We start from the raw sequence: 107948 nt of genomic DNA, 5'->3' as shown, positions 1-107948 counted from the left end.
GGCCGGCCGCCACCCAGGTCGGCTGGAGCGCCTCGATGCCGTCCACCAGGTCGATCCAGGCGGCGCGCTGGGCGGAAGTGGGGGTGTCGGCCGTCCACACGTGCAGGCCCTCGAAGAGCAGCACCCCGCCGAGCACCGCGCGGTGGTGGTGCTGCCACAGGTAGTGCCGGTCGGGCAGGTGGAAGTCGGAACCGCGCAGCTCGAACCGGTGCCCCTCGAAGACGAGCTCGTCCCCGGGCAGCACCTCGGGCCGGACCAGCCGGGTGGGCAGCTCGGGGCCGAGGTGGGACCAGGCGCGCAGCTTGGCGTCGAAGGTCTCCTGGATGTGCTCCACGGTCGAGGAGCTGGCCAGGAAACGGGCCTGCGGGAAGGCGTCCTGGACCTCCTGGGCGCCGAAGTAGAAGTCCGGGTCGCCGTGGCTGATGAAGACGGTGGTCAGCCGCTTGCCGCTGGCGCGCACCCGCTCGACCAGGCGGCGCCCGTCGGAGCGGGTGAACCCGGCATCCACCAGCAGGGCGTTGTTCGGGCCGGTGACCAGGACGGAGGTCTTGTTGAGCGAGCTGTCGGGGCTGTCGATGATCTCGAAGTCGAGGGCACTCATGCGTCGCGCTGTCCTTCCTCGGGCCGGGCACGCCTCGCCGCCAGCATCCGTGCTGGCGGCGGCGTCCGCATCCGGAAGGTCAGTGCCGGGTCCAGAGCGTGAGGTCGCTGCTGGTGGCCACCGCGAGGGTCCGGCCGGTGGGGGAGAACCCGGCGGCGCGGAACTCGGACCAGTAGGCGTGGAAGACGTGCCACCAGGCCGTGCCGTGCCCGCCGCTCCAGGGGCCGGCCGTCAGCAGGACGCGGTGGCTCGGCCACTCCGGGGAGATCACCTCGACGCCCCAGCCGCCCGCCGCACTGTTGTGCAGGCCGCCGCCCCACATCCCGGCCACCGGGATCCGGACGTCCGCGACCGGGCCGATGCCGGGGCAGGAGAGATCCGCGCCGTCCGGGTCCTCCTCCGGGTCGTACTCGCGCTCCAGCTTCTCGCCCGTCACCGCGTCGAACAGGCCGTGCCCGCTGCTGGAGACCGTCAGCACCAGGTCGTGCCCGGTCTCGGGGTGGACGGCGAACCCGATGCCCTGCAGCGCCCCGACCGGGATCAGGCCCGGGCCGACGGGCCGCCAGGGCCTCGGCGGGGCCGTCACCTCGGTGGCGGCGGTGATCCGGTTGTGGAGCTGCTGCTGGAAGGGGGTCAGGGCCATGGTGATGATCATCCCAGCCGGCCCGGGCTACTCGGATTCGGTCGGCGCGAGCCGCAGCACTGCCAGCGCCCCGACCGCCGTGGTCGCCGCCAGGCAGACCCACAGCAACCCGGGCCCGGCGGCCAGCAGCGCCGTCAGCGCCGCCGGCGCCGCCGCCCGGCCGACCCCACTGGACAGCTCCCAGCGCGCCAGCGCCCGCCCGAGCAGGTGCGGTGGCGCGGACGCCGTCACCAGGGCCGTACCCGAGCCGGTGTAGAGGATCTCGCCCAGCGTGTACAGCACCGCCACCGCCGCGATGCCCACCGCGCCCGAGGTGCCGCCCAGCGACCCGGCCGCCCAGAAGCCCAGGTACGACACGCTCAGCGCCGCCCCCGCGGCAGCCAGCACGGCCCGCCGCGAACGCTTCGCCAACCGCAGCACGATGGCCAGCTGCAACGCGATCACCAGCACCGTGTTGCCCACGAACACGCCCGAGGACCACGCCGCAGAGGTGTGCAGATGCAGCACCAGCAGCGCGGGCAGTGCCACCTCCAACACGTCGAAGCAGAACGCGTACGGGAGGTTGGCGAGGCTCAGCAGGTTGATCCGGCGCAGCGGTTCGTGCCGTTCCCGCGGACTCACCCGGTGGGCCTTGTGCGGCGCGCGTACCCGCAGCGACCCCACCAGCGCGGCGGCGACCAGGCAGGCCACGCCCGTCACCCCGGCCAGCAGGCGGATCGCGCCAGCCCCGTCGGCCACCGCGACGGTGGCCAGCAGCGCGCCCGCGCCCAGGCCCGCGTTGCGCACCGACTTGCCGGCGGCGAGCGCGGCGTCCCGCAGCCGTCCCTCGGTCAGGGTGCTCACCACGGCGGCGTGGGTGGTCGGCCAGGACTGGCTGCCCACCCCGAACAGCACCGCCGCAGCGGTGAACAGCGGCAGCCCGTCGGCCGCGAGCAGGGTGAGCGCGCCCGCCGACCGCAGCACCAGCGTGACGGCGGCGGGCAGGGTCCGGGCGCCGCTGTCGATCCAGCGGCCGGTCAGCGGCACCACCAGCAGGCCGACCACCATCCCGGCCGACAGCGCCAACCCGACCGCGCCGGCGTGCAGGTGCAGCACCCCGACGCCGTACAGCAGCAGGAACGGGCGCAGCATGCCGCCGCCCACCGCGTCCACGGCGAGCGCCGCCGCGTACCGGGGGCCGCCGGCGGCGGTCAGCAGGCTCAGCAGCGCGGACGGGTTCCGACGGCCGGCGCCGATCGGTGCGGCGGGCGGCTCGCCGTTGCGGACGGCGGCGTGGTCATGGACGGACTTCTCCTGGATCAGGCTCATGGCCGGTACCGTCCGCCCGGTTCGGGCCCGGTGGCACGTGGATTGACGGTTCGCGTCAATCGGCGGCGGCCGGGGTTCGAGGGGGTGGCAGGATCCTGCACGTGAACGAGCGAAGCGAGCGAACCGTCAAGAGGCGCGTTGTGGCGAGTGCCTCCGCCGCGTGGTGGGGGTACCCCCGGCCGGAGGCTGGGGGAGAGGTGGGCGCATGAGCGTGACGATCGACATCACCGGTCTGCCCGAGGAGCGCCTGCTCTTCGCCCCCTCCCCGCTCGCCGAGCTGAACGCCATGCTGCACGCGCTCGCCGAGCCCGCGCACCATCCGGCGCTGCACGGCTGGGTCGCGAGCACCACCACCGCGATCCCGCCCGAGCTCGCCGAACGGCTGCTGGAGGCCGACTTCCTCTGGCGCTCCTCGCGGGCCGACTTCCTCGTTCCCGCCCTGCCCGGCGCCACCCTCACCGAGGAGCTCGACGCCGTCGACCGGATCGACGACGAGCTGTACGTCGCCTCCGCCCTCATCACCACCTGCGGCTCCTCCCGGCTCAACCGCAAGACGGCCTCCCCGCTCACCGACCCCGTGGCCAACGAGCGCGCCCGGGAGCTCTCCCTCGCCCGCGGCCCCCGGCAGGCCGCGTTCGCCGACCGGCTGCTCGCCGACCCGCCCGCCGTCCGGGCGCTGGTGCGCAGGATGCTGGAGGACTGTCAGTCCGCGTTCTTCGCCGATGCCTGGCAGCGCGTCCTGCCCGGCCTCGCGGCCGACGCCCGGCACAAGGCCGACCTGCTCGTCCGCCGGGGCCTCGCCGAGGCCGTCGGCGCGATCTCACCGTCCGTCACCCTCGACGAGGGCGGCGGGCGGCGGCGGATCGTCATCGACAAGTTGCAGGACAGCACCACCAGCGGCACCGCCAGCGGGGGCGTCACCTTCATCCCCAGTGCCTTCGGCCGCCCCCACCTGCTGGCCGTGCACGCGCCGGGCTGGCGGCCCGTCCTCCAGTACCCCGTCGCCGAGGCCGGCCTGCCCGAGCCCGTCTCGCTCACCCTCGTCCAGCAGCGCCTGGAGGCGCTCGCCCACCCGATCCGGCTGCGCCTCGCCCGCACCATCGCGCGCGGCCCGCACACCACCGGCGAGCTCGCCGCCTCCTGGCAGCTCAGCGCCCCCGAGGTGTCCCGGCACCTGGCCGTGCTGCGCAAGGCCGGGCTGCTGATCACCGAGCGGCGCGGGCGGTACATGCTCTACCAGCTGGACCTGTCGTCCAGTGCCCGGCTCGGCTCGGACTTCCTGGAGGCGATGCTGCGGTGACCGGGAACAGTAGCCGGCCGGAACACGTTCGTCCGGTCATGACCGACGACGCTGCCCCTGTTGCCCCGCCCGAGATCCTCCGTTACGCCGCCTTCTCCACCCGCCCCGAGGGCGGAAACCCGGCCGGCGTGGTGCTCGACGCCACCGGGCTGACCGGCGAGCGGATGCTCGCCATCGCCGCCGAGGTCGGGTACTCCGAGACCGCCTTCCTGACCGCTGGTCCGCTCCAAGGTTCTTACGCCGTACGGTACTTCAGCCCGCTCGCCGAGGTGCCGTTCTGCGGGCACGCGACCGTCGCCTCCGCCGTGGCCCTGGCCGAGCGCACCGGGCCCGGGCGGTACGTGTTCGGCACGGCGGCCGGTGACGTCCCGGTCGAGGTCGAGCGTTGCGCCGACGGCGTGCTGCGGGCGACCCTCACCAGCGTCGAGCCGAGGACCGAGGAGGTGCCGGAGGCCGATGTCGCCGAGGCGCTCGCCCTGCTCGGCTGGTCCGCCGCCGACCTGGACCAGGCCCTGCCCCCGCGCATCGCCTACGCGGGCGCCCGCCACCTGGTCCTCGCCGCCGCCACCCGCTCGCGCCTCGCCCGCCTCGACTACGACTTCGACGGGCTGGCCGCCTACATGCGCGCCCGCGACCTGACCACCCTCCAGCTCGTCTGGCGCGAGGCCGCCGAGGTCTTCCACGTCCGCGACCCCTTCCCGGTCGGCGGCGTCGTCGAGGACCCGGCCACCGGCGCCGCCGCCGCTGCCTTCGGCGCCTACCTGCGCGAGCAGGGCGCGGTGACGGCCCCGGTGGTGCTGACGCTGCACCAGGGCGAGGACCTCGGCCGCCCCGGCGTGCTGCGCGTCGAACTGCGCGCCGAGGACACCCGGGTGCGGGTCTCCGGCGCGGCGGTGGCGATCCCGTAGGGCGCGGCTCCGCGGGAGCCTCCGGCCGGTGACCACGCTGGTGGACTCGATGCTGTCCTTCGCGACCACCGGCCGGATCGGCCCGGCGGTTGATTGATCACCTGTACCTACTAGTATGTACGGTCGTGGCCGAGTGAATCGGTCCCGGTCGGCCGACGGAGAGGAAACCCGAGATGCCCTTTGTCCGGATCGATGCCCTACGCGCCGACGCCGCACGGCTGGACGCGCTCGGGCGCGCGGTGCACGAGGCCCTGGTGGAGACGACCGGCATTTCGCCGGAGGACAACTTCCAGGTCCTGGTCAGCCACGACGGCGCCAACAGCGCGCTGCGCTACGGCGACTACCTCGGCGTGCACCGCGACGACGGCATCGTCTACATCGCGATCACCCTGCGCGCCGGCCGGACCCCCGACCAGAAGCGGGCGCTGTACCGGAGGATCGCCGAACTCGCCGAGCAGTACGCGGGCACCGAGTCGCGGAACGTGTTCGTCACCCTCACCGAGAACGCGTCGATCGACTGGTCCCTCGGCAACGGCCTGGCGCAGTACGCCCCGTCCGCCGACCCCGGGCTCCAGAAGTAGAGCGCCATGCCCCCATGTGCCCGCAGGTGTCCGTCGCCCCGGAAAACCGTTCGCGCTCGGATGCCCCGGTGGGCGAAGCTGCCCGGATGCAGCGAGCGAACAGCCGGACCGTGACCGTCGATCTCACCTACGGGAACGAGTACTTCGGGCGGCTGGGCCCCTTCGGGGTGGAACTCGGCTGGTGGTCCTCCGTCGACGGGGTGGTGGCCCGGGCGGCCGAGTCGGCCGGGGTGCCGGTGCTCGTGGCCCGGCTGGTCGACGGGCACAGCGAGGATCCCGGCCACGGCGGTCGGGTCCGGTACCACGCCGAGGCACTGCGGCGGCCGACGGCGCTCAACTCCCGCCCCCTGGACGGCGAAACGGCCGCACTGCTCGCCCCCGCCCCGCTGCGGGCCGCCTGGGCGACTCCGGAGGGCCTGCGGGAGGCCCTGGGCTGGGCGGAACTGGAGCTCCTGGCGATCGATCGCCCAAGTTCCGCCCCCGCACGGCAGATTCGTACCTGGAACCTTTCCGGCCTCCTCCGCCTCCCGACGGCCACCGGCACCGACGCCTGGCTCAAGACCACCACCCCCGCCTTCAACGCCCGTGAGGGCGAGGTCATCGCGCTGCTCGGCGGCGTCGACCCGACCCTCGTCCCGACCGTCCTCGCCGCCGACCCGGCGGGCGGGCGGCTGCTGCTCGACCACGTCCCCGGCGAGGACTGCTGGAGCCCCTCCGCCGAGACCGTCGCCGACGTCGTCCCGCGCCTGGTGGCCGCCCAGGCGGCGCTCGCCGAGCGCCGGACCGCCCTCGCAGGCCTGCGGGACCGGACGCCCGGCGCGCTGCTCGCCCAGCTGACGGCTCTACTGGACCGGCTCCCCAGCGAGACCGACCTGACCCCCGAGGAGCTGCACCGCCTCCGCGCCTTCGCCGCCGACCTCCCCGAGCTGCTGGACCGGCTGGCCGCGTGCGGCCTCCCCGAGACCCTGGTGCACGGCGACTTCCACCCCGGCAACTGGCGCTCCGACGGCGCGAGTTCGGTGGTCGTCGACTATGCCGACGCCTGCCTCGGCCACCCCGCCCTGGACGGCCTGCGCCCCCGCGCCTACCTCACCCCGGTGGCCTGGCGGCACCATGCCCGGGTCTGGACGGACGCCTGGCGGCAGCACGCCCCGGGCTCGGACCCCCGCCGGGCACTGGACCTCGCCGAGCCGCTCTACCACCTGTCCTACGCGCTGCGGTACCAGGAGTTCCTGGACCACATCGAGCCCAGCGAACGCCCGTACCACGAGGGCGATCCGGCCGCGGAGCTGCGCGCCGTCCTGGCGTGGGCGCGGCGCGGCTAGGTTCTTCCGGCTCAACGGGCGGACCGGATGAAGACGCCCACGATGTGGAGTCCGGCTCGGAAGACGGTGGTGGTCTTCTCGTAGCGGCCGGCCAGGCCGCGCGGGACTTTCAGGCGGTGTCGAACGCGGGTGCGTCGCCAAGCCCGCCGGCCGGGGCCCCTTTTGCCGGGCCCCGGCCGCGTTCTGGTGCGAGCGCACGATCGTGGAGTCGACTGCGACCTCCCGGTCCAGGTCGCCCTCGGCATCCGGTCCGGCGACGACGGCTCTGTCCGTTCCCACTGCGCGTCAGTCAACGGCACGACCAGATCAATGTTCTGAGACCAATCGTCTACCAGGGTTCGTGCTCGTCGTCGCGACAGTGCTTGTTGCGTTTGATGGTGGTGGGGTCGTTGGCGGTGTGGGTGGCGCTGTCGCCGCCTCCTGTGACGGTGGCTTTGTTGGTGACCTCCTGGGCAACGTCGCGGTCGCAGGAGACCTTGACCTTGAGGGTGATGGGCGGGTAGCTGCCGCCTGCTGCCAGGACATCGCTGCGCGTGCACGTGAGGGTGGCCTGGGTGCAGTTCCATCCGGTGCCGTCGATGCGGTGGGCGATGAGTCCCGGCGGGAGGGTGTCGGTCACGGTGACCGTGCTGCCATCGGTGGCGCCAGGCCCGGTGTTGCCGACCTCGATGGTGTAGGTCCCCCGCTTGCCCTGGACGAATTTCCCGGTGTGGGTCTTGGCGATGGTCAAGGAAGGGGTGACCACCGTGTAGGAGACGATCACCTGACCGTTTTTGTTCGCCGTCCCGATGCTCGAGTCCGCATAGGCCGTCCCGGTGCCCGTCGGAGTGGCGAAGCTGCTGCCTCCGCCACCACCGCCACCACCCGCGCGGCCGAAACCGCTGTTGCCGGGGGCGGAGGCGCCGCCTCCGCCGCCGCCGAAGTAGCCTCCGCCTCCGCCTCCCCCGGCCCCGGCGGCTACGCAGTTGCCGCCGGTGTTGTGGCCGCCGGTGCCGCCCGCGCCGCCGCCGTTGTATCCGGCGGTGCCGGTTCCGTTGCAGCCGGCGGTGCCGGTGCTGCCGACGTTGATGGTGAAGGTCGTCGGGGCACTGGTTGGCGGCAGTGTGGTGACGACGCGTCCCCCCGTCCCCCCGGTCCCGGTAAATCCGCAAACGGTGCCGGTGTTGTCGGCGCCGCCGGCGCCGTCCGCGGTGATGGTGACGATCGCGTTCGCGGGGACGGTGAGGGGCTGCGGGGTCCCGGTGAAGCCGAAGGTGACCGATGGATCAGTTCCTCGTACCCCGGTGGCCGGCTTGGCCCCCGCTGGTGCGGAGGTCGCGGGTGTCAGTGCGGTGCCGGACAACGCCACGCACAGTCCCGCCACGACTCCTGCCCGCCGCCACTGTTCACGAGTGCCGACGCCTGTGCGGGCTCGGCTTCGTCCTGCCCCCACCCCGGTGGGAGGGTGTTGTGGGGCGTGATGTCTGACCACTGATGTCTCCTGACGTCCTGGCTTGAGGTGAGGCCGCTCTCCACCGTGCGGCAGCGCGGCAGATCACACTCCAGTCGATCACTTCTTGTAATCGGATACATGCGATAAGTGACGGGAGTGAGAGGGGCTCGGACCTGGTGACGTGTCATCCGGGACCGGGGTCCGGGCTGGGTCCGGGCTCCGTCGAATGGCTGACGTCCGGTCAGGGTGTTCAGCCCGGTGCGACTGTGGTGTTCGAGTCGGCGGGGCCTCAGGAGGCCGGGCCCGCCGCCACCCCGCCGGTGGTCGCGGCGTCGTACAGGGCTCGGGTGGCGGGACCGAAGTGGGCGCTGTAGGAGATCTGTGGGGTGTTGCCGCCGGTGTGGTAGCCGCCGATGACCCCGATCACCGCCCAGCCGCGCGGCCACGGCACCAGCATGGGCCCGCCCGAGGTCCCGCCCACGAAGCCGTCGCACGCGATGCGTTCGAAGGTGCCCGGATCCGCAGGATCGTCACTGACCCACCTGGTGGTCCAGCTCAAGCACTCCAGCGGCTTCTGTGCGCTGCCCGGGTACCCGATCATCCGTACCGGAGCGTGGGAGTAACCGGTGCCGGTGAGCAGCTGGACCGCGCCCACCACGTCCTCCAGCCGGTGGCCGTCCTGGTTGCGCTCGGTCACCGCGAACCCGAAGTCGTACGCGGCCCCGGCGTGCTCACCCCTGGCGTAGTACTCCTGCGCGACGTAGACGCCGTCGTCCTTGACGGGGAAGATGCCGAACGGCTTGAGTCCGTCGTGGTACTGCGGAACGAACCCCAGGTTCCGCTTGGGGGAGGTGCCGGAGTACCCCTTGAGACAGTGCCCCGCGCTCAGCACCAGGTTGTGGTCGGGACTGTGCACCACGGAGGCGCTGCACGTGCGGCCCGTGCCGTCGGCATCGGTCCAGAAGAACGCGCCCGCCTGCGGGATGCCGTCGAAGCTCTTGCTCGGAGGGATGAACTCGCCGGGCCGGGGCCCGTCCGCCGCGGCGGGTGCGGTGGGTTCGGTGTCGCCGGGCAGTGCGGCCGCCATGCGGGCCGCGGTCCAGTACGTGCCGAGCCGCTCCGCGGCCGGATTGCCTGCGTTCGGCGTTGCGGCGGAGGCGGCCGGGGCGAGCCCGGCGCCCAGCAGCAGCGCGGCTGTGGCCGCTGCGGCATTCCTGAGGGCTGTGGCCCTATATACCATCATCTGCCCCTTTGTTCATGGTTGATGAACATATTGCCGTTGCGGCCGGACCTCGCTGCGGAGCCGCGCGCCGTCCTGGCGTGGGCACGGCGCGGTCAGGGCCTACCCGGCAGGCCGCGCAGCTCCCCGATGCGCAGAAGTCGTGCGAAGAGGAGGAACAGCAGCGCCATCGCGGTGGCGCCGGCGCCGGTGGCGGCAGCGGTCAACTTGGCGTAGGTGCGGCAGATCCGCCGGTGCGGCGCCGGAGCCGCAGGGCCGTGAGCAGCAGGTCGATGGCGTAGGACAGGGCGTAGGCGGCGGCCATCCCGGTGACCGCCCACCGGGTGGACAGCAGCAGGTGGCAGGCCACGGCCAGGGCGATGTTGATGCCGCTGATCCACAGCGCCATGCGGAAGGGCGTGCGGGTGTCCTCGAAGGCGTAGAAGCCGCGCAGCAGGAGGTACTGGGCGGAGAACGGGATCAGCCCCAGGCCGAAGGCCTGCAGCATGTGGCCCAGCGGGACGGTCGTCGCGGCGTTGGCGGCTCCGTGGGCGAACAGCAGCTGCGCGATCTGCGGGCCGAAGGCGGCGAAGAAGAACGCCGCCGGGACGATGACGACGCCGCTGACCCGGAGCGCGCGGGAGAGGTCGGCGCGCAGGTCGTCCAGGCGGTGCTCGGTCGCCGCCCGGCTCATCCGCGGGAGGAGCACGGTGATGAGGGAGACCGTGACGATCGACTGGGGGAGCATCCAGATCTGTTGGGCGTAGCTGTAGGCGGTGTAGCCGACCCCGTCGTCGGGCAGGGCGGCGTCCGCCGCGGACGCCAGGCGGGTGACCACGGTGCTCGCCACGAGGTTGGCCAGGACGAACAGCAGGGTCCAGCGCGCCGCGCTCACGCTCTTGCGCAGGCCGGTGCCCCGCCAGTCGAAACGCGGTCGCAGCCGGAAGCCGGCCGCGCGGGCGTACGGGATCAGGGCGAGTGCCTGGAGGGCCAGGGCGAGGGTGGCATCTTCGGGCAGACCCTCAACGCCCGGAACCGGTTCGGGGCGATGATGTGGACCCCGGTCCTGAACAACATCGTGCTGATCACGATGGCCGGTGGTGCCGTCGGAGACGCCGAGGCTGTGGGACATGGGGGTGAGCGGGCCGACCGGCATCGTTTCCGAGGACACCACGGTGAAGGTGGCCAGGGCGACGGCGAGGACCGGTGGCCAGCGGTGGGTGGTGGGTGAGTCGGTCGGAGGTGCGAGGGTTTCCGCATTCGTCATGCGGTCGGCCCACCAGCCGGAGGAAGGGCTGAACAAGATCGAATAGCTCATCGATGCATTAGCTCAGCTCATTGATCTCAGGCCCGGAAAGCCCCGGTGCCGCCCGCCGCCTGCTGCCGCAGTCGCAGCAGGCGGCACCGGGCGGCACCGGGCGGCACCGGGTGGCGCCGGTTGGTCCGTCAGTCCGCCGGGGCGATCCGGTACCCGCCGCGCGCCGAGTGGAGGGCGAGCGCCTCGACCGGGCAGAACTCGACCGCCTCGGCCAGCCCGTCCGTCAACTCCGCGCCACCGTCGGCGTATTCGGCCACCGGCTGGGCCCGTCCCTCGGCGTCCAGGGCCAGCGAGCCGGGGGCGCTCAGCGCGCACATCCCGGAGCCGATGCAGCGGTCCCGGTCGACCCGGACCACCACGTCCTCGGTCTCGGCGGAGCCCGTCACCAGGAGACCTGCAGCGCGTTGGGGCTGCGGGTGAGCAGCCCGTGCCGCCAGTCGATGCCGTCGACCGGGCCGGCCATCCGCAGCGCGGGCAGGCGGCGGGCCAGCCGGTGCAGGGCGAGTTCGAGCTCCATCCGGGCCAGCCAGGCGCCCAGGCAGTGGTGCGGACCGGCGCCGAAGGTGAGCATCGGCGCGGCCAGCGGGGAGAACAGCTCGGTGCCGAGGTCCCCGGTGTAGACCGACGGGTCCTGGTTGGCGGCGTTGGCGTCGGCGGCCACCACGCTGCCGGCCGGGATCACCACCCCGCCGATCTCCACGTCCTCCACCGTGCGGCGCAGCAGTCCGGGCATGTACTCCTGGGCGTCGCCGAGCGGGACGGCGCGCAGGATCTGCTCGGTCGCGGCGGCGGCGCTGGCCTCGTCGGAGGCGAGCCGCTGCCAGGCCTCCCGGCCGTCCTCCAGCAGGTAGACCAGGGCGTTGCCGAGGCTGGTCATGGTGGTCTCGTGCCCGGCCATCACCAGGCCGATGACCAGCGCGATCAGCTGCCCCTCGGTGATCGAGCCGTCGTCGGCGGCGGCCGCGAGCAGACCGCTGACCAGGTCCTCGCCAGGGGCCGCGCGGCGTTCGGCGATCACCTCGGCGCCGAAGGCGGCGAACTCGGTCATCGCGGCGCTGATCGCCTCGGCGGTGTAGGCGGTGGTGGACAGCGCGTGGTCGCTCCAGTGCGCCAGCCGCTTGCCGTCGAGGTTGTCCAGGCCCATCAGACGGCTGATCACCGCGACCGGCAGCGGACGGGTGTAGGCGGCGACGATGTCGGCGGGGGAGCCGTGGTCGATCAGCTCGTCGATCAGTGACTCGACCACCGAGGCCACCCAAGGCTTCCAGCGGGCGATCGCGCGCGGGGTGAACGCCCGCTGCACGGTACGGCGCAGCCGCTGGTGCTCGGTGCCGTCGATGTTCAGCATGCCCTGCGGGTCGTCCAGGATGTTCGGCGTGACCGTGACCGGCGGCGCGTCCGGCGCGTAGAGCGGGGCGCGGCCCAGGCGGGGGTCGGTGAGCACCTGTCGCACGTCGGCGTGCCGACTGACCAGCCAGACCGGGGTGCCGGTGGGCAGCGCGGCGAGCCGCGGCGGGCCGGGTTCCAGGTGGCGCAGGCAGTGCAGCGGGGGGAGCGGGGCGATGCCGGTGCCGGCACCGGTCGCACTGTTCTCGGTGGACATCCGTACTCCAGACTCCAGGTCAGCGGGCCGCGCGGGGCGGTCCGACGGGGGGTGATCCGGGATCGTGCGGGGACGGGCGGTTCGGCCGGGCGGCTCGACTCAGGGCCGGGGTGCGGGTGGGCCATGGTGCGGGTGGGCCGGGAAACGCAGCTCGCGCAGGGGCGCGGGCCCGTGCGCGGGATGGTGCGAAACGTGCGGGGGCGTACGGTCGGTACGTGCCCGGCACGGGCGGCGCGCGGTGGCGTGCCGTCAGGTGGGGCGGGTGTGCTGAGCGTGGTCACGTGGACCGCTTCCGCTACGACCGTACGTGGACGGCGGGGCAGCCGTCTGCGGCACTTCCAGCCAACGGCGGTGCTTTCCGGGCAGTTCGTAGCACGCTGACAGGCGCTCAGCGCCACCCTCGCGCCCCCGGTGCCGAGCCGCGCCGGGGCGGGCGCCGCGTGAGACGCGGTCAGGCGGCGGATATGCGCCCGGCACGTGCGGTGAGCGGGATCACCCGACCCGCTCCGACGACGGCCGACCGGCCGGGCGCTACGCTTCGTGGGCAGAGCTACCGGAGTCCCTCTACAGTTCCTCTGCAGTCGTTCGTCGCAGGTCACGCCCGGTGCAGAGCCGCACCGGCCGACGGAGGTGGATTCGGATGCCCCAGCAGGTCAAGGCAGTCATCGCGCGCGCCAAGGGCGCGCCCGTGGAGGTGACCACGATCGTGGTGCCGGACCCGGGGCCGGGCGAGGCGGTGGTCCGGATCCAGGCTTGCGGCGTCTGCCACACCGACCTCCACTACCGCGAGGGCGGCATCAACGACGAGTTCCCGTTCCTGCTCGGTCACGAGGCCGCGGGCATCGTGGAGTCGGTCGGCGAGGGCGTCACCGAGGTTGAGCCCGGCGACTTCGTCGTCCTCAACTGGCGCGCGGTGTGCGGCCAGTGCCGCGCCTGCAAGCGCGGCCGCCCGCAGTACTGCTTCAACACCCACAATGCCGAGCAGAAGATGACGCTGCTGGACGGCACCGAGCTGTCCCCGGCCCTGGGCATCGGCGCCTTCGCCGAGAAGACCCTGGTCGCGGCCGGCCAGTGCACCAAGGTCGACCCGACCGCCGAGCCGGCCGTCGCCGGCCTGCTGGGCTGCGGCGTGATGGCGGGCCTGGGCGCCGCGATCAACACCGGCAACGTCGGCCGGGGCGACTCGGTCGCCGTGATCGGCTGCGGCGGCGTCGGCGGCGCGGCCGTGATGGGCTCCCGGCTGGCGGGCGCGGCGAAGATCATCGCCGTCGACATCGACGACCGCAAGCTGGAGACGGCCCGTACGCTCGGGGCCACCCACACCGTCAACTCCCGTACCACCGACCCGGTCGAGGCGATCCGCGAACTCACCGGAGGCAACGGCGCGGACGTCGTGGTGGAGGCCGTCGGCCGCCCCGAGACGTACCGGCAGGCCTTCTACGCCCGCGACCTCGCCGGCACCGTCGTCCTGGTCGGCGTCCCGACCCCGGAGATGACCCTGGAACTGCCGCTGCTGGACGTCTTCGGCCGCGGTGGCGCCCTCAAGTCCTCCTGGTACGGCGACTGCCTGCCGTCCCGCGACTTCCCGATGCTGATCGACCTCTACCTCCAGGGCCGCCTGGACCTCGGCGCCTTCGTCACCGAGACCATCGAACTCGACGCGGTGGAGCAGGCCTTCGAGCGCATGCACCAGGGCGACGTCCTCCGCTCGGTGGTGGTGCTGTGACCTCCGCCCGTATCGACCGGCTGGTCACCGCCGGGACCTTCGAGCTGGACGGCGGCAGCTGGGAGGTGGAGAACAACGTCTGGATCGTCGGCGACGACCAGGAGGCGGTGGTGATCGACGCCGCACACGACGCGACGGCGATCGAGGCGGCGCTCGGTGGGCGGCGGCTGGTGGCGATCGTGTCCACCCACGCGCACAACGACCACATCGACGCCGCCCCGGCCCTCGCCGAGCGCACCGGGGCGCCGATCCTGCTGCACCCGGACGACCTGCCGCTGTGGAAGCTCACCCACCCCGAGCGGCTCCCGGACGGCGAACTCGCCGACGGGCAGCGGATCGAGGTGGCCGGCACCGGGCTGACCGTGCTGCACACCCCGGGGCACGCGCCGGGCGCGGTCTGCCTGTACGCGCCGGAGCTGGGCACCGTGTTCACCGGGGACACCCTGTTCCAGGGTGGCCCGGGTGCGACGGGGCGCTCGTTCTCGCACTTCCCGACCATCATCGAGTCGATCCGCGAGCGGCTGCTCTCGCTCCCGGCCGAGACGGTGGTGCGCACCGGCCACGGCGACCCGACCACGATCGGCGCCGAGGCCCCGGCCCTGCCGGAGTGGGTCGCGCGCGGGCACTGAGCCGTAGGTCCTGGCGCCGGTCCGGATGCCGCCGGTTCCGATGCCGCTACGGCCCCCGGGACGTTGATCGTCTCCCGGGGGCCGTACCATCCCGATCATGGCCCACGACCCGCGCGACCTCGACGAAGCCTTCCTCGCCTTCTGGCGCGAGCGGCACATCTCCACCCTGACCACCATCCGGCCGGACGGCTCGCCGCACGTGGTGCCGGTCGGCGTGACCTTCGAGCCGAAGACGGGCACCGCCCGGGTGATCACCAGCCGTACCAGCCGCAAGGCGCGCAACGTCGCGGCGGCCGGGGCGGAGGGCCTGCGGGTCGCGGTCTGCCAGGTGGACCGGGCCCGCTGGTCCACCCTGGAGGGCGTCGCGGTGGTGCGCGACGAGCCCGAGCAGGTCGCCGACGCGGAGCGGCGCTACGCCGAGCGCTACCGCACGCCCCGGGAGAACCCGGACCGGGTGGTCATCGAGATCGCCGTGGAGCGCGTCCTCGGCCGCGCCTGAGGGCCCGCGCGACGGTCACTCCGCGAGCGTGGGGGGCGATCCGGCGCAGCACCGACGGCCAGCCCTGGGCCATGCCCTGGTGGGCCGGCCGGCCCATCGGGGTGGCTATGTTCTTCCGAACGCGCGCCGGCGGGTCACACGGCCTGCAGGGGTTCCTCGAACAGCTCGGCCGGCAGATCGCGAACCGGCTCTGATCGTCGGCAGGCTGCGAACCAGCACCCGTCCGACGGAGACCCGGTCGCCGGGTGACGTCATTTCTGGTGGACATCCGCAGCGCTCGAGATCGACGACCACCCGAGAGGACCCAACACCTGATGTCCATATGGCCCTCGATCGTTGCAGTGCTCGGTACCCTCGCCGGTGCCCTGACCGCCGGACTCCTCCAGCACCGTTCGGCACGGACCGCACGCGCCGAGGAGCGCGCCGACAGCCACCGCCAGGACCGGCTCGGCGCCGTCACCGAATTCGCGGCCGCCCTGGACGCGCACCGCTCGGCGATGTTCCATCGGGAGCGCCTGGCCCTGACCGAGGCCGAGCCCGAGCACCAGCTGGAGGCCCAGACGAGGTCCCACGACACCCGGGCGGCAATCACCGCGCCCCACATCCGCCTTCAGGTCCTGGCCCCCGAGCTGGCCGGCCCCGCCCAGCAGGCCGCCGATGCCACGTACGCGCTGCGCAAGGCCGTCGACCGGGCCGAGCTGGACGCCCGGCGGCACGCGGCCAAGGAAGCATCCGTCGCCTTCATCGCCGCGGCCGCCGTGCTGCTGGCTCCCACAGCCGCTGACTGAGGGCGACCACCGCCGGCGTCCCGGCCGTCCGCTCTCCGACCTACCCGACCTCGACGGCACCGGGCGGTTGAGCTCAAGTTGGCCGGAGTTGACTGGCCGAGCCGTCGACCGGGCTTTGCGGCCAGGGTTGTGGATGGACCGTCACCGTCCCGCAACGGCAGGCGATCACCGTACGGCCGCTCGTACGTCGATCAGATCTTCGCCTGCATGGGCTAGCCTGCCCCCGGGATCGCAACACGCGGTGCAAGAGGGGGAATTGGTGTCCAGAATTCGTTCGGGGACGACGCGCCGGGCCGCTGCGGCACTTTCGGTCGTGGCGCTCTCGGCAGCGGCGCTGCTGGCACCGGTGACCGGGGCCGCCGCTGCCACCACGCCGGTCGACGCCGCCACCGCCGGCCTGCAGATCATCCAGCACTGACGGCCCTGCCCACGCGCCGTCACCACAACGCAAGTTCCACGAGGGGAAACCGATGTCCCGCACGACCACCCGCCGCACCACCGCGACGCTCACCGCGGCGGCCACCGCCGCGACCCTGCTCGCCCTGACCGGCACCGCCGCCGCAGCCGACGCCCCGCAGTCCGGCACCGAGGCGACCGTCACCGTCGGTGCCCGCAACGCCGCACCGGTGGTCAGCCCCGACGGCGGCACGGCCTACGTCGCGGTGACCGAGGCCGACAACACCTCCACGGTGAAGGTGGTGGACACCCAGACCGGTGCCGTCACCGGGCGGCTGGCCCTCGGCACCCTCCAGTGGAGCGCCCACCCGGCGCTCAGTGCGGACGGCTCACGCCTGTACGTGCTCGACGGCCAGCGCCTCAGCGTGGTGGACACCGCCACCCTGACCCTGCGTGCCACCCTCGCCCTGCCCGACCAGCCCCGCCCGGCCGGCTGGACCCCGGGTTCGACCGCCGGACTGGCCTTCAGCCCGGACGGATCCACTCTGTACGTCTCCCAGAACGGAGCGACCGCCTACCGGCAGAACGGCCAGAGCCGGGTGCTGGCCTTCGCCACCGCGCAGCAGGCGTTCACCACCGCGGTCCAGGTCCCGGCGCCCTTCGTCGGCGCCCCCGCGGCCCGACCGGGCACCGGCGACGTGTACGTCGGCACCAGCCAGGGCGTGGTGCACGTGACCACGGCCGGTACCACGCCCGCTGTGGCCGGCACCGTCCAGGGCACCGCCGCGAACCTGGACTACAACCTGGCGTTCACCCCCGATGGCAAGCGCCTGTTCGCCCTCGCCGAACTCGGCACCGGCGCGAGCACCCTCATCGACCCGGCCACCGACACCGTCACCAGCACCTTCCAGCCCGCCGGCAGCGGCGACGCGCTGGAGCACCCGCAGGTCAGCGCCGACGGCAGCCGGCTCTACCTCACCGACAGCAACTACGGCACGAGCAGCGCCTCGGTGCTCGCCCTCGACACCGCCACCGGCGCCCCCGTACCCGCGGAGACCGCCGGCGACCTCGACGAGACCGACCTCACCGGCCTGGCCCTCGGCCCCGACGGCCACACCTTCTACGTGGGCGGCACCGCCGGACAGAGCGCCAACCTCCAGATCGTCGCCCACTGACCGCCCGCACGACGGCCCCTGCCCGCCGTGCGGGCGGGGGCCCTTTTTCTCCCTGCCGCACACGGCTCCTGACCGCGCCGCAGGTCCGGACAGCGGCACGGGAGCTGACCGGCCGTCCGCGAGGCGAACCGGCTGCTGGAGGCGCGGCAGGAGTTCGCGCTCCTGGACGGGAGGCGGCCGGAAGCCGCGGGTCGCGGAAGCCGGCTCCGCACGGCTCGCGTCCTGCGTGCCGGGATCCCCGATGGAGCGGCCCGTCCGCCCGTGGGGCCCTCGCGTGTCGAGGCGCGGTTCCGTCGGGGTGTGGGAGCGGAACCGTCAGGGCCGCGGACCGCGTCCTGTGACTGTCGGGGTTCACCAAAAGGCCCTGCCCCCTTGCCAATTCGTTCGACGTGCCCTCACATATCTTCCATGCACACCGCCGGCCACCGCCGGCGTGCCGGCCGGCGTCGGACGCCGGCCGGCGGAGTACTGGTGACCCGCAACGAATCCATCGGAGGACACCTGATGCGGCTTCGCGGAACCACGGCGATACTCGCCCTCACCACCCTGGTGGCGGCGGCCCTCGCGACGGGCGGACCCGCCCGGCCGGCCGCCACGCGGATCACCGCGGCCACCGGCCCGCTGTCCTTATCCTCGCCCAGCCTCGCGGCCGACACCGCTTCCGCCTCGGACCCGTCCTGCAAGGCGAGCAAGTACCCCCCGAAGAAGGACCCCTCCGGGCCGACCATCAAGGCGATCCAGGCCCGCGGGACGATCAACATCGGTGTGGACCTGAACGACTACGACTGGGGATTCCTGGGCCCGGACGGCGCCACACCCCAGGGATTCGACATCGACCTCGCGAAGGCGATCGTCGCCTCGCTCGGAAACCCGAAGGTCAACTGGGTCGCGCTCGACGACGCCCAACGCCAACCGCGCCTCAAGGCCACCGACGACCAGCACGTCGATCTGGTCGTGCACACCATGACGATCACCTGCAAACGGAGCCAGGACGTGGCCATGTCCACTGTCTACTTCGAGGCCGGACAGCGGGTCCTGATGCCGGCCGCGAAGGCCGAACAGGGTGAAAGCGGGCCCGACGCGATGAAGGGCAGGCGGGTGTGCGTCGCTGCCGGCTCCACCGCCGAGACCCTGCTGGAGCCGGACACCACGCTGCCGGTGCCCCAGCAGAAGTACAAGGTGGCCGAACTCGACAAGCGGGACCAGGAGTTGGACTGCCTGGTCCAGCTCGAACTCGGCAACGAGGACGCGATCGTCACCGACGACGCCATCGCCTACGGCCTGGCTGCCCAGGACCCGCAGACCACCGTGGTCGGCGACCAACTCTCCGACGAGCCCTACGGCGTCGCCATCTCACCCAGCGAACCGGACCTCGCCTCGTGGGTCAACCAGGTCCTGGAGGACTACCGCGCGAGCGGCGCCTGGCGGCAGAGCTACGACCACTGGATCAAGCCCAACGTCCCCGGCCACCCCGAATTGCAGCCACCCGCGGCGCAGTACTCCAACTCGTGACCACAGCTCGCTCAGCCCGGCAACAGGCCTGGTTGCGACTGCAGGGCGGGGGTGTTCCTGATGAAGCTGTCGAACCCCAGTGGGGGGCGCCCGAGCAGTTCGGCGACGTCGTTCGTGGCCCGGTCGTACCAGTTCTCGCGGTGCAGCCGCGCCATCGTGGCGATGTGCTCGAAGACGTGGGGCGGTAGGTCCAGCCCCTTGAGGTCGCGTTCCAGCCACTCCTCGTACGGCACGTCGACATAGGTCACGGTACGGCCCAGGGCGGCGGAGAACTCGGCCGCGATGGCTGTCATGTCACGGGAGCGCGCTCCGGTCAGTTCGTGGACGCGGCCGGACCGCGGAGCCGGGTCGAGCAGGAGGCGTGCGATGACCTCCGCCACATCGGCCGCGGCGACCGGCGAAGTCCGGGCGGAGCCGAACGGGAGGCGGATCGTGCGGTCTCGCAGGATCGAGGCGACGGCGACCTGGGCGAAGAGGGGATTCTCCATGAACACCGTGGGCCGGACATGGACGACCGGCACCCCCGACCAGTCGAGGACGTGCTCGGCCAGCCAGTGCAGTCGCTGCTGCCGGGATTCGGTGTCGCTGGTGAGGTCCATCTGGGAGACCGTCATCTGCGAGATGCTCACCAGCACTTCGAGACCGCCGCCTTCCCGGGCGGCCGCGGCGACCGTCGTCGTGGCCTCCAGGTACGCGGGCGACACGCTCATCCCGAAGTAGGCCCGGCGGCAGCCCGCCAGCGCCTTCACCACGTCGGCGCCACGGGTGAGATCGCCGACCACCACGTCCACTCCGGCCATGGCCCGCAGAGCCGAGGACCGTTCGTCGTCGTGGTGCACAAGGGCCCGGACGGGCACGCCCTCGGCGTGCAACCGGTCGAGGACCGTTCGTCCGACTCCGCCGACGCCGCCACCGACGCCGGTGACAAGGACGGGCTGGGAACGCATCGTCGATCGCCTCCTGTCTTCCGGACCAGGCGTCCGGTCCGCTCGGGGCGGCTCTGCGGGCTGTCGAGCGTGCCGTGGAGGACGTCCCTCGTCATGCACCACTGGCACCGTCGTCGACCTCGGCGGCGACACGGGCCGGGCCGTCACCTCCTTCACGGTACCCGCGGCGGCAGTACGCCGCAGGCGCGTCGGTGATGGTGGCGGTCGGTTCACGGGCGCCCGGTCACCGGTAACGGTCCCCGCATCGATCCCGGTCCTACGCGGTTGCCGGCTGCGGGGGCATCTCGCCGCCGAGTAGGCTGATCAACTGAGCGAGCAGAGCGTCGAGTTCACGACCGACAGCGGAGATCCGCTCGTCGTGGTAGCTGGCGAACAGCAGGCTCGGCTGGTCGACCGCCAGTTTCGTGTCGCCGTCGGGGTCGGCGTAGAGGAGAGTGCGCAGCGGCGCGTGGAGCATGACCGACGGGTCGTGGCGGAACATGCGTTCGGCGATGGTGTGGTTGCCCATCAGGTACTGCGTGGCCTTCCAGTGGGAGGGCGATCCGGCCATCAGGGCGGTGAGGTCGCCGCGGTAGTAGCGCATGAACCCGTAGGGGGCGTTGATCTCGGCGAGTTCGAGCGTGGCGTCCCAGGAGGCCAGCTGGAAGAAGCGGGCCTGATCGACCTCCGGGACCAGGGTCTCGTACTGCTCGCGGGCGGCGTCGTACGGCTGCGGGAGTGCCACGACGAGGCGCCTGGCGGGGTGGTCGACGGTCGTGGTGTGCATGGTCATGGCTGTGCTTCCTCCGGGCCGGAGCGGACCAGTTCCACGTGGTGGATGTCGAGGGTGATGGACGGCAGGTTGAGGTTCACGCTGTTGTCGGGGTTGCGGCGGAAGACTCGCCGGCGGGTGGCCACCAGCAGGCCGTCGAAGGACCGGTGGCGGCTGGTGTAGTGGCCGACCAGTGCACTGCCGTTGACCTCGGCGATGTAGTCCATGCGTCGTTGCAGGCCGAGGGCGTCGAAGTAGAACACCTGCTCGGGACTGTGGGTGGCGATCTCGGCCGGGAAGCGCACGTGCAGGCGTCGCCAGGTCTGTCCGGCCTCGTGCCAGGGCTCGATCTCGCGGGTTCGGACACCCGGATGGGTGAAGAGGAACGGTGTGGTGAAGTAGTTCCAGCACGCGTAGCCCAGGAAGTAGCCCAGATGCGGGGCGTCCCAGGCGCTGTTGCGCAGCATGCCCTTGAAGGCGGGGCGGGCCGGATCGAGGGTCTCGACCGGCTCACCGTCGAGGGTCTGCACGGTGACCCGGTCGGCTGCGGCGTCGAAGACCATCCGCCGGTCCGGGCGGGTGAAGGGGCTGAACACGATGTGCTCCCGGGCCGCATCCAGCGTGATGACCTGGTCGAACGTCCGGCCCGTCGGCCAGCCCTTCGATGCCCAGATCGGGCCCCCGATCGAGAGGTCGACCTTCAATCCGCGCACGGTGTTCCACAGTTCGCGGCCGCCGGCCGTGGCGATGGCCAGGTCCAGCAGTTCGCCGGTCATGGACCACGCTCCTCCGGTGGCGTGTACCTCCACCAAGGTTGACCGAAGTGTCCGCCGACGGCTCGCTCAGGCAGTGGGGAGATCGCGCGACCTTGATCGACTTCTGCTAGCCGTCGGTCCGCTTGATCCACTCGCTGCCTCCCGGCGGGTAGTCGTAGCCGGGGCGGTTGACGTCGGCGCTGGTGCGGAAGGGGGTGCCCCTGTTGTCGATCTGGATGGTGCCGCGGCGGTCGCCGCTGGACCAGTCCAGTGTGAGGTCCCATCGGACGTCGTGCGCCTTGGTGTGCGCGGTGACGTAGAAGACCTCGGGGTCGGACTTGCTGACCTTGTACGGGAAGTCGCGCTGGCCGCCCTTGACGGTGATCACGGGACTGCCCCTGTCGAGGTCGATGTCGAAGGACTTGGTGTCGACCTCGCCGCCGCAGCCGACACCCATCGAGTAGTCGTTCCAGGCGAGCGGCGCGCCCTTGGCCGTGATCCGCACGTGCAACGCCTCCAGGACGACCGGGTCCGCTCCGGTGCCCTGGACGGTGAGGGCGACCTGCTGCTCGCCGGAGGAGACCGCGCCGTAGGCGGCGGCCCAGCGCGGGGCGTCGCCCTCGGTGGCGGGCGGCCCGACCTGGGCGGGCGCGCTGTTGACGAGGAAGTGCTGGCTGCACGGGTCGGCGTAGACGTACGGGCGGGTGCCGACAGTGAGCGGCGCGGGCGCGTCGGTGGGCTGGGCGGGGGTGGACGGGCTCGGGGTGGTCGTCGCGGTTGCCAGGGCGGTGTCCGTCGGCGTCACGGTCCCGGTGGTGGAGGCGGCGGGGGTGGAGAGAGAGGGTGCCGGCAAGGCCGGCACGCCCGTAGCCGTAGCCGTAGCCGTAGCCGTAGTCGTAGCCGCAGCCCTGGCACCGGCCGCCTGCGGGCCTCCCGCATCGCTCCCGCCGCCCCAGATCGTGGGACGCGCGACGATCATCACTGCGGTCAGCAGAGCGACGGCCGCGGCGGAGGCGATCAGCGCGCTGTGGCGGCGCCGCGGCCGCACGGGCTCCGCCACCGCCACGACGACCGGCGCCCCGATGACCGGCGCCCCGCCCGCCCCGCCCGCGGTGGGTTCAACCGGGGCGGCCGGGGCGGCCTCGGGCTCCGTGACCGGAGCCGGGGCCGGCTCCGCGGTCCGGTCCGTGCGGCGCACTCGGGCCGCGTCCGCCAGGATCCAGCTCCGGTGCAGTTCCACGAGCTCTTCCGGGGTCGCCCGGCACACCCGTGCGAAGCGCTCCGCCGGCATGTACTCATGGGGCAGCGCCGTGCCGTTGCAGTAGCGGTGCAGCGTCGACGTGCTCATGTGCAGCCGCTTGGCCAGCGTTCCGTAGCTCAGGCCCGAGCGGTCCTTGAGCTCGCGTAACAGTCGCGCGAACTCCTCCGTCTCGACGGCCCCTGCGCCCTCCGACACCCGTCCCCTCCGTTCCCCCGGCGTCCCGTTCCAGCGTTCCAGGCTCGTCCCACTCCCGCTGGTCAGAGCCTCATTCACCGTTCCACCCTACCCATCGTGCCGCCGGGTGTGGCGGCCGGGACGGATCGCTCCGCAGGCTTCGGTCATCCGATCGACGCACCACCTGAGCGCATGCCGAAAGGGGCACGACCACATGTCCGTCCGCACCTCCCGCACCCGCCTGATCACCGCTGCCGCGAGCGTGGCGCTCGCCGCCTTCTCGATCACCGCGTGCAGCGACGACCACGGGGACGTCGGGACGGCAACCGGCCCGTCGCTCAGGGCCACCGTGCCCGCAGCGGCGCCCGCCTCGCCGACGGCCCCCTCGACGTCCGCCTCCCCGTCCGCCGGCACCGGTGGCACCACCGACAAGGCCCCGGCCCCCGCACCCGCGCCCGCCGCGCCCGCGCCCGCCGCTTCCAAGCCCGCCGCTTCCAAGCCGGCCGCGAACACCCCGGCACCGAAGGCCCCCGCAGCGCCCCCGGCCGCCAAGCCGACCGCCTGCGAGGGCTCCACCACCAAGACCATCGCCGCCCCGCTGAACCGCCCCGTGAACCACATGCTGCTCACGGTCACCAACACCGGCTCCGGCACCTGCTACCTCTACGGCTACCCGGCCGTCCAGTTCGGCGAGGCCCAGTCCGTGCCCCCGGTCATCACCGACTCGAAGCCGCAGGCCGTCGTCACGCTCAAGCCCGGCGAGTCCGGCTACGCCTCCGTGAACCTGTCCTCCACCGACGGCGGCAACGGCTCGAACGGCCGCACCGCGACGTCCCTGGCCGTCTACTTCCAGGGCCCCTCCGGTGACGAGAGCGTCGGCGCGGGGGCCCACCCGGCGCTGCCCGCCAAGGGCGTCTACGTGGACGACTCCCTCAAGGTCACCTACTGGCAGCAGTCGCTGGACGACGCCGTCTCCTGGTGACCCCGGCAACACCCGAACAGCCGACAGCGCCCAGCCCGAAAGCAGGCACGCCACCATGCGCAGCACACCCCGCAGAATCGCCCGGCTCCTGGCCGTCTACATCGGCGCGGCCTGCCAGGTCCTCCTCCTCGGCGATCCGGACGGCCCGGGCCCCGGGCGGGGTGGGCCCGAGGCTCACGGGCCTGAGGTTCGCGGGCCCGAGACCGCCACCGACATCTGACCAGTACCTGACCACGACATCGAAACCGGACCGCCCGGTCGCCGGCTCAGGCGAGCCGACGACCGGGCGGTCCGGGGGGCGTGCGGAGGTTCGGATCGCGGGGTCAGACGGTGACCCGTTCGGTCCGCTCCGCCTGGAGGTCGGCGGGCTGCTCGACGGTGGCGGAGGCGTTCTCCCGGGGCGCGGGGAGTACAGCCATGATCACGGCGGAGATCACGATGGTCGCGGCCCAGGCGAGCCCGTACTTGCCGACGGGAGTGTCGGAGAGCGGGCCGGCGAACCAGTCGCACTTGGTGAAGGCGAGCCCCATCAGCAGTGCGAGGACCCAGGACACCATGGCCTGCCAGCAGAAGCCGCCCACGTACCAGTAGCGGCTGTTCCTGCTGGTGTCCATCAGCGCGGTGGCGTCGTAGCGCACCGCGCGCGAGCGGCGGCGGAACATGTCCACCGCGTAGACGCCGATCCAGGCCGAGAAGGAGACGGCGAGCAGGATGAGGAAGGTGATGAAGGAGCCCAGGAAGCTCTTGGCGACCAGCATCAGCAGCAGGCCGCCGACCAGCGAGATCACGGCGTTGATGCTGACGGCCATGGCGCGCGGCAGCTTGACGCCCATGGTCTGGGCGGTGAAGCCGGCCGAGTACATCGAGAGGCTGTTGATCAGCAGCATGCCCACGATCGCGGTCAGCAGGTAGGGCACGGCCAGCCAGGTCGGCAGCAGGTCACCGAGGAAGGAGACCGGGTCCGCGGCCTGCGCCAGGCCGGGCGAGGCCACCGCCATCACGGCGCCCATCAGCACCATCGGCACCATCACCAGGCCGGCGCCGGAGACCGTCACGCCGACGATCTTCCTGCCGGAGGCGGCGTGCGGCAGGTAGCGGGCGAAGTCCGGGCCGGTGGGGACCCAGCTGATGCCGCCGGCGGCGATGGTCCCGATGCCGGCGATCATCATCGCGGTGGTACCGGCGGGCTTGGCGAAGACCTCGCTCCAGTGCATGGTCGCGACCAGGTAGCCCAGCACCAGCACGCTGAAGAGGCCGAAGAGGTACGTCGACCAGGTGTTGCAGACGTTCAGCGCCTTGCGGCCCATGCCGGAGACCACGAAGGTGCAGGCGACGAAGGCGAAGAGCGTGATCACGATCAGCGCGGTGTTGCTCTTGATGCCGAAGAGCAGGTCGAGGACGGTCAGCACGGCGTAGGCACCGGTGACGGCGTTGATCGTCTCCCAGCCGAACCGGGCGATCCAGAGGATCGCGCCGGGGAAGAGGTTCCCGCGCACCCCGAAGGTGGCCCGCGAGAGGGTCGCGCCCGGCGCCCCGCCCCACTTCCCGGAGACCGACAGCACGCCGACCATGCCGAACGAGGCGAGCGCGGCGCACGCCGCGACGATCAGGACCTGCCAGAAGTTCAACTGGTTGAACACCACCAGGGCGGCGCCCATGGTGAGCAGCAGGACGCTGATGTTCGCCGCGACCCAGGTCGGGAAGAGCTCGCGGACTCTGCCCCGGCGCTCGTGGTCGGGGACGGGTTCGATACCGCGCGTCTCTATCGCGCCGTCGGCGTTGTCGACGGTGGACAGGTTGTCCATGAGGGTGGCTCCGTGCGTGTGAAGCGGGGGAGAAAATTCGGGCAAATGACACATCTATGGAACTCTTCGCGCGTAGCGCGGGAGTTGAGTCATCCTACTGTGTTCGAGATGTGACCCGATTGATGTGGTCGTTCGCAGACGGTCGGGGGGTCGGGCTGGGCTGGGCGGGATCGCAGGGGGTGGGTCAGAAGGTGAAGGTCTCCAGGTGGTCGAGCCGGATGAAGCGGGCCTCGGGGCTGGACCGGTGGACGGCGGCCTGGAGGGCGGGGAGGCCGCCCCAGTCGTGGGCGGGTTCGGTGAGCGGGTGGTCGAAGTCGTCCCAGTGGGTGGGGACGACGTACGGGGGGTGGTCGAGGACGTCGAGGAGGCGGGGGACGTAGTCCGGGACGGAGGCTCCGCCGGGCTGGACGAGGAGGACGTCCGGGGCGAGGCCGGCGAGGTGGCGGGCGTCGTAGTTGGCGCCGCCGCTGTCGAGGATGCTCAGCTTGTCGCCGATGGTGATCAGGTAGGCGAGCGTGCCGCCTTCGACGAGGTCCGAGATGACCTTCGGCCGGGGCGGCGGCGAGCCGGGGCGGGTGCCGGGGAAGGGGACCTTGGAGCGGGGGCCGGTCATCGAGTGCAGCGAGTTGATCACCTGGATGGTGTAACCGTCGAACTGCAGGTACTCGCCGCCGTGCACCACCGACAGCTGGTCGCCGGGCGCGCCGAGTGCGGTCAGCAGGTTGGCGTGGGTCTCGGTGCCCAGGACGGTCGCGCCGGTGCGGGCGGCGATGTACGGGATGTCGGGCAGGTGGTCGTAGTGGCCGTGGGTCGCCAGGATCTGGTCGGCGCGCAGCCGGAGGCTGTCGATGAGGGCGGTGTCGACGCTGAGCGGGGTGGCGGGGTCGGCGCCCTTCGGGGTGTACGTCCCGGTGGGGAAGCGGGTGATCCAGGGGTCGATCAGGATCGTCGTGGGCCGGTCGGGATCGCCGAAGGTGATCTCCCAGCCGTTGTTGCCCAGCCAGCGCAGCCGCACGCCGGCCGAGCCGGGCGGGCCGGGCCGGCGCCGTCGGCGGCCCGACGGACGGGCCTCGGTCGCGGCGGAGGCCTCGGCCGGGTACGGGGCCGCGCCGGTCAGGGCGGCCGCGCCGGCTAGGGTCGCGGCGCCGGTCGCGGAGGCGGTGAGCAGGTGGCGGCGGGACAGGCGGTCGGCGGCGGGGGCGGGCCGGCGAAGCGGGTGGGTCATGGCGGGTGGGGCTCCTCTGGTCGCTCGTGGGCGGTGGTCAGCCGAGGGCGGTGACGACGGCCTTGGTCGCCTCGGCGATCAGGGCGTCGTCGGAGGTGGCATCGGGCTTGCCGCGGTCGGACAGGACGACGATGACGACCGGGCTGCGGCCGCCGGCGGGCCAGGCGACGGCGACGTCGTTGCGCGTGCCGTAGCCCGCGTTGCCGGTCTTGTCGCCGATCTTCCAGTCGGCGGGCACGCCCGCGCGGATGTACGGGGCGCCGGTCGTGTTGCCGATCAGCCAGTCGGTGAGCAGCCGGCGCCGGTCCTCCGTCAGCACGTCGCCGAGGACGTAGCGGCGCAGGTCTGCGGCGAAGACGCGGGGTGTGCTGGTGTCGCGGGGGTCGCCCGGCGTCGCCTCGTTCAGGGTGGGTTCGGTGCGGTTGACGTTGGTGGTCGGGTCGCCGAGGTCGCGCAGGGTCCGCTGGACGGCCTCCGGGCCGCCGAGCTCGGCCATGACCAGGTTGGCCGCCGTGTTGTCGCTGTACTCGATGGCGGCGGCGGCCAGATCACGCACCTTCATGCCCGTGGCCACGTGCTGGGAGGTGATCGGCGCCCACTTCAGGACGTCCTCCTGGCGGTAGGTGACCACCTTGTCCAGTTCCTCGTCGGTCGCCTTGCGCAGCAGGGCCCCGGCGGAGAGCGACTTGATCGTGGACGCGAACGCGAAGCGCTCGTCGGTGCGGTAGGCGACCTCCCGGCCGTTGCCGGTGTCCACTGCGTACACGCCGAGTCGGGCGCCGAAATGTTGCTCAAGTTCCTTGAAGGCGCCATCGGTTGGGTGGGCCGAGGTCGTGACGGCGGCGGCCGTGACGGCGGCGGTCGCGGTCGCCGCCGGAGCACTGGTGCCGCCGGGGATGCCGTGGCCGCACCCGGCCGTCAGGGCCACCGCGAGCAGGGCGACGGCGGGCAGCGTGGAACGGGGGTGCCGGAACACGGACGTCATCGGTGATCTCCAGGGTCGGGCGCACGGGAAGGGCGGTCACCGGCGTTGCGGGGCGGCCCGGCGGCGCCGGTCGTGCCGTGGCCCTCAGCTAAACAGGCCGTCAGGACTCCAGTCCAAGACCATGATGCTGAAGGGATCGATATCGAAATACCTATGATTGCTGCTCATGGACCTGTTGGGGCATCTCCGTCACTTCCGCGTGGTCGCCGAGGAGCGGCACTTCGGCCGCGCCGCCGAGCGGCTGCGGATCGCCCAGCCCTCGCTCTCCCAGCGGATCCAGCGGCTGGAACGCGAACTCGGCGTCACCCTGTTCGACCGCGGTCCCCGCGGGGTCGCGCTCACCCCGGCGGGCCGGCTGCTGCTCGCCGAGGCGGAGGAGGTGCTGGAAAGCTCCGCCCGCCTGCTGGCCGTCGCGGCCGACCTGCGCACCGGCCGGGCGGGCACCCTTCGTGCGGCCGTACCACCCGACCTCGGACCGGCCGCCCTGGCCGCGCTGCTCACCGGGTTCGAGAGCGCCTCCCCGGGCACCCGGCTCGACCTGCGGGAACTGCCGGTCGCGGCCGCGGTGCGCGAACTCGCCCAGCACACGGTGGACGTCGCCGTCGTCCGCCACCCCTGCCCGGCCGCCGGACTGGCCTTCGGACCCGTCCTGCACCAGCCACTGGGCGTGCTGCTCGCCGCCGACAGCCCGGACGCCGACCGCCCGGACCTGGCCGCGGCGGAGCTGACCGGGCGGCGTCTGGTGCTCTTCCCCCGTGCCACGGCCCCGGCGCTGTACGACGAGATGCTCACCACCCTGGCCCGGTACGGCTGCACCCCGGAGGCAGTCGTCGACCCGCCCGGCCCGGACGTCGCGGGCGCGCTCGTGCTCACCGGGAGCGCCGTCGCCCTGGTGCCGCGCACCGTGGCGCCACCGGGTACAGTCTGGCGTCCGCTCACCGGCACCCCGCTGACCTGGCGCACCTCCACCGCCTGGGCGGCCGGGCGCGACGGGCCCGCCGTCCGCCTGTTCGCCGAGGCCGCTCACCGGGCGCTGACCGAACCCGGCGGCCTGCTGCCCCAGCTGCCCAATCGCCCGTTCTTCCCCCGGCCCGCAATGGAGTTCCCGCTGTGACCAGCGACCGTCCGAGCGCCGACCGCACGGGCGCCGACCGCACTCGCGGCGACCGCACTCGCGGCGACCGTCCGAGCGGCGACAGCGCCGTCGGCGGCCGTGCCGCAGCCGCCGACGACCGTCCCGCAGCCGACCGTACGAGCGGCCGCCGGGACCCCGCCGGCACCCGTGCCGCGCGCGCCCGCATCGCGGCAGCCTTCGCCGAAGCCGGTGTCAGCGGCCTGCTGCACGCCCGCGACCTCGACACCGGCGCCGAGCTCGCCCTCGGGGCCGACACCCCGGTCAGTACCGCCAGCGTCCACAAGCTCTGCCTCCTGGTCACGCTGTACCGCGAGGCCGCCGCCGGACGGATCGACCTGACCCGGCCGGTGGACCTCCCCGCCGCCGGCCGCACCCCAGGACGTACAGGCCTGTCGGCCATGCTCGACGCCACCCGGCTCTCCCTGCGGGACCTCGCCTACCTGACCGTCGCGGTCAGCGACAACGCCGCCGCGGACGTGCTCTGGGACGAAATCGGCCTGGACACCGTCAACCGCGCGATGGCCGAGCTGGGCCTGACCCGTACGGTCGCCGTCCACACGGTCCGCGACCTGTTCGCCGCCCTCGCCGAGGACACCGGCCAGGACTCCCCGGTCGACCCCGCTGTCGTCGCCCGGCTCAGGGTCCTCGACCCGGCCTTCACCAACCGCAGCACCGCCCGCGAGATGACCGCCCTGCTCGCCGCCCTCTGGCACGGCGACGCCTGCCCCGGCGAACCCGGCGCCGCACTGCGCCGCCTGCTCGGCCTCCAGGTCTGGCCGCACCGGCTGGCCGCCGGCTTCCCGTTCGACGACGTCCGCGTCCACGGCAAGACCGGCACCCTGCCCACCCTGCGCCACGAGGTCGGCGTCGTCGAGTACCCCGACGGCGGCCGCTACGCCCTGGCCGTCTTCACCCGTGCCGCCGCCACCAGCATCACCCTCCCCACCGCCGACGCCGCCATCGGGACCGCCGCCCGCCTTGCCGTCGACGCCCTGCGCCTCATGGCGGGCGGGAGGGACGGCGAGCGCGGTTGACCGTGGCACCCGGTGAGGTGAGCGGGTCGCCCGCGGGGGGAGCCGGACGGCGGGATCGAGCGCCGAACGGTCCCGGAAGGGCCTGCGGCGGCGCCTGCCGCCGTGATCGGCCGGCTCACGGCGGCCGTCGCGCGGGCCCGTCGGCGGGTTCTAGGCTGGACGGCATGGGTGTGCCCGCGACGACTCTCGGCGGTACGGCGGCCGATGCGGTCGGCCTGGAGGCGTTGGTGCGGCTGCTGGCCGGGCGGGGCGTCGTGGTGCTCAGCGGCGCGGGGCTGTCGACGGAGTCGGGCATCCCGGACTACCGGGGTGAGACGGGCAGCCGGCGGCGCGGGTCGCCGATGACGTACCAGGAGTTCACGGGCGGCGAGGCGGCCCGGCGCCGGTACTGGGCGCGCAGCCACGTCGGGTGGCGCACGATCGCGCGGGCCGAGCCGAATGCCGGGCACCGCGCGGTGGAGCAGCTGCGGCGCTCGGGTCATGTGGCAGCGGTGATCACCCAGAACGTGGACGGTCTGCACCGGGCGGCCGGCACGCGTGCGGCGGTGGAACTGCACGGCGGGCTGCACCGGGTGGTGTGCCTGGAGTGCCGGCGCACCAGCTCGCGGGAGGAGCTGGACGGGCGGCTGGAGGCGCTGAACGCCGGCTTCCGGGCGGGGTCGGCCCGGGTCAACCCCGACGGCGACGCCGAGCTGCCGCAGGAGCTGGTGGACGGGTTCCGGGTCGCCCCCTGCGCGGAGTGCGGGGGAGTGCTCAAGCCGGACGTGGTCTTCTTCGGCGAGGCCGTACCCAGGCCGCGGGTCCAGCACTGCTTCGAACTCGTCGACGCGGCACAGGCGTTGGTGGTGCTCGGCTCATCGCTCACGGTCATGTCGGGCCTGCGCTTCGTCCGGCACGCCGCGCGTGCGGGCACCCCGGTCGCGATCGTCAACCAGGGCGCGACCCGGGGCGACGGCCTGGCCGTCGCCCGGGTCGGCCTGCCGCTGGGCGCGGTGCTTACCGAGGCGGCCCGGCTGGTCAGGGCCGGTTCGCCGCCAGCTTGAGCAGGGAGGCCCTGAGGGCCGCGGTGAACCGGTCCCGGATGGCCTCGTCGACCAGGTCCAGGGACAGGTAGGGGTTGAGGTCCTCCAGCTCGACGAGGAGGAGGTCGCCCTCGGGGGTGCGGCACGCGTCGACCCGCTGGATGCCGTGCTCGACGGTGTTCCACGCGATGAAGCGGTGGGCGAACTCCAGGTCGGCGGCGGTGGGCTCGTACCGTTCGAGGCGCCAGCGCTGCTCCGGGTCGGGGGCGTGGAGGGCGTACTGGAAGGCGTCGTCGACGAAGTAGAACGAGACCTCGTACACGAAGCGGATCAGCGGCTGGACCAGGACGTCCCCGTCGTAGGTGACGGAGTCGAGCTGCTCGCGGGGGAGGGTCCGCAGGCCGATCGAGTCGGCGCCGAGCTTCGGCTTGACCACGTACTCGGGGACGACGGGCAGGCGCGCGAGGTCCTCGGCCCGGTCGACGGTGGGGATGACCGGGTACCCGGCGGCGCTCAGGTCGAGCAGGTACTGCTTGCCGGCCATGTCGGCGCGCCCGGTCAGCTGGTTGTAGACGCGGGTGCCGCGGTCGAGGGCGCGGCTGCGGAAGGCCTCGTACTCGGCACGGTAGTTGAGCACCGGGCCGCTGTTGCGGACGAGGACCACGTCGAAGGCGTCCATCAGCGCGGCGGCGTCGAGGGGGTGGCAGAGGGCGAGGTCGAAGTCCTCGCGCAGGGCGGCGGAGAGCCGGATGTCCTCGTCGCAGTACCGGCGGCCCCGGGCCTGGTAGGCGAGATCGGTGACGAGCAGGACGCGGGGCTTGGTGGCGGGCATGTCGTCTCCTGAAGATCATCTTTCCTGGTCAGCCTACTACCCCCCGTTCTCGGCGGCAGTGCGATCGGCGGCCGCACAGGCGGGCCGGGCGGACCGGCCCTGCGTTACCGGCGAGTTGGCTAGACTGCGGCGGGCCTGACGTGATCACAGATGAGGGGACAGCGGATGAGCGCGGACGAGACCTGGATGACGGCCGCCGAGTCGGGGCGGTCCGGCGAACCGGTCGTCCCGCACATACGCCAGGACATCCCGCACAGCGCCCGGATGTACGACTACTTCCTCGGCGGCAAGGACAACTTCGCCGTCGACCGCGAGGCCGCCGAGCGGGTGCTGACCGTCTTCCCCACCATGCGCACCGCCGTCCGCGCCAACCGCACCTTCATGCACCGCGCCACCCGGGCCCTGGCCCGGCGCGGCCTGCGCCAGTGGCTGGACATCGGCACCGGCATCCCCACCTCGCCGAACCTCCACGAGGTCGCCCAGACCGTGGAGCCCCGGGCCCGCGTGGTCTACGCCGACAACGACCCCGTCGTCCTGGCCCACTCCCGCGCCCTGATGACCAGCACCCCGCAGGGCCGCACCGCGTACGTCCACGGCGACGTCAGCGACCCGGCCGCGATCCTGGCCACCCCCGAAGTGGCCCGCACGCTCGACCTGGACCAGCCCGTCGTCCTCTCGATGGTGGCCCTGCTCCACTTCGTCCCCGACCTCGCCGACGCCCACGCCATCCTCGACCGCCTCCTCGCCCCGCTGCCGGCGGGCTCCGCCCTGGTCCTCTCGCACGCCACCGCCGAACTCGACCCGTCCGGCGCCACCAAGGTCGAGGAGATCTACAACCAGGCCGGCACCTCCCTGCGGCTGCGCCCCAAGGCCGAGTTCGCCACCTTCTTCGAGGGCCTCGACCTCCTCGACCCCGGTATCGTCCCCGCCCACCGCTGGCACCCCGACGAGACCGACGACCCGGCCGGGCTGCTCCCGGCCGACGTCACGGACGCCCAGGTCTCCTTCTACGCGGGTGTCGCCCTCAAGCCGTAGGCGCGTCTTCCCCGTCCCGGCTCCGCCCGAATGGACCTGCCGGCAGGCCAGATTCCTTGTAGCATCTGCGCGTTCGGGATCGGGATACGTGGGACATCGGGGGCGGAGCCGTGACGGGGACCATCACGCTGTGGGTGTTCGGACTGCTCTGCTTCGTCGTGGCCTTCGCGAAGGAGGCCGCGAGCGGCGCCGGGATCAAGCTGCCGGGCCCGCAGACCACGGGAGCCCGGGTCGGGGTGGTCGCGGTCGGGCTGCTGGCCCTCATCCTGGGGACGGCGATCCGGCCGAAGGGTGACGCGCCGCCCGTCGCGGCCTCGACCGCTGCGCCCGCCCCCGCCACCGCGGCGTCGACGACGGCGCCCGCGGCGCCCGCGCCTACCAGTGCCACCCGGGCGGCGCCGACCCCGCCCGCGTCGTCTCCGACCGGGCTCACCGTGGCCTGGAGCGGGCAGGTCGGCATCCCGATGGACGGTGGGGTCGACTTCGACCTGACCCCGCCGGGGCGCGACTCCGGCTTCCCGAAGGGCATCTACGCGGCCGGGTTCACCGCGACGAGCGCCGTGCTGCGGGAGGAGATCCAGATGGACCACGACCAGTTCGGCGTCTGGACGGGCCAGGCACCGCCGTCCGGTGCCGCCTGCTCCGACTGGGCCGTGACCCACCCGGGCGACTCGGCCCACGTCGGCGTCGGATCGCTGGTCTGCCTGAAGAGCCCGGGCGGCCGCACGGCCCTGATCAAGATCGACGCCATCGCCCCGTCGGACTACCGGGTGGACGCCACGGTCACCGTCTGGTCGGGCTGAGCCGGATCGCCCGGAGACTGACGAAGTCGCGCAAGAGCCAAGCCGACTTCGCATGCGTATCCTGCGGGTTCACCTGCAACGCGGACACCAACGCAGCAACCAACGTCGCGGTAGGACAGGCCGTAAGGCCCCGGAAGGCATCTTCCGGTACCGGAGGGGCAACACCGCGCCAGCGGTCGAGTGCCCGTGAACCCCAACACCCCACCGGTGTTGGAATCCCCCGGCCGTAGCCGAGGGAGGATGTCAAAACAACGACTGCGGCAAGGGCCCCTCCTCCCGCGCCTGCATGAGCATGGGCCTGCTGCGGATCGAGCAGGACGGCCAGGTCGCCTGGGGCACGACCGGCTCCCGCCCCGGCTACACCAGCGGCGTCTTCGCCACCCGCGACCTGAGCCGCAAGGTCGTCTACTCGGTGAACCCGACCGGCCTCCTCGGTGCCGAGACCCCGTACGCCGGCCGACTGCTCGTCACCTCCTTCGGCCTCACCCGCTAGCCCGGGTCCGGCGGCCCCTGGTGTCCGGGGTGTCCCGGGACGGGGGAGGGACGGGGATTCGTGGTGGGGCGGGCCGGCGGGCACCTAGCGTGGTGGCCGAGCGGTCCGCTGCGGGCGGACCCATGCCGGATTCAAGGAGAACCGTGGCCATTCACTCCCTGGTCAAGCGTGCCGCCGTGGCGGCCGCCACCGCTGCCGTCGCCGTGATACCCATGGCCGGGACGGCCAGCGCCAACACTGACGCGGGGTACGTCGGCTACGGCCAGGCCAACAACTGGAACGCCGTGTACTGCGTCCAGGCCGAGATCAACTACTTCACCTACCAGCACGGCCTGCGGTACCCGAGGCTCACGGAGGACGGCTACTGGGGCCCGGCCACCTACAACGCGGTGGTCATGTTCCAGAACCAGCTGATCAGCTACACGAAGCACGCCGACGGAGAGGTGGGCCCGCTCACCGGGAACATGCTGATCGCCAACGGCGACCCCACGATGTACGGCAACTGCCGGAACGCCCTGCCCACCACCTACTGACCGGGCTCCACCCCCGTCCCCGCACCGTCCGCAGGCGCGGGGACGGAGGCCTTTCGCTCCCCGACCACGCCGAAGGAACAGGTCGCCCCGGCCGGTGTGGCCGGTGCTGAGCAGTGGCGCCTCGGGCGAGAACCTGCGGACGCTGCAGTACCTGCCGGTGCGGCACGGCGCGACGCTGACCGTGGACGGGGCGTACGGGCCCGCCGCGCAGAGCGCCGTGACGGCCTTCCAGAGTTCGGCCGCGCTGCGGGCCGACGGCGTGGTGGACGCCCGGACCTGGAGCCGGCTGCTCGGCTGATCCCAGGGGACCGATCCGACCCGGCCCGGGCACCGCGCGCTGCCCCTCAGCGCGGTGCCCGGGCCGTCCATTGCTCAGGAGCCGGGCCGCCGGGGCCGTCGGCCGGCGGTGGCCAGCCCCGCGCCCGCCGCGAGCCCCAGCCCGAGCAGGACCAGACGGCGCAGGATGACGGCCTGTCGACGGTGCGGGCACGCGGACGGCGGGTGGTCCAGCGGCCCGGCCGACAGTGCGTTCGGCGCGCTGACCGTGACGCGGCAGCTGTTGGCGAGGCGCCACAGGGCGAGCAGGTGCTCGGCGTCGCCCTCGCAGACCGAGGCGATGCTCTCCACCGCGTCGCGCGGCGGGAACTGCTTCCCGTTCACCCAGCGCTCCCACGAGGACTTCGCGTAGTGGGTGCGTTCACTGATGCGGGCGTAGGTCAGGCCCGATGCGGACTTCAGCGACTGGAGCTCCTTGGCGAGCTCGTCGACAGCGGACAGAGACGTGATCTCGGACGCGTGCTGGCGGCCCATGAGGCTTCCCCCCGTGCTTGCTCTGATCTGACCGGTGTGGTGCGGACGACGTCCTGACCGCTACCCGGTTGAGTCAACTCTCCGATATGTGACCGCGATCATTCGACTGTCTCCGAACGATCTGAGACGGACCCGTCCTGTCTCACGGCCCGGAGCTGGGGTTTTGGCGGGCGAGCGGGAGACGGTTGAGACGATGCCCCGTGGAGCGGAATAGACTGATCATCCAAAAAATGATCAGTTCACGACGTCTGTCGACCCGCCAGAGGGGCCCGCGATGAGCCAGTCCTGGAAGCCGCTTCCTGATGATCTTTCGGAACCCGCCCGGCGGCTGGCCGAAGAGCTGCGCGCGGTCAAGGACGCGCACCGGATCTCGCTGGCCGAGCTCGGCAAGCGGACCTACCTCAGCAAGGCCTCCTGGGAGCGGTGGCTGAACGGGAAGCGGCTGATCACCCCGCAGGCGCTGGCCGGGCTGATCGCGGCGGTGGAGTGCGACGCCGCACTGCTGATCTCCCTCCTGCGGCAGGCCGAGGCCGAGCGGGAGGAGGGCGCCACGGAACCCGCGGCCGACCTCGTGCCGAAACCGGAGCCGGAGCCGGTGCCGGTGCCCGTCCCGCTGCCCGGGCTGCCGGTCGAGACGCCCGCGCTGCCCGTCGAGCAGCTCCCGTCCGTCGAGGTGCCGCTCGTGGAGGCGCCGCTCGTGCCGGCGGCCGAATTGCCGACGGGTATCCCCATGGCGCGCGTCGCCGCCGCCATAGCGGCCGCCGCCGCCGTGCTCGTCCTGGTCGCGGGCCTGTGGCTGCGCGGCCCACAGGGCGGCGGCAGCGCCGCGGCGGCGATCCCGCCGACCGCGACGGCCTCGGAGCCCGCGCCGCTCTGCCAGGGCGTCGGCTGCGCGGGCAAGGACCCGCAGGCCATGGGGTGCGAGACCGACGACCACACGCTGCTGAAGGGCAACGTCGGCCAGGTGGTCCTGTACATGCACTACAGCCCGCGATGTCGGGCCGCCTGGGCCGGGATCACCGACGGCTCCCCAGGGGACAGCGCCACCATCAGCACCAACACCGGCTGGCAAGAGACCGCCCTGATCCACTGGGGCTACGACAACTACTCGGTGATGGTCGACGCCAGCCCGGGCGACACCACCCTGCGGGTGTGCGGCCACCAGAAGGGCGGCGACGGCTGCACGGGCGTGGTCACCGACCCGGCCGCTCGCGCCGCCGCCGCGCCGTTGCCCGTGCCCCCGACCGTCGCCACGACGCCGACCTCCCGCGCAGGCTGAGCCGGTTCAGCCAGCTGGGACGACCGGGACCGGGACCCGTCGGGCGGACGGGGGTGCCGCCCCAAGGGCCCCGGTGTCAGGCGGTCAGGCGGTCAGGCGGTCACGGCCGTCCGGTCGGGCTGGACGGTGCGGGCGTTGTGCTGGTCGGACCAGGTCTGCAGGGCGCTCATGCAGGCGTGGTCGAGGTGGCGCAGCGCGGCCAGGTCGAGCTCGATCGGCCGGTCGGTGGGGAGCCGCTCCAGGGTGTCGAGGATGCGGGGCAGGCGCAGGAAGGTGGCGTTGCCGAAGATCCGGACCCGCACCAGGCCCTCGCCCGGCTCCTCCACCTCGATGTGGACCCGCGAAGTCTCCCAGGCGGCCTTGACCACCGCCAGGGCGAGGCCGATCAGCACACCCTCGAACATGTCGGTGACCAGGATCGCCCCGGCGGTGACCACCAGGACGACCGCCTCACCGCGGTGTTCGCGCCACAGCGGCCCGAGTTCCTTGACCGGCAGCAGCTTGAACCCGGCGTGGACCAGCACGCCCGCCAGCGCGGCCACCGGGATCATGCCGAGTGCGGCGGGGAGCAGGGCGGCGAACAGCAGCAGCCAGACGCCGTGCAGCACGCGCGAGACCTTGGTCCTGGCGCCGGCCTGGACGTTGGCGGCGCTGCGCACGATCACCGCGGTCATCGGCAGCGCGCCGAGCAGCCCGCACACGGTGTTGCCCGCGCCCTGGGCCATCAGCTCCTTGTCGTAGTCCGTCTTCGGCCCGTCGTGCAGCCGGTCGACGGCGGCGGCGCTGAACAGGGACTCGGCGGAGGCGATCAGGGTGAAGGCGATGACGGTGGTCAGCAGGCCGACCTCGGTCAGCCGGGCGAAGTCGGCCCCGCCGGGCGGCTGGACGGCTGCCAGCAGGCCCTTCACCTCCACCCGCTTGACCGGCAGGTCGAACAGGACGGTGGCGGCGGTCGCGGCGCCGACCGCGACGAGCGGGCCGGGCAGCAGCTGGGCCCGGCCGGGCAGCTTCTTCCACAGCACCATGATCAGGACGGTGCCGGCGCCGATGCCGACGGCGGTGAGCGCGGGGCCGGACCGGGCGACGTCCAGGGCGAGTTGGGGCAGCCCGGCCAGCTTGGCCGGCCCCGTTCCGGGTGCCTTGCCGTCGGCGAGCGCGTAGACCTGCCCGGCGACCAGGACGAGCCCGATGCCGGCCAGCATGCCGTGCACCACGGACAGTGAGATCGCGCGGAAGAAGCGGCCCAACTTGAGTGCGCCGAGGGCCAGTTGCAGCAGCCCGGTGGCCAGGACGACCACACCGAGGGCGCTCAGCCCGTAGTCCTGCACCAGGCTGAGGACCAGCACGGTCAGGCCGGCGGCCGGCCCGCTGACCTGGAGGCTGCTGCCGGGCAGCAGCCCGGTGATCAGTCCGCCGACGATGCCGGTGATCAGGCCGAGTTCGGCCGGGACGCCGGAGGCGACGGCGACGCCCACGCACAGTGGCAGGGCGACCAGGAAGACGACGAGGGAGGACGTGACGTCGGTGCGCAGCGCGGAGCGCAGCGTGGCGAGGGAGGAAGTCATGGGCGTTCTCTGTTCGAAGGAGGGAACGTCGTGGAGGGGGCACCCGCCGCGCACGGGCGCGGTGGGTGCCGTGGCCGGGAGCGGCCGGAGGGGTCGGGTGGCGGCCTACAGCGCCTGGAACGCGCCGCTGGCGGGCTTCCAGGCCTGGACCGCGCCGGTCTCGACGGTGTAGTACCAGGCGTGCAGCCGCAGTCGGCCGGCCGCCAGGCGGCGGGCGACGAACGGGTAGCTGCGCAGGTGGTCCAGCTGGGTCAGCACGTGCTGCTGGGTGACGGCGACCAGGTCGGGCGCGGAGCCCTGGGCTTCCGCCGGGCCCTGCGCCCGCGCGGTCCCGTCCGCATCCGGCCGGTGCCCGGCCCAGGCCAGCCAGCGTCCCACCAGGGGCATGCTCGCGACCCCCTGCTCGCGGACCAGGCCCTGGACGGCACCGCAGTGCGAGTGGCCGCACACCACGATGTCCGGCACGCCCAGGGCCTGGACGGCGAACTCCAGGGAGCCCGCGACACCGCAGGCGCCGGCCTGGGCCCGGTAGCGGGGGACGATGTTGCCCGCGGTCCGCAGTTCGAAGAGGTCACCGGGGCGGGCCCCGGTGAACATCGACGGGATCACCCGGGAGTCGGAGCAGGAGATGAACAGGGCTTGCGGTCGCTGGCCGTTGGCCAGCCGGGCGAACTCCTCCCGTCGCTCGGAGAGCGCGGCGGGGAACGTACGGGCGTGCTCGATGAGGGTCTGCATGAATTCGTCCTCGTGGCTCTTCGTGTGCTCACCGGGCCGAGCGGGGTGGCTCGGCGGGGAGCGGTACAGGGACGCGAAGAGTGCGTGCGGCACATGCCCGACGACCGGGCCTCAACCTCGGGCGGTCATGGGTGACCGACCGTCACACCGTGGCGAAGGCACGGTGCGGAGGCCGTCGTGGGAGCGTGCGGGCCACACGCCGCCTGTCAGCAGCGGAAGGTCTGCAGGGTGGTGGCGTCGGGGGTGAGCGCGGAGGCGGGGCTCCAGGCCTCTCTCGCTCTTTGCGGATGGGCGGCGCGGGCCGGGGTGTCGGATTCCGCGGCCGTCGCCGTGACGTCCACAGTCTCGCGGGCGGGGGCCGGTTCGTCGATCAGCTGGGCCCGGCGCGGAGCCAGGACGGGCGCGGTCACCGCGTCCAGGTGAGCCGAGGTGTCGGCCTCCTCCGGCGGCGCGTCGAGCGAGCCGCGCAGCTTGCGCTGCTCGGCCTCCTTCTCGGGGGCCATCGCGCACATCGGGCGCGGGACGGCCGACGCGGCCTTGGGGGTCAGCAGCAGCATGAAGACGGCAAAGGTCAGCAGAACCACTGCTGCCGCAACTCGCCGTACCACCACTGGACTCCCGACGTCGTACTCGTCGTGCCGACGCCGAAACGTTACCTGCTCTTGGTGAACCCTTGCCCGAACTCCGAACGTGATGTGGGTAACAAAGACGTCCGCCCCACTGGACAACTTCCGGAGGGGCGGGCTCAGTTGTGGTCAGGTTGTATCGGTGCGGCGGGGGACTGGTGAGATCGAGCGCGAGGATCCAGCCCGGGCGGCCGAAGGCCTCGCCGAGGCAGGTGCGGCCGCCGATCCGGTCACGCGCTTCGAGCGGGAGCGCCGAATGGCCCTCGGCGCTGAGGTCCCGTGCCGCGGTGTGCGTGAGTCATCTGAACCCTCTCCTGGCAAGGGGGAGTGAAACGGCAACTGGTACGATCCCGAACCGAGTTCGAGAAGAATCCGTCCGACCGGGCGCCGGCCCGTCCGACGACCCAGCGCCGCGGGGTCGAGCGCAGGCGGGCGATCCTCGGCGCCGCCGAGGCGATCCTCGCCGAACAGGGCCACGAGGCGGCGACCCTCAGAGCGATCGGCGAGCGGGCCGGCATCCCGACCGCGTTCGTCTACCACTACTTCGGCGACCGCCTCGCGGTGGAGACCGAGCTGCTGCAGCGTCACCCGGTGGAGCTGCGCGGGCAGATCATCACCCGGCTGCGCGAGCGTGGGCGCAGGACCGTGCGCGATGTGGTCGACGCCGTCATCGACCCCCTGCTCACCTACGGCCGCGGGAATCCGGGCTTCGTCGAGTTGTGGCGGGAGCGTGCCGGGACGCTGGTGGAGCTGGGGCGCGAGTTCGACCGTCCACGACGCCGGATGGTCCACCTTCTGCCGTCTTCTCGAAGAGAAAGCAGCCCGGTACGGACGCACCGTCCACGTCGTGCACCGCGCGTTCCCGTCGTCCCAGCTCTGCTCGGAGTGCGGACACCGCGACGGACCCAAACCCCTCGCGGTGCGCGAATGGGCCTGTGGTGCGTGTGGTGTGCTGCATGACCGTGACCTCAATGCTGCTCGGAACATCCTGGCCGCCGGGCAGGCGGACAGGCCAAACGCCCCTGGAGGGCCGGTCAGTCCTGGTGTGGCGATCCCGCGCCAGGCACGGCCCGTCGAACGGGGAACCCGCCTCGGCGACCTGCGACCCGCGGGTGTCCGTGCCGCAGGCGCGGGAGGAATCCCCCGGCTCTAGCCGGGGGAGGATGCCAACTCCGGAACCGCTACCTGGAGCAGTCCACCTACGCCCGGATCAACTGCTCCTGGTACGGCTCGACCGTCGTCGCCGGGCAGCGTTACTGGGATCAGACGCCCTCCGCCTCCCTCCAGTGGGAGTTGCAGCGCAGCGCCGGAAGCAGCGGCAACGCCACGCAGACGCAGCGCAAGGACTTCGCCCACGCGGCCAAGGGCAAGCGGCGCGAGAGCGGGCTCGGGATCGGCGACGAAGCGTACTGGGACTCGTCGGGGAGCGGAGCGGGGTGTTCGCTGGTGGTCCGCGACGGCAACCTGGGCCTGTCCGTCGGCATCGGCGGCAAGGAGCACCCGGCGCAGGGCTGCGAGGCGGAGGCGGTGAAGGTCGCGCGCGCGGCCCTCGCCGCGATGCCGCGCTGAGCGGATCCGGGCGCGAGCCCCGGGAACCCCCCTGGCGCGGCGCGCGGGCCGGGGGGCGGGGGGGGCCCCGGGGGGGCCCGCGGGGGGGGGGGGGGGTTTCGGGGCGGCGGCGCGCCCCCCGCGGGGTGGCGGCGCGGGGGGGTCCGGGCGGCTCGCGGGGGCCCCCCGGTGGCCGGGGCCGGCGGCCGGTCGACGGGCGGCGCCCCGGGGCGGCCCGTCGGTCTGTGGATCAGTTGCTCACATTGATGCAACTGCCGGTGTACACGCCGCCGTTGGCGTCGCTGAAGCCGCACCACCAGCCGGCGGTGACGTAGCCGTTCGGCGTGTAGGTCGTGGTGTACCAGGTGCCGCCGGTCACGTGGAAGCTCGTCCCCGTCACGACGGCCCCGGAAGGGCTCTTGATCTGGATGTCGGCCCAGGTGCTCGCACCGTAGTAGGTGCTGTTCTCCATGGTGCGGACGTAGTAGCCGCTGCCGTCGACCGCGAAGCAGACCTTGGGGTTGACGCCGTTGCAGGTGGTGGCCCAGGTGGGCGGCGTGGCGTCGCCGTCGCCCGGGGCGGGGGCGACGGTTTGCGGCCGGCCGGCCGAGCGGTAGACGGTGAGGACCCCGGCTGCGGTCCTGACCTCCTCGACCGGTACGGGGCCGGGGCGGGCCGACGGGGTGGCCGGGGCGGCCGGAGCGTCGACCGTGCCTAGCGCCGCGAGGGCGACGGCGACCGCCGTCATCCGGGCCGAACCCCTGGTCGGACGCGAAGCGGCCCTGCGAGCGTTCAAGTCTTCCTCCTCGGACGGGGCCGTTCGGCGCTCATCATCGCCGTGGTGGGGCCGGGGCGACCACGACGTTGACCTGACGTTGACCTGACACTTGGGCGTGCGTCGGGCTACTCTCGTTCGCGATCAGCGCCGGCCGGGCAGACGTCGGCACGGTTCGCAGGGGACCAGGGGGATGAGTGGGGGCTGCTGTTTTCGCCGAGCTGTTGCGGGAGCGACGACTGTCGGCGGGGTGGAGCCAGGACGAGCTCGCGGAGCGCTCGGGGGTGTCGGCGCGATCGATCAGCGCCCTGGAGGCGGGCGGGCGCCGACCCCGACTGTCCTCGGTGGTGCGGCTCGCCGAAGCCCTCGGCGTCGACCAGGACACCCGTACCCGGTGGCTGGCGGCGGCACGGGACACGGACCCACAGCGCTCGGCCGGGTCGGACGGACCGGACGCTCCGGCGGCGGAGCCGACCCCCGGAGCCGCGGCCCTCCCGCCCCTTCCCCCGGTCCTGTCCTCCGGCCCGGCCGGGTCGAGCAGCCCGCAGCAGCTGCCCATGGCCATCCGGCACTTCACCGGGCGTGCCCGCGAGCTCCAGGCGCTCGACGAGCTGCTGGCCGACGTGACCCCCGGCTGCGGCGCGGTGGTGATCTCGGCGATCGCCGGTACCGCGGGCGTGGGCAAGACCACCTTGGCCGTGCACTTCGCCCACCGGGTGGCCGACCGCTTCCCCGACGGTCAACTCTTCGCCAACCTGCGCGGGTTCGACCCCGACCGCGCCCCGGTCGACGCCGCCGACGTGGCGCGCGGCTTCCTGGACGCGCTGGGCGTTCCCGCGCTGCGCGTCCCCGCCGACCCGGACGGGCAGCTCGCGCTCCTGCGCAGCCGGCTGGCCGGCACCCGGACGCTGATCGTCCTCGACAACGCCCGCGAGGCGGAACAGGTCCGCCCGCTGCTGCCCGGCTCCAACACCTGCCTGGTCGTGGTGACCAGCAGGAACCGGCTGCCCGGGCTGGTCGCCCTGGACGGCGCCGTCCCGCTGGCTTTGGACGTGCTCTCCGGTGCGGAGGCGCGCGAACTGCTCGCCCGCCGCCTGGGCGCCGCGGTGGTCGAGGACCAGCCGGACGCGGCCGACGAGTTGATCGAGCTCTGTGCCCGGCTGCCGCTGGCCCTGAACATCGCCGCCGCACGGGCGGCCGACCACCCCGGCACCCCGCTCGGCGTGTGGGCGCACGAACTGCGGGACTCCCAGGCGCGCCTGGACCTCCTGTCGGCCGGTGACAGCCACGCCGACGTCCGGGTGGTGCTCTCCTGGTCCTACCGCGCGCTGGCTCCGCAGGCCGCCCGCCTGTTCCGGCTGCTCGGCCTGCACCCGGGCCCGCACGTCAGCGCGGCGGCGGCCGCGAGCCTCGCGGGTCTGCCGTTGTCCGAGACCCGCGCCCTGCTGGAGGACCTGCACCGTGCCCATCTGATCACCGCGCCGGAGCGGGGCCGGTACACCTTCCACGACCTGCTGCGCGTCTACGCCGCCGAGCAGGTGGCCGCCCTGGAGTCGCCGCAGGGGCAGGCCGAGGCGACGCTGCGGATGCTCGACCACTACCTCCACACCGCACACCGCGCCGGCTGCCTCGCCTACGCCGACGACGCCAACTGGCAGTCGCTCGACCTCGCGGAACCGGCCGCCGGGGCGGCTCCCGAGGTCCTCGCCGACCGCCGGCAGGCGCTCGACTGGTACCGGGACGAGCAATCGGTGCTGGAGCGGATCGTCGACTCGGCCCACCGGGCGGGCGCCGACGTCCACGCCTGGCAGCTCGTCGGCGCGCAGGTCGCCTACCTGCTCAAGTCGGGGCTGTGGCAGCAGTGGCAGCGGGCGAGCGAGACCGCGCTGGCCGCCGCCGAACGCACCGGGGACCTCCGCCGGCAGGCGCACGCGCACCGCTGGCTCGGCCAGGTGCACCGCTCCCAGGGCCGCCAGCCCCAGGCCCAACGCGAACTGCGCCAGGCCCTCGAACTCTTCGAGGCGCTCGGGGACCGCCCGCGCGAGGGCAGGACCCGGCTCGACCTCGCCATCGCCCACGGCGAGGAGCACGCCGACGCCGAGGCGGTGGCCGAGTCCCGCCGGGCCCTGGAGCTCTTCCAGGCCATCGGCGACCCCTCCGGGCAGGCCCTCGCGCTCAACAGCATCGGCTGGTACCTGGCGCAGCAGGGCGAGCTGCGGGAGGCGCTCCCGTACTGCCGGCGCGGACTGGACCTGGCCCGCGACACCGGCAACCTCCCCGGCCAGTCGTCCATCTGGGACAGCATCGGCTTCATCCACCACCACCTGGGCGAGTACCACGAGGCGCTCCCCGCCTACCGCGAGTCGCTGCGCCTGCGTCAGGCCGTCGGCGACTACTTCCTCCAGGCCGACATCCACACCCACATCGGCGACACCCACCTCGCACTCGGTGACGTCGAGGCCGCCCGGGGTTCCTGGAACCGGAGCCTCGCCATCCTCGAAGACCTGCAGCACCGTGACGCCGACGCCGTTCGGGCCCGGCTGAACGCGAGCACCGGGCCGGGGCGGCTCCGCTGAGCGGCGGACCGGGCGCCGGAATTGACCTGACCGGTATTCCGGTCGTGCGGTGGCGGACGGGAAATCCGCGTGCTCGGGCGGCATTGTCAGGGGCCCGCCAGAATCCCCGGCCGGTGCGGCCCGGTGCGGGAAAATGGCTGGTCAGAGCCGTTCGACCAGGCCCTCATCAATTGTCGTTCACCCTCCTGACATTGACGGGTGCGCATCCTGGCCGCACCTTCTTCCAGTAATTCCCCAGACCTTGGCAAACCTTGTTCCCAGCCTGCTGCGCGGGCCCTGTCCGGCCGGGCATTATCAGCTCCCATGAGTCGACTCACCGCAATACCGCAGGGGCCTTTCGCGTGAGAGCCTTCCGCTTCCTCCCCGCCGTCGCGCTGGCCGTCGCCACTGCGGTGATCGGGTTGGCCGCCGTCGTCCCGGCCTCGGCCGCGACATCACGGGTGGACCTGAACGTCCTGGTGGTCACCGACGGCAACCCCTGGGTCGAGGGGATCCGGCAGCAGCTGGCCGCCGAGGGCGTGCCCACCACCGTCATCGACCTCACCAGCACCGGCAGGGCCACGATCACGGCCGGCTTCCTGGCCGACACCCTGGCCGATGGCACCCCGCACGGGCACTTCGAGGGCGTCGTGCTGCCCAACGACGCCCCGTCCCAGCTCTCCGCGGCCGAGCTGAGCACCCTGGCCGGCTACGAGCAGGGCTACCAGGTCCGGCAGGTGGACGCCTACGTCTGGCCCGGAACCAACACCGGTCTGAACGCGCCGAGTTGGTCGGGCTCGCTGGACGGCACCAGCGCGACGGCGACCGCCTCCGCCCGTGCGGACGCCTTCCGCTACCTGAACGGCCCGGTCCCCTTCGAGGGCACTCCCGGCGGGAACGGCTCGTACGGCTACCTGACCACCCCGCTGCCCGACAATCCGGCCACCGGCTCGCACTTCGAGCCGTACCTGACCGAGACGGTGCCCGGCACCACCACCCAGGGCACCCTCGCCGGGGTCTACACCTCCGGCGGGCGCCAGCAGTTGGTGCTGACCTTCGCCTACAACTACTACCAGCAGCAGTACCGGCTGCTGGCGCACGGCATCGTGGACTGGGTCACCAAGGGCGTCCACCTGGGGTACTGGCGCAACTACTTCTCGGCCCACATCGACGACCTCTTCAACGCCAACGCCCGGTGGAGCCAGGTCGGCAACTGCACCCCGGGGGAGGGCGACTGCGTCGGCAGCGTGCCGGCCACCACGCCGATCCGGATGACCCCGGCGGACGTCACCGCCACCGTCGCCTGGCAGCAGCAGAACAACTACACCCTGGACTTCCTGTTCAACGGCGGCCCCAGCCTGGACTACGCGGCGGCCAACGGCGGCACCGACCCGCTGACCACCGCCCTGCTGGCGAACAAGAACAGCTTCTGGTGGCTCAACCACACCTACCAGCACCCGTTCCTGGGCTGCGTGCAGAACTTCACCGTGATTCCGTGGAAGTGCCAGACCGACTCCACCGGCGCGATCCAGTACGTCGACCGGGCCACCGTCAACAGCCAGGTCCAGCAGAACATCCAGTTCGGTCAGGCCAACGGACTTCCGTTCAGGCCGGGCGAGTTGGTGGCCGGTGAGCACTCCGGCACCGTGATGCTGCCGCAACAGCCCAACGACAACCCGAACTTCCTCGCCGCGCTCAGCCAGAACAACATCCAGTGGCTCGGCGTGGACGCCTCCCGGGAGACCGGCCAGCGGCAGATCGCCTCGGCGCTCGGCGTGCCGCGCCACCCGATCAACGTCTTCTACAACGTCTCCACCCAGCCCGACGAGGTGAGCGAGTACAACTGGCTCTACACCTCCAAGGCGAACGGCGGCAGCGGCAACTGCGAGGCCAACCCGACCACCACCACCTGCATCACGCCGCTCGACCTGAACACCGGCTGGGCGAGCTACGTCCTGCCGATGCAGGAGAAGATCACCCTCGGGTACGTGCTCAGCAACGACCCGCGCCCGTTCTTCATGCACCAGTCGAACCTGACCGACGACCGGCTCGCCCTGCAGACCCTGACCGGCATCCTTTCCACCTACCGCGGCTGGTTCACCCCGGACACCCCGGTGGTCAACCAGACCCTCACCGACGCCGGCAGCACCCTGCAGCAGCAGACCGCCTGGCAGCAGACCCTGACCGCCGGCACCGTCAGCGGCTACATCCAGGGCGGCGCCGTCACCGTCCAGGGCCCGGCCGGCACCACCGTGCCGGTCACCGTCCCGGCCGGCACCACCGTGACCGGGGGCGCCGCCTTCGGCTCGGTGTACGGCGGCGAGCAGTCCGGCTACCTCACCCTCGGCGCCGCGCCGACCAGCCTGACCCTGACCTCCGCCGCCTTCGGCACCGCCACCAGTGCCGGCCCGACCCCGAGCACCGGGATCGCGCTCGCCTCGTACTCGATCGGCTCGCCGCACGAGGTGCACCGCAACGGCACCGCGATCACGGTCACCGACCCGTACGGCACCCACGTGCTGCCCAAGCTCGCCGGGAAGCCGGACGAGGAGCTGCACGTCGGCGGCACGCACCACCACCCGTACCAGACGCCGGTGGCGCAGACGAAGAAGTAGCCACTACCGCGCGCCGACGGCCGGCCGGGGGCACCCGCCCCGGCCGGCCGTCGGCTGTCGGTGGGGTTGTCTACGCTCGCGGTATGACGTACACGGTGGATGCCCGCCTGGCGGCGGGCGAGGACGAACGGATGCTGTTGGACGCGGTCAGTTCTGGCGGGACCTGCGTACCGGTCTCGACACCGCGCAGGAGCGGGAGCAGGTGCACGACGGCTCGTTCGAGCGGGTGAGCCACGACGGACTCGGGGCCGACCTCGTGACCTTCACGGCGGACGAGGACAATGCGGTCTGGCTCGGCCGGGCGGCGGACGGAACGGTCGCCTCCGTCGTGGTCGTCGGCGGCTTCCGGCCGCACCCGTACTGACGGGTGACCGCCGCCGCGCTGTGGCTGAACCCCGGTCGGCGGAGGCCACGTAGAGCGGGACGGAACGGGACGGGGGAGGAACACGGGATGGATGCGGACGGCGCCGAGGTGCGGGCGTACATCGCGGCCCTGGTGCGGATGGGCGCGCCGGAGGTGCCGGGGCCGCCCGCGCTGGCGGTGCCGGGGGGCACCGCGGCCGAGGTGACGTCCGTCGCCCGGCGGCTGGCGCTGCGGGCACTGCCGGAGCGGCAGCGGCGGCCGGAGCCGACGCCGGGGCTGCTGGCCGTGTCGAGGTCGCTGGTGGTGGACGTGCACCCGTCCGCGCCGGGGTGGACGACGGCCGAGCGGGAACGGCTGGCGGGGTGGGTCGCGGTGCTGATCGAGCACCGGGGCGAGGACGGCGTCCAGGAGCTGGTGCGGGAGCTCGACGAGGGCTGAGCGGTGGCACCCGGCGGCGGGCCCGGTGCCCGCAGGTCTGGGCGTTGGCGGATCGTTGGCGGGTCCTTGGCGGCGCCCGGCAGGCTGCTGTCTGCCCGCCACGGGGGACGTACGGCGGAAGCCCTGCCATGTGCCCTTGCCCGACCTGAGAGGTAGCGCGTGCCGAAGCCGCCAGTCGCCCAGCCCACGCCCGTCATCCAGCCACCCGTCGGGCCGTCGGCCGTCGTGGCCGCGGCACCCGAGCCGGGCCCGGCCCGACCGACCCTCGACCCCGACACCCTGGCCGAGATCCACCGGCTGCACGGTGGCTACCTGCTGCGGGCCCTGTTGCGGGCCACCGGCGGTGACCGGGGCAAGGCGGAGGACATCCTGCAGGAGACCCTGCTGCGGGCCTGGCAGCACCCGGAGGCGCTGACCAAAGGCCCCGAGCAGAGCCGACCCTGGCTGTTCACGGTGGCCCGGCGGATCGCGATCGACCACTACCGGATGGCCGCCGCCCGCGCCAAGGAGGTGATCGGCGAGCCGCTGGAGGACCGGCCGCTCGTCGAGGACCCGTACGAGCAGGTGGTGGTCGCCCGGGACATCGCCCTGGCGCTGCGGCGGGTGCAGAAGCACCACCGTGAGGTGCTGGTCGAACTGCACCTGAAGGACCGCTCGGTGCAGGAGGCCTCGGCCAGGCTGGGAGTGCCGCCGGGGACGGTCAAGTCCCGGAACTTCTACGCGATCCGGGCGCTGCGGCCGGTCCTGGCGGCGGAGCACGGGTACGCGCCGGTCGGCCGGTGACTTCCGGCCGGTCGGCTCGCGGGCCGGGCAGCCCCTGGAGTCGGCCGGAGCCCAGGGCGACCGCGAGCAGCGGGCCTGGGCGCTCACCGACCTGAGCGCGGACGGCAACCGCCCCGGCCGGGTCCCGCCGCTGGCGAGGCCGGTCCGGGGCGGCGGGGGGATCGGATCCGGGCGTCAGATCCCGGTGTCAGATCCGGGTGTCCTCGACCACCGGGAGGCCCTGGTAGTCGCCGTCCTGCGGCGCGAAGGCCGTGCGCGGCGCGGCGGCCGGCTTCTTCCCGCAGAAGGCCGGCTCCAGCGCGCTCATCAGACCCTGGGTCACCGTGCCGTTGTTGGAGGCGTTGGCGAACACGACCACGCTGCGCTTCCCGTCCGGGGTGGTGAAGGACTGGGTCTGGTAGCCCTGGACGATGCCGCCGTGCCCGTACACGTCGCCGCAGGAGAGCGAGATGCGGCGCAGCCCCAGCCCGTAGCTGATCTTCGCGGCAGGCGTCGGCAGCGCGGCCTCCATCTGCTGCAGCGAGGCGTCCGAGCTGAGTCCGCCGTTGCTGCCGGCCATCAGCGCGGTGAGGAAGCGGTCGAGGTCCCCGGCGGAGGAGATGACCCCACCGGCGCTCCACAGCCAGGAGGCGGTCTGCTCGGTGGAGTCCAGCAGCGGCCTGGTGCGGTCGTCGTTGGTGAGGTAGCCGGTGACGTGCGCGCCCTCGATCCGCTGGTCGGGCACGACGAAGGAGGTCTTCTCCAGGCCCAGCGGCTCGATGATCCGCTCGCGCAGCACGTCCGCGTACGGGCGGCCGGTGAGGTGCTCGATGGCGAGGCCCATCAGCACGAAGTCGGTGCTGGAGTATGAGTAGCGGCTGCCCGGGGTGTACTGCTGGCCGTGCTTGACGGACATCGCGACCAGGTCGGCCGGCTGGTACACATTGGTGCGGATGCGGGCCTCGAAGGCGCTGGTGGTCTCCTCGCCCGGCTGTTCCAGCAGGTCGTTGGTGTGGTCGTAGACGCCCGCGCGGTGCTCCATCACCTGACGGCTCGTCATGGTCCAGCTGCCCGGGAGGGTGCCGGCCGGCAGGTAGTCGCGCAGCGGCTTGTCGAGGTCGATCCGGCCCTCCTCCGCCAGCTGCATCACGAGAACGGCCGCGAACATCTTGCTGTTGCTGCCGACCCGGAACCTCCACGAGGAGTTCATCGGGGTCCCGTCCAGGTTGGCCTGGCCGACGGACAGGGAGCGCGTCCTCTCGTCCTCGTCGTGGTCGCGGATGACCGCGAAGGCGCCCGGGGCGCCCGCACGCATGGTGGCCTGAAGTGCGCTGAGCACCCCGGCGGTGTCCGGGACGGGCAGCGCGGCGCCGTCCCGGTCGGCGGCCAGGGCCGGTACGGTTCCGGTCGCCGCCAGGACGGCAGCGGCGGCGGCCACCGCGAGGGGATGCAGCAGGCTGGTCTTCGCCATGTTCCTCGGTTCTCTCGTGAACTGACGCGGTGTCCGGTGCGCTGCTCGAAGATCACTACCACCGGTCCGGGCGGCCGGTGGCAATGTGAACCGGACCGTCCACATCGTCCGTTGTCGGCCCGGTTTGGCATGTGCACCATTCGTTTCCCGGCCTGGGGGCAAGGTTTTACCCGCCGTCATCTACCCGCGTTGACTGCCGCGCAGCCATGCTGTTCGGGCGCTTCGTTCGCCTTCCGGTGCGACGCACCGGCCCCCTCGCATCCCCTCACTTCCCTCACTGACCATGGAGTCCCCCATGACCCTGGCCACCTTCGCGCGCCGTGCCGGCGCCCTGCTGCTCGCCGGCGCCGGCCTGATATCCGCCACCGGCACCGCCCACGCCGCCGGCACGTACACCGCGGTCGTCTTCCCCGACCAGGACCACTCGGTGGTCTACAACCTGATCAACTCGGCGACCAAGACCGTCGACGTCACCATGTACGAGCTGCGCGACACGACGGCCGTCAACGACCTGATCGCCCGTCAGCGCGCCGGCGTCAAGGTCCGGGTGATCCTGGACGGCCAGCACACCTCGGTCAACGGCTCCGCCTACAACGCGCTGAAGGCCGCCGGTGTGGGCGTGACGTACTCCTCCTCGGCGTTCGTCTACACCCACCAGAAGACCGTCACCGTGGACGGCGCCAAGTCCCTGATCCTGACCGGGAACCTGGACGCCACCTACTACTCCAGCAGTCGCGACTACGGCGTCTTCGACACCGACGCCAACGACGTCAACGCGATCGAGCAGGTCTTCGCCGCGGACTACGCCAAGACCTCGACCACCCCCTCCGACGGCGACAGCCTGGTCTGGTCGCCCACCGACTCGCAGGACCGCCTGCTGGCGCTGATCAACGGCGCGCAGACCTCGCTGGACGTCGAGGAGCTGGAGTTCGGCGACCAGGCCCTGGTGGACGCGATCACCGCCGCCGCCAACCGCGGCGTGACCGTGCGGGTCGTCGGCATGAACCCGAGTTCGTACGGCTCCTACTTCGACCAGGTGACCACGGCCGGCGCCCAGGTGGTCACCTACTCCTCGACCACCGGCCTGTACATCCACGCCAAGGCCATCGTCGCCGACTACGGCACCCCCTCGGCCAAGGTGTTCGCCGGCTCGGAGAACTTCTCCGACAACTCGCTGAACAACAACCGCGAGCTGGGCCTGATCGTCTCGGACTCCGGGGTGCTCAACACCGTCGAGACGAACTTCAACACCGACTTCGCCAACGGCACCCCGTACTAGGCCGTTCGCAAGAGCACGACAGTCCGTCACCTCCCCCGAGCCGGGCGGCCCTTCGGGGCCGCCCTCCACCCGAGGATCCGTCATGACTTCGTCCGCGAAGATCCCGAACGACGCCCTGTTGAACGACGCCCCGCTGAACGAAGCCCCCCAGACCGCCACCCCCCGCCGCCGCCGTTCCCGCCGTACCGCGACCGCGCTCGGCTCGGCCGCCGCCCTGGTCGCCGCCTCCGCCGGACTCTGGGCGGCGACCGCCACCACCGCGCAGGCCGCCGCGCTGCCCACGCCCGACCACATCGTGGTGGTGGTGATGGAGAACCACTCCTACAGCCAGATCATCGGCAGCAGCAGTGCGGCGTACATCAACAACACCCTGAAGGCGGGCGGCGCCAACCTCACCCGGTCCTTCGCCATCACCCACCCCAGCGAGCCGAACTACTACGCCCTGTTCTCCGGCTCCACCCAGGGCAGGGTCGACGACAGCTGCGTGACGGTCGGCGGCTTCCAGGCCCCGAACCTGGCCTCCGAGGTGGCCGCCGCCGGGAAGACCTGGGCCAGCTACAACGAGTCCCTGCCCAGCCAGGGCAGCACGGTCTGCAGCAGCGGCAACTACGCGCAGAAGCACAACCCCTGGTTCGGCTTCGGCAACGTCCCGCTGAACACCGCCATGACCTTCGCGCAGTTCCCGACCGACTACACCACCCTGCCGAACGTCTCCTTCGTGGTGCCGAACCTGTGCAGTGACATGCACGACTGCTCGGTCAAGACGGGTGACACCTGGATCCAGAACAACCTGGGCGCGTACGCCACCTGGGCGCAGAGCCACAACAGCCTGCTGATCGTCACCTTCGACGAGGACAACAGCCTGTCCGGCAACCGGATCCCGACCCTGGTCTACGGCGCCCACGTCGCCCCGGGCAGCAGCTCGGCCACCACCTACAACCACTACAACGTGCTGCGCACCCTGGAGGACCTCTCCGGGGCGAGCGGCCACGCGGGCAGCGCGGCGAACGCCACGGATATCACCGGCATCTGGAACTGACTTTCCAGGCCTAGGAGTTGACCCGGACCGGCGGCTGATCGACGGCCGCCGGTTCCGGCGCGTCCCGGTCGGCGCCGAGCCGACGCACCCCGGGCACCGCCGCCGTGCCGGCGCACACCGCGGTCACCAGCGCGGCCGCGGCCAGCAGTGGCGCCCGGCTGCCCCAGGCGTCGGCGGCCAGCGGCGCCAGCACGTACCCGAGCGGCGCGGCGGCCAGCGAGAGCAGCCAGTCGTAGGAGGTGACCCGGGCCAGCACCCGGGCCGGGAAGTCCTGCTGGACCACCGTCTCCCAGACCGGGTTGAGGAAGCCCAGTCCGGCCGTCGCCACCCCGTACGCGGCCACCGTCACGGGCGCGGGCGCCGGGACGGCGAGCGCCAGCAGCGGCAGCCCGTACAGGGCGAGGGCGAGGTTGCCGACCAGCACCGGGCGCCGGGGCCGGACCCGCGCGGCGAGCAGCGAGCCCAGCAGCAGGCCGACCGCCCCGGCCTGGGTGATCGCCACCCAGACGCCGTCCCCGCCCAGGCGGGTGGCGGCGATCAGCGGGCCCAGGGTGAGCGCGACGGCGCTCGTGCCGTTCCACACCCCGTGGGCGATCAGGCTGGTCCAGTACCAGTCCCGGGAGCGCACCTCGCTCCAGCCCTCGGCGAGGTCCCGGCGCAGCGAGCGCGACCGGGCGGGTACGTGGGCGACGGCGATCCGGGTAAGCAGGACGGCGCTCAGCAGGAAGGAGACGCCGTCCAGGACGAAGGCCCAGCCCGGCCCGGCGGTGTACACCAGCACTCCGGCGAGCGCCGGGCCGCCGAGCCGGGCGGCGCTGGTGGCCGAGCCGAGCAGGGCGTTGGCGCGCAGTCGGTGCTCGCCCGGGACGGTGCCGGTGACCAGCGGTGAGGTGGTCGGCATGGCGAAGGCGGAGGCGGCGCCGCCGATCGCCTCGGCGACCGCGATGTGGGCGAGGCCGGGGTGGCCGCCGAGGAGTTCGAGGCCGACCAGCAGCTGGGTGGCGGCCCGCAGTAGGTCGGTGGTGAGCGCGACCAGGCGCGGGTTGAAGCGGTCGCCGACCACTCCGCCGAAGGGCAGCAGGAGCAGCCTGGGCACCATCGCGCAGCCGAGGACGAGGGCGAGCGCCCCGGAGGAGCCGGTGGCGCGGGTGATGGCGATGGCCAGGGCGGCGGGTACGACGGCGTCGCCGAGGGTGGAGACCGTCCGGCCGAGGAAGAGCAGGCGGAAGTCGGGTAGGCGCAAGGGGTGTTGGGGCATGCGCGGAACTGTATTTCGGTGTCGAAAGTTTGGCAACGAATATTTCGGTAGCGACAGGTCTGCCCTTTGTAGACTCCTCCCATGCCCGAGCACCCTCCCCAGCAGCCGCCCGCGCCCCGCGACTGGACGGACGGCCACCTCGACCGCTGGCTACCGGTGCTGTCCGACCTCGACCCGGACATCGAGGGCGCGGTGACCCGGATGTCACGGCTCACCCGTCACCTCGGCCGCGTCCGTGAACAGGGCGTCTCCGACTTCGGCCTGCACAAGCACGAGTTCGACACCCTCCACGTGCTGGCCGGCCGCGGCGGCCACGCCGCCCCCTCCGACCTGCGCGCCGACCTCAACCTCGCCCCGGCCTCCGTCACCGGCCGCCTCGAAACCCTGGAACGCCGCGGCTTCGTCCTGCGCACCCCGTCCACGGAGGACCGGCGGAAGGTCGACATCGTGCTGACGGAAGCCGGCCGCGCCGCCTGGCAGGAGGCCCTGGACGTGGTCGGCCGGGAGGAGCACCGGCTGCTGGGCGTGCTGACCGAGGACGAGCGGCGGACGCTGTCGGACCTGCTGCGGAAGGTGATGCTCGTGCAGGAGACGGCAGAGGAGTAGGGCCCGGCGAAGACCCGCGGGGCATGCCCCGTCACGCCCACGGGTCGACCGGCGAGGCACCCGCCTGGTATCGATAGGGGCGTGCGATTCGAACTAGTGCCGATGCCGGACGAGGTGGGGGCGCGCCCCAAGGACGGGCGGGGGTATCCGGTGCCGGCGATCACGCCGTGGCAGGACGGGCAGCCGCAGTTCGCGCTCACGGACTACGGGCGCAGCGCCGACTGCGCGCTGGAGCGCCGGTGCTCGGTGTGCGGTGGGTTGATGGCGCGCGGACCGGTCTGGCGGGTGGTCGGCGCAGCCGAAAGCGCCGCGATCGCCGAGGCGATCGCGGCGGGGCGGCCGTACCGCAACCTCGCGCCGACCATGGAGGGTCCGGGGCACCGCTCCTGCATGCTGTACGCGTCGATGGTCTGCCCGTACCTGGCCCGGCCCAACGCCCGCCGGAAGGTGACCGCCGAGCCCGCCGCGGACGGGGTGACGTCGGCCGCCGTCCGCGGAGCGGCGCGCGGCGGGACGGGCGCGGTGGTCGGGTTCGGTGACTACGAGTACGCGGTCACCGAGACCCGGGTGCTGTTCCGCTTCCTCGACGTGGTCGAGTTCCTGCCGCACGAGTCGGCCGACGAGCACCTGGCCGAGCTGCGCGCCGAGCTGGCCCGGGCGACCGGGGCTCAGGGCCGGTAGGAGGGCAGGCCCTTGATGGTGGAGATCTGGGTCGGCGCCGCCGAGCCGTCGGCCGGCAGGGTGCTCACGCCGTCCGGGGTGCGGGCCGCGAGGGTCTTGCCGTCGGGGGACCACGCGGGCTCGGTGTAGTCCGTGGTGGCCGAGGGGGTGAGGTCCTTCTCGGTCTTCTGGTCGTAGGCGGTGGAGCGGGTGAACAGGTGGTCGTGGCCGTTCACCGAGCGGACGAAGACGATGTGCTCGCCGTCGGGGGACAGAGCCGGCTGCGAGCCCTTGGCCATCTCCCCGGTCGAGGGCCGGATGTAGTCGTCGTAGATGTACACCTCGTTCGCCGGGGTGTTGGCGTACGCGATCTCGCCGTGCTTGCCGCCCGCGCTGGGCCAGGTGTTGCCGGTCTGCGGCGGCTGCGGGATGCCGTTGTCGCTGCCGCCCTCGGAGCTGCTCGGGGTGAGTACCTGGGGGGTGCCGCCCTTGGCGGGCACCGACTCCAGCCGCAGCGTGCCGCCCTTGCTGGACGCGAAGACGATGTTGTTGAAGCGGTCGGTCTCGTTGGGCACCGCGCCGTCGCTCGGCCCCTTGTCGGCGTGCTGCCAGGTCGGGTGGGACCAGGTCTCGCCGCTGGGAGCCTTGGCGAGGGGCGCCTTGCCGCTGCCGTCCGGGTTGGCGGTCATCAGATCGCCGTCGCCGTTGACGAAGACGACCTTCTTGCCGTCGGGGGACCACGCGAGGTCGCGGACCACCGTGCCGAAGTCGACGGTGGTGCCGTTCATCGCGACGGTCTTGGTGCCCGTGCTGATGACGAGGTGGTTGGCCGCGGAGGTGCCGTTGACCTCCTTGCCGCCCGGCGCGGGGCTGCCGGAGTGCGACCCGCCGCCCGGCGACGCCGTCCCCGGGGCCGCCGTACCGGGGGCGCTGGGGGCGGCGGTGGAGCCGGGGTCGCTGTTGTCGGGGCCGCAGGCGGAGAGCAGGACGGCTCCGACGGTCGTCATCAGGGCGATCGCGGCGGCGCTGCCGAATCTGTTGCGCACGGACATTTCCAGGTCCCCCTCGGGTGGTGCTGTTCGCTTCCGACAAGGAGGTTCCCAGTCCCAGGTCCGCGCCCGATACCCGCCGTGTCACAGGCGTGGAACAGAGCGTGAAACAGGGCGTGGGACAGAGCGGCCCGGCGGCCCGGGCCGCTCAGAGACCGAGCTCGGTCAGCCCCGGGTGGTCGTCGGGGCGGCGGCCGAGCGGCCAGTGGAGGAGCCGCTCGGCGGCGGTGATCGGCAGGTCGTTGATCGAGGCGAGCCGACGGGCCATCAGGCCGTCGCCGTCGAACTCCCAGTTCTCGTTGCCGTACGAGCGGTACCACTGCCCGCTGTCGTCGTGCCACTCGTAGGCGAAGCGGACGGCGATGCGGTCGCCGTCGTACGCCCACAGTTCCTTGACGAGGCGGTAGTCGAGTTCGCGCCGCCACTTGCGGGTGAGGAAGTCGGTGATCGCCTCGCGGCCGGTGAGGAACTCGCCGCGGTTGCGCCAGCGACTGTCCGGTGTGTACGCGAGCGAGACCCGCTGTGGGTCACGGGTGTTCCAGGCGTCCTCGGCGGCCCGGACCTTGCGGCGGGCGGTCTCTTCGGTGAACGGGGGCAGGGGAGGGCGCTGTTCGGTCATCGGTCCGGCTCCTTGAGAACGGGCGTTCCGTCGGCGAGAACGATCGTTCTCGCTTCTCCGGCTACCCTAGGAGAACAATCGTTCTCGCGCAAAGGGCACGGCAGATGGAGCACGAAGACCCGCGGACCCGCATCCTCGACGCGGCCGAGGAGCTGTTCTACGGCCAGGGCGTCCAGACGGTCGGCATGGACGCCGTCCGGGCCGCCTCCGGGATGACGCTGCGCCGCGTCTACCAGCACTTCCCGTCCAAGAACGACCTGGTCGAGGCCTATCTGCGGCGCCGGGACGGGCGGTGGCGGGCGAGCCTCGCCGTCCACGTCGCCGGGGCCGGCGGCACCCCCCGGGACCAGGTGCTCGTGGTCTTCGACTGGCTCGGCCGGTGGTTCGCCGAGCCGGGTTTCCGCGGCTGCGCCTTCGTGAACGCCTTCGGCGAGCTGGGCGCCACCACCCCCGCCGTCGCGGCGGCGGCCCGCCATCACAAGGAGGAGTTCGCCGGCTACCTGGCCGGCCTGGTCGAGGCCGCCGGCGCCCCGCCCGCGACCGCCGCCCACCTCGCGCTGCTCGCCGAGGGGGCCATCACCACCGCGGCGATCCACGGCGACCCGGGCGCCGCCGCCGACGCGAAGGAGGCCGCCCGGCTGCTCCTGGACGGCGCTCTGGACGGTGCCCCGGGCGGCGCCCGACCGTGAGGGGGCCGGTCGGGCGCCGTCGGGCTCGGGGCGCGCGCTGCTGGGTGGCGCGGTCGTCGGTGACGTCCACCCTGCGGAGGATCAATTCCTGCGTCATTGCCTTGCGTCGCCTTGCCCTGTCCGGCCGTTGACGTTTCGGCGGACAGGAGCCGGGGTCCGGGTCCCACATCCCCGGACCCCGGGGCGAGGGGAGGGGGTCAGCCGATGGTGTACCCGGAGCCGAAGGCGGTGATGCTGAACGGGCCGTCCAGGTCGTAGTTGCCGGTGGCGGCGATCCGGCGCAGGCACTCCACCCGGTCGACCGACTTGCGCCACTCGTCGGCGGTGGAGGAGTTGGCCGGGTTGTTCAGGTCGTCGATCCGGACGTCGAAGAAGGCGTCCAGCCAGGCCCGTTCACCGGCGGCCGAGGGTGTGCCGACCTTGGCGTCGGTGCGGTCGATGAGCGCGGGCAGGGCGTCGTACTCGCTGCCGTTGCCGTGCTGGATGGAGGCGTCGTAGAGCTCGGCGCGGGCCAGGGCGGTGGTCAGGCCGAGCTGGTCGGCCTGACTCATGGCGGGGGTGAAGTAGCGCTGGTCGACCTGGTCGTCCTGTACCTGGCGGAAGGCCGGGTCCTCGGCGGCCTGCTTCCAGGCGGCGATGTAGTCGCCCTCGGGCAGGCCGCCGGTGTCGCCGCTGCCGGCGGCGGCCAGGCGCTCCAGCTCGGGGATGAAGCGGGCCAGCGGGTTGTCGGGGGAGACGGCGGTGTAGGCGCGGACCACCTTGAGGGCGTCACCGTCGTTGGTGGTGAACCCGGCCCGGCCGGCGGTGACGCCACGGCCGTCGTTGATGTTCTCCGCGTAGGCGTACTGGATCGCGGTGGTGCTGTTCTCGAAGACGCTGATCAGCTGGTCGGCGCGGCGGCGCTGGTCGGGGGTGAGCCCGCCGGCGGTCACGCGCTGGGCGGCGGTGGCCTGCCGGCTCGCCGTGGTCTCGGGCGTGGCCTGCGCGGAGGTCGCGGCGCAGGCGGTGCCGGCGGCCAGGGCGGCGACCACGGTGACGGTGGCGGCGAGGCGGTGGGTACGGGAAACGCGCACGGGGATGGCTCCCTTCTCCGGCGGCGCGACCGCCGGAGGCAGTGGTGGGGGTGCGGGGTGCGGGACGTGGGGGTTCGGGGGTGTGACGGGGCCGGCCGTCAGGGCGCGCTGGTGTGGGTCAGGGTCTCCCAGCCGATGAAGTAGTTCGCCCCGAACGGGCTGTGCGTGGCCACGTACTGCTCGGTCTGCGGCATCGGGAGGCCCTCGCGCAGGTGGTACTCGTTGTACGCGAGCTGCACGGCCGGGCCGAGGCCGGTGTTCACCGAGCCGTCGCACAGCCAGTCCGGCGCGCTCGCGCCGTTGTCGTAGGCGGTGTGGAACTCCAGCGCCTTGACCAGTCGTTCGCGTCCCTCGCCCCACAGGTCGAGGCCCTGCAGCCGGGCCGTCTCGGCGGCCTGGGCGGCGGCCTCCAGGCCCCAGCCGGTGTGGCCGAAGTCCCGGCAGGTCTCCTGCGACAGTCCGTCCACGAAGGTCGACTGGCCGTTCCAGTACGTGACCAGCGCCGATTCGCCCTCGATCCCGGCCTTCGGCGGCGGTACCGGTAGCTGGCCGTCCGAGGAGAGGTAGACGTACGCGGGCAGGCGCCCGCGCCACAGCTCGGCGGCCCGGTCGAACAGTGCGCGGTCGTCCAGGAAGACCGCGATGCCCATCAGGGCGTCGGTCTCGATCAGCTCCCAGTTGCCGTTCTTGCGCGGGCTGCCGGGGGTCAGCAGCGGCACGTAGACGGTGCGCAGCATGGTGGCGAAGCGGTCGACCGAGGCCGCCGACCAGCCCGCGCCCGAGTAGCGGATCAGCTCGGCGGCGCGCGCCCAGTTGTTGCCCGACCAGCCGGTCTGCAGCGGGGCGTTGCTGTTGGTGTGCTCCTGGATCACACCGGACCAGGCGTCCATGATCTGGATCGCCTTGTCGGCGTACCGCTGGTCCTTGGTGAGCACCCACTGCAGCGCGTGCGCGTACGCGGCCATCGCGTCGTCGCGCTCGTCGGAGCAGCCGTTGTTGGGGTGGGAGCTGGAGCCGCACTCGACGTCGGCGCGCGGCCGGGGCTGCCAGTCGAGCGAGGCGTACCTGCTCGCTCGCAGATCGGCGAAGGCGGAGGTCCAGGGTTCGGCTCCGGCGTCCAGCTTGCCCTTGACGAAGGCGAGTTGCTCCGCGCCGACCAGCACACCGGGGTGCTGGAAGCCGGCGGCCTGCCGCTTTGCGGCGGTGGCGGCGGCGGTGGCGGCTCCGGCAGGGGTGCGGGCTCCGGCGGGGGTGGCGGCGACGGGCAGGAGGAGGGCGGCGAGCGCGGCCCCGGAGATGAGTGTCCTGGTGGTGCTACGACGCATGGGGAAGTCGTCCTCTCGGTGGGGAGGAGGCCGTGCGGTGGCCACGCGCTTTGAGCTTGTTAGGAAACCTTCCTAACAAGCTGCGCAGGTGGCATTGAACCACCATTCCGTGGACACGCCAAGTCGTCCCGAGCTCCCAACTCCTCTGGAGCGGCGTACGGTTGCCGAGTTTCGCGACGGGCCGCGATCGTTCCGGAGCGAAGCGGGCCGGGCGCGCGCAGTCGATGCGTGGCGGGCCACAGCCGTCCCACCAGTCCCTCGTTTATCGCCCGTTGATCGCCTCCGCCTAGCGTCGGACGCATGGACGACAGGACGGCCGAGTGGCCGGGGGCGGCGCCCGAGGGGCGGATGACGGAGCAGGACGCCGAGCGGTTCCGGCAGTTGCTGGCCGGGCTGGAGAGCTCGCTGGCGGCGGACCGGGAGACGGCGGGGCGTGATGCCTGAGGCCGTCGAGCTGCGGCCGGTGGTGGTGCTGCCGCTCTGGCGAATGGTCGAGCAGCGCGAGGACGCGGACCGGCCCGGGGTGCTGCGGGGGCACCCCGGGCCGGTCCCGTCCGATCGATTGGAGGCTGTGCCGGAAAAGAATTGACGGATTTGTCAGCAGTCGCAACCGCAGTCGCAGCCGTCACAACCGCAGTTGTCGCACCCGCAGTCATTGCAGCAGTCGCACCCGCAATTGCAGCAGTCGCAGCAGTCGCAGTCGCACGAGTCGCAGCAGTCGTGCCGCTCGCAGAAGCCCTTGCGGCGCTCGCGGCTGAACGGGTCGTTGTGCTCGCAGCAGAGCAGCTGGCAGGTGCAGGCCATCAGCGCCCAGACCGCGCACCCGGCGAGCAGGTTGCGCGGGTGCGGCGGCTTGCCGCCGGGCGGGGTGAAGCCGGGGCCCTGCGGCACCCATGGGGGGATCGGTGCCTGGTTCGGGTCCTGGCCGGGGTGCGGCCCGCCCGGGTACCCGGGCGGCACCTGACGCGACGGCGCGTCCTGCGGGTGCTCGCCGGTGGCGCCGTGCTCGCCGTGGGCGCCGCGCCGGCAGCCCGCCCCGTGCGCGGCCGGGCCGAAGACCCGGTCGACCGCGCGCTCGGTCTCGTGCCCGAGCAGGACGTGCACCAGCGCCCGGTCACCCAGCTCGACCTCGCGCAGCGCGAGCCGGATGCCGTGGACGGCGTCGCGGCAGAGCCGCTCGGCCTCGGTGCGGTCGGTGTCGGTGGCGGTCAGGGGGTTCCAGGCGCCCGAGGCGGCGTCGGCGGCCTGGTCCTCGGCGGCGTCGAGGAGGTGGGCGAGCCGGCCGAACAGTCGTCCCGCCTCGGCGAGCGGGGCGGCGTTGCCGGGGCGCCCGGCGATCACGGCGGTGTGCGCGAAGGCGGCCGAGGTGGCGGTCTCGGTGGGCTCGGTGACCAGCAGCACCGAGCCGCCCGGCCGTAGCGAGCGCTCCAACTCGCCCTGCCGGGAGGCGGCGTCGAGCAGCACGGCGGTGTCGAAGCCGACCGTCGAGGCGCTGCCCGCGCTCTGCCGGTCCCAGCGCCGGGTCACCGCCCGGGCCCCGGCGGCCACCGGGCGGCGGGCGAACACGCCGTCCCGGTCCTCGACGTGGTCGCGGATCTTCACCGAGGCGAGCGCGAGCGAGACGGCGGCCGCCAGTCGGGCACCCTCGCCCTTGGCGACGGAGGCGGTCCGCATGCCGCGCAGCGGGCAGGGCCCGGCGGTGCGCCGCCAGGAGGAGTCCTCCCTGGCGGCCTGGGCCTCGACCAGGACGGAGATGATCAGCCCGTCGTAGTTGGTGGCGGTGCGGGCGAGTTGTCCGTGGTCGTCACGCAGGGCGAGGCAGAGCCCGCACAGGTGCGCCATCCAGGAGGTCTGGAGCCGTTCGGACAGCCGGTGCCTGCACGGTCTGATGATGCCGAACACGATCGTGGTCCCCCTTGCCCGATGGGCCGCTGACCGGCCACTTTGTCGGCGGACATCATATGATCATCGGCTCGCCAGGGCCGAGGGGAGGAGGCGAGCTGCCGTCAGACCTTCACCAGGCCCTCGAAAACCGGAGAAGGTGATCTCATATCCGGGATAGCATCGCGAATATGGGAATCGATACGGCCGCCGACGAGCGGCTGGCACAACGGCTCGCCGAGCTGCGGGTCGAACGCGGTTGGACGCTGGAGGAGTTGGCGCGGCAGGCGGACGTCAGCCGGTCCACGCTGTCCCGGGTGGAGCGGGCCGAGGTCAGCCCGACCGCCGCGCTGCTCGGGCGGCTCTGCGCCGTGTACGGGCGGACGATGTCCCGGCTGCTCGCCGAAGTGGAGTCCGAACCGGCCCGGCTGGTGCGCGCCGGGGAGCAGCAGGTCTGGCGCGACGAGGCGACGGGCTTCGTCCGCCGCTCGGTCTCGCCGCCGCACGGCTCGCTGCGCGGGGAGATCATCGAGGGCCGGCTGCCGGTCGGCGCCGACATCGCCTACGACCGCCCCTGTCTGCCCGGGCTGGAGCACCATCTCTGGGTGTTCGAGGGGCAGTTGGAACTGACCCTGGACGGCGAGGCGCAGCCGCTCGGCCCCGGCGACTGCCTGCGCTACGGCTCCGGCACCAGCCGCTTCCGCAGCCTCGGCCCGGGCGAGGCCCGCTACGCGCTCGTGGTGGTCGAACCGTGAGCGCCGGCACCGGGCCGACGGGCGAGGGCCCGACAGCCGACGGCCCGATAGGCGAGGGCCCGGCAGCCAAGCCGCCCAGGGAGCGCTTCGACGCCGCCGGGCGCCGCGTCCTGCTGGTCTGCGTCGCGGGCGGGTTCACCACGCTGCTCGACCAGTCCGTCCTGAACACCTCCATCCCCGCCCTGCGCGAGGCCCTGCACGCCCAGCCCGCCCATCTGCAGTGGATCGTCGCCGGGTACTCGCTCGCCTTCGGCCTCGCGCTGATCCCCGGCGGCCGGCTCGGCGACGTCAAGGGCCGCAAGTGGTTCTTCGTCACCGGACTCGCCCTGTTCACCCTGGTCAGCCTGGTCTCCGCGACCGCCACCGACCCCGGGGTGCTGATCGCCGCCCGGCTGCTCCAGGGGGCGGGCGCCGGGCTGGTCAACTCCCAGATGATCGGCACCCTCCAGGACGTCTTCGACGGCCAGCTGCGCGCCCGGGCCCTCGGCATGTACGCCGTCACCGGCAGCCTCGCCTTCGCCCTCGGCCCGCCGATCGGCGGCATGGTCCTGGCCGCGGCCGGCCCCGAACTCGGCTGGCGGCTGACCTTCCTGCTGAACGTCCCGTTCGGCGTGGCCACCGTCGCCCTGGCCGCGCGCCACCTGCCCAGGCCCCGCCCGGCCGCCCGGCACGCCGACCTCGACCTGGTCGGCCTGCTGCTGGTCGGCGCGCTCACCCTCGCCCTGATGCTGCCCTTCGTCCAGCCACCCGGCTGGACCGGCTGGCTCGGCTTCACGGCCGCCGCCCTGCTGCTGCTCGGCACGCTCGCCCGGTGGCAGCGCCGCTACGCCGGACGGGGCGGGCACCCGCTGATCCACCCGGCGCTCACCCGCTCCGCGCCGTACGCGCTCGGCACGGCCACCGCGATGGCCCAGTTCGGCTCCTCGCTGGCCGCCTCGCTGGTCCTCACCATGTTCCTCCAGGACGGCCTTGGCCTGTCCCCGCTGGGCGCCGCCCTGGTGGCGCTGCCCTCCGCGCTGGCCATGGCCACCGCCTCCGCGCTCGCCTGGCGGGTGGTGCAACGCTTCGGCCGACGCACCATCACCATCGGCATGATCGGCTCCGCCCTGGCCATGCTGGGCAGCGGACTGGTCGCCCACTGGGCCCCGGCCGCCGTACTGCCCTGGCTGCTGGCGATGCTGCAGCTCCTCAGCGGCGCCTCGGTCGGCCTGATGGGCTCCACCAACCAGGCGTTCGTGCTGCGCCACGCGCCCGCCGAGGCGGCCGGGGTGAGCGGGGCGATCCTGCAGATGACCCAGCGGATCGCCGCCGCCGTCGCGGTCTCGGCGCTGTCCGGCGTCTACCTGCGGGCGACCGCCGGGGGCGGCGGCCACCGCTCCGCCTACCTGGCCGCCAGCGTGGTCTGCGCCGCGGTGGCCGGACTCGCCGTGCTGGCCTCGGTGTTCGCCGGCCGGGCGGGCGGGCGGGAGCAGCGCGAGCACGAACCGGTCGCGATGAGCCGAGGGCGAACAGCCGTCCGGTGAGGCTCCGTCGGCACGTACGGTGAAGGGCATGACGAAGGTACGGACGGTTGAACTCCCCGAGGTCGTGCTCGCCTACCGCGAGAGCGGCCGGCCCGACGGCCCGCCGCTGGTGCTGCTGCACGCCCTCGGCGAGCGCGCGGCGGACTGGGACGTCGTCCTGCCCGACCTCGCCCCCGGCCACCACGTCTACGCGCTCGACCTGCGCGGCCACGGTGCAGCGGCCGCACCGCCGGGTACAGCCTGGAGGCGATGCGCGACGACGTCCTGGCCTTCCTCGACGCACTCGGCCTGGGCCGGATCGACCTGGTCGGCCACTCGATGGGCGGCGCGGTCGCCTGCCTGGTCGCCCAGGCGGTGCCCGAGCGGATCGACCGGCTGGTCCTGGAGGAGATCCCCGCGCTCCACCCGCGCCCGGCCAGCGGGCCGGCCGGAGGAACGGAGGAGCCGGCGCACTTCGACTGGGCGATGGTCCGGGCCGTCAAGGCACAGTTCGACACCCCCGATCCGGCCTGGCGGGAGGGGCTGACCCGGATCACCGCCCGCACCCTGGCGGTCGCGGGCGCGGGGGACAGCCACGTCCCGCAGGAGCGGATCGCCGAACTCGCCCGGCTGATCCCGGACTGCCGGCTGGTCACGATCGAGGCCGGGCACCTGGTGCACAGTGCCCGGCCGGGCGAGTTCGTCGCCGCCGTCGCGCCGTTCCTCGCCACCTGAGTCAGACGCCCTGCTCGGCGGGCAGCCGTCCGCTGCGTACCGCCGTGACCAGCTCGGCGTGGTCCGCCTCGGTGCGATCCGCGTACGCGACGGCGAAGGCGGCGACCGCCTCGTCCAGCGCCTCGCTCTTGCCGCAGTACCCGGCCAGCAGGCCCGGGTCGGCGGTGTGGGCGTGCGCCCGGGCGAGCAGCGCGCCGGTGATGCGCGCGTAGTCGTCCAGCTGGGCCGGCAGCAGCGCGGCCGGGTCGACGCTGCCCTTGCGGTTGCGGAACTGCCGGACCTGGTACGGAAGTCCGTCGACGGTCGTCCAGCCGAGCAGGGTGTCGCTGACCACCTGCATGTGCTTCTGGCCGAGCACGACCCGCTTGCCCTCGTGCTCCTGCGGCTGTTCGCGGCGCAGGTACGGCAACAGCGCGGACGGCCTGGCCTCCTTCACCTGCAGCACCAGCGGCTGGTCCCGGTGGTCGGTGAGCAGGACCACGTACGAGCGGGTACCGACGCTGCCGGTGCCCACCACCCGGAACGCCACGTCCTGCACCCGGTGGCGGGACAGCAGGGTCCGCACCTCGGGGGCCACCGTCGCCACGTACGGGCCGAGCGCCTCGGCCACCGCGCGGGCGGTCGCGCCGGTCACCTCGGTGAGCACCGGGGGCGCGGCGGTGAACCGCCAACCGCCGTCCGCCGTACGGGTGGTGCTGCGGGCGGCGAACCGGGCGCTGGTGTTGCCGAGCGCCTTCGCGCCGACCTTCTGCAGCACGTCGGCGAGGTCGTGCGCCTCGGCGAAGGACACCAACTGCTCGTCCGCCACGGCGTTCCAGGCGTCCAGCGCGGGCAGCTTGGCGAGCGTGCGCATGGTCCGGCGGTAGGAGCCCGCCGCGTGCTGGGCGGCTGCCCGGGCGGTGGTCTCGCTCGCCCCGGTCTCCCGGCCGGCCAGCACCAGGCTGGTCGCGAGGCGCTTGAGGTCCCACTCCCAAGGACCGGGCACGGTCTCGTCGAAGTCGTTGATGTCCATCACGAGTTGGCCGCGCGCGTCGCCGTACAGCCCGAAGTTCGCCGCGTGGGCGTCCCCGCACAGCTGCGCGTCCACCCCGGTCGCCGGGGTGCCCGCGAGGTCGGCGGCCATCAGCCCGGCCGACCCGCGCAGGAACGCGAACGGCGTGGCGGCCATCCGGCCCACTCTGATTGGCACCAGCCCCGGGATCCGGCCCGCGTTGGACGCCTCCAGCGCGGCCACGGCGGTCGGCCGGTCGGTGGCGGCCGCGAACTCCGCATGCCGCTCCCGGGGGACCCGCTGCCGCAGTGCCTTCCCGCGCTCCCGTGCCCGCTGGGCCCGGCCGTCCGGCCCGGCCGCGAACCCGTCCACCGCGAACTGCCGTCGCGCCTTGGTGTCTTCGCCGTCTGTCACTGCTCCCCGCCCGTACGTTCCGTTCGACTCGTGCCCGTGACCTGCACGGATCAGCCCATCGGGGGAGTGACGTCCGGCGCGGCGCGGTGGTTCCTGAACGATGCTTCCTGATGGGCGCTTCCTGAACGGTGCTTGCTGAACTGCGCTTCCGGAACGGTGCTTCCGGAGCGGGGGCGCGCGGCCCGGAGGGACCCGGGGCGTAGCGTAGGGCGGGTGGATGATCTTCGGAGGGGATTGGCCCGACGCGTTCCGGCCGCGGCGGCCGCCGCGCTGACAGTGGCCGCGGGCCTGGGCGCGCGCGCCGAGCTGGACGGCGACATCGCCAAGTACGCCGGTGACGCGCTCTACACGGTGCTGGTGTACGTCCTGGTGGTGCTGGTCGCGCCGAGCGTACGCCCGGTGCGGGCGGCGGTGCTGGCGGCAGCGGTGAGCTGGGCGGTGGAGCTGTTCCAGGCCACCGGGCTGCCGGACGCCTGGGGCCGGCGCAGCGCGCTGGTCCACCTGGTGCTAGGGTCGACGTTCAATCCGCCGGACCTCGCCTGGTACCTGGTCGGCGCGGCCGGCGCCGCCCTGCTGCACCGGGTGCTGCGGGCCGGTCGCGCCACGGCACCCGGTGTGCGGAGTTGACGATCCGTCAGAGCGGCAGCAGCTCCGGCCGCTTGGGCTCGACGTGGTCGCCCGAGGACTCGCCGCGCAGTCGGCGTCCGACCCACGGGAGCAGGTACTCGCGGGCCCACTGGATGTCCGCCCGCCGCTGGTCGGCCGGGGACAGGACCGGCGCGGCCGGCCACGGGTCCTCCGGGGCCTGCGCGGTGGCCAGGCCCAGCGAGCGGGCGGCCAGCAGGGCGACCCGCTGGTGGCCCTCGGGGGAGAGGTGCAGCCGGTCCTCGCTCCAGGCGCGGCGGTCCTGCACGGCGCGCAGGGACCACAGGTCGGCCACCTTGCAGCCGTGGCGGTCGGCGACCGCCCGCATGTGCCCGTTGTAGGTGGCGATCTTGCCGCGCAGGTGCTTGAGCAGCGGCACGTCCTTGGTGTCGAAGCCGGTGCAGATCAGCACCGTCCCGGCGGACTCGGCGAGTTGGGCGACGGCGGCCTCGAAGCGCTCGGCCACCTCGTCCGGGTCGCTGCCGGGCCGCAGGATGTCGTTGCCACCGGCGCAGAAGGTGACCAGGTCGGGCTGGAGCCGGCGGACCTGCGGCACCTGCTCGGCCGCGATCTGGTCCAGCAGCCGCCCGCGCACCGCCAGGTTCGCGTAGCGGAACCCGCCCGGCGGTCGCCCGTCGGCGAGCATCCCGGCCAGGCGATCCGCCCAGCCGGTGAAGGCGCCGCCCGCACCGGGGTCGTTCAGACCCTCGGTGAAGCTGTCCCCGAGGGCGACATACGAACTGAGGTCAAGGGTCTCCTGGAGGTTCGGCATGAAAGAGATAGTTCACCGAATCAAGTGACCTACGCCACCGTAGGTGACCGTGTGGGCACGTGAGATGGGCCACGTAGCGTCAGGGCCCACCCGCGCCCCCGCAGAGCGTCGCAGTCTGAAAACCACAAGATCCTTGCCCCCTTTCCGTTTTGGGGCGAACGGACGATCCTCAAGGTGTGCGGCCGCCCCGGCCGCCGTCCGTCCAGGGGGAAGCCTGCCGTGAATCGCTCCGAGAACCCGACCGCCGACGAAGACCCGACCGCCGACGAAGACCCGACCGCCGACCAGAACTGGACCATCGACGACCGCTGCACCAACTGCGACGTCGCCCGGCAGCTCGCGCCCGACCTGATCGTCGAGCGCGACCGCAGGTCCGAACTGATCCGCCAGCCGCGCGACGAGGCCGAGCGGCAGCAGCTGCTCGCCGCCGCCCACGCCTGCCCGACCCGCTCGATCCGGCAGGGCAACGGCCGGCTCGACCCGGCCACCGACCCGTTCCCGCTCACCCTGGACGACGGGGTGCTGCTGCTCGGCCACAACTCCCGGCGCAACGCGGGCGCCAACTCCTACCTCTGCCGTCGTCCCGGCGGCTGGGTGATGATCGACACGCCCCGCTTCAGCGAGGGCCTCGCCGCCCGCTACGAGGCGCTCGGCCCGGTCACCGACATCCTGCTCACCCACCGCGACCACGCCGTGCACGGACGTGCGTACGCCGACCGGCTGGGCGCCCGGCTCTGGATCCACGAGGGCGACCTCGAGTACGCGCCCGACGCCGACCAGGTGCTGCGCGGCATCGAGCCGGTGGAGATCTCCCCGGGCCTGGTCGCCCACCCCTTCCCCGGCCACACCCTCGGCAGCGTGCTGTACGTCGCCGACGAGCACTACTGCTTCAGCGGCGACAGCCTGTACTGGTCCCGCACCAACCAGGACATCGAGGTGCAGGAGGCGGTGACCTGGTACTCGATCGAGGAGCAGTCCGCCTCGCTGGACCGCAGCCTGGGCGCGCTGCGCTTCGAGTGGCTGCTGCCCGGCCACGGCGACAAGCGCCGGATGCCCGCCGAGGAGGCCGACCGCCGCCTGCGCGCCCTCGCCGTGCGCGCCCGGGCGCTGCGCACCGCGCCGGTGGACTTCGCCGCGGTGCGCTGGTAGCCGCCGGACACCAGGGCCCGTGCGCCGGGGCTCGCGCCGGGTGCGCGGGGGGTTGCGCCCGGCGGGGGCGCCCGCGCGGGTGTGCGAACGGGAGCGGCGGGGCAGCCGCCTCTGGAACGAGGTGTACCACCGACTTCCCGAGATCCGAGGACGGTTGAGCCATGCCCACGCAGACCCCGGCACGCACGGCGCGGCCGCGCCGCTACCTGATGTGCCGGCCGACGTACTTCACGGTGGACTACGCGATCAACCCGTGGATGGACCCGACGCAACCCACCGACACCGCGCTGGCCGTCCGCCAGTGGGAGCGGCTCTGCCGGGCGTACCGCCGCCTGGGCCACACCGTCGAGCTGATCGACCCGGTGCCCGGGCTGCCCGACATGGTGTACGCCGCGAACGGCGCCACCGTGCTGGACGGCCGGGCCCTGGTGGCGACATTCCGCTACCCGGAGCGGGCCGCCGAGTCCGGGGCCTACCAGGCCTGGTTCCGCTCGCACGGCTACCGTGCGGTGCGGCGCGCCGAGCACGTCAACGAGGGCGAGGGCGACCACCTGGTGGTCGGCCGCCGGGTGCTCGCCGGGACGGGCTTCCGCACCTCGCGGGCCGCGCACGCCGAGGCGGAGGAGCTGTTCGGCGTGCCGGTGGTCAGCCTCACCCTGGTCGACCCGCGCTTCTACCACCTGGACACCGCGCTGGCCGTCCTCGCCGACGACCACGTCATGTACTACCCGGAGGCCTTCGACGCCCGCAGCCGCTCGGTGCTGCGCTCGCTCTACCCGGACGCGATCCTCGCCGACCGGGCCGACGCCGAGGTGTTCGGGCTGAACGCGGTGTCGGACGGCCTCCGGGTGCTGCTGCCGGAGGCCGCCAAGAACCTGGCGGGCCGGCTCACCGAGCACGGCTACGAGCCGATCCCGGTGGACGTCTCGGAGCTGCTCAAGGGCGGCGGCGGGGCGAAGTGCTGCACCCTGGAGCTCAGGCCCCAGTGACGTCCGGCGACATGAGCAGCACCTCCAGGGTGCGCGGCCCGTGCACCCCCTCGACCCGGTCCAGCTCGATGTCGCTGGTCGCCGAGGGCCCGGAGATCCAGCTCTGCGGGCGTGCCGGGTCGAGCCGGGGCAGCGCGAGCGGCACCGAGGCGACGACCTGCTCGGGCACCCGGACCACGCAGATGTGGTGGTCCGGGACGAGCGAGAGCAGCCGCCGGCCCTGACCGGGGCCGGCGTCCAGCACGATCGTCCCGGTCTCGGCGATCGCCAGCGCGCAGCCGGTGACCACGCTGTCCACGGCGTCCAGCCGGGCGGCGGTGAGGTCGCCGCCGTCCGGGAGCAGCTCGACGTCACCGGCCGCGGAGAGCCACGAGGCCGGCAGGCCGTCCGGTACGGCGACCGTGCGGCTGCCGCGCTCGGCGAGCAACTCGGCGACACGGTCGGGAAGTTCGGCGGCGGAGCAGCGGTGCACCAGCGCCCGGTAGTCGGCCAGGTTGCGGTGCAGCAGGTCGACCAGCGCCGCCGGATCGTCCGGCGCCACGTGCGTGCTCCGGTACCCGCGCGGCAGCGGCTGTTCGGCCACCTCGGCGGCGTCCCCGAGCGCGGCCCGGATCCGTCCGAGGATCAACTCCCTTGAGGTCACTCCCGGTTCCTCCTCCACCAGTCGCGGAACGGTTCGGCCGGCACCTGGGGCAGGTCCCGGGTGTCGGTCCAGGCCCGCCCCGGACCGGGCAGCCGGCGCGGGTGCAGCGCCCGGGTGCGCCCGGCCAGCCGTTCGGCGGCCGCCAGCGCCGCCGGGTGGTCCAGCACGTATCCGGCGGCCGCCATCGCCGCCCGCTCCAGCGGGTGCCCGCCCTGTTCGGCGACCCGCTCGCGCAGGTGCACCAGCACCTCGGGGATGTCGATCGCCACTGGGCACACCTCGTAGCAGGCCCCGCAGAGCGAGGAGGCGTACGGCAGCGAGGCGTCCACCGGGCTGGCGGTGCCGCGCAGTTGGGGCGTCAGGATGGCGCCGATCGGGCCCGGGTAGACCGAGCCGTAGGCGTGCCCGCCGGCCCGCTCGTACACCGGGCAGACGTTGAGGCAGGCCGAGCAGCGGATGCAGCGCAGCGCCTGGCGGCCGACCTGGTCGGCCAGCGCGGCGGTGCGCCCGTTGTCCAGCAGCACCAGGTGGAACTCGGAGGGTCCGTCGCCCTCGGTCGTCCCGGTCCAGAGCGAGGAGTACGGGTTCATCCGCTCGGCGGTGGAGGAGCGGGGGAGCAGTTGGAGGAAGACCTCCAGGTCCCGCCAGCTCGGCACGACCTTCTCGATGCCGACCACGGAGATCAGGGTGCGGGGGAGGGTGAGGCACATCCGGCCGTTGCCCTCGGACTCGACCACCACCAGGGTGCCGGTCTCGGCGACCATGAAGTTGGCGCCGGAGATCGCCACTCGGGCCCGAAGGAACTTCTCCCGCAGGTGCAGCCGGGCGGCCTCGGCGAGTTCGGCGGGGCGGTCGGTCAGCCCCTCGGGCGCGGGGCGGCCCCAGGCGGCCATCCGCTCGGCGAAGATCTCCCGGATCTCGGCCCGGTTGCGGTGGATCGCCGGGACCAGGATGTGCGAGGGCCGGTCCTCACCCAACTGCACGATCAGCTCGGCGAGATCGGTCTCGTAGGCGGCGATCCCCTCGGCGGCCAGCGCCTCGTTGAGCCCGATCTCCTGGGTGGCCATCGACTTGACCTTGACCACCTCGGTCTCGCCCTTGGCCTTGACCAGGTCGGCGACGATCCGGTTGGCCTCCTCGGCGTCCGCGGCCCAGTGCACGGTGCCGCCCGCCGCCGTGACGGACTCCTCCAACTGCACCAGGTAGTGGTCGAGATGGCGCAGCGTGTGGTCCTTGATGGCCTTCCCGGCGGCGCGCAGCTCGGCCCAGTCGTCGAGTTCGGCGACGGCCCGGGCGCGCTTGTCGCGGATGGTGTGGGTGGCGTGCCGCAGGTTGGCGCGCAGTTGCCCGTCCCGTACCGCCCGGGCGGCGGCCTGAGGGAAGGCGGGCATGCCCACGAAAGTGCCGCTCACGAAGGCCTCCAGGGGTGCTCCTCGGTGCTGGCCAGGATCTCCGCGAGGTGCAGCGGCCGCAACGGCTCGCCCCGGCGGCGCAGGGTGCCGTCGAGGTGCAGCAGGCAGGAGTTGTCGGCGCCGCACAGCACTTGGGCGCCGGTGCCGAGGGCGTTGGCGAGTTTGTCCTCGGCCATCGCGGCCGACACCGCCGCGTTCTTCACCGCGAAGGTCCCGCCGAAGCCGCAGCACTCCTCCGCGCCGGGCAGCTCCACCAGCTCCAGGCCCTTGACGGCACGCAGCAGTCGCAGCGGCCGCTCGCCCAGGCCGAGCATCCGCAGGCCGTGGCAGGAGGGGTGGTAGGTGACGGTGTACGGGAAGTGGGCGCCGACGTCCTCGACGCCCAGCACGTCGGTGAGGAACTCGGTGAGCTCGACCACCCGGGGTGCCAGGTCGACGGCGGCGTCGGTGAGTTCGCCGCCCCGGCCCTCGGCGGCGGCTCGGGCGCCGATCCGCGGGTAGTTGTCCCGGACCATCGCCACGCAGGAGCCCGAGGGCGTCACCACGTGGTCGTACCCGGCGAAGGCCCGGGCCGTGCGTCGCACCAGCGGTTCGCAGGCCCGGCGGTAGCCGGTGTTGTACTGCGGCTGCCCGCAGCAGGTCTGCCCGGCGGGGAAGTCCACCGTCACCCCGAGCCGCTCCAGCAGCCGGACGGTGGCGACCGCCGTGGCGGGGAACAGCGCGTCGTTGACGCAGGTGGCGAACAGCGCGACCCGCAACCCGGACTCCTTCGGTCGAAGCGGCACCGGTCCGCCCGTGATCGTATCGGGCGGACCGGCACTGACGAAGGATCTGACGCAGGATCTCAGGCACCGAGCCAGAGGTCCGGTCCGAACACCTCGTAGTGGATGTCCGCCGCCGGGACGCCCGCCGCGAGCAGCTGGCCGCGGACGGCGCGCAGGAAGGGCAGCGGGCCGCACAGGTAGGCGGTGGTGCCGGCCGGGATCTCGACGGTGGCGAGGTCGACCAGCCCGGTGCGCTCGGTGGGCCACTCGCCGAGCGGCCGCTCGTAGAAGACGTGGGCGGTGGCGCCCGGCAGCTTGGCGGTCAGTTGCTCCAGGTCGGCGCGGAAGGCGTGGCTGAGCTGGTCGCGGTCGCCGTGCACCGAGATGACCCGCCGGCTGGAGCCGGTCGCGGCGAGGTGGTCGAGCATCGCGGTCATCGGGGTGTTGCCGATGCCGGCGGAGGCGAGCAGCACCGGGCCGTCGCCGTCGGCCAGGAAGATGTCGCCCATCGGGGGCGCCAGCTCGACGGTGTCGCCGGTCTTCAGGTGGTCGTGCAGGTGGCCGGAGACCTCGCCGCCGTCCTCGCGCTTGACGCTGAAGCGCAGCGCGCCGTCGGCGCCGCCGGACAGGCTGTACTGGCGGATCTGGTGGGCGCCGTCGGGCAGTTCGGTGCGGACCGAGACGTACTGGCCGGGGCGGGAGGCCGGGACGGGGCGGCCGTCGGCGGGGCGGACCAGGTAGCTGGTGACGGTCGCGGTCTCCTGGTACCGGGTGATCACGGTGTACGGGCGCCACAGGTCGGCCGGGTCGCCGCCCGCGGCGGCCTCGTCGCGCAGCCGGTCCTCGACGGCCATCAGCGCGTTGGCCATCAGCCAGTAGACCTCGTCCCAGGCGGCGGCGACCTCGGGGGTGACGGCCGCGCCGAGTACCTCGACGATCGCGGCGAACAGGTGCTCGTGGACGACCTTGTACTGCTCGTTGTCGATGCCGACCGAGACGTGCTTGTGCGCGATCCGCGCGAGCATCGCGTCCGGCCGCTGGTCGGGGTTGGCGATCAGGGCGGAGGCGAAGGCGGCTATCGAGCCCGCCAGGGCCTGGCGCTGGGTGCCGTTGGCCTGGTTGCCGCGGTTGAACAGGTCGCGCAGCAGCTCCGGGTGTGCGGCGAACAGCCGGTCGTAGAAGCGCGGGGTGATGTCACCGATCGCGGCGCCCACGACGGGCAGGGTGGCCTCGACGACCTCGGCGGACTTCGGGGACAGCATCAGAGGAGCTCCTAACTGGTATCTCAGATTCGCATTAAAGGCTGTGGGTGCTGACCCACCCCCGGGGGGGTGGGGTCAGTCGGCGGGTCTCGTGGTGAGGCTGAGCAGTACCGGCCCGGTGGGCGAGGCCACCAGGTCGTCGATGCTGAGCGGGTCGAGCGCGGCGAAGAAGGCCTCCTGGGCGCCTCGCAGCGCCCCGCGCAGCCGGCACGCGGCCCGCAGCGGACACGGCGGGTCGTCCTCGCAGCCGACCACGTCCCCGACGCCCTCCAGCTCGCGCAGCAGCAGACCGAGCGAACCGGTCCGCCCGGCGAAAGTGATCATCAACCCGCCGCCGCGTCCGCGCCGGGCCTCCACCACCCCGAGGTGCTGCAGCCTGCTGACCACCTTCGCCGCGTGGGTGTACGGCACGCCGACCGACTCGGCCACCTCCCGGGTGGTCGGGTTCTCACCCTCGCCGAGTACGGCGAGCCGCATGGCGATGCGCAGGGCGATGTCGGTGCTCTTGGTCAGCCTCACGTTCGAAACGCTATCGAATGCGACTCTCCGACTCCAATTTCCTGCACGTTTCCGACCGAGACCCTGGTCACGTGTCCCGAGTGGGGGCGGTGGCGCGGCTTGCGCCCTGCGGCCCGGTGCGGCCGCCGACGCCACATCCGGTCGGTTCTGAACAGTTGGCGACATTACTGATCAGCTCCGACGTGTCATCAGCACGCCTTCTACGCTTCCTGCGGCTCCGGTACCACGTCATTCACCGCACCCCTCGAACCGTCCCCCTGGAGAGATTCCGTGAGAGCGCGTCGCGCACCCCGGCGCACCTGGACGGCGCTGGCGGCGACGCAGCTGCACCTCCGTCCTCGGCCTGCTGATCACCTGCCGCTGAGCGACACCCCTCCGCCGCAAGCGGGTCTGGACGAACTGTCCGGTCAGGACGTACAGTCCATTCATGCCTGCCGAAGACCCCGACCCGCGCGTCCGGACCTGGTCACCGGTCTGCCGCGCGGTGGCCCTGCTGCTCGGCCCCTACGCCGAGGTGGTGCTGCACGACACCGCCACCGACCGGGTGCTCGCCATCTGGAACCCGATGACCACCCGCGCCCCCGGCGACCCCTCTCTGCTCGGCGAACTGGACCAGCTGGGCCCGTCCGCACCCGACGTCTACGGCCCCTACGAGAAGCTGCTGCCGGACGGCCGGCGGCTCTCCTCGGTCAGCGCCGTCCTGCGCGACCAGGCCGGACATCCCTCGGCCGTGCTCTGCGTCAACCTCGACCGCGGCCCGCTGGAACAGGCCGCCGCCCTGCTGGCGAACTTCGCCGTGCCCACCGCGCCCCGCCCCGAGCCGCTGTTCGAACGCGACTGGACCGAGCGGATGAACGACGTGATCGGCGGCCACGTCCGCGCCCAGGGCCGCCCGCTGGAACGCTTCACCCGCGAGGACCGGCTCACCGTGCTGCGCGAGCTGGACGAGGCCGGGGTCTTCGCCGTCCGCCGCGCCGTCCCCGCCGTCGCCACCGCACTGCGGATCTCCCGCTCCACCGCCTACGCCCTGCTCGCCGAGCTCAAGCACCCGGCAGGCCCCGGCCCCGGCGCCGCCGCCGGGCCCAGGAAGGACTGAGACCGATGACCCAGCTGCCCGACTTCCGGCTCGAAACCTACTTCTCGCGCTGGGAGTTCACCGCCCGCCACCACCTCACCGCCTCCGACGCCCAGACCATGACGATGGCCGAGCTGCTCGCCCTGGCCGGCCCCGAGGACCGCGAGGCCTGGGACACCCTCGCGCTCGGCTACACCGAGACCTACGGCGACCCGGGCCTGCGCCGGGCCATCGCCGGGATGTACGAGCGGGTCGAGGCAGACGACGTGATCTGCTTCGGCGGCGCCCAGGAGGGGATCAACCTCGCCATGCAGGTGCTGCTCGAACCGGGCGACCACGCCGTGGTGCTGACCCCCAACTACCAGTCCGCCGAGACGATCCCGCTCTCACTCTGCGAGGTCACCGGCGTCGCGCTGGACGAGCGGCAGGACTGGGCGCTCGACCTGGACGCGGTCGAGGCGGCCCTGCGCCCCAACACCAAGCTGCTCTCGGTGAACTTCCCCAACAACCCGACCGGCACGCTGATCGACGCCGCCGACTTCACCCGCCTCGTCGACCTGTGCGAGGAGCGCGGCATCCGGCTGTTCTCGGACGAGGTCTACCGCGGGCTGGAGCGCGACCAGGCCCGCATCCTGCCGCAGGCCGCCGACCTGTCGGCGACGGCGCTCTCGCTCAACGTCACCTCCAAGTCGCTCGGCCTTCCTGGGCTGCGGATCGGCTGGATCGCCTGCCGGGACCGCGAGCTGCGCACCCGGCTGGAGCGGGCCAAGCACTACACCACCATCTGCAACTCGGCGCCCAGCGAAGTGCTGGCCCGGATCGCGATCACCGCCCGGGACCGGATCCTGGCCCGCAACCGGGGCATCATCGCGGAGAACCTGCCGCGCTTCGACGCCTTCTTCGCCGAGTTCCCCGAGCTCTTCGACTGGCGCGCCCCGGACGGCGGCTGCGTCGCCTACCCGCGCTACCTCGGCGCGGACGGGGTGGAGGACTTCTGCACGGCGCTGGTCGAGCAGGCGGGCGTGCTGCTGATGCCCGCGAGCATGTTCCGCTCCGAACTCACCCCCACCCCGGCCGACCGCTTCCGGATCGGTGTCGGACGCAGCGACCCGGGCCCGGCGCTGGAGGCCTTCGCCGACTGGCTCCGCAAGCGGTAGCGGACGCGAACGGCCGGGGCGGGCCGGCCCTGAGGATCGGCGCCCCGGCTGCTGTGGCTGCTACAGGTCAGAGCTTCTGCCAGGCCGGCTTGGCCGCGTAGGTGTCGCGGAAGTAGTCGGCCAGCTTGAGGCGGGAGGCGGCGGCCTCGTCCACCACCACGGTGGCGTGCGGGTGCAGCTGCAGCGCCGAGGCGGGGACGGCGGCGGCGAGCGGGCCCTCGACGGCCAGTGCGACGGCCTCGGCCTTGGCCTCGCCGGTGGCGAGCAGCACCAGGTGGCGGGCCTCCAGGATGGTGCCGATGCCCTGGGTGATGACGTGGTGCGGGACCTCGTCGATGCTGTCGAAGAAGCGGGCGTTGTCCACCCGGGTCTGCCGGGTCAGGGTCTTGATCCGGGTCCGGGAGGCGAGCGAGGAGCAGGGCTCGTTGAAGCCGATGTGGCCGTCGGTGCCGATGCCGAGCAGCTGCAGGTCCACGCCGCCGGCCTCGGCCAGCGCGCGGTCGTAGGCGGTGGCGGCCGCGGCGATGTCGGCGGCGTTGCCATCCGGGCCCAGGAAGGACTCCTCGGTCAGACCGAGCGGCTCCACGACCTCGCGCAGCACGACCGAGCGGTAGGACTCCGGGTGGCCGGCGGGCAGGCCGACGTACTCGTCCAGCTGGCAGATGCGCGCCCGGGAGGCGTCCAGACGGCCGTCCCGGACCCGGGCGGCGAGGGCCTGGTAGATCGGCAGCGGGGTCGAGCCGGTGGCGACGCCGAGCAGGGCCTCGGGCTTGTCGGTCAGCAGATCGGTGATCGCCGCGGCGATGAGTTCGCCGGCCGCTGTGGCGTCAGGGACGATCACGATTTCCATACTGGGTCCACCGTTCTGAGGCGAGTCTGAGGTCTAGACCTCCGGGGTCTAGACCAGTTTGCCGTGAACGGGGCCTCCAGGTCCACCCGGGGCCGGTGCGGTCCTGTTCGGTGTCGCGCCTGGTGGGGGCCCTCGGGGCGGGTGTGGAGCTCGGGGCGGGCGTGGAGGAGCCGGGGCGCGAACGCCCCGGCTCCCGGTGCCCTGTCCTGCGGATGCCGCCTCGTCGTGCGGAACGGGTGGCGCGTCTCAACGGCCGCCGGTCAGAACGGGTTGGTACAGGTGGTGACCTGCTTGCTCGCGTCCAGCGCCGGACCGGCGGTGGCGCAGATGATGCGCGGGGCGGTGGCGGTCACGCGGGGGGTGACGGCCTGGGTCGAGCCGAGCCGCACGGTGGTGGCGCTGGCGACCGGCTCCCACGGGCTGCCCCAGGCCTGCTGGGTGCGGACCTCGACCTGAACCATCGTCAACTGGCTCGGGTCGGCGCGGACCTGGGCGACGCCGACGATGCCCTCGCCGTCGATCTGGTGCGATATGCAGGGGCGGTTGAGCACCGTGGCGCAGGCCGCGGTGCCGTTCTCGGACGTCGCCGTGGCGGCCATGGCGGGACCGGCCGTCAGGGCTGCGATCCCTGCCACCGTCATCATCACAGCTGCGATCCGAGTGCGCATGATACGAACCTCCTTGGAAATTAAGGGAATCTCACTCCTTGAGATGAGTCTTGCACAAATCATGGAGATGCCGCGTGTGCGTTGCGTCACACTCATGGTGACCATTCAACTACTGGCTGCAATCGTTCGCTGAACGTTCAGCACACGGACGAACTATGGTTTGATGGAGGATCAGTTCTTGGGCGGGCAACTCCCCGCCGAACGGCCCGGGTTGGCGGTGTTCCTTCACCCGTCCGAGTGGCGCCTTGCCGCTGCGGCGAATCGGCCGGATAGCATCGGACCGACCCCAGCGGAGGTGGCTGCGTGGACACGGTCATCGTGCAACTGCCCGGCCCGGGACCGGACATGGCGCCCGGAGCGGCGCCCGGACTGCTGCGGATGGGCCCGGGGGAGACGGCGGTGTTCGGGCGCGGCGAACCCGGTCGGCCGGTCGCCGTCCCGCTGAGCGACCAGGGCGTGTCCCGCCGCGCCGGCGAGGTGGCCGCCGCCGAGGACTACTGGCGGCTGTCCAACTTCAGCGCCACCGCCACCTATGTGGTGGAGAACCTGGAGGGCGCGGGGGAGCACGTCAAGGTGGCCCCCGGGCGGCTCGGCGCGCCCGTCCCCTTCGAGCTCTCCCGGGTACTCCTGCCGGCCCTCGGCGCACCCGCCACCTTCAAGGTCTTCGCCCCGCAGCACGCCTACCTGGACGGCGGCCCGAGCGGCGCCGACGGCGAGCGCACCGTCAGCCCCTTCGCCCTGGACCCGACCGCCAAGTACTTCCTCGTCCTGCTCGCGCTCTGCGAACCCCGGCTGCGGTCGCCCTCCACCGCCGCCGTCCCCGGCGTGACGGAGGTGCTGGCCCGGCTGCGCGCCCTGCCCTCCTGCCGCGGGCTGACCCGCTCGGCGGTGAACTACCACATCGACTACCTGGTGTGCACCAAACTGCGGCTGCGCGAGCCGTACGAACTGGGCCCGGCCGGCGGCAAGCGCGAGGAACTCGTCGCCCTGGCCCTGAAGTTCGACCTCGTCCGGGAGGAGCACCTGACCCTGCTCCCGCCCCGGCGCCCGATCGTCCGGCCGTGACCCCCTCCGATCGACCGGGCGCCGCCCGGCCCGACCCCCGGCCGCCCGAGGAGCGGCGCCCTGCGCGGGCCCGCCCGCCCTTCGAGGTCCCCGAGGGCTACCCGCTGGCCGGCTACCGCACCGGCGCCTTCCTCGGCGCGGGTGCCTGGGGCAGCGTCTACGCCGCCGACGGCCCGGACGGCACCCCGGCCGCCGTCAAGATCCTCGGCCCGGCCCGGTTCAGCCCCGGCCAGCGCCGCACCGCGGCCCAGATGGCCCACAGCGAGCTGCGGTTCAGCCGCCGCGCCGACCACCCCCACCTGATCCGCACCCTCGCCGTGGTCACCGTCGAGGACCCCGACCACCCCGCCCTGGACGGCGCCGTGGCCCTGGTGATGGAACGCGCCGCCCGCAGCCTCCAGGACCTCCTCGCCACCGCCCGCCCCGGCACGGCGGTGCCCGGCGCCGAGCGCATCCTCGCCCAGGTCTGCGCCGGACTGACCCACATGCACCGGGGCGGCTGGGTCCACGGGGACCTCAAACCGGCCAACATCCTGCTGATGCCCGACGGCACCGCCAAGATCGCCGACTTCGGCCTCACCGCCGAACTGGAGGGCACCCACGCGTACGCCCCGCCACTGGGCTCGCCCGACCACGTCCCGCCCGAGTGGTGGTCCCAGCGCACCGGCGCGCGCGGGGTCGCGCTGCGTCCCAGCGCCGACATCTGGGCCTTCGGGGTGATCGCCCACCAGCTGCTCACCGGCGGGCTGCACCCCTTCCTCGGCGCCACTGCCCGGGCCCGCTCGCTGGCCGCCCAGGCGTACGCCCGCGGCGCGGCCCCGCTACGGCCGGACCAGGCGCTGCCCGCGCCCTGGCGCGCCGTGGTGGCCGCCTGCCTGACCGCCGACCGGGACCAGCGCGCCCGCACCGACCTCGCCGCGCTGGTCGCCCGGGCCACCGCCGGTCCGACCGGGCGCCACCGTGCCGCCGGCCGGGCCGGCCTCGGCCTGCTGACCTGCGCAGTCGTCGTGCTCGCGCTGACCGGCGGCCCCGAGCCCGCCGGGTCGCACGCCCACCGGGCCGCGCCGCCGCCCGGGGCGATCCCGGCCGGCTCGGACGTCCCGACGGCCTACCGCGGCATGATCGAGGAGACGGCCCGGCGCTGCCCCGAGCCGGAGGTCACGCCGGTCCTGCTGGCCGCGATGCTCAAGGCCGAGAGCGGCTTCGACCCGAACGCGGCCCGTCCGGAGACCGGCGAGTACGGCATCGCGATGTGGACGCCCGCCGTCTTCGACGCGTGGTCCAAGGCCGCCAACCACCCCGGCCCCAAGTCCTACCTGGACCCGGGCGACGCGATCGCCGCGATGGGCAACTACGTCTGCTGGCTGGACCAGCAGCTCAAGCGACGCGGCTTCAGCCGCGACCTGCCCGCCCTGGTCACCTCCGCCTACCGCACCAGCGACAAGACCGTGGCGGCCGCCGGGGGCGTCCCGGAGCGGATCCGGCCGCATGTCGACAAGGTGCTCAGGTACCTTGCCGACTACGGCGGGTGACTGCCCGTATCGGGACGAGTTGTGCCGCATCCATACGTATCCCGGCGCGGGCACCCGGGTGACCGGCCCGTGGTCTGGGATCCTCGGCCGCATGATCACGAAGCTCCGCGCGGTCACCGCGCAATGGACCGTCGTCGTCCCCGTGGTGGCGTTCGTCGTCCTCGCCCTGATCTGGCACGAGAACCTGCCCGGCTGGGTGGTGGGCGTGGTCGCGTGTTTCCTGGTCGGTGCCGTGCTGGCCGCCGTGCACCACGCCGAGGTCATCGCGCACTGGACCGGGGAGCCGTTCGGATCGCTCGTGCTCGCGGTGGCCGTCACCGTGATCGAGGTCGCGCTGATCGTGACGCTGATGGTCGACGGCGGGGAGAAGTCCTCCACCCTGGCCAGGGACACCGTGTTCGCCGCCGTGATGATCACCTGCAACGGGATCCTCGGCCTGTCCATCCTGGTGGCCGCGATCAAGTACCGCACCGCCGTCTTCAACGCCGAGGGCACCGGCGCCGCGCTCGCCTGCGTCGCGACCCTCGCCACGCTCAGCATGGTGCTGCCGACCTTCACCACCAGCGCGCCGGGCCCGCAGTTCTCCACCACCCAGCTGAGCTACGCGGCCACCGCCTCGCTGGTGGTGTACGGGCTGTTCGTGACCACCCAGACGCTGCGGCACCGGGACTACTTCCTGCCGGTCACCGCCGAGGGGAAGATCCGGGTGGACGACGACGAGCACGCGAGCCCGCCCACCCTCCGGGCCGCCGGGCGCAGCCTGTTGCTGCTGGGCGTCGCGCTGGTCGCGGTGGTGGGCCTGGCCAAGGGCGTCTCGCCGACCATCGAGTCCGCGGTGGACGACGCCGGGCTGCCGCACGCCGTGGTCGGCGTGGCGATCGCCATGATGGTGCTGCTGCCGGAGACCATCGCGGCGCTGCGCGCGGCCCTGCGCAACCGGGTGCAGACCAGCCTCAACCTGGCCCTGGGTTCGGCGCTCGCCAGCATCGGCCTGACCATCCCGGCGGTCGCGATCGCCTCCGCCTGGCTCTCCGGCCCGCTCGTCCTCGGCCTCGAACCGGCGCACATGGTGCTGCTGACGCTGACCGTCGTGCTCGGCACCCTGACGGTCATCCCGCGTCGGGCGACCATGCTCCAGGGGGCGGTGCACCTTGGGGTGCTGGCGGAATTCGTGGTGCTGGCGGTGAACCCCTGAGGGCCCGTCCGCCGTACCCCTGAGTGGTGGAAGCCGCTGGCCCGTCCCCCCGTACGGGCCAGCGGCTTCCCTGTTGCCGCGGCTCAGGCGCGGCGTGCGGCCTCCGGAGGGCTCAGGCCCCCGGAGGCCGCGGCCTCAGGCTCGGATGCCTCAGGAGGTGCGGCGACGGCGGGTGTAGACCACCGCGCCCGCGCCGGCGACCAGCAGGGCGGTGCCGGCGCCCGCGTACAGCAGGGTGCCGTCGCTACCGGTGGTGGCCAGCTTCTTGCCGTCCGAGGTGGCGCCCGGGATCGGGGTCGGGACGCTGACCTTGGCGGGCACGACCAGCGGCTGGTCCGGGCTGACCTTGGTACCGGTTCCGGGGTGCACCGGCACGGTGGCGGTCGGCGCGGTGGACGGGCCGGCGCTCGGGGCGGTGCTGGGCGCGTCGCTCGGGGCGTCGGTGGGGACGTCGGCGGCCGGGGTGGTCGGCGCGGGGGTCGCCGGGGTCGTCGCCGGCGGCTGGGTGGCCGGGGTGGTCGGCGGGACCGGCGCCGGGGTGGTGGTCGGGGTGGCCGAGTGGGTCGGCTCGGGGGTGGTGGTCGGGGTGGCCGAGTGGGTCGGCTCGGGGGTGTGGGTCGGCGCCGGGGTGTGCGACGGCGTCGGCGTGGCGGTGTGCGAGGGGGTGGTGCTCGGCACGGCGGTCGGGCTGGCCGACGGGGCCTTGGTCGGGGTGGCGGTCGGCGAGGGCTTGCCGGTCGGGGCCGGGGTCTGGCCGCCGCAGTCGACCTTGAAGACCTTGTGCTTGGGGTTGCTGACGTCCGGGTTCTCCGGCAGCTCGCCGTTGACCAGCGGGACGGCCTTCCAGAACAGCTTGTAGTGACCGTCCGGCAGGTTGATGTCCTCGGTGCGGACGTGGCCGTGGTCGTCGACCGGGAGGTCGCCGAACACGACGGGCTCGGTCATGTCGCTGTTCATGTCGAAGATCGCCCAGAGCACGTCCTGGTTCGGGTCGAAGCCGAAGGAGTCCAGGTAGAACGTGCAGACCTTGGGCTCGTTGCGCACGTCTTCCTGGCCGGTGGCAGCGTCGTGGATCTTCACGGTGCCGTTGTTGCCAGGGGCGCCCTTGCCGTTGCCGCCGGCGACGGCGTGCGCGGCGGGGGCGAGCAGCATCAGGGCGGCGGCGGTCGGGACGGCCACCAGGGTGCGCGCGGCGGTGGAGCGGATGTGCATGCGTGTTCCATCGGGTACGGCAGGTCGGGACGAACCTACGCAGTGGGAGGGAGCCCTCGGGTCGGCCGCCGGACCAGAGGCCGGTGCCGTACGAGCGGGAGGGGACAAAAGTTCCGCAGTCAGAAACGTGACGCAAGGGAGGTTTGGCCGAAATGCATCGCTGAGAGCGATAGGTCCGATTAGTCCGTTACAACAATCCGATCACCTGGTTGTGTTCGACTCGTGTGTGTCGCAGGTGGTCGAGGTGCCGGTCAATGGCGGGTTCCGCGTCGACGGGCGAACCGACGGGCCGCGCGGGTGGCCGGTTTCGGCCGGTCGGCGGGCCGGGGTCGCGTGTCGGGGCGGCGGGCCGGTGCCGAGGTTCTCTATCGTCCGTCTGGAACCGCCCAGCCCGCTCGTTCCGTTGGGTGATCTGGTGTGTGTTCCGTTGTCATGCGCAGCCGATCCGACCCAGGGGGAGTGCACGATGCCCGGCCCAGAGCAGCAGGTGCGACCGGACCGACCGGCGGTCGGCCCGACCGAGGACAGCGCCGACGTCATCGTGGTCGGCGCCGGACCGTCCGGCTCCACCGCGGCCTACCACCTCGCCCGTACCGGCCTGGACGTCCTGCTGCTGGAGAAGTCCGCCTTCCCGCGCGAGAAGGTCTGCGGGGACGGCCTCACCCCGCGCACCGTCAAGCAGTTGGTCGACATGGGCATCGACGTGTCCGAGGAGGCCGGCTGGCTGCACAACCGGGGCCTGCGGCTGATCTCCGGGCGGCGCTCACTGGAGTTCGACTGGCCCGAGCTGTCCGCCTTCCCCGGCTACGGACTTGTCCGGCGCCGCGCCGACTTCGACGAACTGCTCGCCCGCAAGGCCGCCTCGGCCGGCGCCCGGCTGGTCGAACGCGCCAACGTGGCAGGCCCGTTGACGGACGAGCGGACCGGCCGGATCACCGGCGTCACCGCCAAGCTGGGCGAGGACCGCAGGCCCGTCGAGTTCCGGGCCCCGATCGTGGTCGCCGCCGACGGCAACTCCACCCGGCTGTCCGTCGCGATGAAGCGCCACCGGCGCACCGACCGCGCGATGGGCGTGGCCTACCGCACCTACTTCACCACCCCGCGCCACGAGGACCGCTACCTGGAGGCCTGGCTCGACCTGCGCGACCCCAGCGATCCCGCGCGCCGCCTCCTGCCCGGCTACGCCTGGGTGTTCGGCATGGGCGACGGCACCGCCAACGTCGGCCTCGGCGTCCTGGACACCTCGAAGACCGACGTCGACTGGCGGGAACTGCTGCGCCGCTGGTGCGCTGACCTCCCGCCCGGCTACGGCTACACCCCCGAGGCCGTCACTGAGCCCATCCGCGGCTCCGCCCTCCCGATGGGCCTCAACCGCCAACCCCACTACGCCGACGGCCTGTTGCTGATCGGCGACGCCGGCGGCACGGTCAGCCCCGGCACCGGCGAGGGCATCGCCTACGCGATGGAGTCCGGCCGCTACGCCGCCGAGACCATCGTCCAGGCCCACGCCCGCCGCACCGACCGCGGCCGCGAACTCGCCCTGCGCGCCTACCCGCAGGCGCTGCGCTCCGCGTACGCGGGCTACTTCGCGCTCGGCCGGCTGGCGGCCGACCTGCTCGGCCGTCCCAAGCTGCTGGGCGCGGCGGGGATGGCCGGACTCGGCAATCCGGCGCTGTTGAAGATCGCGTTCCGGCTGATGGTCAACCTGACCGAGCCCAACTCCAAGGACGCCCTCGACCGGCTGCTCCACCTGCTCGGGCGGGTCGCGCCGGGGCGGTGAGGCCGGCGTGGTGACGTCGGGGCGACGTCGGGGCGACGACGTCGACGCCGGGCCGCGCATCCTTGCGGATGGGCGGCCCGGCGTCCCGGGTTTGGCCGAAACCCGGACGTTCAGCGGGCTGTTGACCGGGTCATGTTGACGAATGATCAGAGAATCCGATTGCCTGGTGTCGATCCAGCCACAGAGGGTGATCACCACGCCCCGCCGTGGCTCCTTTTCGACCGACCCGTTCGACTCGACGGAGACACCGTGCGCCTTCGCCTGCTCGTCGCGCCCCTCGCCGTGGCCGCCGCCCTGACCGCCGTGAGCATCCCCGCTGCCGCCGCCGACACCGGAGCGGCCGCAACCCCGGCCGACCAGTGCTCCGCCACCTTCCAGCACGGCGACGCCCGCCTCGGCCCCGAGGACCTCCCGCAGGCCGGCCCGGTCGGCCGCCAGCTCCTCGGCTACCAGCGCACCGGCGGTGCCGCCGACCAGGACTTCCTGGCCCAGTACTACGACCCGGCCGCCAACGGCGGCAAGGGCGGCTGGAACTACCCGCCCGCCGACGGCTACGTCACCCTGCCCGACGGCACCCCGGTCGAGTTCGACCTCACCCTCTACCCGAACCAGAACATCGACCGCTACGGCAGCGAGTACGGGGCCTTCCTCGCCCCCGAGGGCCTGCCCTACGCCAACCGCGCGATACCGCCGCAGAGCCTCGACGGCACCCCGGCGGCCGGCTGCAACTACCACGACTACAAGGTGGTCAAGCCGTTCAAGGTGCACGCCGGCCCGATCGCGCCCTGGTTCAACCAGCCCGGCTGGGGCCTGCAGTACCAGCTCGACGCCTCCCTGCTGCCCGGCGGCCCGGCCAGGCTGAACGTGCTGTGGCTGGTGGAGAACGGCTACCTGGCCCGGATCTGACCGGCCGCCGCGCGCGGCGCCCCGTCGCCCGTACGGGCGGTCAGCGGCTCGACCACGGCCCGATCCCCGCACTCGGGGAGCCCGTCCGGAATCGGGTAAATCGCTGGCGGGCGCGGGCGGACAAGAGGTAGGAAGGCCGGGTGACCCTCAGCGACACCGCGACCGACCAGCGCCTCTTCCGCCCCGCCGTCGTCGACCTGGGCGACGCCCAGCTGCGCCCGTGGGGCCGTGCCCTGGACCTGACCGGCGGCACGGTCGCCGCCGTGATCGCGGCTGCGGCCGACCCGGAGATCGCCCGCTGGAACCCGCTGCGGGACGCCGCCGACCCGGCCGGCGCCGAGGCCTACCTCGACCGCTCGGACGCCGGCTGGGCCGACGGCAGCACGGCCTCCTTCGCCATCACCGACTCGGCCGACGGCACCCTCTGCGGCAACGTCGCCCTGCTCTGGACCGACCAGGCCGACGGCGTCGCCATGGTCGGCTACTGGCTGCTCCGCGCCGCCCGCGGCCGCGGCCTGGCCACCCGCGCCACCACCGCCGTCACCCGCTGGGGCGTGCGTACCGCCGGCCTGCGCCGGATCGAGCTCTACCACGACGTCGACAACCGGGCCTCCTGCCGCGTCGCCACCCGCGCCGGCTTCCCGTACGAGGGCACCCTGCGGGCCTCCTACCGCCACGGCGACGGCCCCTACACGAACGAGCACCTGCACGCCCGCCTGGCCACCGACCCGGAGGTGGGACTCGGCTGACACGCCCTGGGCTCGCGATCGCCCTCAAGGCTTCTGACGGAACGCGAGGGACGGGCGACGACGTTTCGGCACCACTACGGCGGGGTCGACGTCAGTGGTACTGGGCGAGCTGGATGAGGTTGCCGCAGGTGTCGTCCAGGACGGCGATGGTGGCCGGGCCCGTCGCCAGCGGCTCCTGGGTGAAGCGCACCCCGAGGCGGTGCAGGCGGTCGTACTCGGCGTGCACGTTGTCCACCGCGAACTGGGCGGCCGGGATGCCGTCCTCGACCAGGGCCGTCTTGTACGGCCCGACGGCGCGGTGCACGTCGGGCTCCAGCAGCAGTTCGGTGCCGTCGGGCTGTTCGGGGGAGACGACCGTGAGCCAGCGGTACTCGCCGAGCGAGACCTCGGTCTTCTTCACGAAGCCCAGGATCTCGGTGTAGAAGCGCAGCGCCTTGTCCTGGTCGTCGACGAACACGGTGGTCAGGTTGATCCTCATGGGTTGTGCCCTTCGGTGTGCGCTAGTACCGGCGGCCGTCGCCGAGGCGATCGTAGATCGCGCGCAGCCAGGGCTGCCGGACGGCGGGCAGCCGGGCGAGGCGGTGGAGCAGCAGGCGCCGGTCGGGCTCGAACAGCATCCACGGGTGCGGCGGCAGCGGGTCGTCGCGCTCCTCGCCCACGGGCAGGCGGGCCGTGGACGGGGTGGGCGGGAAGGCCAGGTACGCCCACACCTCGGCGTCCAGCGGGACAGGCATCGCGTCGCCCGGGGGCTGCCAGGCGGCGCCCGTCCACGGGTGCCGGGGGACGAGGGCGATGTCCGGGGCCGGATCGGGGGTCAGCCCGGGCCCGGCCAGGCCCAGCGTGCGGGTCGGGCCGTCAGTGGGGAGCAGCCGGTCCAGGGTGCGGCCGAAGGTCTCCGCGAGCAGACCGGCGGGCACGGCCACCGGCTCGCCGCCGGAGGCCGCCAGGACCTCGGCCAGGGCGGGCGCGACCGCGGCGCTCCACCGGTCGCTCCACCAGCCGTCCGGCTCGACCGGCGGCATCGGCGACACCGTCCAGCCGTCCCCGGTGGGGCGGTCGGGGCCCGGGACGGCGAGACGGCGGACCGCCCCCGGGTAGAGCCAGACCGCCTGCCAGCGGTAGCAGTCGTCGATCCGGGTGCCCACCGTCCGCCCGCACCGCTCGCACGCCAGGTTCGGGCCTCCGTCGGCGGCGCAGCAGCCGTTGCACTGCTCGGGGATCAGCACGGTGTTGCGGGTGTCGCCCGGTGCCAGCACGACCGCGCCGCCGGGGCCGAACCACAGGCCGCCGACCGGCGCGTACACGCTCCGTGCCGTGGCCTCGTCCGTTCCGATCTCGTGCCATGGCCGCCACGGCGGTTCGCACGGCTCCGGATCCACCGCGAACGTCCTCGGCTCCAGCAGCGCCGGAAGGAATCGGTGCCCGCCCTCCCGGCGTGCGTGCGGCGGCAGCGTCACCTCGGTCACCGGCCCGGTCAGCTCCGTACCGCACCCCGCGCACGCGAACACCGCCACCCGTACCCCCCCTCGCGGACAACCGGAGTATCCCGGCCCGCGAACCGGCCGCCAAGCGGTTTTCACAGGCCCGCGAACCGCTCCCCGGCAGGCAGCGCGCGCGGCCGTGCGGCGTCCTAACCTGGAAGGGCGCATACGGTGTGTGGCCTGCGGAAGGGAAGTGCGGAAGCGGTGGCCATGACGGTGATCTCGGCGGCTCTGTTCGGTACCGACTGGCGGCCCCGGCTGCCCGGCGGCGCCGAGCTGCTGCGCGAGTGCGCCGCCCGGGGCTGGACGGTCGTGCTGACCGGGCCCGGTCCGGCCGGGGCGCCCGCCCTGACCGTGGCCGCTCCCGGCAGCGACCCGGTACGGGCGGGCCTGCAGCTGGTGGACGGCCTGCCCTCGCACGCCGTGGCCGTCGCCGGGAGCGTGCGCGAGGTGCTGGCGGCGCGGCGGGCCGGGGTGCCCTGCGTCGCCCTGCAGACCGGCGGGGACGCCGGCCCCGAGCTGAGGGCGGCCGGCGCGGTCGAGGTCCACCGCGACGCCGCCGCCCTGCTGCGTGTCCTGGACGACAGTCTGCTCGCCCGTCCCCGGGCCTTCGGCCCCGTGGGCGCCGGAACAGGCGGTCCCGGGGACGGTTAGCGCCGGCCCGTACCGGGCAACGGCCCGGGTGCGAGCACGTCACCGGAAGTGTCGGAGGTGACCGAGATGGACGGACCCGCGTTGAGCGGATGGGAGCGGCGGCTCCTCGAGGAGATCGAGTCCGATCTGCGCCAGGACACACGCCTGGACCGGAAACTGAGCACCATGGGTGCCAAACGGCCGAGCCGGGTCCTGGGCGCGCTGCGCAGCGCCGGGCGCCGGATCTCGGCCGGGGTGGTGGTGACCGCGCTGGTGATGACGGCGATCTGTCTGAGCATCGGCGTACGGACCCCGACCACGGCCGTGCTGATCGCCCTCGGGGTGGTCTGGACGGCCTCGGTGGCGGCCGCGGTCGCCACCGCCGAGTTGCTGCGGCGCCGTCGCCGGGGCGCGAGCGGGGCCGAGCTGGTCGACCCGGACCGGGAGGAGCGGCGCGAACGCCGTGAACGCCGCCCTTGGGACCGGCCGGAGGCGTGAGGTGACGTGAGCTGATGAGTACCGACCTGTGGGAGTACCGCCCGGGCTCCCATCCCGCCGCCGACCTGACCCTGGTCGGGTACGAGGTGCACGCGACCGACGGCCCGCTCGGCCGGGTCGAGCAGGACGCCGGGGACCATCTGTTGGTCGACGCCTCGGTCTGGGTGCCCGGCAACCGGGTGCTGGTCCCGGTCGGCCTGGTTGCCCGGATCGACCACCTGGACCTCGCCGTCCACCTCGACTGCCCGCGGGCCCGGCTCAGCTCCGCCCCGCCGACCGCCGAGGGCCTGACCGCCCCCCGCACGCGCTGAGCCATGCCCTGGCCGTCCACGACCCTCACCGGCCGGACGATCGCCCTCCTGGTCGCTCCGTACGGCGTCGAGCAGGAGGAACTGACCTCGCCCTGGCAGGCGGTCGCCGAGTCCGGCGGCACCCCGCGGCTGCTCTCCACCGCCGCGGGGCGGGTCCAGGCCGTCCGGCACCGCGCGCTCGGGGACACCTTCGCGGTGGACGCCCTGGTGGCGGAGGCGGACCCGGCCGACTACGACGCACTGGTGCTGCCCGGCGGCCTCGCCAACCCGGACCGGCTCCGGCTGGACCGGGCGGCGGTCGCCTTCGTGCACGGCTGCTGCGCCTCCGGCCGGCCGGTCGCGGCGATCTGCCATGCGCCGTGGACCCTGATCGAGGCCGACGCCGTCCGCGGCCGCACCCTCACCTCCTGGCCCAGCCTGCGCACCGACCTGGTGAACGCGGGTGCCCACTGGGTGGACGAGGAGGTGCACGTCTGCCACGACGGGCCCGGCGTCCTGGTGACCAGCCGCAAACCGGGGGACCTGCCGGTCTTCAACGACGCCCTGGTCACCGAGTTCGCCCACGCGACGGCGAAGCGGTACCCGACCTGAGGCGCTCCCTCAGACGGGGGTGAAGGCGCTCTGGTAGGTACCGCCCTCCGGGGCGGGCGCCTCCCAGCAGGTGAACCGGGCGCCGGGCAGGTCCGACAGGCCGATTCCCAGCGCTTGCGTCAGGGTGGTGGCCACCGTCTTGCGCGGGCCGGCGGAGCCGTCGGCCACCTGGTAGCGGACGAGCGCCCCGCGGACGTCCACCACGACGTACTCGACCCACTGGCCGGGCAGGTCCAGCGTGTCGAACTCCGTTGCCTGGTCGGCGAGTCGGCTGGTGATCGGGTTGCCGCAGAGCCCGCAGTCCGGTGCTTCGAGAGGTTCGTGAGGTTCGTGACGGTCGTGCATGGCGCAGAGCGTAGCGCCCGCGTCGGGAGGGCCGGAGCGGAACTCAGTCCCCGCGCAGGCGGACGAAGGTGGCGGTGGGCGGGCGGCCGGTGAGGGTGAGTTCGGCGCGCAGGGGGGTGGTGAGGGGGTGGACCGGGCCGTGGTCGGGGTCGACGGCGGGCGGGCCGAGGAGCGGGGCGGCGGCCTCGGCGATCTCGCGGGACTGTACGGGGGTGAGTCGGGGGGTGGTCAACAGGACCCGGTCGTCGTCGAGTCGGACCACCAGCGCGTACGGGTGGGTGGCCGGGCCGGTGAGGGCGTGGACGGTGGCGTCCACGGTGTCGCCGCGGCGGTACTTGACCCAGGCGCGGCCCGCGCCGCGCGGGCGGTAGGGGGAGCCGGCGGCCTTGCAGACCAGGCCCTCCACGCCGATGTCGGCGAGTCGGGCCATCCACTCCATCGCCTCCGCCCGGTCCGTGGTGGCCATCACCGGCTGGATCGGCGGCGGGACGTCGGCCAGGGCGGCGAGCAGCAGGCGGCGCCGGTCGGTGAACGGGAGGCGCCGGACGTCGCGGCCGGGCAGGGCGAGCAGGTCGAAGGCGATCAGCCCGAGGGCGACGTCCGGGGCGGCCGCCCGGGCCTGACGGGTGTGCAGCAGTTCCTCGAAGGCGAACCGGCCCGCGCGCCAGGCGACCAGTTCGGCGTCCAGCACCAGCCCCTCGGGCAGCCGGGCGACGGCGGCGGCGATCGGCGGGAACTCCGGCGCGAGGTCGCGGCCGGAGCGGGACTGCAGGACGGCGGGGCGGTCACCGCGGGCGAAGGCGACGCAGCGGAAGCCGTCCAGCTTCAGTTCGTACTGGACCCCGCCCCCGCCCAGCCCGTCGGCGGGCGGGACGGCAGTGACGGCGGCCGGGCGCATCACCTCGACGGGCGGCTGCAGCACCTGGCGGGGCCGGCCGGGGGCTGCGGAGGTCCTGGGCGTGTCGGACGTCCTGGGCACGCCTGGCGGCGCGGGCGTGGGCGCGGCACCCGGCCCGGGCGCGCCGGGCAGCGGCCGGGCCTCGGCCGGGTCCAGCAGCGGCGCGAACAGGTCGCCCTCGGCCGCCAGCCGGCCGGGGACCTCGGCGAGGGTGAGGACGAGGTCCGTCTCCCCTCGCGCCCGCTCCAGCTCGGCCCAGGAGAGCGGGGCGGAGACCGTCGGCAGCGGCCGGGCCCGCAGGGTGTACGGGGCGGCGGTGGTCTTCTTGGCGTTGTTCTGCGACCAGTCGACCAGCACCCGGCCGCGGCGCCGCGCCTTGGCCATGGTGTGCACCACCAGCTCCGGGTGCTCGGCCTCCAGTGCGGCGGCCAGCGCCTTCGCGTACCCGGAGACCTCGGCGCTGGGTGTGGGCTCGATCGGCACCAGCAGGTGCAGCCCCTTGGAGCCGGAGGTCTTCACCCAGGCGGAGAGGCCGTCCGCGGCCAGCCGCTCGCGCAGCAGCAGCGCGACCGCCCGGCAGGTCAGCACGTCCGCGCCCTCGCCCGGGTCGAGGTCCAGCACCAGCCGGTCGGCCAGGCCGGGCGCGGCCGCGTGCCACTGCGGGACGTGCAGTTCCAGACAGCCCAGGTTGGCGACCGCGAGCAGCGCCGCGCCGTCCTCCAGCACCACCTGGCGCAGGTCGCCGCCGCTGCTGGGCACCTCCACCGTGCGCACCCAGTCCGGGGTGCCGGGCGGCGGGTTCTTGGCGACGAAGACCTCGGCCTCGACGCCGTCCGGGCAGCGCAGGAAGGAGACCGGGCGGTCGCGCAGGTGGGGGAGCAGGGCGGCGTGCACGGCGGCGTAGTAGCGCAGCACCTCGCCCTTGGGGGTGCCGGTGCGCGGGTAGTACACCTTGCCGAGGTGGGAGAGGGCGAGGGTGCGCCCGTCCACCGTCATCTGCGGCATGGGCCGTCTCCGAAGCGTCCTGCGGTGGCCCCCCGCAGCCAGTCTGCCGCGCCGCGACCACGACCGCCCGGGGCCTTCACCGCTCTTGGTATCAGCGTTGCGGCGTCGGCCCTCGCGGTCGCGGGTGGGCGCGGTGTTGCCTATGGTGATGGCACGGTCACACCGCGATCGCCGGTGTCGACCATGAGGGGGAGAGCCGTCGGGGGGAAGCACCGACGAAGGAGTCCCCGTGACCACTGCCCGAGACATCATGCACACCGGCGCCCAGTGCATCGGCGCCCACCAGACGTTGGACGAGGCCGCGCGGATGATGCGCGACAAGAACGTGGGCGCGCTGCCGATCTGCGGCGACGACCAGAAGCTGCACGGCATCATCACCGACCGTGACATCGTGGTGCGATGTCTCGCCGAGGGCAAGGACCCGGCCAAGATGACGGCGATCGAGCTGGCCGGGCACCTGCACTGCGTGCGCGCCGAAGACACCATGGACGTGGTGCTGAAGAAGATGGAACAGCACCAGATCCGCCGTATCCCGGTGATCGACGGGGAGCGGCTGGTCGGCATGATCAGCGAGGCCGACCTGGCGATGGGCCACCGCAACGGCCACCGGCTGACGGATCAGCAGATCATCGAATTCATGGACAGCGTCTACATGAAGCGCTGACCCTGCCGGCGACCAGCCGCCCCGGGCAGGCCCCGGGGCGGCTGGTCGCCGTCTCATGGGATGGATTTTCCTTTCTCGCAGACCGAGATGCGAGCACAATTGCGCACATGGGAAAGCAGTACGCATGCATCGACGGCCGGCTGCGGCAGTTCATCGAACGTCAGCCCGTCTACTTCGTCGCGACCGCGCCGCTGGCCGCCGACGGCCATGTCAACATCTCGCCCAAGGGCCGTTCCGGCACCCTCGTGGTGATCGACGAACTCACCCTCGCCTACCTGGACTTCGGCGGCTCGCAGGCCGAGACCGTCGCCCACCTGCGGGAGAACGGCCGGATCACGCTGATGTGGTGCGCCTTCGAGGGCCCACCCACCGTGGTGCGGGTGCACGGCCGCGGCGAGCCCGTCTTCCGTGACGACCCGCGCTTCGCCGACCTGCTCGGCCGCTTCGAGCCCACCGCGGACGGCTCCGGCCTGCGCGCGATCGTGCTGGTGAAGGCCGACCGGGTCAGCGACTCCTGCGGCTACGCGGTGCCGTTCATGGACTACCGCGCCGACCGCGACCTGCACGCCCAGTACTTCGACCGCAAGGGCGAGGCGGAGTTCAGCGCCTACTGCGAGCGCAAGCCGCTGGTCGCCAGCAGCATCGACGGCCTGCCCGGCGTCCCGCTGCCGCTCCCGCCCCGGCCCGCATCCTGACGTCAGGTCAACTCGCCGGCCCGCCGAGGATCATCAGCTTCTGCGGGTCGGGGAACGGCACGAACCCGGCCTTGGCGTACACCTCGTGGGCGTCCACCGTCGACAGCAGCACCCGCTTCAGCCGGTAGGGCCGCAGGTACGCCACCACCTCCTCCGCAAGCCAGGTGCCGAGCCCCCGCCCCCGCTGCCCCCGGTCGACGTACACGTCGCACAGCCAGGCGAAGGTCGCGTGATCGGTGACCACCCGTGCGAACGCCACCTGTCCGCCCGCGGGTTCGTACACCCCGAACACCACCGACCCGCGCACCGACTGCTCCACCACCTCCCGGCTGCGCCCGAGAGCCCAGAAGGCGTCGGTGGAGAGCCAGTGGTGGACGAGGTCGAGGTCGAGGAGGTCGGGGTCGGTGGAGAGCCGGTAGCCGTCGTGGCGAGTGTTGACTTCCTCCCCTGGCTAACGCCGGGGGATTCCTCCCGCGCCTGCGGCACGGACACCCGTGGGTCGCAGGTCGCCGAGGTGGGTTCCTGTTTCAACGGGCTGTGCCTGGCGTGGGATTGCCACGCCGGGTCTTACCGGCCCTCCAGGGGCGTTTAGCCTGTCCGCCTGCCCGGCGGCCAGGATGTTGCGAGCAGCATTGAGATCACGGTCATGCAGCACACCACATGCGCCACAGGCCCACTCCCGAACGTCGCCGGCGATGCCGGATCGGTCCGGACCTCGCGGGTGGGATCCCTCGATGCCGGCGCCGCCCGTGCTCGCGGCGACCCGCGCGACCCGGGCTCACGGCCCCGTGCTGACGGCCGGGTGGCCCGCGCCACAGCCCTCATCCGGAGGGCCCCTCGCACTCGTCCGCAGCGGCGGGCATAGCCTTCGGCCCATGAGCAAAGAGAGCGATGCGGCGGACACCGGGGCCGTCGGCGACGAGGGCCACGAGGTGGCGGCCGCGCCCGCCGGCTTCGAACTGGGGACCGACGGGCCCAAGGTGATCCTGGCGGGCCTGGACGGCTCCGACTCCTCCTGGCGCGCCACCGCCTACGCCGCCGGACTGGCCCGCCGCCAGGGCGCCGTCCTCGCCGTGGCGTACGTCCAGCCGGTACTCGGCGCCGCGACCGCCCTGGCCGGGGCCGCGGTGGAGGAGACGACCCGGGAGATCGCCGACGAACTGCTGGCCGCGCTGCGCGAGGCCGAACAGCACGTCCGCGATGTGTGGAAGGTGGACTGGCGCTTCCTGACCATGCGCGGCGACCCGTACACCGGGCTGGCCAAGCTCGCCGACGACCTGCGCGCCGACGCCGTCGTGGTCGGCGTCTCCGAACAGGCCGGGCACAAGGTGATCGGCTCGGTGGCCGTCCGGCTGGTCAAGGCCGGACGCTGGCCGGTGACCGTCGTCCCCTGAGGCCCGTCCGACACCTCCCGCCGGGCGCGAACCGTCGGACCCGGCGGACCGAACCGGCCCAACCGGCCCAACCCGTACGGGGACTACGGCCGGGCGAGCCCCTACCGCCGGGGCCGACCGCCCGCAGGAGCGCGCGGAGGCGGCGGGTAGGGTGCGGAAGCATGACGGAAACGCCGGGCGCGCACCCTACCGAGCCGGCCCACCCGACCGGCAACGACCTGCACCTCGACCTCCCCGCCACCGGTGGTCGCCGCGCCGCGCTGATGGCCGCGCTGCGCGAGGCGATCCGCAGCGGCAGACTCGCGCCCGGCACCCGGCTGCCCCCGTACCGCGCCCTCGCCGCCGACCTCGGCCTGGCCCGCAACACCGCGGCCGAGGCCTACGCCGAACTCGTCGCCGAGGGCTGGCTGACCGCCCGTCAGGGCTCCGGCACCACCGTCGCCGAACGCGCCGCGCCCGTCCCGCCCACCCGGGCCCGCCGCCCCTCGGTGCGGCCCGGGCCCGTCCACGACCTGCGCCAGGGCCAGCCCGACGCCGCCTCCTTCCCCCGCACCGCCTGGCTGGCCGCCGCCCGCCGGGCCCTCAGCGCCGCGCCCAACGAGGCCTTCGGGCCCGGCGATCCGCAGGGCCGGCGCGAACTGCGCACCGCCCTCGCCGACTACCTCGCCCGCGCCCGCGGGGTGCGCACCGACCCCGGCCGGATCGTCGTCTGCTCCGGCTTCGCCCACGCGCTACGGCTGCTCTTCGACGGCTCGGCGCCCGTCCTGCCGCCCGCCGAGCGGGGGCCGCTGGCCGTCGAGGCGTACGGGCTGGGCTTCCACCGCGGGCTGCTCGCCGCCGCCGGGGTCACCACCGTGCCGCTGCCGATCGACGAACAGGGCGCCCGGGTCGGCGCGTTGGCGCACCTCCCGGACATCCGTACCGCGCTGCTCACCCCCGCCCACCAGTTCCCGACCGGCGGCCCGCTGCACGCCGGCCGCCGCGCCGCCGTGGTCGACTGGGCGCGCGGACGCGGTGGGCTCCTCCTGGAGGACGACTACGACGGCGAGTTCCGCTACGACCGCCAACCGGTCGGCGCCGTCCAGGGGCTGGACCCCGAGCGGGTGCTCTACGTCGGCAGCACCAGCAAGAGCCTCAGCCCCGCGCTGCGCCTCGGCTGGATGGTGGTGCCGGACCACCTGGTCGACCGGGTGCTCGCGGTCAAGGGCGAACGCGAGGGCTGGGCCAGCGCCCTGGACCAGCTGACCCTCGCCGAGTTCATCGACTCCGGCGGCTACGACCGCCACGTCCGTCGGATGCGGCGCCGCTACCGCGACCGCCGGGACCAGTTGGTGATCGCGCTCGCCGCGAACGCCCCGCACATCCAGGTCTCCGGCATCGCGGCGGGCCTGCACGCGGTGCTGCGCCTGGAGCCGGGCACCGAGCGGTCGGTGCTGAAGGCCGCCGCCTACCGCGGCCTCGCCCTCGACGGCCTCGCCGACTACCGCCACCCAGCCGTCACCCCTGAGGCCATGCCGCCGGCCGACGGCCTGGTCGTCGGCTACGCCACCCCACCCGACCACGCCTACCCGGCGGCACTCGCCGCACTGTGCGACATCCTGCCGCCGTCCGCCTGAGCGAAGCGCGACCGGCGGGCAGCGGGCAGCGGGCAGCGAAGCATAGGGCCTGGGCACACCTCGCCGGACCGTTTCGGCGTTCGACCGGTCCCGGGCGTCCGCTCGCCGGTCCTGCGTCGGTACGGCTTCGGGCCGAGGAGGGCAAGCGGAGCGGTACCGCCGCCTACGCTCCTTGGGCATGCGCAGAACACATCTGAGCCGGGCGGCGCTCGCCGCGTGTCCGGCCGTCGCCGTCGGCCTGCTCCTCTCCGCCGCGCCGGCCCGGGCCGACAGCCCGCTGCCGCTCACGGCGGTCTCCGACCGTCAGACCACCGTCCGCGGCGGCGAGTTCACGCTCACGATGACGCTCACCAACCCGTACGACACACCGATCCGGTTCGTCTAGCAGAGCGTCCAGCAGACCTACGGCACCAGCCTGGAGCAGGGCCTCAAGTTCACCGCCACGGCCTGCGGCACCCAGACCAACGGCTGCAGCGACAACGTCCACGGCGGCATCGCCCGCTACAACGTGCCGCTGGCCCCGGGCGCCGGCAGCACCTTCACGGTCGCCTACACCATCGCCCCCGACTCGGTGTGCGGCGCGGAGACCAGGATCGACTTCTACTCCTACCTGTACTACGAGTACCAGGCCGGTGAGGCCAAGAACTCGGGCATCATCGGCATCCCGGGCACCCAGGTCGCCTGCGCCTGACCCGCCGGTAGCACCGCCTCTCCCCGGCGCGTCCCCCTCTGCGCATCCCCCGTACCCCCGTCAGGTGCCGGCCGCCCCCGTACCGGCACCTGACGGGCTTTTCGTGTTGCCGGTCCCCGCGCGATGCCCGGTGAGGACCCCTCGGCGGGCCGGCTGGACCGGGTCCGGTTCTGCTGCGAGGCAGCCTGAGCGATCTGCCGGGTTGACGCCTGCGAGCCTGGGTTCGGGCGACCGGTGGGGCCGGAGGAAGGGGCGGGAAGCCGTTGGCAGGACGGGGGTGCGGAGGTGGGAACGGATGTTCCTGCGGCGAGTGGGGCCGTGTGGGGGGGATCGGCGGAGATTCACCCTATCGGGGGGTCGTCGGCCTCCGTATGGGCCTGGTCGGGTTCTGGTGATCTAGGGTTCCGGATGGGTCGCCGCGAGACGGTGGCCGCTCTCTCGGTACCCCGCCAACTTCCCCACCAGTAAGCGGATCTGATGATCCGCTATGGCTCGCGTTCCCAGGCGGTGCGGTACGGCCCGGGCCGCGCGATCCGACCACACGAATGGAGACCCTGCCGATGCCCGTGGACACGAACCCGGAGACACAGCAGGACCGGCAGCAGAGCCTCGCGACGGCAGCTGCCCGCAACCTTGCCACCACGACCAAGTCCGCGCCGCAGATGCAGGAGATCACCTCCCGCTGGCTGCTCAAGGTGCTGCCCTGGGTGCAGGCCAACGGTGGCGCCTACCGCGTCAACCGTCGGCTCACCTACACCGTCGGCAACGGCGTGGTGGAGTTCATCAAGACCGGCTCCCAGGTTCGTGTGATCCCGGCCGAGCTGGGCGAGCTCGCCCTGCTGCGCGGCTACGAGGACGACGAGGTGCTGACCGCCCTCGCCGACCGCTGCCAGCAGGTCGACTTCGGCCCCGGCGAGGTCCTCACCACCCAGGGTGAGGCGGCCGACAAGATCTTCCTGATCGCCCACGGCAAGATCAACAAGATCGGCACCGGCAAGTACGGCGACGAGACCGTGGTCGGCGTGGCCGGTGACGGCGACCGCTTCGGCGACGACTCGCTGCTCAACGAGGACGCCGTCTGGGAGTACACCGCGAGGACCGCCACCTCCGGTGTCGCCCTGACTCTGAACCGGGCCGACTTCGCCCGCATCCGGGACAACGCGCCCAGCCTCCAGGAGCACCTGGAGTCCTTCCTGGCTCTGCCGCTGCAGGCTCAGAACGAGCGCGGCGAGGCCGAGATCGCCATGTCGGCCGGCCACCACGGCGAGTACGAACTCCCCGGCGCCTTCGTGGACTACGAGCTCAAGCCGCGTGAGTACGAGCTGAGCGTCGCCCAGACCATCCTCAAGGTCCACACCCGTGTCGCGGACCTGTACAACGAGCCGATGAACCAGATCGAGCACCAGCTCCGGCTGACCATCGAGGCCCTGCGCGAGCGCCAGGAGCACGAGATGATCAACAACCCGGAGTTCGGCCTGCTCAACAATGCCGACTTCGACCAGCGGATCCAGACCCACTCCGGCCCGCCCACCCCGGACGACCTGGACGAGCTGCTCAACCGCCGCCGTGACCCCGACTACCTGCTGGCGCACCCGCGGGCCATCGCCGCGATCGGCCGCGAGTTCAACGCCCGGGGCATCTACCCGCACCACGTCGACCTCGGCGGGCAGCAGGTGCCGGCCTGGCGCGGTGTGCCGATCCTGCCGTGCAGCAAGATCCCGATCACCAAGGAGAACACCAGCTCGATCCTGGTGATTCGTACCGGTGAGGACAACCAGGGCGTCATCGGCCTGCACCAGAACGGCATCCCGGACGAGTACCAGCCCTCGCTGTCGGTGCGCTTCATGGGGATCGACGAGAAGGCGATCATCTCCTACCTGGTCAGCGCCTACTACTCCTGCGCGATCCTGGTGCCGGACGCGGTCGGCGTCCTGGAGAACGTCGAGATCGCGCACCGCAGCCACTGAGCGTCGGGTGTCGAGCACTGCATGCCGGGCGCTGAATGCTCTGCCGAGTGCGGAGAACAGTGCGCGCAGGCCGTAACCGGCCGGCATGAAGATCGTTTGACCTGATGGCGGACGGCCCGCCCGCGATGGCGGGCCGTCCGCCTGAGCGCGTTTGAAGGCATCTGGTCGTACCCGATCGGTTTTCCGTTCCGGATTCGACCGACTCTGTCTCCTTCGCCGTGGCTGATCAGCCCGAGCCCCTGCCGTCCCCCGGTCGACCCGAGAGGTGTGTGGAGCCCATGTCGCAGCGTCGGCAGTTCCGACGGATACCGCAGCACGATGGTGGGACTGCGACCCCCGGGCGGCGGGTGCGACTGATCGGCGCTGCGGTCGGTGTGGTGGCCATGTGCGCGCTGGGCGGCGGCGCCACCGCCTCCGGCACCGAGCGCCAGGGCGGGCACCCGCACGGTCTGGTGGTCGACACCTGGGTGTGCAGTGAGACGGACGTGTCGATGACGTTGGGTCCGGGCGGCAGAGTGGACGTCGGGGTGGACGTGGACGTCCAGGTCGGCGTGACCGTCGCCCCCGACGCCAAGCACCACGGGCCCAAGCCGCCGCACGGGCACCAGCCGGGACGGCCGGACGACGATCACGGCGACGACGGCGACGGCGACCGCGACGGACACGGCGATCACGACGGGCACGGGCACCGCCACCACCATCACCACCCGTGCCCGAGCCCGACGCCCAGTCCGACTCCCACGCCGACGCCCACCCCCACACCGACCCCGACCCCAACACCGACTCCCACGCCGACCCCAACGCCGTCTCCGACCCCGCCGCGGCCCAGCCCGACCCCGGTGCCCACCCCGCCCCCGTCGCCCGCGCCACCGCGCGTCCCCGCGCCGCCCCCGCCGGCGCCCGCGCCCGCCGCACCTGCTCCTGCCGCGCCCGCCCCCCAGGCGCCCCCGCCCGCCGTGGTGCCCAGCCCCGCGGCGCCGAGCCCGGCGCGCCCGAGTCCGCTGGGGCCGACCCCCTCGGCGCAGCCGGTGTTCCACGTCCGGCCGGCCCCGCCGCAGCCCGTCGCGCGGAACCACCACGCCACCCCGGCGACCACCACGATGCTGCTGATCACCGTCCCCGCCGTGCTGGCGGCGGCGGCCCTGCGGCCGGGTCGTGGCAACCGGGGCAGCGGTCGCTCCGGGTCCTGACGGCGCCCGCCCGCGAGACCCCCGGGCGCGGGGCCCGTGACCCCGTGGCCGCCGCCGGGTCCCGCGTCCCCGAGTACCCCGTTCACGTCACAAGCCAAGCCAGAGAAGGGAGTTCCCATGTCCGAGTGGGTGGCGCTGGTCATCGCCATGGCGGCGGCCTGTGCCGTCGTGGTGGCGGTGGTGCTGCTGAGGCACCGTCGGGTGGGCACCGAGAAGAAGGTCGACGAGACGCCCGACGTCATCGAGTACATCACGATGATGATCGGCGTGGTCTACGCGATCGTCCTCGGTCTCGCCATCGCGGGTGTCTGGGAGGCGCGCGGCGCCGCCCAGGACGACCTGTTCCGCGAGGCGCAGTCGCTGCGGGAGGTGAGCGACCGGGCGGTGGTCTACCCGGCCGAGTTCCGTGACCAGGTCCGGGCCGACGTGGACGGCTACGTCACGTACGTGGTCAACGTCGAGTGGGACCACATGGCCAAGCACGGTGAGATCACGGACAAGGGCGCCGAGTTGCTGGAGAAGCTCCAGAACGACGTGGCCACCCGGTCGCCGGCCTCGGACCTGGAGTCCCAGGCCTACCAGCCGATCATGGACCGGATCAGCCAGGCCTCCGACGCCCGCAACCAGCGCGGCCAGAACGCCGGACCGGGAATGCCGGGCGTGGTCTGGTTCGGGCTGATCGGCGGCGCCGTGGTGACCATCGGCATGCTGTTCGCGCTGCAGATCCGGCGCACGCCGAGGGAGTTGATCCTCGCGGCCTGCTTCAGCGCGCTGATCGCCTTCCTGTTGTTCATGATCTGGGACTTCGACGACCCGTTCGCCAGAAGCGTCTCGGTCACCACGCAGCCGTTCGTGGACCTCTTCCCCTCGCTCAACCTCAAGAGCTGACCAAGGGTTCGGAAGCTCTCCGACCTCCGGAAATCCGGGCAGGTGATCATCGGATAACCTTGCCCGGATTGTCGGGGGTCGACCCTCGGCCGAGGGATTGAGGGGAACCGCAGCAGTGTCCTATCCGCCGATGCCGGATCCCGGTGGCCAGTTCCCGTGGGCGCCGGACACCGCTCCCGTCCCGCCGCCCCGCCCGGAGCGCGCCTGGTGGTGGCTGCCCGAGTCGGAGCGGCTGCGGCGGAAGAAGCAGCGCAAGGAGTGGGAGGCCTACGAGGCGTACCAGCGGCGCAACCGCAAGGACGAGGACGGCGGCAAGCGCAAGCGCGACGACGACTGCCTGGACTGCTGCGGCGACGGCTGCTGCGACATCGCGGACCCCTGCTTGATCGCGCTCATCCCGGTGATGATGGCCTCCGGTGTCCGCTTCGCCCTCACCGGGGCGCGCGGGCGCCGTACGGTCGACCCGTCCGCGCCGGCTCCGTACGGGTTCGCGGCCGGGGTGATGTACGGCGCGGTGCGCTACTACCGCACCGAGGTCAGCCCCCGGCGCCCGGCCTGCTGCCCGTACACGCCGTCCTGCTCGACCTATGCGGTGCAGGCGCTGCACCGGCACGGCGCGCTGCGCGGGGCCCGGCTGACGGTCGGGCGGCTGCTGCGCTGCCGCCCGGGCCGGGGTGGGTCCGACCCGGTGCCGCGCTGATCCTCCGGGCGCGGCGGGCAGCCCGCTGCTTCGAGTAGGGCGAGTGACCCGCGTGGAATCCGCGCGGGCCACTCGCTTTCTGACGGTGAGTCAACACATGTCGCCGTCCACCGAGTTGGGCATGGCGTCGGCGCCGGGGGTGACCTGGCGATCGTGACGTCGATCGGGTGGTGACCTCGTCAAGGGTGTCCACCCGCTGGACCGCCCCGGGCCGCGCGGGGCGGCGGACCGGTAGGTTGACCGGTACCGAGCAGGCCGCCGAACGGAGGAGCGCCATGGACAGCCAGGGCTGGGACGCCCGCTACGCCGCGAGCGAACTCGTGTGGGGTGCGGCGCCCAACCAGTGGGTGGTCCGCGAACTGACGGGGCACACCCCCGGTCACGCCCTGGACCTGGCCGCCGGCGAGGGCCGCAACGCCATCTGGCTGGCCGTCCAGGGCTGGGAGGTCACCGGCCTCGACTTCTCCGCCGTCGCCCTGGAGCGCGCCGAACGGCTCACCGCCGACCTGCCCGACGAGGTCGCCGACCGCCTCACCTGGCGCCACGGCGACGCCCGCACGTTCGACTCACCCGCCGCCGGCTACGACCTCGTCCTGGTCGCCTACCTTCAGCTGCCCGCCGAGGACCGCCGGGCCGCGCTGCGCCGCGCCGCCGACGCGCTCGCTCCCGGCGGCACCCTGCTGGTCGTCGGACACGACCTGAGCAACCTCACCGAGGGCGTCGGGGGTCCGCAGGACCCGGCGGTGCTCTTCACCCCGGACGACGTCCTCGCCGACCTCGCCGAGTGCGGCCTGCGCACCGTGCGCGCCGAGCGCGTCCACCGGACGGTCGGCGCCGAGCCCGGCCACAAGGGCGCCGGTACGAGCGCCGGTTCGGGCGGCGGTGCGGGCGGCGGTGCGGGCGTGGCGATCGACGCACTGGTGCGGCTGGAGCGGGGTGCCGAGTGACGATCACGACCTCCCGTCGCACGCTGCTCACCGGCCTGGCCGTGGCTGCCCCGCTGGTCCTGGCGGGCTGCTCCTCCGGCAAGAAGGACAAAGCCGACAGGACCGGCCCGGTGGCCAAGGCCGGTGACCCGGGCGGCGCGGCCTTCGTGATGATCATCCGGCACGGTGAGAAGCCGGACGGCAACCAGCCGGGCCTGGACGAGAACGGCAAGCACGACGGCAAGTCGCTCACCCAGCGCGGCTGGGACCGCGCCAAGGCGCTGCCCACCCTGTTCGCCCCGCCCGCGACCGGCCTGCGCACCCCGGCTCGGATCTACGCCGCCACCGACCAGGGCCCGATGGCCGGGGCGCACCGGATGCGTCAGACCGTCACACCCCTGGCCGCCAAGCTCGGGCTGACCGTGGACACCACGTACGCCGAGTCCCAGGAGCCCGAGCTGGCCGGTGCCGCGCTCGCCGGGACCCAGCCGGTGCTGATCTGCTGGGAGCACTCCCGGATCCCGCGGATCGTCGAGGCGCTCGGCGCGTCCGGCAGCGGCGTGCCGGGCACCTGGCCGGACCGGTTCGACCTGGTCTGGGTGTTCTCCCGGCCGGCCGGTGGGGCCTGGACCTTCCAGGAGGTGCGCCAACACCTGCTGGACGGCGACGCCTGATCCAGCGGGAACGGAGCGCGTCCGGAGGAAGTGGTCGTCCTTCCGGTTCGGGCCGCCTCGGAGCCGACCCTGGACGGGTGCGCCGCCCGTCCGTTCGGTCCCTGTTCGCGGCTGTGACTGACGTTCGGCGGCGGATCCCTCAGTGTGCGGAGCACCGACGGAAGTGAGGCCCGGGGGACTGCTGGGTAGGGGTCCTCGAAGCATGCCGTCCGATGATCATAGGTTTCCCCGCGGTGCGATGGATTCGCGCCACGGACGGCGGCAGGAACGAGGAGGGCACGATGACCGTTTCGCTGGCCAAGGGGCAGAAGATCAGCCTGGAGAAGCCGGGCGGTGGGCAGTTGAGCCTGGTCCGGATGGGCCTGGGCTGGAAGGCCGTGCAGCGCAAGGGCTTCCTGGCCAAGCTGCTCTCCGCCGGGCAGGAGATCGACCTGGACGCCTCGGCGGTGCTGTTCTCCCGGGGGCGGGCACTGGACGTGGTCTTCTTCCAGCACCTCACCAGCAACGACGGCTCGGTCCGGCACAGCGGGGACAACCTGGTCGGCGGCGCCGGCGACGCGACCGACGACGAGTCGATCACGGTCGACCTCACCAGGATCGCGGCCGAGGTCGACCAGATCGTCTTCACCGTCAACTCCTTCACCGGGCAGACCTTCCAGGAGGTCGAGGCGGCCTTCTGCCGCCTGGTGGACGAGACCACCGGCGTCGAGCTGGCCCGCTACACGCTCACCGGCGGCGGCCCGTACACCGCGCAGATCATGGCCAAGGTGCAGCGCACGCCGGGCGGTTGGCAGATGACCGCGATCGGGCAGCCGGCCAACGGGCGGACCTTCCAGGACCTGATGCCGGAGCTGGCCAAGCACCTGTGAGCCGGTCGGGTTCCGGCGCCCGGGCGCGTCCTGCGGGTCCGGTCGGACCCGGCAAGGATCCGCAGGACACGCCCCGGGGGCGTCACTCGACGTCCCGGCGCCGGAATCCGGCCAGGGCCAGGGCGATCAGCGCGGCCGCGACCAGGGTGAGCGCGGCGAGCGGCGTCCAGTCCATCGCGGCGGCCGGCAGCCGGGGCACCCGGCCGAACGGCGAGAATCCGTCCAGGCCCGACGGCAGCTTCAGCAGCGGGCCCAGGTAGCCGATGACGAACGCGTAGGCGGGGACGATCCAGGCCAGCGGCGTCGCCCGGGGCAGCCAGCCGTAGACGGCGGCGGCGAAACCCACCGTCACCCACAGGGCGGGCGTGAAGGCCAGCGCCGCGCCGGTCAGCCGCAGGAACACGCCCGCGTCGCCGGTGGACAGCGCACCGGCCAGGCCGAATCCGACGCCCGCGGCGAGCATCACGGCGGTGGAGCCCAGTAGGGCCGCCGCCAGGTGTCCGCCCAGCCAGCCGGAGCGCGACACCCCGGTGGCCAGCACCGGCACGGCCCGACCGGCGCTCTCCTCGGCGCGCGGGCGCAGCGTCGCGAGGACCGCGTAGACGCCGCCGACCACCGCGACGACCAGCATCGTCAGCGCGGCGAAGGAGTCGGCGAGCGTGTGGCCGCCGAGCCGGGCCAGCGCCTCCCGGATCTGGTCGACGTCCTTGAGCATCGAGTCGGCGTTGCCGAGTAGCGAGCCGTACATCGCGCCGAGCAGCAGCAGGGCGACCGCGAAGCCGCCGATCAGCCCGCGGTGCAGCCGCAGCGCCAGGCCGAGGGAGGTGCCGAGGAGCGGGCTGCCGGTGGCCGGGCCGGGGCGGGTGGCGCGCAGCCCGGCGCCGAGGTCGCGGCGGGTGCTCAGCAGGAACCCGGCCGCCGCGGTGGCGACGGTCAGCGCGAGTGCGGGCAGCAGCGGCCACCAGCGGTCGTCGACGAAGGGATAGGTGCGCTGCAGCCAGCCGATCGGGGAGGCCCAGGAGAGCCCGTTCTCCGCGGCGTCCCCGGCGGCGCGCAGCGCGTAGGCGGCGCCGAGGACCGCGAGGGTCAGCCCGGAGGCGGTCCGGGCGTGCGCGGTGACCTGGACGGTGACGGTGGCCACCGCGGCGAACAGCAGCCCGCCGACGGCGGTCGCGGCGCCGTAGAGCAGAGCGCCGCCGGTGGTCAGACCGGGGATGCCGAGGCCGGGCAGGCCGACGGCGAGCAGCAGTCCGAGCGCGAGGTCGGCGACGGCGGCGGTGGCCAGCGCCGCCGCGAGCTGGGCGTGTCGGCCGACGGCGGCGGAGCGGACCAGGTCGGCGCGGCCGATCTCCTCCTCGGCCCGGGTGTGCCGGGTGACGATCAGGACGCTCATCAGGCCGGCGAGGACGGCCATCAGACCGAGCAACCGGTGGCTGAGCATCGCGCCCCAGGTGTAGTCGGCCAGGTAGTGCGCCGGGCCGGACATGGCGAGCACGGCCGGGTTGTCCGAACCGTGCGCGATCGAGGCGCGGTCGGCGGCGGTCGGGTAGACGGTGTGGACGCTGTTGGCGGAGGCGATGGCCAGCAGCCCGAGGCCGAGCACCCAGCCGGGCAGCCGGGCCCGGTCGCGGCGCAGGGCGAAGCGCAGCAGGACGACGGTGCCGGTCAGGGTGGCGCCCTCCTCGGCGCGGCCCGGTTCGGTGCGGCGGGTGGTGGGCGCGGCGGTGGTGGTCATCGCACGGCCTCGCCGTCGAGGCGGTGCCCGTTGGCGGCCAGCTCGTCGCCGTAGTGGCGCAGCATCAGCTCCTCCAGCGTGGGCGGGTGGCTGACCAGGCTGCGCAGCCCGGCCTCGCTCAGCTTCCGTACGGCGGCGTCGAGTCGGGCGCCGTCCACGGCGAAGTGGACGCGCAGCCCGTCGGTGCGCAGGGCGTGCACGCCGTCCAGGGCGTCCAGCCCGGTGACCGGGCGGCTGGTCTCGGCCTCGACGGTGGTGCGGGTGAGGTGGCGCAGTTCGCCGAGGGTGCCGGTCTGTACCACCCGGCCGTGCCGGATGATGCTGACCCGGTCACCCAGCTTCTCCACCTCGTCCAGGATGTGACTGGAGAGCAGGACGGTCCGGCCCTGCTCCTTGGCCTGGCGGACGACGTCCTGGAAGACCACCTCCATCAGCGGGTCCAGGCCCGAGGTCGGCTCGTCCAGCAGCAGGAGCTCGGCGGCGGAGGCCAGCGCGGCGACGATGGCGACCTTCTGCCGGTTGCCCTTGGAGTAGCTGCGGCCCTTCTTGGTCGGGTCGAGGTCGAAGCGCTCGATCAGCTCGTCCCGGCGGCGCCGGTCGAGCCGGCCGCGCAGCCGGGAGAGCAGGTCGATGGCCTGCCCGCCGGTGAGGTTGGGCCAGAGCTCGACGTCGCCGGGGACGTAGGCGAGGCGGCGGTGCAGCTCGACGGCGTCACTCCACGGGTCCTTGCCGAGCAGCCGGGCGCTGCCGCCGTCCGCCCGCAGCAGGCCGAGGAGGACCCGGATGGTGGTGGACTTCCCGGCGCCGTTGGGCCCCAGGAAGCCGTGGACCTCGCCGGTCTCGACGGTCAGGTCGAGGCCGTCCAGCGCGGTGGTCCGGCCGAAGGCCTTGCGCAGGCCGGACAGGGTGATGGCCTTGGTCATGCTTCTGAAGGTACCGTAGTTTCAGAAAAATGCGAATATTGGGAAGGAGTTAAAGTTCGACCAGGGGGACGGATGATCACTGGAAAGGGGGCGGCCGTGGAACGGCAGCCGGAGCAGGGGCACGACGAGCGGGCCGTGTCGGACTTCGTCGAGCGCTTCGCGGCCGAGCTGGTGGTCGCGGGCATGGGCCGGATGCCCTCGCGGATCTTCTCCTGCCTGATGGCCGAGGAGAGCGGCGTGCTGACCTCCGCGGAGCTCTCCGAGCGGCTGCAGATCAGCCCGGCCGCGGTCTCCGGCGCGATGCGCTACCTCATCCAGATCGGCCTGGTCGCCAAGGAGCGCGAGCCGGGTTCGCGACGGGACCGCTACCGGGTGCTCAACGACGTCTGGTTCGAGTCGCTGACCCGGCGGGACGAGATCCTGCTGCGCTGGATCCGGGTGCTGAAGGAGGGTGAGGCGACCGTCGGCACGGGCACGGTGGCGGGGGAACGGCTGGCGGAGAGCGCGGCCTTCTTCGAGTTCATGATCGACGAGCTGCACGGCATGCTCGGCCGCTGGCGCGAGCACCGGGCGGGGCCGGCGGCGGGGGAGTAGGGGCGGCCCGGCGGGCTGGGAAACGGCTCAGCGGGAAGCAGCGCGGCGGGAAACAGCTCGGCGGGAAACAGCTCGGCGAAACGGCGCGGCGGCAGGACGGCTGATGGGCGAGGTCGGGGATGGTGTGGGGGGCGGTGGCGGTCTTCTTGGCGCGCGGGAGGGA

General features: G+C 73.2%; 110 protein-coding genes and 5 pseudogenes (1 of these 115 cut by a window edge). 68 read left to right on the top strand and 47 right to left on the bottom strand.

Annotated features, from left to right (window positions below):
* The 3 genes from ACIRYZ_RS22825 to ACIRYZ_RS22815 all read right to left on the bottom strand — a co-directional run.
* A protein-coding gene (locus ACIRYZ_RS22825; protein ID WP_402946828.1) for an MBL fold metallo-hydrolase crosses the window boundary here: on the bottom strand, positions 1–601 show its 5' portion. It extends 203 nt beyond the left edge of the window; only the first 601 of its 804 coding nucleotides appear in the window; it begins with the start codon at positions 599–601; its stop codon lies off the left edge, out of view.
* A gap of 79 nt (positions 602–680) precedes the next feature.
* Positions 681–1244 carry a hypothetical protein gene (locus ACIRYZ_RS22820; RefSeq protein WP_402946825.1) on the bottom strand — a complete coding sequence of 188 codons (564 nt, stop codon included), beginning with the start codon at positions 1242–1244 and terminating at the stop codon, positions 681–683.
* 27 nt (positions 1245–1271) lie between these two features.
* Positions 1272–2552 carry an MFS transporter gene (locus ACIRYZ_RS22815; protein WP_402946822.1) on the bottom strand — a complete coding sequence of 427 codons (1281 nt, stop codon included), beginning with the start codon at positions 2550–2552 and terminating at the stop codon, positions 1272–1274.
* Between the two features lie 205 nt (positions 2553–2757).
* On the opposite strand from ACIRYZ_RS22815, the gene ACIRYZ_RS22810 reads away from it, so the two are divergent.
* From ACIRYZ_RS22810 to ACIRYZ_RS22795, 4 genes are all read left to right on the top strand, one after another.
* Positions 2758–3852 (top strand): DUF5937 family protein, encoded by a 1095-nt coding sequence (locus ACIRYZ_RS22810; RefSeq protein ID WP_402946820.1) that lies wholly within the window; start codon positions 2758–2760, stop codon positions 3850–3852.
* 38 nt (positions 3853–3890) lie between these two features.
* Positions 3891–4760 (top strand): PhzF family phenazine biosynthesis protein, encoded by an 870-nt coding sequence (locus tag ACIRYZ_RS22805; protein ID WP_402946817.1) that lies wholly within the window; start codon positions 3891–3893, stop codon positions 4758–4760.
* Positions 4761–4933: 173 nt separating this feature from the next.
* On the top strand, positions 4934–5341 hold the full coding sequence (locus ACIRYZ_RS22800; protein ID WP_402946814.1) for a tautomerase family protein: 408 nt from the start codon (positions 4934–4936) through the stop codon (positions 5339–5341).
* A gap of 86 nt (positions 5342–5427) precedes the next feature.
* Positions 5428–6666, top strand: coding sequence for a phosphotransferase family protein (locus ACIRYZ_RS22795; protein ID WP_402946811.1), 1239 nt, complete (start codon positions 5428–5430; stop codon positions 6664–6666).
* Positions 6667–6994: 328 nt separating this feature from the next.
* Here the strand turns inward: ACIRYZ_RS22795 and ACIRYZ_RS22790 are convergent, their stop codons facing one another.
* The 5 genes and pseudogenes from ACIRYZ_RS22790 to ACIRYZ_RS22770 form a co-directional block, all read right to left on the bottom strand.
* Complete coding sequence (locus ACIRYZ_RS22790; protein WP_402946808.1) at positions 6995–8029, bottom strand: hypothetical protein; 1035 nt, start codon at positions 8027–8029, stop codon at positions 6995–6997.
* 358 nt (positions 8030–8387) lie between these two features.
* Positions 8388–9341: a trypsin-like serine peptidase gene (locus ACIRYZ_RS22785; protein WP_402946805.1), complete on the bottom strand. Its 954-nt coding sequence runs from the start codon at positions 9339–9341 to the stop codon at positions 8388–8390.
* Between the two features lie 92 nt (positions 9342–9433).
* Positions 9434–10320: pseudogene (locus ACIRYZ_RS22780) on the bottom strand (lipid II flippase MurJ); the annotation flags it as partial.
* A gap of 443 nt (positions 10321–10763) precedes the next feature.
* Positions 10764–11021 (bottom strand): ferredoxin, encoded by a 258-nt coding sequence (locus tag ACIRYZ_RS22775; protein ID WP_402946803.1) that lies wholly within the window; start codon positions 11019–11021, stop codon positions 10764–10766.
* The gene (locus ACIRYZ_RS22770) at positions 11018–12238 is read right to left on the bottom strand and encodes a cytochrome P450 (protein WP_402946801.1); all 1221 of its coding nucleotides are present in this window, start codon (positions 12236–12238) and stop codon (positions 11018–11020) included. The genes ACIRYZ_RS22775 and ACIRYZ_RS22770 overlap by 4 nt, the downstream gene beginning before the upstream one ends.
* Before the next feature lie 640 nt (positions 12239–12878).
* On the opposite strand from ACIRYZ_RS22770, the gene ACIRYZ_RS22765 reads away from it, so the two are divergent.
* The 6 genes from ACIRYZ_RS22765 to ACIRYZ_RS22740 all read left to right on the top strand — a co-directional run bounded on the left by ACIRYZ_RS22765 (position 12879) and on the right by ACIRYZ_RS22740 (position 18963).
* Positions 12879–13964 carry an S-(hydroxymethyl)mycothiol dehydrogenase gene (locus ACIRYZ_RS22765; RefSeq protein WP_402946798.1) on the top strand — a complete coding sequence of 362 codons (1086 nt, stop codon included), beginning with the start codon at positions 12879–12881 and terminating at the stop codon, positions 13962–13964.
* Entirely contained in the window at positions 13961–14593 is a 633-nt protein-coding gene (locus ACIRYZ_RS22760) for an MBL fold metallo-hydrolase (protein WP_402946795.1), read from the top strand. Before ACIRYZ_RS22765 ends, ACIRYZ_RS22760 begins: the two co-directional genes overlap by 4 nt.
* Positions 14594–14690: 97 nt before the next feature.
* Positions 14691–15092 carry a pyridoxamine 5'-phosphate oxidase family protein gene (locus tag ACIRYZ_RS22755; RefSeq protein ID WP_402946792.1) on the top strand — a complete coding sequence of 134 codons (402 nt, stop codon included), beginning with the start codon at positions 14691–14693 and terminating at the stop codon, positions 15090–15092.
* A 314-nt stretch (positions 15093–15406) separates the two neighbouring features.
* A complete protein-coding gene (locus ACIRYZ_RS22750) occupies positions 15407–15880 on the top strand; it encodes a hypothetical protein (RefSeq protein ID WP_402946790.1) in 474 nt (157 codons plus the stop codon).
* A gap of 470 nt (positions 15881–16350) precedes the next feature.
* The gene (locus tag ACIRYZ_RS22745) at positions 16351–17451 is read left to right on the top strand and encodes a YncE family protein (RefSeq protein WP_402946788.1); all 1101 of its coding nucleotides are present in this window, start codon (positions 16351–16353) and stop codon (positions 17449–17451) included.
* Between the two features lie 504 nt (positions 17452–17955).
* Complete coding sequence (locus ACIRYZ_RS22740; protein ID WP_402946786.1) at positions 17956–18963, top strand: transporter substrate-binding domain-containing protein; 1008 nt, start codon at positions 17956–17958, stop codon at positions 18961–18963.
* 11 nt (positions 18964–18974) lie between these two features.
* Here ACIRYZ_RS22740 and ACIRYZ_RS22735 read toward each other — a convergent pair whose 3' ends face one another.
* The 4 genes from ACIRYZ_RS22735 to ACIRYZ_RS22720 form a co-directional block, all read right to left on the bottom strand.
* Positions 18975–19910 carry an NAD(P)H-binding protein gene (locus ACIRYZ_RS22735; protein ID WP_402946784.1) on the bottom strand — a complete coding sequence of 312 codons (936 nt, stop codon included), beginning with the start codon at positions 19908–19910 and terminating at the stop codon, positions 18975–18977.
* Between the two features lie 256 nt (positions 19911–20166).
* The gene (locus ACIRYZ_RS22730; protein WP_402946782.1) at positions 20167–20682 is read right to left on the bottom strand and encodes a DUF302 domain-containing protein; all 516 of its coding nucleotides are present in this window, start codon (positions 20680–20682) and stop codon (positions 20167–20169) included.
* Positions 20679–21437, bottom strand: coding sequence for a hypothetical protein (locus tag ACIRYZ_RS22725; RefSeq protein WP_402946780.1), 759 nt, complete (start codon positions 21435–21437; stop codon positions 20679–20681). Before ACIRYZ_RS22725 ends, ACIRYZ_RS22730 begins: the two co-directional genes overlap by 4 nt.
* Before the next feature lie 106 nt (positions 21438–21543).
* Positions 21544–22872 carry a helix-turn-helix domain-containing protein gene (locus ACIRYZ_RS22720; RefSeq protein ID WP_402946778.1) on the bottom strand — a complete coding sequence of 443 codons (1329 nt, stop codon included), beginning with the start codon at positions 22870–22872 and terminating at the stop codon, positions 21544–21546.
* Positions 22873–23065: 193 nt separating this feature from the next.
* Between ACIRYZ_RS22720 and ACIRYZ_RS22715 the strand changes: the two genes are divergently transcribed.
* Complete coding sequence (locus tag ACIRYZ_RS22715) at positions 23066–23833, top strand: DUF4232 domain-containing protein (protein ID WP_402946776.1); 768 nt, start codon at positions 23066–23068, stop codon at positions 23831–23833.
* A 55-nt stretch (positions 23834–23888) separates the two neighbouring features.
* Complete coding sequence (locus ACIRYZ_RS22710; RefSeq protein WP_402946774.1) at positions 23889–24053, top strand: hypothetical protein; 165 nt, start codon at positions 23889–23891, stop codon at positions 24051–24053.
* A gap of 103 nt (positions 24054–24156) precedes the next feature.
* Here the strand turns inward: ACIRYZ_RS22710 and ACIRYZ_RS22705 are convergent, their stop codons facing one another.
* The 3 genes from ACIRYZ_RS22705 to bla form a co-directional block, all read right to left on the bottom strand.
* A complete protein-coding gene (locus ACIRYZ_RS22705; protein WP_402946771.1) occupies positions 24157–25638 on the bottom strand; it encodes a purine-cytosine permease family protein in 1482 nt (493 codons plus the stop codon).
* A gap of 184 nt (positions 25639–25822) precedes the next feature.
* Positions 25823–26863: an MBL fold metallo-hydrolase gene (locus ACIRYZ_RS22700; RefSeq protein WP_402946762.1), complete on the bottom strand. Its 1041-nt coding sequence runs from the start codon at positions 26861–26863 to the stop codon at positions 25823–25825.
* Positions 26864–26900: 37 nt separating this feature from the next.
* Complete coding sequence (bla, locus tag ACIRYZ_RS22695; RefSeq protein ID WP_402946760.1) at positions 26901–27848, bottom strand: class A beta-lactamase; 948 nt, start codon at positions 27846–27848, stop codon at positions 26901–26903.
* A gap of 166 nt (positions 27849–28014) precedes the next feature.
* Between bla and ACIRYZ_RS22690 the strand changes: the two genes are divergently transcribed.
* From ACIRYZ_RS22690 to ACIRYZ_RS22680, 3 genes are all read left to right on the top strand, one after another.
* Positions 28015–28962 carry a LysR family transcriptional regulator gene (locus tag ACIRYZ_RS22690; protein WP_402946759.1) on the top strand — a complete coding sequence of 316 codons (948 nt, stop codon included), beginning with the start codon at positions 28015–28017 and terminating at the stop codon, positions 28960–28962.
* 185 nt (positions 28963–29147) lie between these two features.
* Positions 29148–30017 (top strand): serine hydrolase, encoded by an 870-nt coding sequence (locus ACIRYZ_RS22685; RefSeq protein ID WP_402946937.1) that lies wholly within the window; start codon positions 29148–29150, stop codon positions 30015–30017.
* Between the two features lie 164 nt (positions 30018–30181).
* Positions 30182–31060: an NAD-dependent protein deacetylase gene (locus ACIRYZ_RS22680; protein WP_402946757.1), complete on the top strand. Its 879-nt coding sequence runs from the start codon at positions 30182–30184 to the stop codon at positions 31058–31060.
* On the opposite strand, the gene ACIRYZ_RS22675 is transcribed toward ACIRYZ_RS22680, so the two are convergent.
* Positions 31035–31871, bottom strand: coding sequence for a hypothetical protein (locus tag ACIRYZ_RS22675; RefSeq protein WP_402946755.1), 837 nt, complete (start codon positions 31869–31871; stop codon positions 31035–31037). The genes ACIRYZ_RS22680 and ACIRYZ_RS22675 overlap by 26 nt on opposite strands.
* A gap of 165 nt (positions 31872–32036) precedes the next feature.
* Between ACIRYZ_RS22675 and ACIRYZ_RS22670 the strand changes: the two genes are divergently transcribed.
* From ACIRYZ_RS22670 to ACIRYZ_RS22650, 5 genes are all read left to right on the top strand, one after another.
* Positions 32037–32906 (top strand): SAM-dependent methyltransferase, encoded by an 870-nt coding sequence (locus ACIRYZ_RS22670; RefSeq protein ID WP_402946753.1) that lies wholly within the window; start codon positions 32037–32039, stop codon positions 32904–32906.
* Positions 32907–33016: 110 nt separating this feature from the next.
* Positions 33017–33709: a hypothetical protein gene (locus ACIRYZ_RS22665; RefSeq protein ID WP_402946751.1), complete on the top strand. Its 693-nt coding sequence runs from the start codon at positions 33017–33019 to the stop codon at positions 33707–33709.
* Positions 33710–33995: 286 nt separating this feature from the next.
* The gene (locus ACIRYZ_RS22660; protein WP_402946749.1) at positions 33996–34202 is read left to right on the top strand and encodes a hypothetical protein; all 207 of its coding nucleotides are present in this window, start codon (positions 33996–33998) and stop codon (positions 34200–34202) included.
* A 143-nt stretch (positions 34203–34345) separates the two neighbouring features.
* Positions 34346–34735 (top strand): peptidoglycan-binding protein, encoded by a 390-nt coding sequence (locus ACIRYZ_RS22655; protein ID WP_402946747.1) that lies wholly within the window; start codon positions 34346–34348, stop codon positions 34733–34735.
* A 103-nt stretch (positions 34736–34838) separates the two neighbouring features.
* Positions 34839–35033, top strand: coding sequence for a peptidoglycan-binding protein (locus tag ACIRYZ_RS22650; RefSeq protein WP_402946745.1), 195 nt, complete (start codon positions 34839–34841; stop codon positions 35031–35033).
* A gap of 74 nt (positions 35034–35107) precedes the next feature.
* On the opposite strand, the gene ACIRYZ_RS22645 is transcribed toward ACIRYZ_RS22650, so the two are convergent.
* On the bottom strand, positions 35108–35545 hold the full coding sequence (locus ACIRYZ_RS22645) for a helix-turn-helix domain-containing protein (RefSeq protein WP_402946743.1): 438 nt from the start codon (positions 35543–35545) through the stop codon (positions 35108–35110).
* 274 nt (positions 35546–35819) lie between these two features.
* Between ACIRYZ_RS22645 and ACIRYZ_RS22640 the strand changes: the two genes are divergently transcribed.
* Complete coding sequence (locus ACIRYZ_RS22640; protein WP_402946741.1) at positions 35820–36824, top strand: DUF2690 domain-containing protein; 1005 nt, start codon at positions 35820–35822, stop codon at positions 36822–36824.
* Positions 36825–36916: 92 nt separating this feature from the next.
* Here ACIRYZ_RS22640 and ACIRYZ_RS22635 read toward each other — a convergent pair whose 3' ends face one another.
* The 3 genes from ACIRYZ_RS22635 to ACIRYZ_RS22625 all read right to left on the bottom strand — a co-directional run bounded on the left by ACIRYZ_RS22635 (position 36917) and on the right by ACIRYZ_RS22625 (position 39732).
* Positions 36917–38389 (bottom strand): SulP family inorganic anion transporter, encoded by a 1473-nt coding sequence (locus ACIRYZ_RS22635; RefSeq protein ID WP_402946739.1) that lies wholly within the window; start codon positions 38387–38389, stop codon positions 36917–36919.
* A 105-nt stretch (positions 38390–38494) separates the two neighbouring features.
* Entirely contained in the window at positions 38495–39124 is a 630-nt protein-coding gene (locus tag ACIRYZ_RS22630) for a carbonic anhydrase (protein ID WP_402946737.1), read from the bottom strand.
* Between the two features lie 206 nt (positions 39125–39330).
* Positions 39331–39732, bottom strand: a complete 402-nt coding sequence (locus ACIRYZ_RS22625; protein ID WP_402946735.1) for a hypothetical protein — start codon at positions 39730–39732, stop codon at positions 39331–39333.
* Positions 39733–40077: 345 nt separating this feature from the next.
* Between ACIRYZ_RS22625 and ACIRYZ_RS22620 the strand changes: the two genes are divergently transcribed.
* The 3 genes and pseudogenes from ACIRYZ_RS22620 to ACIRYZ_RS22610 all read left to right on the top strand — a co-directional run bounded on the left by ACIRYZ_RS22620 (position 40078) and on the right by ACIRYZ_RS22610 (position 41319).
* Positions 40078–40710, top strand: a complete 633-nt coding sequence (locus tag ACIRYZ_RS22620; protein ID WP_402946733.1) for a TetR/AcrR family transcriptional regulator — start codon at positions 40078–40080, stop codon at positions 40708–40710.
* A pseudogene (locus tag ACIRYZ_RS22615) lies at positions 40595–40903 on the top strand (zinc ribbon domain-containing protein); the annotation flags it as partial. The gene ACIRYZ_RS22620 and the pseudogene ACIRYZ_RS22615, both read left to right, overlap by 116 nt.
* Before the next feature lie 140 nt (positions 40904–41043).
* Positions 41044–41319 carry a hypothetical protein gene (locus tag ACIRYZ_RS22610; RefSeq protein ID WP_402946731.1) on the top strand — a complete coding sequence of 92 codons (276 nt, stop codon included), beginning with the start codon at positions 41044–41046 and terminating at the stop codon, positions 41317–41319.
* A 229-nt stretch (positions 41320–41548) separates the two neighbouring features.
* Here the strand turns inward: ACIRYZ_RS22610 and ACIRYZ_RS22605 are convergent, their stop codons facing one another.
* A complete protein-coding gene (locus tag ACIRYZ_RS22605) occupies positions 41549–42094 on the bottom strand; it encodes a hypothetical protein (protein WP_402946729.1) in 546 nt (181 codons plus the stop codon).
* 176 nt (positions 42095–42270) lie between these two features.
* On the opposite strand from ACIRYZ_RS22605, the gene ACIRYZ_RS22600 reads away from it, so the two are divergent.
* The 5 genes from ACIRYZ_RS22600 to ACIRYZ_RS22580 all read left to right on the top strand — a co-directional run bounded on the left by ACIRYZ_RS22600 (position 42271) and on the right by ACIRYZ_RS22580 (position 48828).
* A complete protein-coding gene (locus ACIRYZ_RS22600; RefSeq protein WP_402946727.1) occupies positions 42271–44649 on the top strand; it encodes an ATP-binding protein in 2379 nt (792 codons plus the stop codon).
* A 341-nt stretch (positions 44650–44990) separates the two neighbouring features.
* A complete protein-coding gene (locus tag ACIRYZ_RS22595; protein WP_402946725.1) occupies positions 44991–47243 on the top strand; it encodes a hypothetical protein in 2253 nt (750 codons plus the stop codon).
* 202 nt (positions 47244–47445) lie between these two features.
* Complete coding sequence (locus ACIRYZ_RS22590) at positions 47446–47607, top strand: hypothetical protein (RefSeq protein WP_402946723.1); 162 nt, start codon at positions 47446–47448, stop codon at positions 47605–47607.
* 87 nt (positions 47608–47694) lie between these two features.
* Complete coding sequence (locus tag ACIRYZ_RS22585; RefSeq protein ID WP_402946721.1) at positions 47695–48045, top strand: hypothetical protein; 351 nt, start codon at positions 47695–47697, stop codon at positions 48043–48045.
* A gap of 159 nt (positions 48046–48204) precedes the next feature.
* Positions 48205–48828 (top strand): sigma-70 family RNA polymerase sigma factor, encoded by a 624-nt coding sequence (locus tag ACIRYZ_RS22580; protein ID WP_402946719.1) that lies wholly within the window; start codon positions 48205–48207, stop codon positions 48826–48828.
* A gap of 187 nt (positions 48829–49015) precedes the next feature.
* On the opposite strand, the gene ACIRYZ_RS22575 is transcribed toward ACIRYZ_RS22580, so the two are convergent.
* The gene (locus tag ACIRYZ_RS22575) at positions 49016–50278 is read right to left on the bottom strand and encodes a serine hydrolase domain-containing protein (protein WP_402946717.1); all 1263 of its coding nucleotides are present in this window, start codon (positions 50276–50278) and stop codon (positions 49016–49018) included.
* A gap of 295 nt (positions 50279–50573) precedes the next feature.
* On the opposite strand from ACIRYZ_RS22575, the gene ACIRYZ_RS22570 reads away from it, so the two are divergent.
* A complete protein-coding gene (locus ACIRYZ_RS22570) occupies positions 50574–51557 on the top strand; it encodes a phosphatidylserine/phosphatidylglycerophosphate/cardiolipin synthase family protein (RefSeq protein ID WP_402946715.1) in 984 nt (327 codons plus the stop codon).
* An 82-nt stretch (positions 51558–51639) separates the two neighbouring features.
* Entirely contained in the window at positions 51640–52596 is a 957-nt protein-coding gene (locus tag ACIRYZ_RS22565) for an alkaline phosphatase family protein (protein WP_402946713.1), read from the top strand.
* 10 nt (positions 52597–52606) lie between these two features.
* On the opposite strand, the gene ACIRYZ_RS22560 is transcribed toward ACIRYZ_RS22565, so the two are convergent.
* The gene (locus ACIRYZ_RS22560) at positions 52607–53854 is read right to left on the bottom strand and encodes an MFS transporter (RefSeq protein WP_402946711.1); all 1248 of its coding nucleotides are present in this window, start codon (positions 53852–53854) and stop codon (positions 52607–52609) included.
* Between the two features lie 81 nt (positions 53855–53935).
* Between ACIRYZ_RS22560 and ACIRYZ_RS22555 the strand changes: the two genes are divergently transcribed.
* Positions 53936–54460 (top strand): MarR family winged helix-turn-helix transcriptional regulator, encoded by a 525-nt coding sequence (locus ACIRYZ_RS22555; protein WP_402946709.1) that lies wholly within the window; start codon positions 53936–53938, stop codon positions 54458–54460.
* A gap of 81 nt (positions 54461–54541) precedes the next feature.
* Positions 54542–55141, top strand: a complete 600-nt coding sequence (locus tag ACIRYZ_RS22550) for a hypothetical protein (protein WP_402946707.1) — start codon at positions 54542–54544, stop codon at positions 55139–55141.
* Here ACIRYZ_RS22550 and ACIRYZ_RS22545 read toward each other — a convergent pair.
* Together ACIRYZ_RS22545 and ACIRYZ_RS22540 are read right to left on the bottom strand one after the other, a co-directional pair.
* Positions 55129–56172 (bottom strand): TolB family protein, encoded by a 1044-nt coding sequence (locus tag ACIRYZ_RS22545; RefSeq protein ID WP_402946705.1) that lies wholly within the window; start codon positions 56170–56172, stop codon positions 55129–55131. The two genes, ACIRYZ_RS22550 and ACIRYZ_RS22545, sit on opposite strands and share 13 nt — an antisense overlap.
* A gap of 145 nt (positions 56173–56317) precedes the next feature.
* Positions 56318–56788 carry a DUF1348 family protein gene (locus ACIRYZ_RS22540; RefSeq protein WP_402946703.1) on the bottom strand — a complete coding sequence of 157 codons (471 nt, stop codon included), beginning with the start codon at positions 56786–56788 and terminating at the stop codon, positions 56318–56320.
* A 104-nt stretch (positions 56789–56892) separates the two neighbouring features.
* Here ACIRYZ_RS22540 and ACIRYZ_RS22535 point away from each other — a divergent pair, with 104 nt between their 5' ends.
* A complete protein-coding gene (locus ACIRYZ_RS22535) occupies positions 56893–57477 on the top strand; it encodes a TetR/AcrR family transcriptional regulator (protein WP_402946701.1) in 585 nt (194 codons plus the stop codon).
* Positions 57478–57674: 197 nt separating this feature from the next.
* Here the strand turns inward: ACIRYZ_RS22535 and ACIRYZ_RS22530 are convergent, their stop codons facing one another.
* Complete coding sequence (locus ACIRYZ_RS22530) at positions 57675–58550, bottom strand: chitosanase (protein WP_402946699.1); 876 nt, start codon at positions 58548–58550, stop codon at positions 57675–57677.
* 98 nt (positions 58551–58648) lie between these two features.
* On the bottom strand, positions 58649–59875 hold the full coding sequence (locus ACIRYZ_RS22525; RefSeq protein WP_402946697.1) for an alginate lyase family protein: 1227 nt from the start codon (positions 59873–59875) through the stop codon (positions 58649–58651).
* Positions 59876–60175: 300 nt separating this feature from the next.
* Between ACIRYZ_RS22525 and ACIRYZ_RS22520 the strand changes: the two genes are divergently transcribed.
* Both ACIRYZ_RS22520 and ACIRYZ_RS22515 read left to right on the top strand, forming a co-directional pair.
* Positions 60176–60319 carry a hypothetical protein gene (locus ACIRYZ_RS22520; RefSeq protein WP_393036491.1) on the top strand — a complete coding sequence of 48 codons (144 nt, stop codon included), beginning with the start codon at positions 60176–60178 and terminating at the stop codon, positions 60317–60319.
* Positions 60312–60464 carry a hypothetical protein gene (locus tag ACIRYZ_RS22515; RefSeq protein ID WP_402946695.1) on the top strand — a complete coding sequence of 51 codons (153 nt, stop codon included), beginning with the start codon at positions 60312–60314 and terminating at the stop codon, positions 60462–60464. The genes ACIRYZ_RS22520 and ACIRYZ_RS22515 overlap by 8 nt, the downstream gene beginning before the upstream one ends.
* An 8-nt stretch (positions 60465–60472) precedes the next feature.
* Here ACIRYZ_RS22515 and ACIRYZ_RS22510 read toward each other — a convergent pair whose 3' ends face one another.
* Complete coding sequence (locus ACIRYZ_RS22510) at positions 60473–61777, bottom strand: DUF5685 family protein (protein WP_402946693.1); 1305 nt, start codon at positions 61775–61777, stop codon at positions 60473–60475.
* 170 nt (positions 61778–61947) lie between these two features.
* On the opposite strand from ACIRYZ_RS22510, the gene ACIRYZ_RS22505 reads away from it, so the two are divergent.
* From ACIRYZ_RS22505 to ACIRYZ_RS22495, 3 genes and pseudogenes are all read left to right on the top strand, one after another.
* Entirely contained in the window at positions 61948–62511 is a 564-nt protein-coding gene (locus ACIRYZ_RS22505; protein WP_402946692.1) for a helix-turn-helix domain-containing protein, read from the top strand.
* Entirely contained in the window at positions 62508–64034 is a 1527-nt protein-coding gene (locus ACIRYZ_RS22500) for an MFS transporter (RefSeq protein WP_402946690.1), read from the top strand. Before ACIRYZ_RS22505 ends, ACIRYZ_RS22500 begins: the two co-directional genes overlap by 4 nt.
* 28 nt (positions 64035–64062) lie before the next feature.
* A pseudogene (locus ACIRYZ_RS22495) lies at positions 64063–64748 on the top strand (alpha/beta fold hydrolase).
* A gap of 1 nt (position 64749) precedes the next feature.
* Here the strand turns inward: ACIRYZ_RS22495 and ACIRYZ_RS22490 are convergent.
* The gene (locus tag ACIRYZ_RS22490; RefSeq protein WP_402946688.1) at positions 64750–66153 is read right to left on the bottom strand and encodes a DUF2252 domain-containing protein; all 1404 of its coding nucleotides are present in this window, start codon (positions 66151–66153) and stop codon (positions 64750–64752) included.
* Positions 66154–66366: 213 nt separating this feature from the next.
* On the opposite strand from ACIRYZ_RS22490, the gene ACIRYZ_RS22485 reads away from it, so the two are divergent.
* Positions 66367–66780, top strand: a complete 414-nt coding sequence (locus ACIRYZ_RS22485; RefSeq protein ID WP_402946686.1) for a DUF2809 domain-containing protein — start codon at positions 66367–66369, stop codon at positions 66778–66780.
* A 7-nt stretch (positions 66781–66787) separates the two neighbouring features.
* On the opposite strand, the gene ACIRYZ_RS22480 is transcribed toward ACIRYZ_RS22485, so the two are convergent.
* Positions 66788–67570, bottom strand: coding sequence for an SGNH/GDSL hydrolase family protein (locus tag ACIRYZ_RS22480; RefSeq protein ID WP_402946684.1), 783 nt, complete (start codon positions 67568–67570; stop codon positions 66788–66790).
* Between the two features lie 297 nt (positions 67571–67867).
* Between ACIRYZ_RS22480 and ACIRYZ_RS22475 the strand changes: the two genes are divergently transcribed.
* Together ACIRYZ_RS22475 and ddaH are read left to right on the top strand one after the other, a co-directional pair.
* Positions 67868–68719, top strand: coding sequence for a 4Fe-4S domain-containing protein (locus tag ACIRYZ_RS22475; RefSeq protein ID WP_402946935.1), 852 nt, complete (start codon positions 67868–67870; stop codon positions 68717–68719).
* 161 nt (positions 68720–68880) lie between these two features.
* Positions 68881–69708, top strand: coding sequence for a dimethylargininase (gene ddaH / locus ACIRYZ_RS22470; protein WP_402946682.1), 828 nt, complete (start codon positions 68881–68883; stop codon positions 69706–69708).
* Here the strand turns inward: ddaH and ACIRYZ_RS22465 are convergent.
* From ACIRYZ_RS22465 to ACIRYZ_RS22445, 5 genes are all read right to left on the bottom strand, one after another.
* Positions 69695–70351 carry a lactate utilization protein C gene (locus tag ACIRYZ_RS22465; protein WP_402946680.1) on the bottom strand — a complete coding sequence of 219 codons (657 nt, stop codon included), beginning with the start codon at positions 70349–70351 and terminating at the stop codon, positions 69695–69697. The two genes, ddaH and ACIRYZ_RS22465, sit on opposite strands and share 14 nt — an antisense overlap.
* A complete protein-coding gene (locus ACIRYZ_RS22460) occupies positions 70348–71763 on the bottom strand; it encodes a LutB/LldF family L-lactate oxidation iron-sulfur protein (protein ID WP_402946678.1) in 1416 nt (471 codons plus the stop codon). Before ACIRYZ_RS22460 ends, ACIRYZ_RS22465 begins: the two co-directional genes overlap by 4 nt.
* Positions 71760–72521 (bottom strand): (Fe-S)-binding protein, encoded by a 762-nt coding sequence (locus tag ACIRYZ_RS22455; RefSeq protein ID WP_402946933.1) that lies wholly within the window; start codon positions 72519–72521, stop codon positions 71760–71762. The genes ACIRYZ_RS22460 and ACIRYZ_RS22455 overlap by 4 nt, the downstream gene beginning before the upstream one ends.
* 86 nt (positions 72522–72607) lie before the next feature.
* Positions 72608–73789 carry a globin domain-containing protein gene (locus ACIRYZ_RS22450; protein WP_402946676.1) on the bottom strand — a complete coding sequence of 394 codons (1182 nt, stop codon included), beginning with the start codon at positions 73787–73789 and terminating at the stop codon, positions 72608–72610.
* A gap of 75 nt (positions 73790–73864) precedes the next feature.
* Positions 73865–74308 carry an RrF2 family transcriptional regulator gene (locus ACIRYZ_RS22445; RefSeq protein WP_402946674.1) on the bottom strand — a complete coding sequence of 148 codons (444 nt, stop codon included), beginning with the start codon at positions 74306–74308 and terminating at the stop codon, positions 73865–73867.
* Between the two features lie 427 nt (positions 74309–74735).
* On the opposite strand from ACIRYZ_RS22445, the gene ACIRYZ_RS22440 reads away from it, so the two are divergent.
* Together ACIRYZ_RS22440 and ACIRYZ_RS22435 are read left to right on the top strand one after the other, a co-directional pair.
* On the top strand, positions 74736–75404 hold the full coding sequence (locus tag ACIRYZ_RS22440; protein WP_402946672.1) for a transcriptional regulator: 669 nt from the start codon (positions 74736–74738) through the stop codon (positions 75402–75404).
* A 5-nt stretch (positions 75405–75409) separates the two neighbouring features.
* Entirely contained in the window at positions 75410–76540 is a 1131-nt protein-coding gene (locus ACIRYZ_RS22435) for an aminotransferase class I/II-fold pyridoxal phosphate-dependent enzyme (protein ID WP_402946670.1), read from the top strand.
* Positions 76541–76607: 67 nt separating this feature from the next.
* Here ACIRYZ_RS22435 and nagB read toward each other — a convergent pair whose 3' ends face one another.
* Positions 76608–77390: a glucosamine-6-phosphate deaminase gene (gene nagB / locus ACIRYZ_RS22430; protein WP_393028263.1), complete on the bottom strand. Its 783-nt coding sequence runs from the start codon at positions 77388–77390 to the stop codon at positions 76608–76610.
* 260 nt (positions 77391–77650) lie between these two features.
* Positions 77651–78058: a hypothetical protein gene (locus tag ACIRYZ_RS22425; RefSeq protein WP_402946668.1), complete on the bottom strand. Its 408-nt coding sequence runs from the start codon at positions 78056–78058 to the stop codon at positions 77651–77653.
* A 303-nt stretch (positions 78059–78361) separates the two neighbouring features.
* Here ACIRYZ_RS22425 and ACIRYZ_RS22420 point away from each other — a divergent pair, with 303 nt between their 5' ends.
* From ACIRYZ_RS22420 to ACIRYZ_RS22410, 3 genes are all read left to right on the top strand, one after another.
* Positions 78362–79123: a serine/threonine protein kinase gene (locus ACIRYZ_RS22420; protein ID WP_402946666.1), complete on the top strand. Its 762-nt coding sequence runs from the start codon at positions 78362–78364 to the stop codon at positions 79121–79123.
* A complete protein-coding gene (locus ACIRYZ_RS22415) occupies positions 79120–80655 on the top strand; it encodes a serine/threonine-protein kinase (protein WP_402946664.1) in 1536 nt (511 codons plus the stop codon). The genes ACIRYZ_RS22420 and ACIRYZ_RS22415 overlap by 4 nt, the downstream gene beginning before the upstream one ends.
* A 91-nt stretch (positions 80656–80746) precedes the next feature.
* Positions 80747–81850 (top strand): calcium:proton antiporter, encoded by a 1104-nt coding sequence (locus tag ACIRYZ_RS22410; RefSeq protein WP_402946662.1) that lies wholly within the window; start codon positions 80747–80749, stop codon positions 81848–81850.
* A 150-nt stretch (positions 81851–82000) separates the two neighbouring features.
* Here the strand turns inward: ACIRYZ_RS22410 and ACIRYZ_RS22405 are convergent, their stop codons facing one another.
* Positions 82001–83062 (bottom strand): LPXTG cell wall anchor domain-containing protein, encoded by a 1062-nt coding sequence (locus ACIRYZ_RS22405; RefSeq protein WP_402946660.1) that lies wholly within the window; start codon positions 83060–83062, stop codon positions 82001–82003.
* A 466-nt stretch (positions 83063–83528) separates the two neighbouring features.
* Here ACIRYZ_RS22405 and ACIRYZ_RS22400 point away from each other — a divergent pair, with 466 nt between their 5' ends.
* From ACIRYZ_RS22400 to ACIRYZ_RS22390, 3 genes are all read left to right on the top strand, one after another.
* Positions 83529–84842 carry a geranylgeranyl reductase family protein gene (locus ACIRYZ_RS22400; RefSeq protein ID WP_402946658.1) on the top strand — a complete coding sequence of 438 codons (1314 nt, stop codon included), beginning with the start codon at positions 83529–83531 and terminating at the stop codon, positions 84840–84842.
* Positions 84843–85091: 249 nt separating this feature from the next.
* A complete protein-coding gene (locus ACIRYZ_RS22395) occupies positions 85092–85748 on the top strand; it encodes a TNT domain-containing protein (RefSeq protein WP_402946656.1) in 657 nt (218 codons plus the stop codon).
* 140 nt (positions 85749–85888) lie between these two features.
* Entirely contained in the window at positions 85889–86497 is a 609-nt protein-coding gene (locus tag ACIRYZ_RS22390; protein ID WP_402946654.1) for a GNAT family N-acetyltransferase, read from the top strand.
* A 91-nt stretch (positions 86498–86588) separates the two neighbouring features.
* On the opposite strand, the gene ACIRYZ_RS22385 is transcribed toward ACIRYZ_RS22390, so the two are convergent.
* Positions 86589–86975, bottom strand: a complete 387-nt coding sequence (locus ACIRYZ_RS22385; RefSeq protein ID WP_393028254.1) for a VOC family protein — start codon at positions 86973–86975, stop codon at positions 86589–86591.
* 22 nt (positions 86976–86997) lie between these two features.
* Positions 86998–87963 (bottom strand): hypothetical protein, encoded by a 966-nt coding sequence (locus ACIRYZ_RS22380; RefSeq protein ID WP_402946652.1) that lies wholly within the window; start codon positions 87961–87963, stop codon positions 86998–87000.
* A 225-nt stretch (positions 87964–88188) separates the two neighbouring features.
* Between ACIRYZ_RS22380 and ACIRYZ_RS22375 the strand changes: the two genes are divergently transcribed.
* From ACIRYZ_RS22375 to ACIRYZ_RS22360, 4 genes are all read left to right on the top strand, one after another.
* Positions 88189–88632 (top strand): HAD family hydrolase, encoded by a 444-nt coding sequence (locus ACIRYZ_RS22375; RefSeq protein ID WP_402946650.1) that lies wholly within the window; start codon positions 88189–88191, stop codon positions 88630–88632.
* Between the two features lie 66 nt (positions 88633–88698).
* A complete protein-coding gene (locus ACIRYZ_RS22370) occupies positions 88699–89109 on the top strand; it encodes a hypothetical protein (protein ID WP_402946648.1) in 411 nt (136 codons plus the stop codon).
* Between the two features lie 14 nt (positions 89110–89123).
* Positions 89124–89420, top strand: a complete 297-nt coding sequence (locus ACIRYZ_RS22365; protein ID WP_393028251.1) for a PRC-barrel domain containing protein — start codon at positions 89124–89126, stop codon at positions 89418–89420.
* Positions 89421–89423: 3 nt separating this feature from the next.
* Positions 89424–90011 carry a type 1 glutamine amidotransferase domain-containing protein gene (locus ACIRYZ_RS22360; protein WP_393028250.1) on the top strand — a complete coding sequence of 196 codons (588 nt, stop codon included), beginning with the start codon at positions 89424–89426 and terminating at the stop codon, positions 90009–90011.
* A gap of 9 nt (positions 90012–90020) precedes the next feature.
* Here the strand turns inward: ACIRYZ_RS22360 and ACIRYZ_RS22355 are convergent, their stop codons facing one another.
* From ACIRYZ_RS22355 to ligD, 3 genes and pseudogenes are all read right to left on the bottom strand, one after another.
* Positions 90021–90356 carry a hypothetical protein gene (locus ACIRYZ_RS22355; RefSeq protein WP_402946645.1) on the bottom strand — a complete coding sequence of 112 codons (336 nt, stop codon included), beginning with the start codon at positions 90354–90356 and terminating at the stop codon, positions 90021–90023.
* 43 nt (positions 90357–90399) lie between these two features.
* The gene (locus tag ACIRYZ_RS22350; RefSeq protein WP_402946931.1) at positions 90400–91254 is read right to left on the bottom strand and encodes a DNA ligase; all 855 of its coding nucleotides are present in this window, start codon (positions 91252–91254) and stop codon (positions 90400–90402) included.
* Positions 91255–91380: 126 nt separating this feature from the next.
* Positions 91381–92259, bottom strand: a pseudogene (gene ligD / locus ACIRYZ_RS22345) (non-homologous end-joining DNA ligase); the annotation flags it as partial.
* Positions 92260–92488: 229 nt separating this feature from the next.
* On the opposite strand from ligD, the gene ACIRYZ_RS22340 reads away from it, so the two are divergent.
* Together ACIRYZ_RS22340 and ACIRYZ_RS22335 are read left to right on the top strand one after the other, a co-directional pair.
* Complete coding sequence (locus ACIRYZ_RS22340; RefSeq protein ID WP_393028248.1) at positions 92489–92923, top strand: CBS domain-containing protein; 435 nt, start codon at positions 92489–92491, stop codon at positions 92921–92923.
* A 107-nt stretch (positions 92924–93030) separates the two neighbouring features.
* On the top strand, positions 93031–93618 hold the full coding sequence (locus ACIRYZ_RS22335) for a pyridoxamine 5'-phosphate oxidase family protein (protein ID WP_402946643.1): 588 nt from the start codon (positions 93031–93033) through the stop codon (positions 93616–93618).
* 7 nt (positions 93619–93625) lie between these two features.
* Here the strand turns inward: ACIRYZ_RS22335 and ACIRYZ_RS22330 are convergent.
* Positions 93626–94048 (bottom strand): annotated as a pseudogene (locus ACIRYZ_RS22330) (GNAT family N-acetyltransferase); the annotation flags it as partial.
* A gap of 21 nt (positions 94049–94069) precedes the next feature.
* Positions 94070–94273, bottom strand: coding sequence for a hypothetical protein (locus tag ACIRYZ_RS22325; RefSeq protein WP_402946641.1), 204 nt, complete (start codon positions 94271–94273; stop codon positions 94070–94072).
* 220 nt (positions 94274–94493) lie between these two features.
* Between ACIRYZ_RS22325 and ACIRYZ_RS22320 the strand changes: the two genes are divergently transcribed.
* The 11 genes from ACIRYZ_RS22320 (at position 94494) to ACIRYZ_RS22270 (ending at position 104533) form a co-directional block, all read left to right on the top strand.
* A complete protein-coding gene (locus tag ACIRYZ_RS22320) occupies positions 94494–95012 on the top strand; it encodes a universal stress protein (protein ID WP_393028243.1) in 519 nt (172 codons plus the stop codon).
* Between the two features lie 161 nt (positions 95013–95173).
* Positions 95174–96628: a PLP-dependent aminotransferase family protein gene (locus tag ACIRYZ_RS22315; protein ID WP_402946638.1), complete on the top strand. Its 1455-nt coding sequence runs from the start codon at positions 95174–95176 to the stop codon at positions 96626–96628.
* A 178-nt stretch (positions 96629–96806) separates the two neighbouring features.
* Entirely contained in the window at positions 96807–97013 is a 207-nt protein-coding gene (locus ACIRYZ_RS22310) for a hypothetical protein (RefSeq protein ID WP_402946636.1), read from the top strand.
* 123 nt (positions 97014–97136) lie between these two features.
* The gene (locus ACIRYZ_RS22305) at positions 97137–97319 is read left to right on the top strand and encodes a hypothetical protein (RefSeq protein ID WP_402946634.1); all 183 of its coding nucleotides are present in this window, start codon (positions 97137–97139) and stop codon (positions 97317–97319) included.
* A gap of 560 nt (positions 97320–97879) precedes the next feature.
* Complete coding sequence (locus ACIRYZ_RS22300; RefSeq protein WP_402946632.1) at positions 97880–99286, top strand: family 2B encapsulin nanocompartment shell protein; 1407 nt, start codon at positions 97880–97882, stop codon at positions 99284–99286.
* Positions 99287–99564: 278 nt separating this feature from the next.
* Positions 99565–100476 carry a hypothetical protein gene (locus tag ACIRYZ_RS22295; protein WP_402946630.1) on the top strand — a complete coding sequence of 304 codons (912 nt, stop codon included), beginning with the start codon at positions 99565–99567 and terminating at the stop codon, positions 100474–100476.
* A 117-nt stretch (positions 100477–100593) separates the two neighbouring features.
* Entirely contained in the window at positions 100594–101364 is a 771-nt protein-coding gene (locus ACIRYZ_RS22290; protein WP_402946628.1) for a hypothetical protein, read from the top strand.
* 130 nt (positions 101365–101494) lie between these two features.
* The gene (gene yidD / locus ACIRYZ_RS22285; RefSeq protein WP_402946626.1) at positions 101495–102064 is read left to right on the top strand and encodes a membrane protein insertion efficiency factor YidD; all 570 of its coding nucleotides are present in this window, start codon (positions 101495–101497) and stop codon (positions 102062–102064) included.
* 236 nt (positions 102065–102300) lie between these two features.
* Entirely contained in the window at positions 102301–103011 is a 711-nt protein-coding gene (locus ACIRYZ_RS22280) for a class I SAM-dependent methyltransferase (RefSeq protein WP_402946624.1), read from the top strand.
* Entirely contained in the window at positions 103008–103664 is a 657-nt protein-coding gene (locus ACIRYZ_RS22275; protein ID WP_402946622.1) for a hypothetical protein, read from the top strand. Before ACIRYZ_RS22280 ends, ACIRYZ_RS22275 begins: the two co-directional genes overlap by 4 nt.
* Before the next feature lie 281 nt (positions 103665–103945).
* Entirely contained in the window at positions 103946–104533 is a 588-nt protein-coding gene (locus ACIRYZ_RS22270; RefSeq protein ID WP_402946620.1) for a TerD family protein, read from the top strand.
* An 82-nt stretch (positions 104534–104615) separates the two neighbouring features.
* On the opposite strand, the gene ACIRYZ_RS22265 is transcribed toward ACIRYZ_RS22270, so the two are convergent.
* Entirely contained in the window at positions 104616–106268 is a 1653-nt protein-coding gene (locus ACIRYZ_RS22265; RefSeq protein ID WP_402946618.1) for an ABC transporter permease, read from the bottom strand.
* A complete protein-coding gene (locus ACIRYZ_RS22260) occupies positions 106265–107191 on the bottom strand; it encodes an ABC transporter ATP-binding protein (protein ID WP_402946616.1) in 927 nt (308 codons plus the stop codon). Before ACIRYZ_RS22260 ends, ACIRYZ_RS22265 begins: the two co-directional genes overlap by 4 nt.
* A 72-nt stretch (positions 107192–107263) precedes the next feature.
* On the opposite strand from ACIRYZ_RS22260, the gene ACIRYZ_RS22255 reads away from it, so the two are divergent.
* Positions 107264–107785: a GbsR/MarR family transcriptional regulator gene (locus ACIRYZ_RS22255; protein WP_402946614.1), complete on the top strand. Its 522-nt coding sequence runs from the start codon at positions 107264–107266 to the stop codon at positions 107783–107785.
* Positions 107786–107948 lie beyond the last annotated feature (163 nt).

Source organism: Kitasatospora sp. NPDC101155 (assembly GCF_044768305.1).
Lineage (GTDB): Bacteria > Actinomycetota > Actinomycetes > Streptomycetales > Streptomycetaceae > Kitasatospora.
The sequence above is the reverse complement of the archived record's forward strand: the minus strand, read 5'-3'. Positions and strand labels throughout refer to the sequence as shown.

What these genes read in the sequence shown, in the direction of transcription:
- ACIRYZ_RS22820 (WP_402946825.1), bottom strand. Translation starts at nt 1,244, where the DNA reads ATGGCCCTGACCCCCTTCCAGCAGCAGCTCCACAACCGGATCACCGCC.
- ACIRYZ_RS22815 (WP_402946822.1), bottom strand. Translation starts at nt 2,552, where the DNA reads ATGAGCCTGATCCAGGAGAAGTCCGTCCATGACCACGCCGCCGTCCGC.
- ACIRYZ_RS22810 (WP_402946820.1), top strand. Translation starts at nt 2,758, where the DNA reads ATGAGCGTGACGATCGACATCACCGGTCTGCCCGAGGAGCGCCTGCTC.
- ACIRYZ_RS22805 (WP_402946817.1), top strand. Translation starts at nt 3,891, where the DNA reads ATGACCGACGACGCTGCCCCTGTTGCCCCGCCCGAGATCCTCCGTTAC.
- ACIRYZ_RS22800 (WP_402946814.1), top strand. Translation starts at nt 4,934, where the DNA reads ATGCCCTTTGTCCGGATCGATGCCCTACGCGCCGACGCCGCACGGCTG.
- ACIRYZ_RS22795 (WP_402946811.1), top strand. Translation starts at nt 5,428, where the DNA reads ATGCAGCGAGCGAACAGCCGGACCGTGACCGTCGATCTCACCTACGGG.
- ACIRYZ_RS22785 (WP_402946805.1), bottom strand. Translation starts at nt 9,341, where the DNA reads ATGATGGTATATAGGGCCACAGCCCTCAGGAATGCCGCAGCGGCCACA.
- ACIRYZ_RS22770 (WP_402946801.1), bottom strand. Translation starts at nt 12,238, where the DNA reads ATGTCCACCGAGAACAGTGCGACCGGTGCCGGCACCGGCATCGCCCCG.
- ACIRYZ_RS22765 (WP_402946798.1), top strand. Translation starts at nt 12,879, where the DNA reads ATGCCCCAGCAGGTCAAGGCAGTCATCGCGCGCGCCAAGGGCGCGCCC.
- ACIRYZ_RS22755 (WP_402946792.1), top strand. Translation starts at nt 14,691, where the DNA reads ATGGCCCACGACCCGCGCGACCTCGACGAAGCCTTCCTCGCCTTCTGG.
- ACIRYZ_RS22750 (WP_402946790.1), top strand. Translation starts at nt 15,407, where the DNA reads ATGTCCATATGGCCCTCGATCGTTGCAGTGCTCGGTACCCTCGCCGGT.
- ACIRYZ_RS22745 (WP_402946788.1), top strand. Translation starts at nt 16,351, where the DNA reads ATGTCCCGCACGACCACCCGCCGCACCACCGCGACGCTCACCGCGGCG.
- ACIRYZ_RS22740 (WP_402946786.1), top strand. Translation starts at nt 17,956, where the DNA reads ATGCGGCTTCGCGGAACCACGGCGATACTCGCCCTCACCACCCTGGTG.
- ACIRYZ_RS22735 (WP_402946784.1), bottom strand. Translation starts at nt 19,910, where the DNA reads ATGCGTTCCCAGCCCGTCCTTGTCACCGGCGTCGGTGGCGGCGTCGGC.
- ACIRYZ_RS22730 (WP_402946782.1), bottom strand. Translation starts at nt 20,682, where the DNA reads ATGACCATGCACACCACGACCGTCGACCACCCCGCCAGGCGCCTCGTC.
- ACIRYZ_RS22725 (WP_402946780.1), bottom strand. Translation starts at nt 21,437, where the DNA reads ATGACCGGCGAACTGCTGGACCTGGCCATCGCCACGGCCGGCGGCCGC.
- ACIRYZ_RS22715 (WP_402946776.1), top strand. Translation starts at nt 23,066, where the DNA reads ATGTCCGTCCGCACCTCCCGCACCCGCCTGATCACCGCTGCCGCGAGC.
- ACIRYZ_RS22710 (WP_402946774.1), top strand. Translation starts at nt 23,889, where the DNA reads ATGCGCAGCACACCCCGCAGAATCGCCCGGCTCCTGGCCGTCTACATC.
- ACIRYZ_RS22705 (WP_402946771.1), bottom strand. Translation starts at nt 25,638, where the DNA reads ATGGACAACCTGTCCACCGTCGACAACGCCGACGGCGCGATAGAGACG.
- ACIRYZ_RS22700 (WP_402946762.1), bottom strand. Translation starts at nt 26,863, where the DNA reads ATGACCCACCCGCTTCGCCGGCCCGCCCCCGCCGCCGACCGCCTGTCC.
- bla (WP_402946760.1), bottom strand. Translation starts at nt 27,848, where the DNA reads ATGACGTCCGTGTTCCGGCACCCCCGTTCCACGCTGCCCGCCGTCGCC.
- ACIRYZ_RS22690 (WP_402946759.1), top strand. Translation starts at nt 28,015, where the DNA reads ATGGACCTGTTGGGGCATCTCCGTCACTTCCGCGTGGTCGCCGAGGAG.
- ACIRYZ_RS22680 (WP_402946757.1), top strand. Translation starts at nt 30,182, where the DNA reads ATGGGTGTGCCCGCGACGACTCTCGGCGGTACGGCGGCCGATGCGGTC.
- ACIRYZ_RS22675 (WP_402946755.1), bottom strand. Translation starts at nt 31,871, where the DNA reads ATGCCCGCCACCAAGCCCCGCGTCCTGCTCGTCACCGATCTCGCCTAC.
- ACIRYZ_RS22670 (WP_402946753.1), top strand. Translation starts at nt 32,037, where the DNA reads ATGAGCGCGGACGAGACCTGGATGACGGCCGCCGAGTCGGGGCGGTCC.
- ACIRYZ_RS22660 (WP_402946749.1), top strand. Translation starts at nt 33,996, where the DNA reads ATGAGCATGGGCCTGCTGCGGATCGAGCAGGACGGCCAGGTCGCCTGG.
- ACIRYZ_RS22645 (WP_402946743.1), bottom strand. Translation starts at nt 35,545, where the DNA reads ATGGGCCGCCAGCACGCGTCCGAGATCACGTCTCTGTCCGCTGTCGAC.
- ACIRYZ_RS22640 (WP_402946741.1), top strand. Translation starts at nt 35,820, where the DNA reads ATGAGCCAGTCCTGGAAGCCGCTTCCTGATGATCTTTCGGAACCCGCC.
- ACIRYZ_RS22635 (WP_402946739.1), bottom strand. Translation starts at nt 38,389, where the DNA reads ATGACTTCCTCCCTCGCCACGCTGCGCTCCGCGCTGCGCACCGACGTC.
- ACIRYZ_RS22630 (WP_402946737.1), bottom strand. Translation starts at nt 39,124, where the DNA reads ATGCAGACCCTCATCGAGCACGCCCGTACGTTCCCCGCCGCGCTCTCC.
- ACIRYZ_RS22585 (WP_402946721.1), top strand. Translation starts at nt 47,695, where the DNA reads ATGGATGCGGACGGCGCCGAGGTGCGGGCGTACATCGCGGCCCTGGTG.
- ACIRYZ_RS22575 (WP_402946717.1), bottom strand. Translation starts at nt 50,278, where the DNA reads ATGGCGAAGACCAGCCTGCTGCATCCCCTCGCGGTGGCCGCCGCCGCT.
- ACIRYZ_RS22570 (WP_402946715.1), top strand. Translation starts at nt 50,574, where the DNA reads ATGACCCTGGCCACCTTCGCGCGCCGTGCCGGCGCCCTGCTGCTCGCC.
- ACIRYZ_RS22565 (WP_402946713.1), top strand. Translation starts at nt 51,640, where the DNA reads ATGACTTCGTCCGCGAAGATCCCGAACGACGCCCTGTTGAACGACGCC.
- ACIRYZ_RS22560 (WP_402946711.1), bottom strand. Translation starts at nt 53,854, where the DNA reads ATGCCCCAACACCCCTTGCGCCTACCCGACTTCCGCCTGCTCTTCCTC.
- ACIRYZ_RS22555 (WP_402946709.1), top strand. Translation starts at nt 53,936, where the DNA reads ATGCCCGAGCACCCTCCCCAGCAGCCGCCCGCGCCCCGCGACTGGACG.
- ACIRYZ_RS22545 (WP_402946705.1), bottom strand. Translation starts at nt 56,172, where the DNA reads ATGTCCGTGCGCAACAGATTCGGCAGCGCCGCCGCGATCGCCCTGATG.
- ACIRYZ_RS22540 (WP_402946703.1), bottom strand. Translation starts at nt 56,788, where the DNA reads ATGACCGAACAGCGCCCTCCCCTGCCCCCGTTCACCGAAGAGACCGCC.
- ACIRYZ_RS22535 (WP_402946701.1), top strand. Translation starts at nt 56,893, where the DNA reads ATGGAGCACGAAGACCCGCGGACCCGCATCCTCGACGCGGCCGAGGAG.
- ACIRYZ_RS22525 (WP_402946697.1), bottom strand. Translation starts at nt 59,875, where the DNA reads ATGCGTCGTAGCACCACCAGGACACTCATCTCCGGGGCCGCGCTCGCC.
- ACIRYZ_RS22520 (WP_393036491.1), top strand. Translation starts at nt 60,176, where the DNA reads ATGGACGACAGGACGGCCGAGTGGCCGGGGGCGGCGCCCGAGGGGCGG.
- ACIRYZ_RS22515 (WP_402946695.1), top strand. Translation starts at nt 60,312, where the DNA reads ATGCCTGAGGCCGTCGAGCTGCGGCCGGTGGTGGTGCTGCCGCTCTGG.
- ACIRYZ_RS22505 (WP_402946692.1), top strand. Translation starts at nt 61,948, where the DNA reads ATGGGAATCGATACGGCCGCCGACGAGCGGCTGGCACAACGGCTCGCC.
- ACIRYZ_RS22480 (WP_402946684.1), bottom strand. Translation starts at nt 67,570, where the DNA reads ATGCCGAACCTCCAGGAGACCCTTGACCTCAGTTCGTATGTCGCCCTC.
- ddaH (WP_402946682.1), top strand. Translation starts at nt 68,881, where the DNA reads ATGCCCACGCAGACCCCGGCACGCACGGCGCGGCCGCGCCGCTACCTG.
- ACIRYZ_RS22450 (WP_402946676.1), bottom strand. Translation starts at nt 73,789, where the DNA reads ATGCTGTCCCCGAAGTCCGCCGAGGTCGTCGAGGCCACCCTGCCCGTC.
- ACIRYZ_RS22440 (WP_402946672.1), top strand. Translation starts at nt 74,736, where the DNA reads ATGCCTGCCGAAGACCCCGACCCGCGCGTCCGGACCTGGTCACCGGTC.
- ACIRYZ_RS22435 (WP_402946670.1), top strand. Translation starts at nt 75,410, where the DNA reads ATGACCCAGCTGCCCGACTTCCGGCTCGAAACCTACTTCTCGCGCTGG.
- nagB (WP_393028263.1), bottom strand. Translation starts at nt 77,390, where the DNA reads ATGGAAATCGTGATCGTCCCTGACGCCACAGCGGCCGGCGAACTCATC.
- ACIRYZ_RS22425 (WP_402946668.1), bottom strand. Translation starts at nt 78,058, where the DNA reads ATGCGCACTCGGATCGCAGCTGTGATGATGACGGTGGCAGGGATCGCA.
- ACIRYZ_RS22410 (WP_402946662.1), top strand. Translation starts at nt 80,747, where the DNA reads ATGATCACGAAGCTCCGCGCGGTCACCGCGCAATGGACCGTCGTCGTC.
- ACIRYZ_RS22405 (WP_402946660.1), bottom strand. Translation starts at nt 83,062, where the DNA reads ATGCACATCCGCTCCACCGCCGCGCGCACCCTGGTGGCCGTCCCGACC.
- ACIRYZ_RS22400 (WP_402946658.1), top strand. Translation starts at nt 83,529, where the DNA reads ATGCCCGGCCCAGAGCAGCAGGTGCGACCGGACCGACCGGCGGTCGGC.
- ACIRYZ_RS22385 (WP_393028254.1), bottom strand. Translation starts at nt 86,975, where the DNA reads ATGAGGATCAACCTGACCACCGTGTTCGTCGACGACCAGGACAAGGCG.
- ACIRYZ_RS22375 (WP_402946650.1), top strand. Translation starts at nt 88,189, where the DNA reads ATGACGGTGATCTCGGCGGCTCTGTTCGGTACCGACTGGCGGCCCCGG.
- ACIRYZ_RS22370 (WP_402946648.1), top strand. Translation starts at nt 88,699, where the DNA reads ATGGACGGACCCGCGTTGAGCGGATGGGAGCGGCGGCTCCTCGAGGAG.
- ACIRYZ_RS22365 (WP_393028251.1), top strand. Translation starts at nt 89,124, where the DNA reads ATGAGTACCGACCTGTGGGAGTACCGCCCGGGCTCCCATCCCGCCGCC.
- ACIRYZ_RS22360 (WP_393028250.1), top strand. Translation starts at nt 89,424, where the DNA reads ATGCCCTGGCCGTCCACGACCCTCACCGGCCGGACGATCGCCCTCCTG.
- ACIRYZ_RS22355 (WP_402946645.1), bottom strand. Translation starts at nt 90,356, where the DNA reads ATGCACGACCGTCACGAACCTCACGAACCTCTCGAAGCACCGGACTGC.
- ACIRYZ_RS22350 (WP_402946931.1), bottom strand. Translation starts at nt 91,254, where the DNA reads ATGCGCCCGGCCGCCGTCACTGCCGTCCCGCCCGCCGACGGGCTGGGC.
- ACIRYZ_RS22335 (WP_402946643.1), top strand. Translation starts at nt 93,031, where the DNA reads ATGGGAAAGCAGTACGCATGCATCGACGGCCGGCTGCGGCAGTTCATC.
- ACIRYZ_RS22320 (WP_393028243.1), top strand. Translation starts at nt 94,494, where the DNA reads ATGAGCAAAGAGAGCGATGCGGCGGACACCGGGGCCGTCGGCGACGAG.
- ACIRYZ_RS22315 (WP_402946638.1), top strand. Translation starts at nt 95,174, where the DNA reads ATGACGGAAACGCCGGGCGCGCACCCTACCGAGCCGGCCCACCCGACC.
- ACIRYZ_RS22310 (WP_402946636.1), top strand. Translation starts at nt 96,807, where the DNA reads ATGCGCAGAACACATCTGAGCCGGGCGGCGCTCGCCGCGTGTCCGGCC.
- ACIRYZ_RS22300 (WP_402946632.1), top strand. Translation starts at nt 97,880, where the DNA reads ATGCCCGTGGACACGAACCCGGAGACACAGCAGGACCGGCAGCAGAGC.
- ACIRYZ_RS22295 (WP_402946630.1), top strand. Translation starts at nt 99,565, where the DNA reads ATGTCGCAGCGTCGGCAGTTCCGACGGATACCGCAGCACGATGGTGGG.
- ACIRYZ_RS22290 (WP_402946628.1), top strand. Translation starts at nt 100,594, where the DNA reads ATGTCCGAGTGGGTGGCGCTGGTCATCGCCATGGCGGCGGCCTGTGCC.
- yidD (WP_402946626.1), top strand. Translation starts at nt 101,495, where the DNA reads ATGCCGGATCCCGGTGGCCAGTTCCCGTGGGCGCCGGACACCGCTCCC.
- ACIRYZ_RS22270 (WP_402946620.1), top strand. Translation starts at nt 103,946, where the DNA reads ATGACCGTTTCGCTGGCCAAGGGGCAGAAGATCAGCCTGGAGAAGCCG.
- ACIRYZ_RS22265 (WP_402946618.1), bottom strand. Translation starts at nt 106,268, where the DNA reads ATGACCACCACCGCCGCGCCCACCACCCGCCGCACCGAACCGGGCCGC.
- ACIRYZ_RS22260 (WP_402946616.1), bottom strand. Translation starts at nt 107,191, where the DNA reads ATGACCAAGGCCATCACCCTGTCCGGCCTGCGCAAGGCCTTCGGCCGG.
- ACIRYZ_RS22255 (WP_402946614.1), top strand. Translation starts at nt 107,264, where the DNA reads ATGATCACTGGAAAGGGGGCGGCCGTGGAACGGCAGCCGGAGCAGGGG.